Origin of the sequence: Actibacterium naphthalenivorans (assembly GCF_014196965.1) — a bacterium.
In the GTDB taxonomy this organism is placed as follows: domain Bacteria; phylum Pseudomonadota; class Alphaproteobacteria; order Rhodobacterales; family Rhodobacteraceae; genus Actibacterium_A; species Actibacterium_A naphthalenivorans.
This window is the reverse complement of sequence record NZ_JACIEQ010000001.1, coordinates 509,574-622,459: the sequence shown is the minus strand read 5'-3', so window position 1 is coordinate 622,459 and position 112,886 is coordinate 509,574. Positions and strand designations below refer to the sequence as shown.

The window sequence follows — 112,886 nt, the reverse complement described above, 5'->3', positions numbered from 1 at the left end:
GCACGCCACGGCTGTACGTTCCTTTCCGCCACGCCCACCTTGTGGCGGCGGCTGATGATGGTGCCGGGCATCCGGGACGTGCCGCTGGGCCAGATCACCCTGGGCGGTGAGATCGTTGATCAGGGCATTCTGGACGCGCTGCGCGGGGCCTTTCCCGATACGCGGATGACCCATATCTATGCGTCCACCGAGGCCGGCGTCGGCTTTGCGGTGAATGACGGGCGCGCCGGCTTTCCGGCGGCCTATCTGAAGGCGGCGCCGACGGGTGTGAAGATGAAGCTGGTCGATGGCATCCTGTGGCTGCGCCCGCCGGTTGCCGGCGCGGCCGGCCACAAGGACCCCGCGATCGAGATCGACGCCGAAGGCTATGTCTGTTCGGGCGACCGGATCAGCCTTGAGGGGGACAGGGCGTTCTTTCTGGGGCGCGACAACGGCTCGATCAACGTGGGCGGGGTGAAGGTGTTTCCCGAGGTTATCGAACGGGTGATCACCGGCGTGCCCGGCGTTGCGATGGCGAAGGTTTCATCCAAGTCCAATCCGATCACCGGCGCGCTGATCGTGGCCGAGGTGCAGCTGGCGGGTGATGCGGACCGGGCGGAGATGAAACCGCGGATCATCGCGGCCTGCCGCGACGGGCTGGAGCGCGAGGCGGTACCCGCCATGGTGCGTTTTGTAGAGAGTTTTCAGGTTAACGCCGCGGGCAAGCTGGTCCGATCGGCGGCGAAAGGATGATGGAATGAAAACCGTAGTTATTACCGGCGTATCCCGTGGCCTCGGCCTGGCCACAGCGAAACGGCTGAGCGCGGACGGGTATAACGTGGTCGGCCTCAGCCGCAGCCTGAGCGATGGCTACAAGGCGCTGATGGCCGAACAAGAGGGGCGCGTGCATTTCATTCCTTTCGATGTCGGCGATCTGGATGCCATCCCCGGCGTTGTCAGCAGCATCACCAAACAGCACGGGCGCATCTGGGGGCTGGTCAACAACGCGGGCATCGGCGCGGACGGCATTCTGGCGACCATGCACAAGACAGACATCCTGCGCGTGATCGAGGTGAACCTGACGGCGCCGATCATCTTTGCCAAATATATCAGCCGGGGGATGCTGGCGGCGCATGAGGGGCGGATCGTCAACATTTCGTCGATCATCGCCTCGACCGGGTTCCACGGCCTGGCCGCCTATGCCGCCAGCAAGGCCGGGCTGGAGGGGTTCACCCGCTCGCTCTCGCGCGAGGTTGGCAAGATGGGCATCACCGTCAACTGCATCGCGCCCGGATATATGGAAACCGAGATGACCGGCGGGCTGGACGTGCACAAGATGGCATCGATCCGTCGCCGCGCGCCGCTTGGCCTGCCCGAGGTCGAGGATGTGACGGGCGCGATCGCGCTGCTTCTGGGGCCGGATGGCAACCGGATCACCGGAACCGTGATCACCGTGGATGGCGGCAGCACCGCCTGAGGGCGCCGGTCAGTCCGCCGACACCGGCAGGAACGCGCGCAGGGCGGCCTCGAATTCCCGGGGTTTCTCGGCATGCAGCCAGTGGCCGGCGCCGGGGATCCTCGCAAAGACCGCATTTGGAAACAGCGCCTTTATCAGGGGGCGGTGGCCGGGCTGCACGTAATCGGAGTCCGCGCCTGACAGAAACAGGGCCGGGCCGTTGAACTGGCCGGTGATATCGGGAAAGCCGATGATCCGGGGCATTTCCGTTTCCAGCACATCCAGATTGAGCCGCCAGCGCCGTTCTTTCACGTCCAGCGACTGCAGAAGAAAGGCGCGGACCGATGGGGTTTCAATCTCTTCCGCCAGCAGCGCATCGGCGTCGGAACGCTTTTCGACCTGCGCCAGGTCCAGCGCGCGCATGGCGTGGATCAGATGCGCCTGGGTGTGCCCATAGACCACCGGCGCGATATCGGCCACCACCAGACGATTGACAAGCGAAGGCTGCGTCAGCGCTAGCACCATCGCGGCCTTTCCGCCCATCGAATGGCCCAGCACATCCGCCCGGCCGCCATGGGCCTTGATGACCTGCATCAGATCATCCGCAAGATCGGGATAGGAATGGGTCGGAAACCACGGGCTTTCCCCGTGATTGCGCATGTCCACGGTGATCACCTGCCGCGTGTCGGACAAACGTTTGGCGATGACGCCCCAGTTGCGCGCGGACCCAAACAGACCGTGGACGATCAGAAGCGGCGGGTTGGCCTCGTCGGAGCCGAAAATCGTGGTGGCAAGCGGCATCGTCGGGGCGGCCTATTTGGTGGGGCGCCGGCATGCGCCGGCGCGGCAGATAAACACGGCGCCCCTTATGACAGGGGCGCCGAGAGATCATGCTCAGACAAAAAGAAAATCGATTTCGTTGTGGCTGAGCTGCATGTCTTCCAGTGTTATCGAATTGATGCCGCCATCGCCATAGGTGATTACAGTGTCTTCACCCACGAGTGACGTGCTGACGGAAGAGGCCCGGGCGCCGCCAAGGTCGATCTTGATGCTGTCGAGCTTGACCTGAAAATCGGTGATCGTGTCGTCGCCCATTTTGCCATGATCGAAAATGAACACATCGCCGCCACCGCCGCCCGTCAGCACGTCGTTTCCGGCGCCGCCGTTCAGCTTGTCCTGGCCCTTGCCGCCGAGGAGGGTGTCGACCCCGCCCTGGCCGAACAGCTTGTCGGCCCCGTCGCCACCGTTCACGACATCGCTCTTGTTGCCGCCCTTGAGCGTATCGTTTCCGCCCTGGCCCAGCAGGCTGTCCTTGCCGCCCCCGCCGAGCAGGGTATCCGCGCCGGCGCCGCCCTTGAGCGTGTCGTTCCCGTTGCCGCCGTTGAGCGTGTCATTTCCGCCCTCGCCGAGCAGGCTGTCCTTGCCGCCCGCACCAGTCAGATCATCCGCGCCGGCGCCACCCTTGAGCGTGTCGTTGCCGCCGCCGCCGTCAAGCGTGTCTTTGCCGGCCTCGCCTTTCAGTACATCCTTGCCGGCACCACCCTTCAGCTTGTCATTTCCACCCTGGCCCAGAATCCTATCGTTGCCCGCGCCGCCCGAAAACACATCGCGCGTGTCGGTGCCCGTGATCTTGTCGTTTTCCGTGATCGTGACGCCGGGAATATCGGCGATTGCGAATATCGTGCCAGGGCCAAAGGGGCCGGGGCCGGGATCGCCGAAGAAGGTTACCTGAAAATCGGCGAAATTCTCGAGGTCCAGGGTTCCCTCATACCATCCGGGAGGGCTGTCGCCGCCCAGAATGAGCATGAATTCATTGTCGTAATTGCTGCCGCTAGTCGTCCAGAATGAGCTTAAAACGGCGGAGTTTCCACCGCCCCAGCCTATTCCGGCGATCTCTTCATAGAAACTGTCGGACGTGAGGTCGAAGCTTGTGCCGCCGGTCGTTGTGCCGGTGAGCTGGTACACTTCGCCAACGTAATCGGGGACTGCCCCGCTTTCATCATCCCACTGCTCGCCGGTAAGAGTATAAGAAAGAGTGGTCGAATTGTCCGGTGCCACGATGGAGACCGAGGCACCGCTTTCCCAATCCGAACTTTCACTGTTGCCATAGAAGTAGTGCGTGCCAAAATAGGCGGGTATTGTGTAGGTTGTCATTGCTGTCACCCTGGGTGGAAAATAATGGAATGAGCCTCTTAAACCACTGGCACGTGAAACTCTTTTGACGAGGCTGCGGGAAATTAATCATTGTGAACGGGGCTTGCGTCTATCTTCATGCCGTCGTCTTGCTTCGTGCGGATGGCGCGTGGCCGAAAATTTGTGCGGGCAAACGTGAAACTGCCAATTCGCGCAGCACCGGGGCGGGAAACATGAACAGTTTGCCGGGAATCCCGGGGTGCCGGGCAGCATGCTGTGGTGAGCATCCATCCTTGGGAATTCAGGTATCCGGTAATTGGTAACTGGTAGAGGGGGGAGATGGCCGAGAATATCGCCCGAACACGCGAATCCGAGATTTCACGCCTGTTGCGTGACAAGCTGGGCGCGCGCGGAAACGATCTGCCGGCCCGGCTGAAACAAGCGCGCCGACAGATGCCATTCAAAGTGCAGCCGGAGGCGGCCGTGATGGCCGATGCCCTGGAAAAGAGGGCACATCCCAAATTGATGAAGCAGGTTGATCTGCCCCGCCTGCAAACTGCCGAACGCAGATTGCTTGATCATCTGAAGGCAATCGATACATCCGACCGGCGCAAAGGCGCCATTCTGGGCGCGTTGGCCGGTCTTTCGTTCAACCTGTTCGTGCTGACCGGGCTGATCACGGGCATTTTGCTCTGGCGCGGCCTGCTCTAGGCCAGAGGCGGAGGGGAAGGAGGGCAGGGGGCCCTCCTTCCGGTTTCTTCAAAGCTCGGGGTAGATCGGGAAGCGTTTGCACAGCGCCATCACCTCGGCCTTGACCTTAGCTTCCACCGCGCTGTTGCCCTCTTCGCCATTGGCGGCCAGCCCGTCGACCACTTCGACGATCCAGTCGGCGATCTGGCGGAACTCAGGCGCGCCGAAGCCGCGGGTGGTGCCCGCCGGTGTGCCCAGCCGAACGCCCGAGGTGACCATCGGCTTTTCCGGATCGAAGGGGATGCCGTTCTTGTTGCAGGTGATATGGGCACGCTCCAGCGCTTTTTCGGTGGCGTTGCCCTTCACCCCCTTGGGCCGCAGATCGACCAGCAGCACATGGGTGTCGGTACCGCCGGTGACGATATCGAGCCCGCCCTTCATCAATTGATCGGCCAGCGCCTGGGCGTTCTTGACCACTTGCGCGGCGTACTCCCTGAACTCGGGGCGCAGCGCCTCGCCGAAGGCCACCGCCTTGCCGGCGATCACATGCATCAGCGGGCCGCCCTGAATGCCGGGGAAGATGGCCGAGTTGATCTTTTTGGCGATCGCTTCGTCATTGGTCAGGATCATGCCGCCGCGCGGACCGCGCAGGGTTTTATGCGTGGTCGTGGTGGCCACATCCGCATGGGGGAAGGGCGAGGGGTGCTGGCCACCCGCCACGAGCCCCGCGAAATGCGCCATGTCGACCATCAGATAGGCGCCGACACTGTCGGCGATCTGGCGCATCCGGGCAAAGTCGATCTGCCGCGGAATGGCCGAGCCGCCGGCGATGATCAGCTTGGGCTGATGTTCTGTCGCCAGCGCCTGCACCTGATCGTAATCCAGCAGGCTGTCCTGCTTGCGCACGCCATACTGGATCGCGTTGAACCATTTGCCCGACTGATTGGGCCTGGCACCGTGGGTCAGATGCCCGCCGGCATCCAGGCTCATGCCCAGAATGGTGTCGCCCGGCTGCAGCAGCGCGGTATAGACGCCCTGATTGGCCTGAGAGCCGGAATTGGGCTGCACGTTGGCAAAGCCGCACCCGAACAGCTGCTTGGCGCGCTCGATCGCCAGGTTTTCGGCGATGTCCACGAACTGACAGCCGCCATAATAGCGCCGCCCCGGATAGCCTTCGGCGTATTTGTTGGTCAGGACAGAGCCCTGCGCCTCCATCACCGCCTTGCTGACGATGTTCTCGGACGCGATCAGCTCGATCTCGTCGCGCTGGCGGCCCAGTTCCAGGCCGATGGCCTCGGCGATCTCGGGGTCGCGGGTGGAAAGGGATTCGGTAAAGAATCCGGCGTCACGGTGGGGGGCGTTCATGTGCGTCTCCTGAAGGATGCGGATTTGCGGCGTATTTAACTGACAAATTTCTGTCACGAAAGGGCACAAAGGCGGCGGCAATCGGGGAATTCGCGAAATGCGCGTCGCGCATGGGAAACTTTTGTGCCTGGCAAGGCATCGAAACGCGCGGGTTGTTCCGGCTTCGGGAGTCTTTGCATATCCACCGGCATCCGCCTACACAAACCCGGCGGGGGTTGAGTTCCCCGCGCGGCGCGGGAAACTATGCGCCATGGAAGGGGCCTGTCATGCCAAGAACCAAAATCGCCTTTATGGCAAGCGGGACCGAAACGTCGAACGCGGCGCATCGCGCATTGGCCGCCGAATATGGCGACGTTCCCGCCGAAGAGGCCGATGTGATCGTGGCACTGGGCGGTGACGGCTTCATGCTGCAGACCATGCACGCCACCCAGCATCTGGATACACCGGTTTACGGCATGAACTGCGGCACCGTCGGCTTTCTGATGAACGAATACCACGAAGCGCACCTGCTCGACAGGCTGTCGGCGGCCGAGGAAGAGGTGGTCAACCCGCTGCGGATGCGCGCCATCGGGGTGGACGGCAAGGTGCATGAAGCGCTGGCGATCAACGAGGTGTCGTTGCTGCGCGCGGGGCCGCAGGCCGCCAAGCTGCGGATTTCCGTGGATGGCAAGGTGCGCCTGGACGAGCTGGTTTGCGACGGCGCGCTGGTCTCGACCCCGGCGGGGTCCACAGCCTACAACTATTCCGCGCACGGGCCGATCCTGCCGATCGGCTCGGATGTTCTGGCCCTGACGGCGATGGCGGCGTTCCGGCCCCGCCGCTGGCGCGGCGCGCTGCTGCCGAATACGGCGCAGGTGCGGTTCGACGTGCTGCAACCCTCCAAGCGCCCGGTGATGGCCGATGCCGACAGCCGCACCGCCGGGCTGGTCATCTCGGTCGAGATCACGAGCGATCCGACGATCCGGCACCGCATCCTGTTCGATCCCGGTCACGGGCTCGAGGAGCGGCTGATCCGCGAGCAGTTCGTCTAGGCGCCGTTCTTGCCGGTCTTGGCCCAGCTTTCGCGCTTGCGGTAGAGCGTCGAGGGCGAGACATCGAGCACGCGCGCCGCTTTCGGCACCGAGCCGCCATGGCGCGAGATCGTTTCCTCGATCACCAGCTGCTCGATCTCGGCCAGGGTCATGCCCATCAGCCCGTCGAGCGTGATATGCGGCTTGGCCTGCTCGACGGTCGCGCCCGGGGCGAAGGGGCTGGCCAGCCGCTCGCGCTCATGGTGAAGCTCGATCGGAAGCATGTCGAGCGTGACCAGCGGCCCGTCGTTCAACACCACCACATGGCGCAGCACATTCAAAAGCTGGCGCACGTTGCCCGGCCAGCTGAGGTTGCGGAACAGGGATTTCACCTCGTCCGAGAGGCCGTGAAAGCTCCGCCCTTCCTCGCGCGCGAACTGGCTCAGTGACACTTCGGCGATCTCGACCACATCGCCACCGCGCTTGCGCAGGGGGGGCAGGTGGATGGGCACCACATGCAGGCGGTAATACAGATCCTCGCGGAAGCGCCCGCGCCGGACCTCTTCCAGCGGGTCGCGGTTGGTGGCGCAGATGATCCGCACGTTCACCTTGTGCGGCTTTGGCGCGCCCACCGGCTGAATCATCGAGGTTTGCAGGAACCGCAGCAGCTTGGTCTGCAGGTTCAGATCCATCTCGCAGATCTCGTCGAGAAACAGGGTCCCGCCATCGGCCACGGCGGCGGCGCCGGGCTTGTCGACGATGGCGCCGGTGAACGACCCCTTGAGATGGCCGAACACCTCTGATTCCAGCAGGTCGGAGGGGATGGCCCCGCAATTGAGCGGCACGAACGGGCCGCTGGCGCGATGCGAGGTGGAATGCACGGCCTGCGCGCAGATTTCCTTGCCGGTGCCGCTTTCGCCGGTGATGAACACCGTCGCCATCGACCGGCTGACCGAGCGGATGCGGTCGTAGACCTCTTGCATGACGGACGAAGAGCCGACGAATGTGCTGATCAGCGCGTCATTGGTGGTATGGCGGGGGCGCTGGCCGCGCGCGCGGGCGCCGTCGGCCAGCGCGTTTTCCACCGCATGAAGAAACCGCTGTTCGTTGAATGGCTTGAGCAGGAACTCGTATGCCCCGTTGCGCATCGCCTCGACCGCGCTGTTGATCGACCCGTTGGCGGTGACAACGATGACGTTCGTCTCTGGCTCCAGCTCAAGGAAATCGCACATCAGCTCCTGGCCGGAGCGGTCGGGCAGCATCAGGTCGAGCAGCACGACCAGCGGCCGTATCTTGCGGAAATGTTGCAGCCCCTCTGCGGCGGTTCCGGCAGAGACCACATCATAGCCCGCGCCGCGCAGCACCGATTCATATACCATCTGCAGTGACGGGGTGTCTTCGATCAGCAGCAGCTGGGTCATGCCACCCCCGCGTTGAAACGGTCGGAATATTCGGTGTCCAGCATCAGCAGCACATCGTCGATCAGTTTCAGCACCCGCGGCGCCAGCGGCTGGATGAGCATCAGATCCTTTTGATGCGCCGCGTCGTTCAGCGTCTCGGCGACCCGTTGCAGCTCGGCCGAGCCGATCGCCCCCGCCAGGGAGATGAGAACATGGGTCCGCCCGCGCAGCAACGCGAAATCGGTGCGCTGCAATCCCTCGTGGACACCGGCGCGGACGTTGCCGATATCCTGTCGAAGACGGTCCAGCAGCTCCTGCGCGTCCTTGTCGCCCGCCAGCGCGAGAAGGCGATCCAGATGCACGGCGCTGACTGCGGGCGTATTCGGCTTTTCGATCGGGCGGACCGCGCCGATACTGCCGATACTCTTGTCCAGGATCGCCGAGATCGCCTCTCCGAAGGCCTCCAGGCTCATGATCGGCTTGGCAAGGATGCCATCGGCGCCGGCTTCGTAAATCTCATCACGGTTGGCCGACAGCACATAGGCGGTGATGGCCAGAACCGGCAGCGTGTCGGCCGCGAAGCCAAATTCCTCGCGGCTGCGCAGGGTGCGGATCAGATCGAGCCCCGACAGGCGCGGCATTTCGATGTCTATCAGGGCGAGATCGAATTCGTTGCTGTTGAGAAGCTCGAGCGCTTCGCGGCCGTCGGCGGCGATCAGGCATTGCGCGCCGAGCGTGTCCAGCATCTGCCGTATCAGCAGTTGGTTGGTCGCGTTATCCTCGGCCACCAGCACGGTCCAGCCTGACAGGTCGGGCAGTTTGTCGGCGCGGCCCGGTACGCTGACGCCGGGCGCCCAGGCGGCGCGCGGCAGCAATATCCCGACCTCGGCGCCGCCTTCGGGGCGATTGCGCACCTCCATGCGGCCGTTGATCTGGTGAACCAGGTCATGGACGATGTGCAGCCCCATGCCGGTTCCCGGCGTTTCGCTTTCGGGCGGGCGGCCGCCGCGTTCGAACAGCAGGGACTGTGCCGCCTCGCTGAAGCCCGGCCCGTCGTCCCGAACCGTCAGGTGGAGCGTTTCCCTGGCGCCGATGCCAACCGACAGGGTGACGTTTCCGGCCTTGGTGTGTTTCATCGAATTGCCGATGAGATTGGCCAGAATACGCTCCAGCGCATTCTGCTTGGTCCCGATCATCGGCGGCAGATCCGCCGCCAGATCCAGTATAAAACCAAGCCCGTGCGAATGCGCATGCGCCGCCCAGCGTGCTTCCACATCTTTCAGGAACGAAACGAAGTTCAGATCCCGCGGCTGCGCGTCGCCGGGGCCCGCCTCGCCGGTGACAAGGGCAAGCACCTCGTCGCTGAGGCGGGCAAGCTGTTCGCCGGCGCTTCGGGCCCGTTGCAACTGTTGTTTCGATGCGTCGTCCAGCGGTTCCAGATCGGCCAGCGCCAGCCCGCCAATGATATCGGAGACGGCGTTGCGGATGTCGTGGCCAAGAAGCGCCGCCCGCGCGCTGACAGCAGATTTGCCCTCGGGTCGGGAGTGTCGGCTTTCTGTTGGGGTCACGAACCAGCTCCCTTTCCTATACGAGTACTACAATACACGATGCACTCGTTAAGGTTGCATCACCCCTTTTTAACGCGCGCGGGATCGGTGCACCAACCTGTCTTATTTGGCAGGTTGGTGCACCGGGAGCCGCCTAATCAGCAGCAGCAAAGCCCAATGTTCTCAACGCGTCCGCAATTTCGTCCAGAATTGCGGGATCGTCAATCGTGGCGGGAATCTTGAAGGGTTCGCCATCGGCGATCTTCACCATCGTCGCCCGCAGGATCTTGCCCGAACGGGTCTTGGGCAGGCGGTCGACCACGCAGGCCAGTTTGAAGGCGGCCACCGGGCCGATCTGATCGCGCACCATGGCGACGCATTCCCGGATCACATCGGCCTCGGCCTTTTCGCTGCCGGCGTTCAGGCACAGAAACCCGAGCGGAAGCTGCCCCTTCAGCGCATCGGCCACGCCGATCACCGCGCATTCGGCCACATCGGGATGGGCGGCCAGCACCTCTTCCATCGCGCCGGTCGAAAGGCGGTGGCCCGCCACGTTGATCACGTCATCGGTGCGGGCCATGATGTAGAGATAGCCGTCGTCGTCCAGGTATCCGGCATCGCCGGTTTCGTAATAGCCGGGGAAATGCTCCAGATAGCTTTTGCGGAACCGGTCTTCGGCGTTCCACAACGTCTGCAGCGTGCCGGGCGGCAGCGGCAGCGGGGTGACGACCGCGCCCAGCTCGCCCTTGGGCAGTTCGTTGCCATCGTCATCGAGGATCTTCATCGCGTATCCCGGCAGCGGCACCGAAGGCGAGCCCAGCTTGACCGGCAGCAGTTCGATCCCGACAGGGTTGCAGACGGCGGGATAGCCCAGCTCTGTCTGCCACCAGTGATCAATCACCGGCACGCCAAGCTGATCCTGCGCCCAGGTGATGGTGTCGGGATCGGCGCGCTCGCCGGCAAGGAACACCGCGCTGAGGTTGCTGAGATCGTACTCGCGGACAAGCTCGCCCTTCGGATCCTCGCGCTTGACCGCGCGAAAGGCGGTGGGGGCGGTGAAGAAGCTCTTGACCTTGTGCTCCTCGATCACGCGCCAGAACGTGCCGGCATCGGGGGTGCCGACCGGCTTGCCCTCGAACACCACGGTGGTGTTGCCGTGAACCAGCGGCCCGTAGCAGATAAAGCTGTGGCCCACGACCCAGCCGACGTCGGACGCGGCCCAGAACACCTCGCCGGGTTTGACGTTGTACACATTCTTCATCGTCCAGTGCAGCGCCACCAGATGGCCGCCGGTCGAGCGCACGACGCCCTTGGGCTGGCCCGTGGTGCCGGAGGTGTAAAGGATATAGGCCGGGTGGTTCCCTTCGACCGGCACGCAGTCGGCCGGCTGCACGCCGTACTGAAAGCCGTGCCAGTTGTAGTCGCGGCCTTCCTCCAGATGCGCGACTTCCTGTTCGCGCTGGAAGATCACGCAGAAATCGGGCTTGTGGCTGGCCTGCTCAATGGCGCCGTCGAGCAGCGGCTTGTAATGCACGATCCGCCCCGGCTCGATGCCGCAGGAGGCCGCGATGATGCATTTGGGTTTGGCGTCGTCGATCCGCACCGCCAGCTCATGCGCCGCGAACCCGCCGAAGACCACCGAATGCACCGCGCCAAGCCGGGCGCAGGCCAGCATCGCCTCCAGCGCCTCGGGGACCATCGGCATGTAGATGATCACCCGGTCGCCCTTTTCCACACCCTTGGCCCGCAGCGCACCGGCCAGGTTGGCAACGCGGTTGCGCAGCTCGAAATACGGGATCTCGCGCTTGGTATGGGTTACCGGACTGTCATAGATCACGGCGGTCTGATGCCCGCGCCCGGCCTCTACGTGGCGGTCCACCGCGTTCCAGCAGGCGTTGACCATGCCGTCGGAAAACCATTCGTACATCGGGGCGTTCTCGTCGAACAGCGCTTTGGAAGGGGGCCTGTCCCAGTCGATCGCCTGTGCCGCGTCCATCCAGAAAGCTTCCGGATCCTTTTGCCACGCCTCGTAAACTTCGGTGTACCCCATGGTATGCTTCCTCCTCCTCTTTGTAATCGTGTTACGAAGCGGCGAGGCACGGGGCAAGCTATATCCGTCGGTAAGGGCACTGCTGCGCGCCAAAGCCGCGCAGCACCCCGCTTGGCAGAGCCTCAGCCGTAATGCGCGACCGGGGTTCCGGCCAGCGCGGACATGTTCAGCAACCCGCGTGCGGTGATCGACGGGGTGGCGATATGGGCGCGGTTGCCCATGCCCATCAGGATCGGCCCGACCTCGAGCGCGCGGGCGCGGAGCTTCAGGATGTTGCGCACACCAGAGGCTGCATCGGTATTGGCGAAGACCAGAACATTGGCGGCGCCTTCGATCCGGGAGCTCGGGAAGATGCGCGCGCGCAACGCCGGGTCCAGCGCGGAATCGATGTGCATTTCGCCTTCATAGCGGAAATCCGGCTCGCGCAGTTCCAGAAGCTCCAGCGCCCCGCGCATCCGGCGGCCGGTATCGCAATCGAGGTTGCCGAATTCGGAATGCGAGCACAGTGCAATATTGGGCTCCATGCCGAAGCGCCGCACATGGCGGGCGGCGCCGATCACGGTTTCGGTGATCTGTTCGGGCGTCGGTTCGGGGTGGACATGGGTATCGGCGACGAACAGCGGACCATCCTCGAGGATCATGAGGCTGAGCGCGCCCACCGGATGCAGCCCGTCGCGCGCCAGAACCTGCCGCACATAGTTCAGGTGCCACAGATACTGCCCGAAGGTGCCGCAGATCATGCTGTCGGCCTCGCCCCGGTGCACCATGATCGCCGCGATGGCGGTGGTGTTGGTGCGCATGATCGCCTTGGCCAGATCGGGCGTCACGCCGCGCCGGGCCATCAGCTCGTGATAGGTGCCCCAGTAATCGCGGTAGCGGGGATCGTTTTCCGGGTTCACGACCTGGAAATCCCGGTCTTCGCGGATCGTCAGCCCGGCGCGTTCGCAGCGGCTGGCGATCACGTCGGGGCGGCCGATGAGGATGGGCTTGTCGGTGGTTTCCTCCAGCATCGCCTGCGCGGCGCGCAGCACACGCTCGTCCTCGCCCTCGGCGAAGACGATGTTGCGCTCGGCCTGGGCGGCGGCGGCAAAGACCGGGCGCATGATCAGCGCCGACCGGAAGACGGAGCCGTCGAGCTGTTCCTTGTAGGCGGCGAAATCGGTGATCGGGCGGGTGGCGACGCCCGATGTCATCGCCGCCTTGGCGACGGCCGTGGCCACGATCCCCATCAGGCGCGGGTCGAAGGGTTTCGGGATCAGATAGTCGGCGCCGAAGGTCAGTTGCTCGCCGCGATAGGCCTCTGCCGCCTCGGCCGATGTCGTCGCCCGGGCCAGCGCGGCGATGCCCTCGATACAGGCAAGCTGCATGTCATCGTTGATCTCGGTCGCGCCCACGTCCAGTGCGCCCCGAAAGATGAAGGGGAAACACAGCACGTTGTTGACCTGGTTGGGATAATCCGACCGGCCCGTGGCGATGATCGCATCGGGCGCCACCGCGCGGGCGGACTCGGGCATGATCTCGGGCGTGGGGTTGGCCAACGCGAAGATGATCGGGCGTTGTGCCATCTTGCCGACCATTTCGGGCGTCAGGACATTCGGCCCCGACAGGCCGAGAAACAGGTCGGCGCCTTCGATCACGTCGCCCAGCCCGCGCAGATCGGAGGGCTGCGCAAAGGCCGCCTTTTGCGGGGTCATATCCTCTTGCCGGCCTTCGTAGACCAGCCCCTGGATGTCGCAAAGCCACACGTTTTCACGCTTGACCCCAAGCTTGAGCAGCATGTTCAGGCAGGCAATCCCTGCCGCGCCGCCCCCGGTGGACACGACCTTGATCTCGCTGAAATCCTTTCCGGCCACGCGCAACGCGTTGGTCGCCGCGGCGCCCACCACGATGGCGGTTCCGTGCTGATCGTCGTGGAAGACGGGAATGTTCATCCGTTCGCGGCACAGCTTTTCGACGATGAAACACTCGGGCGCCTTGATGTCTTCGAGGTTGATCGCGCCGAAGGACGGCTCCATCGCGCAGACGATATCGGCCAGCTTTTCGGGGTCGCTCTGGTTCAGTTCGATGTCGAAACAATCGATATTGGCGAATTTCTTGAACAGGACGGCCTTGCCCTCCATCACCGGTTTCGCGGCCAGCGCGCCGATGTTGCCCAGCCCCAGAACAGCGGAGCCGTTGGTGACCACCGCCACGAGATTTGCGCGTGCGGTATAGCGCGCGGCGGTCTGGGGGCTGGCCTTGATCTCCAGACAGGCTTCGGCGACGCCGGGCGAATAGGCGCGGGAAAGATCGCGCCCGTTGGCCAGCGGCTTGGTCGCGCGGATCTCCAGCTTTCCGGGCTTCGGATATGCGTGATAGTCGAGTGCTTCGTCGCGCGCCGATTTTGCCTTGTCGTCCGCCATGGCTCCCCTCCCTGAAGATAGTTTAATGCTAAACTAAAATGCGCATACCGCATACGCGGAAACATTTCGGCATGCAAGCCGAACATCGCATCCGCCGCTTTCGCCGCTATCTTGCCGGAAATTTTGCCGGGCTGCCATGGCTGAAATCGCGGTGCTTTGCCGCCGGTCGGGGGTGTTTTCCCTCGCCGGGCCGGGCGGGGCGCGGATTAACGTATCGGCAAGGATCGCGCTCAGGCTTGCATCCCCCTGCGCCCCGCCGCAGATTGCAGGCAGGAGGATCGCCAATGACACTCGTCGATGCAGCCAGGGCCGTGCGCGAGAACGCCCATGCCCCCTATTCCAATTTCAAGGTCGGCGCCGCGATCCGTGCCAAAAGCGGCGCGGTCTATACCGGCTGCAATGTCGAAAACATCGCCTATCCCGAAGGAACCTGCGCCGAGGCCGGCGCCATCGCCGCCATGTGCGCGGCCGGGGAATACGAGATCGCCGAGGTCGCCGTGATCGCCGACAGCCCGGCCCCCGTGCCCCCCTGCGGTGGCTGCCGTCAGAAACTGGCGGAGTTCGCCGCCGGCGACGTGCCCGTGACCATGGCCACCACCGCGGGCCTGCGCGAAACCGTCAGCGTGGCGGGCTTGTTGCCCGGGGCCTTTGGCGCCGCGCATATGGAAAAGGGATAGAGCATGGATGCCCGCGTCATTATCGCCAAGCTGCGGGACGAAGAGCGGCTGAGCGACGAGGAAATCACCTGGTTCGCCAACGGGCTGGCCAATGGCGGCGTGACCGACGCGCAGGCCGGGGCCTTTGCCATGGCGGTTCTGCTGAACGGCCTGGTCAAGGAAGAGCGTGTCGCCCTGACCCGCGCGATGCGCGACAGCGGGCAGGTGCTGCAATGGGATCTGCCCGGCCCGGTGCTCGACAAGCATTCCACGGGGGGCATCGGTGATTGCGTGTCGCTTTTGCTGGCGCCCGCGGTGGCGGTCTGCGGCGGGTATGTTCCGATGATCTCGGGCCGGGGGCTGGGCCACACCGGCGGCACGCTGGACAAGCTGGAGGCGATCCCCGGCTATCGCTGCGACGTCTCCGTCGAGCGGCTGCAGGCGATCACCGCCAGCATCGGCTGCGCCATCGTCGGCGCATCGGCCGATATCGCCCCGGCCGACAAACGGCTTTACGCCATCCGCGATGTGTCGGGCACGGTTGAAAGCGTCGATCTGATCACCGCCTCGATCCTGTCAAAGAAGCTTGCCGCGGGGCTGGAGGCGCTGGTGCTCGACGTCAAGGTCGGCTCGGGCGCGTTCATGAAAACGATGGAGGATGCCGAGGATCTGGCGGAGTCGCTGGTCGAGACGGCGCATGGCGCGGGCTGCATGACCTCGGCCCTGATCACCGACATGAGCCAGCCGCTGGTGGCCGCCGCCGGCAACGCGCTTGAGGTGATCGAGGTGATGGAAACCCTCACCGGCTCCGGCGTGACCCCCGCGCTGTGGGATATCACCTGCGCGCTGGGCGGCGAATTGCTGGCGCTGGGCGGGCTTGCCGCCGACGCGGGCGACGGGGCAGGGCGGATCGCCCGCGCGCTGGAAAGCGGCGCCGCGGCCGAGAAGTTCGGAGAGATGGTGGCAGAGCTTGGCGGGCCGCTGGATTTCGTTGAGCGTTGGCCCGATCGTCTGCCATCGGCCCCGGTGGTGCGCGAGGTGCCGGCGCTGGCCTCGGGCGTGGTGCGGGCGATCGACGGGCACGCGCTGGGCCTGGCCGTGGTCGAGCTTGGCGGCGGGCGCAAGCGTGAGGGCGACAGGATCAACCCCTCGGTCGGCCTGTCGGAACTTGCCCCCTTGGGCGAAACCGTCAGCCCCGATGTGCCGCTGGCCCTGATCCATGCGGCCACCGAAGAGGCCGCCGACGCGGTTGAACAGGTGGTTCGCGCCGCCTTTACCATCGGCGATGCCCATCCGACCATCCCGCCGCTGGTGCACCGGAGGCTGCGCTGATGCCGCGCGCGTTTCTCGTGGTGATGGATTCCGTCGGATGCGGCGGCGCGCCGGATGCGGATGCGTTTTACAACGGGGAAACGCCCGACACCGGCGCCAACACGCTGGCCCATATCGCTCAGGCGCGGCCGCTGGCGATGCCCAACCTCGACAGGCTGGGCCTTGGCGCCGCGATCCGGCTGGCCTCGGGCGAGGACGCGCCGGGGCTGGAGGCCGAACCGCAGGGGCTGTGGGGCGCCGCGACGGAAGTGTCGCGTGGCAAGGACACGCCATCCGGCCATTGGGAGCTGGCGGGCGTGCCGGTGCCGTGGGAGTGGCATTATTTCCCCGACACCGTCCCGAGCTTTCCGCCCGATCTGGTGGCCGAGGTCTGCCGCCTTGCCGGCGCTGACAGCATTCTGGGCAATTGCCACGCCTCCGGCACCACCATCGTGGCCGAACTGGGGGCCGAGCATATGCGCAGCGGCCGGCCGATCTGCTATACCTCCGCCGACAGCGTGTTTCAGATCGCCGCGCATGAGCAAAGCTTCGGCCTCGAGCGGCTGCTGGATCTGTGCCGGGGCATCGCGCCGATGGTGCATGAGATGAAGGTGGGCCGGGTCATCGCCCGCCCCTTCATCGGGTCGGAGGCCGAAGGCTTCACCCGCACCGCTCACCGCCGCGATTTCGCCATCGCCCCGCCGGAGCCCACGCTGTGCGACTGGGTGCAGGCGGCGGGCGGGCGCGTTCACGCGGTGGGCAAGATCGGCGACATCTTCTCGATGCAGGGCATCGACGATGTGTGCAAGGGCACCGATGCGCAGTTGATGGACCATCTGGAAGGGCTGATGGGCACGGCCGAAGACGGCAGCCTGACCTTCGCCAATTTCGTGGAATTCGACAGCCTTTACGGACACCGGCGCAATGTCGAAGGCTATGCCGGGGCGCTGGAATGGTTCGACGCGCAATTGCCGCGCATCTTCGCCAGGGCGCGGGCGGGCGATCTGATCCTGTTCACCGCCGATCACGGCAATGATCCCACGTGGGTCGGCACCGATCATACGCGGGAACGGGTGCCGGTCGTGGGCCATGGCGTGGGACTGCGGGCGGTGGGGCTGATCGGGTTCACCGGCGTGGCCGAGATCGTGGCGCGGCATCTGGGCGTATCGCCGCCGGAAGGCAAGGCCTTATGAGCCTGAAGAACGTTCCGAAGGTTGAATTGCACCTGCATCTGGAAGGCGCCGCGCCGCCGGCCTTTATCCGTGGCCTGGCGAAGCGGAAGAATATGGACATCTCCGGCGTTTTCGATGCCGATGGCGGGTATGCCTTCACCGATTTCCGGCATTTCCTGCAGGTCTACGAGGCCGCGACCGCGACCCTGCAGACGCCCGAGGATTACCACCGGCTGACCCTGGCGGTGCTGGAGGAAAGCGCCGCGAACGGCGTGATTTATACCGAAAGCTTCCTGTCGCCGGATTTCTGCGGCGGGCGCGATGTCGGGGCGTGGCGGGAATATCTTCACGCGATCCGTGACGCCGCCGATCAGGCCGAGCGGGAGTTCGGCATCGTGATGCGCGGCATCGTCACCTGCATCCGCCATTTCGGCCCCGAAAAGGCCCGGCAGACCGCGCTTTGCGCGGCCGAAACGGCGGGCGACTGGCTGACGGGGTTTGGCTTGGCGGGGGATGAGAGGGTCGGCAAGCCGAAGGATTTCGCCTATGCGTTCGACATGGCGCGCGAGGCGGGCCTGCGCCTGACCGCCCATGCCGGCGAATGGGGCGGGGCGCAATCGGTGCGCGACGCGCTGCACGACCTGCGGGTCGAGCGGATCGGCCACGGAGTGCGCGCCGCCGAAGATCCGGCGCTGGTCGAGGAACTGGCAGAAACCGGGACCGTGCTGGAGGTGTGCCCCGGCTCCAACATCGCGCTCGGGCTGTTCCGGTCCTGGCGCAGCCACCCGATCGGCGGATTCTTCGACAAGGGGCTGAAGGTCACGGTTTCCACCGACGACCCGCCCTTCTTCCACACTTCGATGACCCGCGAGTATGACCGTCTGGCCGATGCCTTCGGCTGGGACGACGCGGTGTTCACCACCCTCAACACGACCGCCGTCAATGCCGCCTTCTGCGACGATGACACCCGCGCGGCCCTTCTCAGACGCCTGGAGAAAAGCGATGCCTGATTACCTGACCGTTGTTGACCACCCGCTTGTGCAGCACAAGCTGACGATCATGCGCGACAAGGAAACCTCGACGGCGGGGTTCCGGCGGCTGTTGCGCGAAATCTCGCATCTGCTGGCCTATGAGGTGACACGCGATCTGGAGATGACGACGAAAACCATCCAGACGCCGATGCGCGAGATCGAGGCGCCGATCCTGGATGGCAAGAAGCTGGCGCTGATTTCCATTCTGCGCGCCGGCAACGGGCTGCTTGACGGTATTCTGGAACTGATCCCGGCGGCGCGGGTCGGCTTCGTCGGGCTCTATCGCGACGAAGAGACGCTGCAGCCGGTTCAGTATTATTTCAAGGTGCCCGAGGCGCTGGAAGACCGCCTGGTCATTGCCGTCGACCCGATGCTGGCGACGGGCAATTCATCGGTCGCCGCGATTGACCTGTTGAAGAAGGCGGGGGCCAGGAACATCCGTTTCCTGTGTCTTCTGGCCGCGCCCGAAGGTATCGCGCGCATGAAAGAGGCCCACCCCGACGTGCCGATCGTCACAGCATCTGTGGATGAGGGGCTCGATGAGCATGGATATATTGTTCCTGGGCTAGGGGATGCGGGTGACCGCATGTTTGGCACAAAATAAGCTTTAAATCCCTTTACTGCTTGTGTGCAATCAGTCATGATTCGCCCATATCTTGTGGGTGATGATATGCGACTGATTTCCCTGGCTGTGGCGGCTGCCGCTGCGGCCGTGCTCTTGGCCAATGCCCTGTCGGCACAGCCGCTGGCCGATGATGACGGACCGGCAGAGCTGCCACCGGCGGACTATGCGGCCAATCAATATGTCGACAGCCGGGGCTGCGTCTATATCCGCGCCGGCTATGGGGGAACCGTCACCTGGGTGCCGCGCGTGAGCCGTGGCCGGACGGTGATGTGCGGGTTCAAACCCACCTTCGCCGCCGCCGCCCCGGCCCCCGCGCCGAAGCCGCAGCCCGAGATCGCGGAAATTGTTGCCGCGCCTGTTCCCGTCGCTCCGCCGGTGCCACCCGCGCCTGTTGCAGCCAAGCCGGCGCCCGCCGTAGCGCCTGTTGCGGCACCGGTGAAAGTCGCGGTCGCACCGGCTCCGAAAACCGTTTCGGCCCCACGGCCGGCCTCGGTCCGTGCATCGGTGCCGGCACCCGCGCCGATGGCCGTCACCATCACGCCCGCGCCCATCACCATTCCCAAAGGTTACGAAAGGGCGTGGAAAGACGACCGGCTGAACCCGCTGCGCGGCGTCGGAACCGCCCGGGGAGAGGCTCAGATGAACCTGGTCTGGACGCAGACCGTGCCGCGCCGTCTGGTCGCCGAAGGGAAACCGGGGCCGGTTGCGCGCGCCGCTGCGGCACCCGCGAGCGCCCGTCAGCGCCTGACCGCCCGCGCGTCGACCAAGACCCCGGCGAAGGTACGGCCCGCGGCGGGATATGTTCAGGTCGGCACTTTCGGGCTGCCGGCGAATTCCGCCGCCACCGCCGCGCGGCTTCGTCAGCTCGGGCTGCCGGTTGCGGTGGCGCAAGGCCGGATGAACGGCAAGCCGGTGCAGATTGTGCTGGCCGGGCCGTTTGCCGGGCAAGAGCATCTCAATTCCGCCCTCGGGGCGGTTCGAATGGCAGGGTACCGGGACGCATTCGTGCGGAGATAAAAAACAAATCCGGGACAGTGGAGCAGCGCCTCGCCAACATGTGCGGGGCGCTGTCTTCTTTCGCGGGGTGGAAATTCAGCCGCCGCAGATGCCCTGAAGGCGGATCCAGTCGGCATCGCTGAGCACCGGCTTGTAGGCCCGGCCGCGCAGCGGGTCGGCCTCGATCAGGCCCAGAACGGTTTCGCCCGACACATCCAGTGCATAGGCATAGGGCGTCGATGGCACCTCCGCCGCCGCGAACCGTGCCAGCAGCGCCGCGTCCGTCAGCGAGGCGGGGGGGCGGGTGAGCACGGTTTCGGCATATCCGTTCAGCGCCTCGACCGGCAGCGCGCCGGTTGTCAGCAGGTGGAACGTGGCCCGCGTGCCCACATTCCGAAGCATCAGATCCAGCGGGTCCTGCCGGGCGGCACGTTCGGCCTCGGCCAGAATGAAACCGGCGGGAATGTCGGCATCGTCGAAATCCTCGACGATCGCGCGATTCAGCAGGATCAGCCCGCCCGGAAGATGCGCCGCCTGACGGACACCACCGGGCAGCACCACCAGCACGCCGGGGCCCGGCCCCAGAAGCCGCGCGCGCAGCCGCGCCAGCGCGCGGTCGCCCGCGGTGGTATGGCAGGGTGCGCCCGAAACGCGGGCGATGCGGGAAAGCAGGCCCTGCCCGATTTCGGCCCGCACCGTGGGGGGCACCACCGCAACCGTGTGGCGCCGCAACGCGCCGGGCATCCAGAACACCAGCAGCCCGATCACCAGCGCGAGGCTGGATCCCAGCATGATGAGCCGCAGCCGCCCGGGCCGGGGGCGGCGCTTTTCGATCGCCGCCGTCACCTTCGAGATGGCGCCGATCATCACCTCGTCTTCGATTTCCAGGATTTCCTCGGCATCGGTGCCGGGGCCGAACAGCGCCGGCATCGCGCCGGGGTTGAGGCGGGTCACGGCGGCCAGTGACCAATGGGCGAGCGCCCGTTCCCGGGTGTCGGAAATCACCAGCGAGGCGTCGCCGAACGACACGATCACATCGCGCCGCTGCGCCTGGGGCCCCTCGCGCCAGAGGCCGGAAGATTCCAGCCGTTCAAACTGTGAAAGCGCCGTCATGCGCGGCCCTGATCCTGCCCGGTTCGTTCCGTGTTTGTGACGCCATGATAGCGGCTTGGACGCCGCGCCACAATGCAGGGGGCAACGGGGCGCATCAGTCGGGCAGGCCCTTGGCGATCTCGCGCAGTTCGAATTTCTGGATCTTCCCGGTCGAGGTTTTGGGCAGGTCTTCGAACACCACCCGCTTGGGTGTCTTGAACCCGGCCAGATGTTCGCGGCAAAAGGCGATCAGTTCCGTCTCGCTCACCTCATGCCCCGGCTTCAGTTCGACAAAGGCGCAGGGCACTTCGCCCCATTTCTCGTCGGGTTTGGCGACCACGGCGCAAAGCTCCACCGCCGGGTGGTGCATCAGCGCGCCCTCCACCTCGACCGAAGACACGTTCTCGCCGCCCGAGATGATGATGTCCTTGGCGCGATCGGTGATCTTGATGTAGCCGTCCGGGTGGCGGAAGGCCACGTCGCCGGAATGGAAATAGCCGCCGGCAAAGCTTTCGGCGGTGGCTTCGGGATTTTTGTAGTAGCCTTTCATCACGGTGTTGCCGCGCATCATGATCTCGCCCGTGGTGACGCCGTCGCGCGGCACCGGGGCCATGTTTTCATCGGTCACGGTGGCCTCTTCCAGCATCGGCATGGCAACGCCGGTGCGGGCCTTGATATTGGCACGCTCGCCCTGCGGCAGGTCATCCCACAGATCGTCTTGCCAGATACATTCCGTGGCGGGGCCGTAAACCTCTGTCAGCCCGTAAACCTGGGTGACGTTGAAGCCAAGCGGTTCCACCTTCGCCAGCGTCGCGGCGGCGGGCGGGGCGCCGGCGGTGAATACCTCGACGGTGTGATCGAACGGCAGCCTGTCGTGCTCATGCGCATTGACAAGCGCGTTCAGAACGATCGGCGCGCCGCCGAAATGCGTCGCCCCGTCGACCGAGATCGCGTGATAGATGTTCTTCGCGGTGACATCGCGGCAGCAGATGATCGTGCCCCCCAGCGCGGGCATCATCCAGCTGTGGCACCAGCCGTTGCAGTGGAACAGCGGCACGATGGTCAGCAGCCGGGGGTGCATCACCATGCGCCACGAGATCACGGTGCCCATGGTGGCCAGATAGGCGCCGCGGTGGTGATAGACCACGCCCTTGGGCTGTCCGGTGGTGCCGGAGGTGTAGTTGAGCGCGATGCTCTCCCACTCGTCCTCGGGCATGATCCAACGGAAACCGGGATCGCCGCCCGCCAGCAGGTCTTCATATTCCATGTGCCGGCCATCGGGCATGAAACCGGCCTCGTGATCCGCCACTTCGATGATCTCGGGCGCGTCGGCCTCGGCCATGCGCGAAATCGCGGCCTCGGCCAGCGGCAGCAGCGCGTTGTCGACCAGCAGGATCTTCGCGCCGCCGTGGGACAGGATGTAGTTGACCGTCTCTGTCTCGAGCCGGGTGTTGATCGCGTTCAGCACCGCGCCGCAGGCGGGCACGCCGAAATGCGCCTCGATCTGGGCGGTGATGTTGGGCAGCAGGGTTGCGACCACATCGCCCGGCCTTATGCCGCGTCCGGCAAGGGCGGAGGCAAGACGCGTGACGCGTTCGTGCATCTGCGCATAGGTGAAGCTGCGGCTGCGGTCCACCAGCGCCTGGCGCTGGGGAAAGATATCCGCGGCGCGGTTCAGGTGTGACAGGGGCGTCAGCGGCACATGGTTCGCATCGCATTTGCCCAGCCCGGTCTCATCGGCCAACCAGCCCATTCCATCCTCCCTCGTTTCTCCTCGGACCCGGATAGTGGCGGGGGCCGCGCGGCTTGGAAAGGGGCAAACGCATCTTGGCGGCACCGACGCGCAGGCGATAAGGTGAATGCCATGATCATCTCGCGCGGGCGCCGCTATATCTTCGTGCATATCCCCAAGACCGGCGGCACCGCCCTGAGCCTGGCGCTGGAGGCGCGGGCGATGGCGGATGACATTCTGATCGGCGACACGCCCAAGGCGGTGAAGCGACGGCGGCGGCTGCAGGGGGCGCGAAGCTCGGGCCGGCTTTGGAAACATTCCCGTCTGCGCGATATCGAGGGCCTGGTGACGCGGCAGGAGATGGCGGAGCTATTCACCTTCACCCTTGTGCGCAATCCGTGGGACCGGATGGTCAGCTATTACCACTGGCTGCGGGCGCAGGGCTTCGATCATCCGGCGGTGCATCTCGCGAAAGGGCTGGAGTTCAGCGCCTTTCTGAACCACGCCCAGACCCGCGCGGTTTTTCAGGCCGAAAGCTACGGCGCCTACATGCAAGACCCCGAGGGGCAAGAAAGATGCGGCGCCTTCATCCGGTTAGAGCATCTGGCGCAGGATCTCGCGCCGCTCGAGGCGCATCTGGGGTTCTCGCTGGGCGATATTCCGAAGGTGAACCAATCAGAAAGGGCCGCGGATTTCCGCAGCTACTATTCCGATGCCGACGCGGCCCTGCTGGCGCAGCTTTGCGGCGAAGACATCGCGCGCTTCGGCTACGGGTTTGGCGGCTAGGGACCGCGCCGCTGTGTTGTCACCGCTCAGGCGGCCTTGGCGCCCGGCGCGAACCGCGCGTAGAACGTATCGCCCTGCGCGGCCATCTCGCGCAGCAGCGCGGGGGCGGCAAAGCGGGCGCCATGGGTTTCGGCCAAGGCATCGCACAGCGCCACCGCGCGCGGCGCGCCGATGATGTCGAGCCAGCTGAACGGCCCGCCGGACCATGGCGCGAAGCCCCAGCCCAGAATGGCGCCGACGTCGCCCTCGCGAATATCGCTCAGAACACCCTCTTCCAGCGCCCGCACGGCCTCGAGCACCTGCACGAACAGCAGGCGGTGCTGGACCTCGGACACATCGGGCTGCGCCCCCGCCAGCGGGTATTGCGCGGCCAGCCCCGGCCACAGGCCCTGGCGCTTGCCCTTCTCGTCGTAGGCATAGAAACCCGCGCCCGCCTTTCGGCCAAGCCGGCCATCATCGGCCATGCGGAACAGTACCTCGTCCACCGCGCCGTCGGGATAGGCATCGCCCATCGCGGCCTTCGTGGCCCGGGCGATCTTCACCCCCAGATCGATCGAGGTTTCATCGACGAGTTGCAGCGGGCCCAGCGGCATGCCCACCAGCCGGGCGGCATTCTCGATCAGGGCGGGGGTGACCCCCTCTTTCACCATGCGGATGCCTTCGTTGATATAGGGGATGATGCAGCGGTTGGCGTAGAAGAACCGCGCGTCGTTGACCACGATCGGCGTCTTGCGGATCTGGCGCGCGAAATCCAGCGCCCTGGCCACGGCCCGGTCGCCGGTCTCCGCGCCCCGGATGATCTCTACCAGCATCATCTTGTCGACGGGGCTGAAGAAGTGGATGCCGATGAACTGGGCGGGCCGTGTGCTGGCCTTCGCCAGTTCACCGATCGGCAGGGTCGAGGTGTTGGTGGCGAAGATACAGTCCTCGCCCACCACCGCCTCGGCCCGCGCGGTGACATCGGCCTTGATGCCGGGGTCTTCGAACACGGCCTCGACAATCAGGTCGCAGCCCTTCAGCGCGGCGTAATCGGTGGTGGCGGTGATCAGGCCAAGCACCTGTTCCTTTTTCTCGGGCGTGGCTTTCTTGCGCGAAATGCCCTTGTCCATGTAATCGGCGGTATAGGATTTGCCCTTGTCGGCGGCTGCCTGGCTCTGGTCGATCAGCACCACCTCGATCCCCGCCAGCGCCGACACGAGCGCGATGCCCGCGCCCATCATCCCGGCCCCCAGCACGCCGACCCGGGTGACCGACTGATCCGGCACGGCGGCAGGGCGCACCGCGCCCTTCTCCAGCGCTTCCTTGTTCAGGAACAAAGACCGGATCATGGCGGTGGACGACGGGTTCATCAGGATGTTGGTGAACCAGCGGGCCTCGATCTTCAGCGCGGTATCGAAGGGCACCAGCGCCCCTTCGTAAACCGCCGAAAGCAGCGCCTTCGCGGCGGGGTAAACACCCTGCGTCTTGCCATTGACCATGGCGCTGGCGCCGACGAAGGTCATGAAACCGGCCGGGTGATAGGGCGCGCCGCCGGGCATCTTGTAGCCCTTCGCATCCCACGGTTTCAGGATATCGGCATCCTTGGCGGCCAGCACCCATTCCTTCGCGGCCGACATCAGTTCTTCGGCGGGGACAACCGCGTCGATGACGCCGGCCGCCTTCATCTTCTTCGGCTCCTGCATCTTGCCTTCCAGCAGGAAGGGCGCGGCGGCCATCGCGCCCAGCTTGCGCACCAGCCGCGTGGTGCCGCCGGCGCCGGGAAAGATGCCGATCAGGATCTCCGGCAGGCCGATCCTGGCCCTGGGATTGTCGGCGGCAAAGATCCGGTGGCAGGCCAGCGGCAGTTCCAGCCCGATGCCGGCCGCTGTGCCGGGCAGGGCGGCGGCGATGGGCTTGCCGCCCTTGTTGGTCTTCGGGTTCATCCCGGCGCGCTCGATCTTGCGCAGCAGGCCATGCATCTGCATGACGCCCTCGAACAGGCCACGGGCCGGATCGTCGCCCGCGCTCTCCTTCATCCCGGCCAGAATGTTCAGATCCATCCCGCCCGCGAAATCCTTCTTGCCCGAGGTGATGATCGCGCCCCTGACCGCATCATCGGCCAGCGCCCTGTCGACACAGGCTTCCAGCTCGCGCAGCCCCTCCAGCGACATGACGTTCATGGTTTTGCCGGGTACGTCCCAGGTGATGATCGCAACGCCGTCCGGATCGACGGAATAGTGGAATTCGCTCATGTCCGCTCTCCCTTGAACGGGGTGCCGTCCCTGTAGGTGAAGCTGGTCTTGCCATCCGCCACGTCCATCACCAGATCGACATCTGAATAGGTGCAGGTTTCGCGCGGGGCGCGGCTGCCGACCACCAGAAACCGCGCCTCGCGCCCGGTCCGGTTGATGAAATGATGGCCGTCCGTGTCGCCCGCCGGAAAGGCGGCGCAATCGCCCGGGCGCATCGGCGTCTCGCCCGCGTCCTGCACCAGAATGATCTCGCCCTCGGTCACCATCACGAACTCGTCCTCGTTCAGATGCCAGTGCCGCAGCGACGATTTCGCGCCGGGCTGAAGGATCACCAGATTGGCGCCGAACTGCGTCAGCCCGCCCGCATCGCCCAGCCGCAGCGATGACCGCCCGGCCATCTGGCTGGCATAGGGCTCGGGGTAGATCGACCCGGTCTTGACCGGCACGTTGCGCTTGTCGATGATCCCCATCACACCCTCTCGATGATTGTGGCGGCACCCATGCCCGAGGCGACGCACAGCGTTGCCAGACCTGTTTCCTTGTCGCTGCGCTCCAGCTCATCAAGCAGCGTGCCGATGATGATCGCGCCGGTGGCGCCCAGCGGGTGACCCATGGCGATGGCGCCGCCGTTGACATTGACCTTGCCGTCATCGACGTCAAAGGCCTGCATGAACCGCAGCACGACCGAGGCGAAAGCCTCGTTCACCTCGAACAGGTCGATATCCGAAATCGCCATGCCATTGTCGGCAAGGATCTTTTCGGTCACGGGCACCGGCCCGGTCAGCATGATGGTGGGGTCGGTGCCGATCTTCGCCGTGCCGCGGATGCGCGCGCGCGGCTTCAGGCCATGCTCCTCGCCGAAGGCCCTGCTGCCGATCAGCACCCCGGCCGCGCCATCGACGATGCCCGAAGAGTTGCCCGCATGGTGGATGTGATTGATCCGCTCCAGATGCGGGTATTTCATCAGCGCGACCTTGTCGAAGCCGGGCATCACCTCGCCCATATCCTTGAACGCGGGTTTCAGCGCGCCAAGCGCCTGCATGTCGGTGCCGGGGCGCATGTATTCGTCATGCTCCAGGATCGGCAGTCCGTTTTGGTCCTTCACCGTGATCACCGACCGGGCAAAGCGGTCTTCGCCCCAGGCCGCGGCGGCGCGTTTCTGGCTTTCCACGGCCAGCGCATCGGCATCGTCGCGCGAAAAGCCGTATTCGGTGGCGATGATATCGGCGGAAATGCCCTGCGGCACGAAATAGCGGCCCATCGCAAGCGACGGGTCAACCGCAATCGCCGCCCCGTCGCTGCCCATGGCCACGCGGCCCATCATCTCGACCCCGCCGGCGATATAGGCCGCACCCGCGCCGCCCCTCACCTGATTGGCGGCCAGATTCACCGCCTCCATGCCGCTGGCGCAGAACCGGTTGATGGACAGGCCCGGGATCGACTGATCAAGCCCCGAGGCCAGAACCGCAGACCGCGCCAGGCACCCGCCCTGTTCGCCCACCTGGGTGGCATTGCCCCAGATCACATCCTCCACGGCGTGACCTTCCAGAGCATTGCGGGCTTTCAGGGCATCCAGAACCACAGCGGACAGGCGGACAGAGGTGACCTCGTGCAGCGCGCCCTCCCTGCGTCCCTTGCCGCGCGGTGTGCGCACGGCATCATAGATAAAGGCGTCGGTCATGGCGGCCTCCGTTCTCAGGTGGCCCGGTCGGCGGGCGAGCCGGGCATCAGATCATAGGGGTGCTTCCAGCCGGGCAGGGCGGCGATGCGATCCAGCCAGGCGTCGATATTGGGCCAGTCGGCGCGGTCAAAGCCGAAGGGCTCGGGGTAATACAGATACCCGCAGCAGGCGAAATCGGCGATGGTGGGCTGATCGCCCACCAGCCACTCCTTGCCCCCCAGCGCGGCCTCCAGCGTCTTGAACGCGCCGCGCAGCCGGCCCTGCAGCCAGGTGATCACCTCGGCCGGGCGCTTCTCCTCGGGCAGGAAGTTCATCAAGAACCGCACCGTTCCGCATTGCGAGGACATCTTGTGATTGTCCCAGAACACCCAGCGCAGCACCTCGCGCCGCTCATTGGCGCTGCGGCCACCGAACTTGCCGGTCTTTGAGCTGATGTAATCCTGAATGACACCCGACTGGCTGAGCGTCACGTCCCCGTCGACCATCACCGGAACTTCGCCCATCGGGTTCAGCGCCAGGTATTCCGGGCTGCGGGTCTCGCCATGGAAGAAGTCGACGAAGACGGGCTCCCACTCCACCCCGGCAAGTTGCATCGTCAGCGCGGCCTTGTAGGCATTGCCGCTTTCACCAAAGCAGTAAAGTTGGATCGTCATCAGGCTCTCTTTCTGAATTTCTGACCGACCGAGGGGCGGCCGGTGCTGGATCTGAGTATTTTTGCCGAGAAGAGGAACAGGCCGGTATTCGATAACCGGCCGTTAACCTTGGTCCGGCAGTGTTGATGGTGCGGTACAGGCTGGAGAGCCGATGACCGCCCGAGGAGACGCCCTGCCGTCCCGCGCGCCCCCGGCCCGGACCGGAAAGCGCCGGATGGCAGGGCGCAGACTGTTCATCTTCTCGGCACAAATACTCTCGCCGAAGGCGGCATGACGGGGCGACTGGCGGTGCGCTCATCGTTTGCGTGCCTCCAGCTCGGCGTTGAACAGGCGCAGCCGGTGGCTCAGGTTGTCATGATCAGTGACGCTGTCAAAGTACTCGAACAGGAATGACAACGCTTCGCCTTCGTCCAGCCCGGCCTCGGCGGCGAAGCGTTTCAGCCGGCGGTAACCATCCTCGGTCATCGCAACATTGAAGCGGCGGGTCAGGCGCAGGCGTTTGGGCAATGAAGCCTCCCTATTCGGTCATCATCATGTCCTGTTTTACGCGTTATGCCATCAGAACGCGTCCGCCGCGAGTGCCATCACCGGGTCGGCCCCGGATTCGATCCGCGCCAGATGCAGGCCCGTCGCCGGAAGCTGGCGGGACATGTAGTAGCGGCCGGTAGCGATCTTGGTCTCGTAGAAGGCCGCGTCGGGTGTGTCCGCGTCAAGCGCCAGCATCGCGGCCTTTGCCATTCGGGCCCACATCAGGCCAAGGCAGACATGGCCGAACAGATGCATGAAATCATAAGAGCCGGCCAGTGCGCTGTTGGGGTTTTTCATGCCGTTCTGCATGAAATACATCGCCGCTGCCTGCAGGTCTTTGGAGGCTTTCTTGAGCGGATCGAGGAAATCCTGTTTCAGCGCGCCGTTGCCTTCGTTTTCCTTGATGAACGCCTTTACCATATCGAAGAAGGCCATCAGATGCGCGCCGCCGTCCTGCGCCAGTTTCCGCCCCACCAGATCAAGCGCCTGAATGCCGTTGGCGCCTTCGTAGATCATGGCGATGCGAGCGTCGCGGGCGAATTGCGACATGCCGGTTTCCTCGATATAGCCATGCCCGCCGAACACCTGCTGCGCCGCCACGGCCATCTCGAAGCCCTTGTCTGTCTGGAAGCCCTTGATCACCGGCGTCAGCAGAGAGATCAGCCCCTCGGCCTTCGTGTCACCCATACGGTGCGCGCGGTCGATCAGATGCGCGCCCCAGAGGGTAAGCGCGCGGGCCCCTTCAACGAAGGATTTCTGATCCATCAGGTTGCGCCGCACATCGGGGTGCACGATGATCGGATCGGCCGGGCCGTCGGGGTTTTGCGCCCCTGTCACGTCGCGGCCCTGAAGCCGGTCATGGGCATAGGCGACCGCGTTCTGATAGGCGGCTTCCGCCTGGGCATAGCCCTGCAGGCCGACGCCGATCCGGGCTTCGTTCATCATGGTGAACATCGCGCGCATGCCCTTGTGCAACTCTCCGATCAGGTAGCCGGTGGCGCCGTCGAAGTTCATCACGCAGGTGGCGTTGCCGTGAATGCCCATCTTTCTTTCCAGCTTGCCGCAGGATACGGCATTGCGCCCCCCCGGCGCGCCGTCGTCGCCGATCAGGAACTTCGGGACGATGAACAGGCTGATGCCCCTGGTGCCTTCGCCGCCGTCCGGTGCCCTGGCCAGCACCAGGTGGATGATGTTTTCCGACAGGTCGTGATCGCCCGCCGAGATGAAGATCTTCTGGCCAGTAATCTTGTATGATCCGTCATCCTGCGGTTCGGCCTTCGTGCGCATCAGCCCCAGATCGGTGCCGCAATGCGGTTCGGTCAGGTTCATCGTGCCGGTCCATTCGCCGGTGACCATCTTCGGCAGATAGATAGCCTTTTGCGCGTCGCTGCCATGGGTGTGGATGGCGGAATAGGCGCCGTGGGTGAGGCCCTGATACATGTTGAACGCCATGTTGGCCGAGACGAACAGCTCGCCCACCGCGATGTTCAGCACATAGGGCATGCCCTGGCCGCCAAAGGCCGGATCGCAGTCCAGCCCCATCCAGCCGCCTTCCCGGACCTTGCGGTAAGCGTCGCGGAACCCTGCCGGCGTGCGCACCGTGCCGTTTTCCAGAACACAGCCTTCGGTATCGCCGACCACGTTCAACGGCGCCAGCACGTCGCTGGCAAGCTTTCCGGCCTCGTCGAGGATGGCGGACGTGACGTCGCGCTCCAGCGCGTCACAGCCTTCCACACCGCTTTGGCTTACGTTCAGCAGGTCGTGTAATACGAACTGCAGATCCTTCGTGGGAGCGTTGTAGGACGGCATCAAGGTCTCCTCCCTTTGAGCGTCTATTCCGCGGCTTGTTGCTGCCCGAAGGCATCCAGCCTTTCTTCCGCCCAGGCAAGCTGTTCTTTCAGATCGGTGATGGATTCGTCCAGTTCGGCGCGCTGGCGTTCCATGTCGGCCAGATGCCGGCAGGCGGCTTCGTAGGTGCGGCGCAGCTGGGTCTGCTGCTGGTCGCCGATGTCGTAGAGATCCAGCAGCTGGCGGATTTCCTCGAGGCTGAACCCGAAGCGCTTGCCGCGCATGATCAGCTTCAGCCGGGCACGGTCGCGCTTTGGGAACAGGCGCTTCTGACCCTCGCGGATCGGGAACAGCAGCTCTTTGGCTTCGTAGAAGCGCAATGTACGCGGCGTTACATCGAACGCATCGCACATCTGTCGGATGGTCATAATCGTATCAGTCATTTGGTCGCCTTTGAACGAGCGTATTCTTAATTGATGGCCCCATTGGCCGGATCCGGTGGGCTATAGCAGGGAAGTTGACCTAGACGTAAGCGAGACGCTGCGTCACATCGTGCCTACCGAAGCCGTGCCGGGGAATATTGCCGGAAAGCGAACTATCGGAGTCGTTTTGCGAAGTCCTGTTGGCGATCGAGCAGGCGCCTGGCCCTGTCGCGCATCTCTTCGAGATCGCAAATGGTATCGTCCAGCTCGCGCCGCTGGGTCTTGAGATCCGCCAGCTTGAGCGTGGCTTTCTCGACCCACGCGGCATTCTGGGCGGCGGAGCCCTCTTCTTCGTAGATGGAAAGCCACTGGCGGATTTCCTCGAGGCTGAACCCGAAGCGGCGCCCGCGCAGGATCAGTGTCATCCGGGCCACGTCGCGGGCCGAATAGTAACGGGTGCGGCCTTCGCGCCTCGGGCTGAGAAGCTCAATATACTCGTAGTACCGCAGCGTTCGCGGAGTCACATCGAACTTCGCGCACATCTGCTTGAACGTCAGGTGCCCGTCCGACACCGCCGCCTCCCGTTCCTACGTGTCTGGTACAACCTTAGGCGTTTGTGCGGGTTGGCGCAAATCAGTTCATGAAACCGGGCGCCAGGAGGTAAAACCCGTAGGCCACGATCAGCGCGGGAACGGCCGAATAGACCGTGGCCAGCATCGCCGCCTTGGGGTTGAGCGCGATCGCAGGAAACAGCGCGTCGCCGTCGTTGGATATCGCATTGCCGATGAGCGCCGCGAAGGGGATCGCCCCGTTGACGTAGAGCGTTGCAACCAGCACCTGCGGGCCGCAGCCGGGAACGAACCCGACCGCGATGGCGATCAGCGGCAGGATCGGGGCGACGGCCTGAAACCACATCTCCAGATCCAGCCCGGCGAATTCGGACGCGTAGTCATAGGCCAGATAGGCCGCGATGACCCAGATGGTGATGAAACTGGTTTCCTCGGCGGCGCGGGTCACGGGGGTGTCGGCAGGGTTGGTCATGGCCCGGACCGTGGAGGTGGCCCAGATCAGCAACCCGGTCGTGATCCCGGCCATCGCGAGCCACACCACCGGAATGCCGAGCAGATCGTCGATCGTGATCTGGGCAAGCTGGGCCACGCCGACCACAAGACCTGGCAGAATGAACATCAGATAGACCCAATCCTTGGCGCGGATACGCCCGATCGGCGCGACCACGGCGCAAGTGTCGCCTGACGGGGCGAATGTGACCTTGTTGAACCTGTCCACGATCCAGCCGGTCAGGGTGCCCACGACCAGCGAAAGCGGCAGGATCACCGCCGCGGCATCGGGGCGCGTGGCGAGCAGCAGGAACGCGGCATCGCCCATCGTTGCGGTCAGGGTGGCGACCATCGCGCCGAGACCGACATTGCCCGAACTGTAGGCCGCAACCACGATCACCGCGCCGCCACAGCCCGGCGTCGCGCCCAGCAGCGCGGCCACCGGCACCTGCCAGCCCTTCGCGCCCTTCAGCGCATCGGCCATGTCAAATTTGAAAAACCGCTCGGCCCCGTAGAACAGCAGGAAGGTCGCCGCCACGAATACGGCGACCTGTGTATAGGCGTCAGTCATCAGCCCGCGCGTCACCTCGCCCAGCCGGCCGGGCGCGAAGGACAGCGCCAGATAGATCAGCACAAGGATCAGGCGCTTGACGCGGAACGGGCCAAGATATTCCGGCAATACCAGCGCGGCGCGGTCAGGGTGGGGCTGTGGTGTCGAGGACATGGGTGTGATTCGATATTTTGCTTTTGCGAATTAATTTCAATTTAAGAAATTATCACTTGCAGCATGCTTGGCAAGGTCCAATAACCGAAATCACAAGAGGGGATGGTGCATGAGCGAAGAAAATATGCGGCAAGCCCGGGAAATGTTCGATCTGGTTCCCCATTCCCGCGCGCTGGCGATGCGGCTGGACTATCTCGGGACCGGGGTCGCGGAAATCTCGATGCCATATGACGAACGCTTCGTCGGGGATCCGCATAGCGGGGTGATCCACGGCGGTGCGGTGTCGGCGCTGCTCGACACCTGCGCCGGATCGGCGGTGGTCAGCCATCCCGACACGTCGGATTCGACCGCGACGCTGGATCTTCGGATCGACTACATGCGCCCGGCGACGCCCGGCCAGCGGATTGTCGCCCGGGCGGAATGCTATCACGTCACCCGCAGCGTCGCCTTCGTGCGTGCCACCGCCATGGACGAAGACCGCGCGAACCCCGTGGCGATGGCCACCGGCGCGTTCACGGTGGCGCAGCCCGAAGGAGACGCGGTATGACCCGGCATCCGCCCGAACCGGTTCAGATGGTGAAACAGCGCCGGGACGCGGCGCTGTCGGCGCTGGTGCGGGGGGTGCCCTATATCCGCTTTCTCGGGATCACGTTCGAACGCAGGGGCGACGAGCTGACCGGCGTTCTGTCCTATGACGAGAAACTGATCGGAAACCCTCATCTTCCGGCCCTTCACGGCGGGGTGACGGCGGCGTTTCTCGAGGTTACGGCGATTATCGGTCTGTCCTGGACGATGCTGTGGGAGGAGATGGAAAGCGGCGCGCTCGATCCCGAAACGCTGATCCGCGCGCGCGTGCCGCGCCTGCCCAAGACCATCGACTTTTCCACCGATTTCCTTCGGTCGGGCCTGCCGCGCGACGCCTATGCGCGGGCGCGGGTCAACCGCTCCGGCCGTCGCTATGCCTCGGTTCATGTCGAAGCCTGGCAGGACAATCGCGACCGGCTGTTCGCCCAGGCCACCGGCCATTTTCTGATGCCGCAACGTGATGGTTGAGGCCGCGCCGGCGCTGACGCACCGGCGCGTTCTGAAGATCGCCCTGCCGATCGTGCTGTCAAACGCGACCGTGCCCATCCTGGGGGCGGTGGATACCGGCGTCGTCGGGCAACTTGGCCTGGCCGCGCCGATCGGCGCCGTCGGCATCGGCGCGATCACCATCACCGCGCTTTACTGGATTCTCGGCTTTCTGCGGATGGGCACGACCGGCCTGACCTCTCAGGCTCAGGGGGCGGGTGACAGCGCCGAGGTTGCCGCGATGCTGTCGCGCGCGCTGATGATCGGCGTTGCGGCCGGGGTGGTGCTGATCCTGTTGCAGGCGCCGCTGTTCTGGGGGGCGTTCCGGCTTTCGCCCGCTAGCCCCGAGGTCGAGACGATGGCCCGCAGCTATATGCGCATCCGGGTCTGGTCCGCGCCGGCGGCGATTTCCATCTATGGCCTCACCGGCTGGCTGATCGCGCTGGAACGTACGCGCGCGGTGCTTGCCATTCAGCTTTTGATGAACGGCATGAACATCCTTCTGGATCTGTGGTTCGTGCTGGGGCTTGGCTGGGGCGTCGAGGGCGTGGCGACGGCGACCTTCCTGGCCGAATGGTCGGGCGCGGCGATGGGCCTTTGGCTGTGCCGCGACGCGTTTCGCGGCAGCGCCTGGAAAGACTGGCCGCGCGTGTTCGACCGGGCGCGCCTGACCCATATGATGCGGGTCAATACCGACATCCTGATCCGCTCGCTTCTGCTTCAGGCGGTCTTCGTGTCGTTCCTGTTCTTCGGCGCGGATTTCGGTGATGTGACGCTGGCGGCGAACCAGATTCTGGTGCAGTTCCTGGAAATCACCGCCTATGCGCTCGACGGGTTCGCCTTTGCGGCCGAGGCGCTGGTGGGGCAGGCGCTCGGGGCGCGGACGCGGATGTCGCTCCGGCGCGGCGCGCTGTTGACGAGTTTCTGGGGCCTGGTCTGCGTGATCGGGCTTGCCATCGCCTTCGCGCTGTTCGGCGGGCGGATCATCGACATCATGACCACGGCCCCGGAGGTGCGCACAGAGGCGCGGGCCTATCTTGTCTATATGGTCGCGGCGCCGCTGCTGGGCCTTGCCGCCTGGATGCTGGACGGTGTGTTCATCGGCGCCACCAAGACCGCAGACATGCGCAACATGATGATCGTGTCGTTCGTGATCTACGGCATCGCGGTCGCCGTGCTGATGCCGCTTTGCGGCAATCACGGGCTGTGGATGGCGCTGCTGATCTCGCTGGTGGCGCGCGGCGTGACCCTGGCCCTGCGCTATCCGGCGCTCGAGGCGTCGGTGGACGGCTGAGCGATCCCCCGGCGCGCCGCGCCCCAATCAGCGCCGGCGCATCTTGCTACAGGATATCCAGCACCCGCTCGGGCGGGCGGCCGATGGCGGCCTTGCCGCTGGCGAACACGATGGGCCGTTCGATCAGCACGGGACTTTCCGACATCGCCCGCAGCAGAACCGCATCCTCCGCGTCCTTCGACAGGCCCAGTTCGGCAAAGCGCTTTTCCTTTGTGCGCATCATCTCGATGGCGCGCAGGCCCAGCGTCGCCTGTGTCAGGCGCAGTTCATCGAGGCTCGGCACGTCTTCCAGATATTTGCGGATCACCGGGTCTTCGCCGCGCGCCTGCAACAGCGCCAGCGCTTCGCGCGATTTCGAACAGCGCGGGTTGTGCCAGATGACGATATCGCTCACAGCCATTCCTTTCGTCCGGTGCCGACCGCTTGGGCCACATTGGCAAACCCGTCGCGCGCGAGCAAGCGTTCCAGCCCGTCGACGATCCGGGGCACGAGCGTCAGGCCCTGATAGACCATGGCCGAATAAAGCTGCACCGCCGAGGCGCCCGCGCGGATCTTGGCATAGGCGTCTTCCGCGCTGCAGATTCCGCCGACGCCCACCAGCGGCAGCCGCCCTTCGGTGAGCTGCGACAGGCGGGCCAGCACCTGCGTCGATTTCGTGAACAAGGGCGCGCCCGACAGGCCGCCCGCCTCGGCCGCCTGCGGGCTTTTCAGCCCGTCGCGCGACAGGGTCGTGTTGGTCGCGATGATCGCGTCAAGGCCGGAGGCCAGCGCGACCTCGGCAATCTCGGCCAGTTCGGCCTCGCCCAGATCGGGCGCGATCTTCAGGAAGACCGGGATCGGGCGGGGCAGCGCCGCGCGGGTCTCCATCACCCCGGCCAGCAGCGCCGAAAGCGCCGCCTTGCCCTGCAGGTCGCGCAGCTTTTCGGTGTTGGGGGAGGAGACGTTGACGGTGGCGAAATCCACATGCGGGCCGCAGCGGGCCAGCACCTGCGCGAAATCGCCGGCCCGGTCGGCGCTGTCCTTGTTGGCGCCCAGGTTCAGCCCGACGATGCCGCCCGCCGGGCGTTTGGCAAGGCGCGCCGCGATCGCCTCCATCCCGTCATTGTTGAAGCCGAACCGGTTGATCACGGCGGCGTCTTCGGTCAGGCGGAACAGGCGCGGGCGCGGGTTGCCGGGCTGCGGGCGCGGGGTGGCCGCGCCAACCTCGAGAAACCCGAAACCGGCGCGCGAAAGCGGCGCCAGCGCCTGGGCGTTCTTGTCGAACCCCGCCGCCAGCCCCACCGGGTTGGGCAGAACCAGCCCGGCCAGCATTGTGCGCAGCCGGGGCGATGTGGTGACACCGGGCAGGGGCACCAGCCCAGCCCTCAGCGCGGCGATGGAAAGCCCGTGCGCCCGTTCCGGATCGCAACGGTGCAACAGGGCCAGGCCCAGCCGCTCGGCCACGCTCAAATCACACCTTCCGGGAAGATATGGCCGGTGGCGCCCAGCGGCAGGGATTTGTCCCAGATCACCTCGTCCATGCGAAGCTGGCGGTAGAGATGCGGGAACAGCGCGCCACCGCGCGAGGTTTCCCATTTCAGATCCGCGCCCATCGTGTCGGGGTCGAAGGCGACAAGCACCAGATCGCTTTCGCTGGTGAAGTGTTTTGCCGCGGTTTCCGTCACCTGTTCGGCGGTCGAAAAGTGGATGAACCCGTCCGCGACATCCACAGGCGCGCCATCGGTGCTGCCTGCGGCGCGGAACTCTTCCCATTCGGGGCGGCGGAAAATCTTGAAAATCAGCATGGTATTCCCAATGCCGAAACTCATGCGTCCGGTCAATGCCGTGACGTCATCCAAGTGTCACTCTTCACAGATAGCCATCAGGATGCTCAGGCTTTGACTCTGCATCTGTAACAGGTCAACATTCTGTTACAATTACGTCATGTTCCAACGGGAGTTTCTTCATGATTGCGCGTCTCCTTGCCGCCTCGACCGCCGCCCTGGCGCTTTCTGCGGGGATCGCAGCGGCCGACTATTCGCTGACCATCCTGCATACCAACGACTTCCACGCCCGTTTCGAGCCCATTTCCAAATATGATAGCGGCTGCTCGGCCGAGGACAATGCCGAAGGCAAATGCTTCGGCGGTTCGGCCCGTCTGGTGACGGCGCTGGAGGAAGCCAAGAAGCGGACCAACAATTTCATCCTCGTGGATGGCGGCGATCAGTTTCAGGGCACGCTGTTCTATACCTATTACAAGGGTAAAGTCGCGGCCGAGATGATGAACAAGATGGGCTATGACGCGATGACCGTGGGCAACCACGAATTCGACGACGGCCCCGAGGTTCTGCGCGGGTTTGTCGATTCGGTCGACTTTCCGATTCTGATGTCGAATGCCGATATCTCCGGCGAGCCGCTGCTGGCCGGCACGATCCAGAAATCAGTGATCATCGAACGGGGCGGCGAAAAGCTGGGCCTGATCGGCCTGACCCCGCAAGACAATGACGAACTGGCCAGCCCCGGCAAGAACATCATCTTCACCGATCCCTCCGAGGCGGTTCAGGGCGAGGTCGACAAGCTGACCGATGCGGGCGTGAACAAGATCATCGTGCTGTCGCATTCCGGCTATGGCGTCGACAAGAAGGTGGCGGCGAACACCTCTGGCGTAGATGTGATCGTCGGCGGGCACACCAATACGCTGCTGTCCAACACCTCCGACAGCGCCGAAGGCCCGTACCCGACCATAGTCGGCGACACCGCCATCGTTTCGGCCTATGCCTATGGCAAGTTTCTGGGTGAGCTGAACGTGACGTTCAACGACGCGGGCGTGATCACCAAAGCCACCGGCGAGCCGCTGATCATGGATGCCGCCGTCACCGAGGACGAGGTGACCAAGGCCCGGATCAGCGAGCTGGCCGTTCCGCTCGAGGAGATCCGCCAGAAGGTCGTGGCCCAGGCCGCCGAAGCCATCGAGGGCGACCGTTCGGTCTGCCGCGCGATGGAATGCCCGATGGGCAACCTCGTGGCCGATGCGATGCTTGCGCGGGTCGAGGGGCAGGGCATCCAGATCGCGCTTCAGAACGGCGGCGGACTGCGTGCCAGCATCGACGCGGGCGACGTGACGATGGGCGAGGTGCTGACCGTGCTGCCGTTCCAGAACACGCTGGCCACGTTCCAGACCACCGGCCAGACGGTGATTGACGCGCTTGAAAACGGCCTGAGCCAGGTCGAGGAAGGCGCCGGCCGCTTCCCGCAGGTTGCCGGGCTGAAATTCGTCTGGGATCCCGCCGCCGCGCCGGGCAGCCGCGTTGTCGAGGTGATGGTGCAAGAGGGCGATGCCTTCGTTCCGCTCGACCCGGCCAAGACCTATGGCGTTGTCACCAACAACTATGTCCGCAACGGCGGCGACGGCTACAAGATGTTCGCGACCCATGCCGAGCATGTCTATGATTTCGGCCCCGACCTGGCCGATGTCACGGCCGAATACATGGCCGAGGTGGGGCCCTATACCCCCTATACCGACGGGCGCATCGCGCAGAAATAAGCCGGCGATCCGCGACGAAAGAGGCGCGTCCGAAAGGGCGCGCCTTTGTCGTTCCGGGGGGCGGCCGCCGGCGTCTTTGAACGGCGCTCAAACAGGTATTTTCCGCATCGAATTTATCGAGGGCCGCAATTTGCGCCATCCGGCGCGGAGGCTGGCTTTTTTGTGATCGCGGCGCCGGATGCTTCTGATTCCGGGGCGGTTTTCCATCTTCGCGATGCTGCGAATGCAAAAAGCGTCACATTCTGCCTGTATCCAAAAACCAACCTACGCCGGAACATCGCATGTTTTCATTGAACGGTTTCAAGGCGCTTGTCGTGGGCGTCGCGAATGATCAGTCGATCGCCTGGGGATGCGCCAGGGCGCTCCGGGCACAGGGGGCCGATCTCGCCATCACATACCTCAACGAAAAGGCCGAACCCCATGTGCGCCCCCTGGCCGAGGAGCTGGGCGCCGAGCTGATCCTGCCGCTCGACGTCGCCCAGGCGGGCCAGCTCGAGAGTGTGTTCGCCCGGATCGACGAGAAATGGGGGCGCCTGGATACGCTGGTTCACGCCATCGCCTTCTGCCCGCGCGATGATCTGCATGGGCGGGTGGTGGACTGCTCCGCCAAGGGCTTTTCCCAGGCGATGGATGTCTCGGTGCATTCCTTCATGCGGATGGTGCGCCTCGCCGAACCGCTGATGCCCTCGGGCGGCACCTGCATGACGGTCAGCTTCTACGGCTCCGAAAAGGTGGTGGAGCATTACAACATCATGGGGCCGGTCAAGGCCGCGCTGGAAAGCGTCACCCGCTACATGGCGGCCGAGCTTGGACCCAAGGGCATATCGGTGCATGCGCTTTCTCCCGGCCCGCTGGCGACGCGCGCGGCCAGCGGGATCGACCATTTCGACGAAATTCTGGCGCTGGCTGCCGAACGGGCCCCGACCCATGCGCTGGCGACGATCGAGGATATCGGCGCCTACGCCGCCTTTCTGGCCAGCCACGAGGCGCGCAACGTGACCGGCGTCGTTCACCCGATCGACGGCGGATATCAGATCATTGGATGAGGCCCACATGATACAGCAACGCCATCAGGAAAACCTGACCCAGCTTGCCGGCGACGCGACACTTCAGGCGGAACTCTCGGGCATCGCCGCAAGGCGACATGCCGAGCGGGCCAACAAAACACTGCATGACACGGCGGGCCGCGTCTCGCGGCAGGGGCAGACGCTGACGCGCCAGATGGCCGCCGCCAGCTCTCCGGCGGCGCTGATGGCGGCCTGGTCGGGCTATCTGCTGGATGCCGGGCAGCGGGCGCTGCTGACCGGCGACGCGATGCGCCGGCGTGCGGATATCTTCGTGGAACACCAGGCCGCCGGAAGCCCGCCGGTTCTGATCTACGAATACGAGGTGATCGTCGAGGGGCGCGACCTGACACCGCCCAGCAACTACATGCTGTTGCGGATCCTGCCCCCCGAAGGGGTCGAGGTGCTGAACTGGAAGCGGCCCTACGTCATCATCGATCCGCGCGCCGGGCATGGCGCGGGCATCGGCGGGTTCAAGAACGACAGCCAGGTCGGCGTCGCCCTGAAAGACGGGCACCCGGTCTATTTCGTCGCGTTCCACCCGGACCCCGAGCCGGGCCAGACGCTGGCCGACGTGACCCATTCCGAGGCCGAATTCCTGCGCGAGGTCATCCGCCGCCATCCCGACAGCCCCAAGCCCATCGTCGTCGGCAATTGCCAGGGCGGCTGGGGCACGGCCATCCTGGCGGCGACCCATCCCGATCTTGTCGGCCCGATCGTGCTGAACGGCGCGCCCATGTCCTATTGGGGCGGCAAGCTGGGGCAGGATCCGATGCGCTATTCCGGCGGGATCGTCGGCGGCGCGGTGTCGGCGCTCGTCGCGGCGGATCTGGGCGCCGGGCAGTTCGACGGCGCCAACCTGGTGCAGAATTTCGAAGGGCTCAATCCCGGCCGCACCTGGTTTCGAAAGTATTACGACCTCTATCAGAATGTCGACGAGGCGGTCGACAGGTTCCTGGAATTCGAACGCTGGTGGGGCGGGTACTACATGATGACGGAGGCCGAGATCCGCTGGATCGTCGAGAACCTCTTCATCGGCAACAAGCTGGGCAAGAACGAGGCCTATCTGCAGCCCGGCCGCCTGATCGACCTCAAGGCGATCCGCACCCCTGTCATCGTGTTCGCATCGCATGGCGACAATATCACGCCGCCCGCGCAGGCGCTCAACTGGATCGTGGACACCTATACCGACGAGGTCGAGATCGGCATTCGCGGCCAGCGGATCCTTTACATGGTGCACGAGCAGGTCGGGCATCTGGGGATTTTCGTGTCATCCTCCGTCGCGCGGCGGGAACACAGCCAGATGGCTTCGACCCTGAAAACCATAGAGGCGCTATCGCCCGGCCTCTATGAAATGCTGATCGAGGATCACGAGGGCGAGGGCAGCGAGAAAACCTTCACCGTCAGCTTCGCCAGGCGCAAGATGACCGATATTCTGAAGGTAACCGGCCCGCGCCGGGACGAGGCCGCCTTTGCCGGGGTGGCGCGCGCGTCCGAGGCGATTGTCGACAGTTACGACGCTACGCTACGCCCGCTGATACAGGCCAGCGTTCCGCCGCAGATGGCGGAGTTTCGCCGCCACACCCACCCGATGCGCATGAGCCGTGCCGCGTTTTCATCCGCCACCCCCGGCATGGCCGCGCTGGAACGGGCGGCGGAGCTGGCCCGCGAAAACCGCAGGCCGGCAGATCCCGAAAACCCCTTTCTGCTGGCCGAGCGGCTCTGGGCCGACATGATGGAAAAAAGCCTCGACGGCCTGCGCGATATCCGCGAGGCGCTGACCGAGCTTGTGTTCCTGTCGGTCTGGGCCTCGCCGCTTGCGCTGCGCTATGGTGCCCCCCACGCCCACACCCGCACCCACAAGGCGCCGCAGGATCTGCGCGCGCTGCCCGAGGTTCAGACCGCCCTGTCGCGGATCGAGACCGGCGGGCTTGCCGAAGGCATCGTGCGGATGCTGGTCCTGCTGGCCGACACGCGGGGGGATGTGCGCCGGGATCGGCTGGAGCGTTCGTCGGAACTGCTGAGCACCCACGCGCCGTTCAACGATATCGCCGTGTCCGTCCGGGCCGGGATCATCCATGAGCAAAGCCTGATCGTGACTTTCGCGCGGGACGCCGCGTTTGACACCCTGCCGCGCCTGTTGCGGACGGATGCCGAACGGCAGCGGGCGCTGGAGGCCGTCGCCTATGTGCTGGGCAGCGAAACGGAGATGGAGCCTGCGACGCTTGCAATGCTGGCGCGGATGCGGAACATTCTGGAGCACCCGAAACAGGTGGCGGAGTGACCATGGCGGATGAAACAGTGCGGTGCGACGGCGCGGTCATGCGGAGCCGGACGGCCCGATGAGTGCGATACTGACGCTGAACGCGGGTTCGTCCTCGCTGAAATTCGCGGTCTATATTTCCGATCACGAACCGCAGCTTCTGGCCAGGGGGCAGGTGGAAAACCTGGGCCCGACGGCGCGGCTGATCCTGGAAAACGATGGTGAAAAGGTGGTGCGCGCGCTGGGTGTCGCCGACCACGCGATCGCGCTTCGGGAAATCATCGCCAGCGTGACACCGGTTCTTGCCGGCCGCAAGGTCGACGGGGTCGGGCACCGGATCGTGCATGGCGGCGTGGATTTCCACGCGCCGGAAATTCTGACGCCGCAGGTTATCGAAAAGCTTTCCGCGCTGGTGCCGCTGGCGCCGCTGCATCAGCCACACAATCTCGCGGCGGTCGCCGCGGCGCAGGTGGCCTTTCCCGATGCGGTGCAGGTGGCGTGTTTCGACACCGCCTTTCACCGCGACCACCCTTGGGTCAACGACACGTTCGCGCTTCCCCGCCGCTTTTACGAAGAAGGCGTGCGCCGCTACGGGTTTCACGGGCTGAGCTATGATTTCCTCACCGGAGACCTGGCACGGCGCTTTCCCGAACTCTCGGGCGCGCGGCTGGTGATCGCGCATCTTGGAAACGGCGCGTCGATCTGTGCGGTGAAGGACGGTAGAAGCGTTGGCTCGACGATGGGGTTCTCGGCGCTGGACGGATTGCCGATGGGCACGAGATGCGGGCAGATCGATCCCGGCGTTCTGCTTTATCTGATGGATCAGAAGGGGCTGAGCGCGCCCGAAATCTCGACGCTCCTCTACAAGGAAAGCGGGTTGAAGGGGCTGTCGGGGATCAGCAGCGACATGCGCACGCTCGAAGCGTCAGAGGCGCCGGAGGCGGCGCAGGCCATTGATTACTACGTGTTCCGCATCCGCCGGGAGATCGGCGCCATGACCGCGGTGCTGGGGGGGATCGATGCCCTGATCTTCAGCGGCGGGATTGGCGAGAATTCCGTGACGGTGCGGGGTCGGGTCGCCGATGGGCTGGATTACCTCGGGATCACGCTGGATGAGGGCCGGAACGCGACGAGCGAGATCGAGATCGGCGCAGGCCCGGTGCGGGTCTTCGCGCTTCCGACCGACGAAGAGCGCGTGATCGCACGGGCCGTTCAGAAACAGGTGTGACGCAGGGCGAGGTATCGGGTTTCCCTGAACGGGGCCGATTGCCCCGAGCGGATGTTCGCGGGGCCGCTGGCCGCTCCACGCATCCGTTCAGCGCCGCCAGATTTCGGCGGCGCCCTGTATTCAGCCGTTATTCGGTGGCCATTTCGGCCGAGCGCGGTGCGGACAGGATGTTCATGCGGCGCATCAGCAAGAAGACCAGGAAGACCGCCATCGCCAGAAGCGTGCCGTAAACGCCGCCAACCGCGTAGGACCACAGTGCCATCAGAAGCGAGCCACCCGAAATCAGTGTACCTGCGGCAGCGGCGGTTGCGAACATCGCCCCGATTACAAGAAATCCTATAAACATTGGTTTTTCCCTTCCTAGTGCGTCGTCTGAATTGTTCTTGATCCCCACTCGCCATTCTTCTGTTCAAATACGGCCTATATATGGCAGCTCTATAGTAATATTGCGCCCAGTGCCTGATGGTTTTGTCAATGAATTTATGGGCTTAGATGGGTTATCCCGAATTTCGGCCCGGTTTTGGCCCCTTTTGGGAACGTCAACTAGACCCATTCCCACGGTCGGGTGTACTCTCCCAAAACGTGTGCCACCGCGTCATCGTCGACGTCCGAATCGCGCATGATACGCGCGACCAGCCCGCGCTTTTTGTCCTCGATCACCTCTGCCACATGGGCGCGGTGCCCGGCGCCCGCCAGCGCTTCGTCATAGACGCGGGCAATCGCGCGCTTGCGCAGATCGGGCTTGAACACCTTGCCGACGGCCGTCTTCGGCAGCGCGTCTAGGATTTCGATATATTTCGGGATCGCCGCGCGCTGATGGATATGCACCCTGGCATAGCTCATCAGTTCTTCACCGGTCACTTCGGCGCCGTCGACCAGTTCGACATAGGCGCAGGGCAGCTCTCCGGCGAAGCTGTCTGGCTGACCGATCGCGCCGACAAAGGCGACGGCGCGATGGCCCGAGAGCGCCTCTTCGATCTCGGCCGGGTCGATGTTGTGGCCGCCGCGGATGATCAGATCCTTGGCGCGCCCGGTGATGAACAGATAGCCCTCGGCGTCGATCCGGCCCAGATCGCCGGTCCGCAGGTATTTGTCATCGGCGAACAGCCCGGCGTTCTTGCCAGCCTCCGTATAGGTCGCGCCGACCACCACGCCGGGGTTGAACACACAGATTTCCCCCACCTCGTCGGTGGCGCATTCGCGCATCACCCTGCCATCGTCATCGCATTGCAGGATGCGGACATCGGTATGCGGAAAGGGAATGCCGACAGAGCCGGATTTCTTGGGCCCGTCGGGCGGGTTGATCGAAACAAGGCATGTCGCCTCGGTCAGGCCATAGCCTTCGCAGATCGTCACACCGGTGGCCTTTTCGAAGCGGTTGTACAGCTCCACCGGCAGAGGGGCGGAGCCGGAGAAGGCGTAACGCAGGGTCGAGACATCGGCATCCACCGGGCGCTGCATCAGCGCGGCAAGCGCTGTCGGCACGGTGATCACGAAGGTCACGCCCCAGCGTTCGACCAGCTTCCAGAAATTGTCGAACACCCCGTCGCCGCGATATCCGGCGGGCGTGGGAAACACCACATGCGCGCCCGAGGCGATGACCGACATCAACACCGGATAGGCGGCAAAGACATGAAACAGCGGCAGCGGGCAGATCAGCGTGTCCTGCTCGGTGAACAGCAGGCGATGGCCGACCCAGCCGTTGTAGATCATCCCCGAATGCCTGTGCTGCGCCACCTTGGGCATTCCGGTGGTGCCGCCGGTGTGAAACATGGCGCCGATGCGGTCCTGCGTGTTTTCGGTGAAGCGAAGCCGATCCGACGGGTGCTTTGCCATTTCGCGGCCGAAATCCAGCAGATCCGCGTGATGCCCACCGGGGGCCTTGGGCCGGAGAAAGGGCACGATCCATTTCTTGGGCGGGGCCAGATAGCGCTTGAGATCGACCTCCAGCACCGTGTTCACGGTGGGGGCGTGGCGCACGGCCTCGGCCACTTTCCGTGCCACGTCGGATTTGGGAAAGCTCTTGAGGGTGACAACAAGCCTGGCCCCGGTTTCGCGCAGAATGGCGGCGATCTGTTCGGGTTCAAGAAGCGGGTTGATCGGATTGACGATCCCCGCCGTGGCGCCCGCCAGAAGGGTGATCGCGGTTTCGCTGCAATTGGGCAGGACATAGGCCACGACGTCATTCTCGCCGATACCCAGGTCGCGGAACATGTTCGCGGCCTGCGTGACCTTCGCATGAAGCTGATCCCAGCTCAGCGTTTCCGCCTTGTCCTTCGGGCCGGACAGCAGCTGGAAGCTTATGGCGCTTCTGTCGCCATGCCTTTCCCGCGTCCGGGAAATGTACCGGTAGATTGTCGCGGGCAGGTCGCGGTCTTCCCAGGCGCTTTCCGCCTCCAGGGCATTCCTGTCTGCAAGCGATGCGTAGATACCCATCGAACTCTCCTCCCCAAGGCCTCTTGCGGGCCCTTCAGTGCCCGAAGCATTGCCAGAAATAGGGAATGTCGCAAGTTTGTCGTACAGGGCGTTGCGCCCAATGAAAACGGCAGGGGCGCTGAACACCCCTGCCGCACAGCCGGATTTTTCCTGGCCTAGTCTTGCGGGATGCGCAGAACCTGACCGGGGTAGATCTTGTCCGGGTCGCTCAGCATCGGCTTGTTCGCTTCGAAAATATCGGTGTAGCGCGCGCCGTTGCCCAGCGTCTTTGCCGCGATCGCCCACAGCGTGTCGCCCTTTGCCACGGTGTGGAACACGGGCTCGTCGCCGCCCGCACTGTCGTCAACAGCGGCCACGCCCTCGACATTGCCGACCGCGAGGATGACCTTTTCCTTGATCTCCTGGCTGACAGCCTCACCGCTGACCTTGACGGTGTCACCCTCGACGGTAATGTCCAGACCGCTGGCGTCGAGGCCCAGATCGTCGATCTCTTTCTTCAGGGTGTCCTCGGACGGCGCTTCCGACGCCTCGGCGGAACCGACAAGGTTCTTGCCCGCCCCTTTGATGAAATTCCACAAACCCATGTGCCGGGTCCTCCGTTGTTTATCCGCAAGCGAGCGCAAGCCCTAGCTCACGCCACGGGCGCGGTTAAGGGGAATTCAGGCCGCGTCTTCCACCCCTTCGGTGAATTGCAGACGTGCCAGCCGCGCGTAGAGCCCGCCCTCGGCCACCAGCGCGTCATGGGTGCCCTCGGCCACGATGCGGCCCTCTTCGAACACCACGATCCGGTCTGCCTTTTTCACCGTGGCCAGCCGGTGCGCGACGATGATGGTTGTCCGGTCGGCCGACATCTCGTCGACGGCGTGCTGCACCGCCCGCTCGCTTTCGGCGTCCAGCGCCGATGTGGCCTCGTCGAGCAGCAGCACCGGGGCGTCGCGCAGGATGGCGCGGGCGATGGCGATGCGCTGTTTCTGCCCGCCCGACAGCATCAGGCCGCGCTCGCCCACGTAGCTGTCATAGCCATCGGGAAGGCGGGCCAGAAAATCATGCGCGGCCGCGGCCCGCGCCGCCGCCTCGACCTCGGCATCGCTGGCGTCGGGCCGCCCGAAGCGGATGTTTTCGCGCGCGGTATCGGCGAAGATCACCGGATCCTGCGGCACCAGCGCGACGTGGTGGCGAAACTCTGCCCGTGTCACATCGCAAAGGGAAATCCCGTCCAGCGTGACGCGGCCCTGTTGCGGGTCATAGAATCGCAACAGCAGCTGGATGATGGTGGATTTGCCCGCGCCCGACGGGCCGACCAGCGCGATGGTCTCGCCCGGTTTCACATCCAGATTGATTCCGGAAAGCGCTGACTGGCTCGGGCGGGTCGGGTAGTGGAAGGTCACGCCCTCGAACCCGATCGCGCCTTTCACCGGCTCGGGCAGCGTCCGGGGCTGCGCAGGATCCTTCACGCTGTCTTCGGCATGCAGCAGGTCCACCAGCCGCTCGGTCGCGCCGGCGGCGCGCTGCAGCTCGCCCCAGATTTCCGACAGGGCGCCGACGGCGCCGGCCACCATGACCGAGTAGATGACGAACTGAACCAGCTCGCCCACGCTCATCACGTCGGCCCGCACATCGCGCGCGCCGATCCACAGCACGCCGACAACGCCCGAGAACACAAGGAAGATCACGATGATCGTCATCACCGCGCGGGTGCCGATGCGTTTCCTGGCAGACACAAAGGCGCGTTCGGTCACGTCCGCGAAGGACGCGCGGCTTTGCGCTTCGTGGGTGAAGGCCTGCACCGTCTGAACCGACAGCAAAGCCTCCGAGGCCGAGCCGGAGGAGGCCGCGATCCAGTCCTGATTTTCACGCGACAGGGCGCGCAGGCGGCGGCCCAGCACGATGATCGGCACGATGACGGCGGGCACCAGCAGCAGCACCATTCCGGTCAGCTTGGCCGAGGTCAGCAGCATCAGCACGAGCCCGCCCAGGAAAATCAGCACGTTGCGCAGCGCGACCGAGACCGACGACCCGATCACCGACAGGATCAACGTGGTGTCGGTGGTGATCCGGCTGAGAACCTCGCCGGTCATGACCTTTTCGTAGAAGGCGGGGCTCATCCCGATCATCCGGTCGAACACCGCTTTGCGGATATCCGCCACAACACGTTCGCCCAGCCGGGTGACAAGGTAGTAGCGCAGCCCGGTTCCCAGTGCCAGAAGCCCGGCAATGGCCAGCGCGGCCGAGAAATAGCTGTCCAGAAGCTGGGCGTTTTCGGTTTCGAACCCGTCCACCACCCGGCGTACCGCCAGCGGCAGGATCAGCGAAACCGTCGCGGTCAGCACCAGCGCCATGCCCGCCAGAACAACCAGCCATTTATAAGGAAGGATGAAGGGCGCGAGCCCCGCCAACGCGCCGATACGCTTTGACTTTTCGCGTTCTTCGCCGGATTGGCCCTGCGGTGCCGCCATGGCTGCCCCTTTCCCGTTTCGGTCTGTCTTAAGACACTGCCGGCACCGGAACAAGGTACAGATGGTCACGCATGGAAGAAGCTGGAGCGGGCAGCGGGAATCGAACCCGCATCATCAGCTTGGAAGGCTGAGGTCTTACCATTACACAATGCCCGCAAGAGCGTAGACTAGGTATGCGACGGCGGCGCGCAGGTCAAGAAGCCATCGAGTGGGCGTGGACCTTGGCGGCGGGGCCGGGCCTCAGGCTATCCTGCGAAAGAACATGTAGGCGACGCACGCCAGCGCGCCCATCAGCGGTATCAGCACGCCCATCGCCAGGATAGGCGCGCCGATCATCGCGCCGATCGTGCCGAAAAGAAGGCCCGATCCCATCTGGATAAACCCCATCATCGCGGACGCGGCCCCCGCGTTCCGGGAAAACGGCGCAAGGGCGGCGGTTGTCATGCTCGGCATCACAAAGGCGATGCCGAAGGAATAGATCGCCACCGGCACCATGACGCGCAGAAAGCCGGGCCCCCACACAAGCAGCAGCGTCATCGCCAGGCTGCCGGCCAGAATGAACCCGAGCCCGACCAGCACAAGTTTTTCCGAGCGGACGCGCGCCATCAAGACCCGCATCAGCATGGAACCGGTGAGGAATGCGCCGGAATGCAGCAACATGCCCGCGCCGAACTGGGTCGGACTCAGGCCGACCATGTCGATCAGGATGAACGGAAGGAACGTGCTCTCGGCATAGATCGCGCCGACCGCCCCCCCGATGACAAGCGAGGCGGTCAGGAACTGCCGGTCCGCCAGCACCACCCGGTAGGCGGATGCCAGGCCGCGCAGCCGCAGCGGCGCCCGGTCGGGCGACGCGGTTTCGCGGGTGCCCAGGGCAATGATCAGAATGATCGACATCCCGAACAGCGCCATCAGCAAAAAGACAGACCGCCAGCCCGCAAGTGTGATCATCAGGCCACCGATCGTGGGGGCCAGCGCCGGGCCGAGCCCGAGGATGATACCGATCAGGTTCATGATCCGCACCGAGTCTTCGCCGCTGAACGTGTCGCGCACGATCGCCCGTGACACCGCGACGCCGGCCGACGCGCCGACGCCCTGAAGAAACCGCGCCGCGATCAGGAACTCGATGGTGGGGGCGAACAGGGCCAGCAGGCTGGCCGCGGAAAAGCCGCCGATGAACAGAAACGTCACCGGCCGGCGGCCAAGCGCATCCGACAGCGGCCCGGCGACCAGCTGGGCGCAGGCAAAGCCGCCAAAATACAAGGTCAGCGTCAGTTTGACCATCGCGGGCGTGGTGTCGAACGCCCTGACGATTTCGGCCATCGACGGAAGGTAGAGCGACATCGCGATCGGGCCGACGGCGACCAGAAGCGCCCCGATCAGGCTGACACGGCGCGCGCTCATGGCGGGTGCGGCATGGGCGCTCATTTTTCGCTCCTTCTGGATTTCTCGCGGTCTTCACGGGCCTCGAGCAGGTTCCTCCGGGTCTCGCGTGCCGCGTCGGTGAAGGCCTGCCATGCCGCGTCGGACATCCCGCCACGCGCGACGCTCCGTGTTTCGGCGCCGATCGTGGCGAGCTGTGACAGGATCGGATCGGCGGCGTCGGTCAGCGACACCAGTTTGGCGCGGCGGTCGTCGGGATCGGCCTCGCGCCTCACAAGGCCGGCGGCCTCCAGGCTGTCGATGAAATTCGTGGCGCTCATTTTCGCGATGCCGAGCCGGTCTGCCAGGATGTTCTGCCGCACCGGGCCAAAGCGGCGCAGGGCAGACAGGATGCGCGCTTCGGCCGGGGTGATGCCAAGCCCGGCCCGCGCGACCCGATGCTCGAAGTCCGCGCGGAACAGGCGCGTAAGGTCGAGAAAAATGTAAGCGAGGCTTTCGCGTGCCGGGGGAAGCATGAGGGGGAGCCGTTGGGTTGGGGTGATTGGTATGGTTTTCTTATTATATGGCAGGCTTATGTTTGTCCAGCGCGGTCGCGCGGGCCGTCCCCGTCAAGACGGGCGGGAGAGCAGCACAAACAGGCCGCCCCTTGCGCCGCCGGGCATGCCGGCGCAAGGATGAGGCGTTTGCCACGCGACAAGGACGGACCCTGCCATGACCATTCCCGATCTTCTGAAAGGGCGGCTATCGGCGCCCGTGATCGCGGCGCCGCTGTTCCTGATCTCCAACCCCGATCTGGTGGTGGAAACCTGCCGGGCCGGTGTGGTCGGAACCTTCCCGACGCTGAACCAGCGCACGACCGAAGGCTATGAGGCCTGGCTGAACGACATCGAAACCCGCCTGACCCGCGCCGATGCGCCCTTCGGCGTCAATCTGATCGTCGGCAAGGGCAACGATCGGCTGGAGGGTGATCTGGCGGTGACGGTTGCGCATGAGGTGCCGATCGTCATCACCTCTCTGGGGATCGACGAGGCGGTGATCCGGGCCGTGCAGGCCTATGGCGGGCTGGTGTTTCACGATATCACGACGATCCGCCACGCGCGCAGGGCCGCGGCGGCGGGTGTCGACGGGATCATCGCGGTGGCCGCCGGCGCGGGCGGGCATGCGGGTGCGAAAAGCCCCTTCGCGCTTGCCGCCGAAATCCGTGAGTTTTTCAACGGCGCGCTGATTCTGGCGGGGGCGATCAACACCGGGCGTCAGGTTGCCGCCGCGCGGCTGATGGGGGCCGATCTGGCCTATATCGGCACGCGGTTCATCGCCACGCAAGAGGCGCAGGCGGACCCGGAGTACAAGCAGATGCTGCTTGAGTCCTCGGCCGACGATATCGTCTATACCCCGGCGATTTCCGGCATGAACGCGAATTTCCTGCGCAACAGCATCATCCGCGCCGGGCTTGACCCGGATGCGCCGTCCGCCGGGGCGGGCAGGGGCGGCAACGCCGGCGACATTGCCAAGGCCTGGAAGCACGTCTGGTCGGCCGGGCAGGGTGTCGGAACCATTTCCGATATCTGCACCGCGTCGGAGCTTTGCGCGCGTCTGGTCTCGGAATACCGAAGCGCGGCGCAGGTGCTTGGTGCCTAGCGCGACTCTCCCGCGCAAAACCCGCGAAACCGGGGCGCGGCGTCGGCGGCAACATGATATACGTCAATCCATCGCGGGCGGGTTCGGCCATATTGTAGACCTAACACCGCACAGCAACATGAGGGCGCGATGACCGCAGACACGCAAAACGAAAGAGATCTGGACGTTCCCGCCGTGAGGGAGGACGCCCGAAGCGCCGTTGCACAGGGCGATGACATCAGCGACGCGGTGCGCGATGTCGTCCTGCGCGCGCTGAGCCGCCGGCCGCTGGAGCGTGAGAACATCTCCCAGGTCATGCAGACCGTTCTGGAAGGCGCGGCAGAGGGTGCGCCCGAAAGCAGTGTCGAGACCACCGAGGCGCTGAAGCGCGCCGTCGCCGGCATCGACGCCGCGATGATGAGCGCGGCCGAAGCCTCCAGGCTTGCGATCGAGGAAGCGGCGGGGCGCGCCGATGAATTCTCGGAAACCGATCTGAAGCAGGCGCTCGATGATCTGGTCGAGCTCGACAAGCTCTTTGTGGATGCGATCGGCGATCTGCTGAAAAGCGGCGCCGCCACGTCGGGGGAGATCCTGAAGGATCTGATCACCCATATCCAGCGGACGGGAACCGATACCGGGCGGTCGGTGCGTGGCTCGCTGAGCACGCTGAACCAGACCGTGTCGAGGGTGCGCCGCCCGGATCTGTCCGATGCGCACAAGACGGCGCGCACCGGGCTTGCGACGATCGCGTCGATCGGCAGCGGCATACTTGCGGGGCTGTCCGAGAGTCTGGCGCCGCCGGCGAAAGATGTCGACACCAAAGACAGCGCTGCACCGGAAAAGAGCTGAGCGTGTCGCGGCTGCTGGGCACACCCCATGATCTGGGCCGGCTGACCGAGATATCGTCGATCCTGATCCGCTACGGGTTCGGCGATCTCGTGCGGCATCTCGGCCTCGACAAGATGGTGGAAAAGGTGGGGCGCATCCTGCACTGGAAGGCCGCGGCCGAATACGTGCATCTGAGCGCGCCGCAGCGCATCCGCCGCGCGCTGGAGGATATGGGGCCAACCTTCGTCAAGCTCGGGCAGATCCTGTCGACCCGTGTCGATCTTCTTCCGCCCGAGTATATCCGGGAGCTTGAAAAGCTTCGGGACAAGGTTCCGACCATCCCCTATGACGCGCTCGTCGCGGAGGTCGAGGCCGGACTGGGGTTTCGCCTGACAGACGCTTTCGCCCTGATCGACGAGGTACCGCTGGCGGCCGGGTCCATCGCGCAGGTGCACCGCGCGCGGCTGCTGACGGGCGAAGAGGTTGTGCTGAAGATCCGGCGCCCCGGTGTGCGCGCGGTGATCGAGGCCGACCTGAGGCTGTTGATGCGCATTGCCGAACTGGCCGCCGCCGAAGTCGAGGACATTCGCCGCTTTCACCCCAAGGAGGTGGTGGCCGAGTTTTCGAAGTCGATCCACAGCGAGCTGGATCTGGCCAACGAATGCCGCAACGCCGAGCGCATCGCCAACAGCTTTCGCGACAACCCCAATATTCACGTGCCCCGGGTGTACTGGGAATGGACGACCGAAGCGCTGAATGTTCAGCAATTCATTTCGGGGGTTCCCGGCAGCGATCTGGCCGCCGTGGCCGAGGCCGGGCTGAACATGAAGACGCTTGCGGCAAGGGGGGCGGATGCCGTTCTGGAAATGATCTTCCAGGATCGGTTCTTTCATGCCGATCCGCATCCGGGCAACGTGTTCTACCTGCCGGGCGAGCAACTGGTGTTCATCGATTTCGGCATGGTCGGCCATATCTCGCTCAGCCGCCGCGACGAGCTTGTGGATCTTCTGTTCGGCGTGGTGGAACACAGGGCCGAGCGTGTGGCCGAAATCCTGCTCAAATGGGCAAACGCGCCGCGCGCGGAAAATGCGCAGCTTGTCGGCCAGGTGGATGCTTTCGTTGATTCCGTGCATGGGGTGCCGCTGAAAGACCTGAATCTTTCGGCCGTCGCGATGGATCTGATCGCCGTTCTGCGCGCGCACAACCTGACACTGCCACCCGATCTGACGCTTCTGACCAAGGCGTTCACCTCTCTCGAAGGGATGGGCCGGCAGCTAGATCCCGATTTCGACATGGTCTCGGCGGCGCAGCCGTTTCTGCGGCGGCTGATCCTGGAGCGGTATTCGCCGGCGGAACTGGCGCAGCGTGTCAGGCAAGGGTTTCTTGACGGGCTCGATCTGGCGACCGGTCTGCCCAAAGACGTGAAAGACCTGATCGGCCTGACCCAGCAGGGCCAGCTGAAGCTTGGTATCGAAGTCAAGCAGATGGACCATTTCCTTGATCGCCTCGACAGGTCGATCACGCGGGTGACGATCGGAATCGTCATCGCGGCGCTCACGATGGGCTCGTCCATCGTGATGACTGTTTCGGGGATCGAGTTGCCGGTGGGCCTGTCGGTGTTTGCGCTGCTGGGCTTCTCCGGGGCTGTTGTCGGGGGGCTCTGGCTCATCTTCTCCATCTGGCACGGGCGCAAGGACTAGCCGATCCGTACCCGGCCGGGCGCGCGGCCCTGATCCCTGCGAAGGCGCGGAAACCGGCCCGCCGAAGTGTGAAATGAACGTGGTTCACATCGTCCGGCCGCGCGTGCGCGCATTGACCTTGATCAATTACCCATGACCGCGTTGCCTGTAGCGTGAGCAAAGGAGCGCGGCCGCGGGCTCTTACGGCCGTACCATCGAAAGCCATGCCGCCCTGCGGTTCGTTGATCCAGTTCATCGGGGGAATAAACAGATGCTGCTATTTTCAAGAACAATGAAACGCGCCGGCACGGGCCTTTGTGCCTGGCTTGCGGCGGGATCGATGGCTGCGGCCTTTACCGCCTGCCAGGTGACCGATACCGGCGGGATCGACGACAACAGCTTCAACCAGACCGCCTGGAAAGGTGTGCTGGACGCGCAGGAGCAGCTCGGCATTTCCGGCCGGTTCCTCGAATCCCAGGCCGAAACGGATTACGAGGCGAACATCAATTCACTCCTGGGCGGCCAGTGCGACATCATCATCACCGTGGGCTTCCTTCTGGGCGACGCGACAAAGGCGGCGGCCGAGGCCAACCCGGATCAGCGCTTCTCGATCGTGGATTATTCCTATGAACCGGTGATCCCGAACGTCCTGGGCCAGATCTATGCCACAGACGAGGCCGCGTTCATGGCCGGCTATCTTGCCGCCGGGGTCAGCGAAACCGGTATTCTGGGCGTGTTCGGCGGGATCAACATCCCCACCGTGACCGTGTTCATGGACGGGTTCGTGCGCGGCGCGGAATATTACAACGCGCAACACGGAACGGCGGTGTCGGTTCTCGGGTGGAACCCCGAAACCAAGGAAGGGCTGTTCACCAACAACTTCGACTCGCTGGATGACGGGCGCGCCTTTGCCCAGAACCTCTATGACGAGGGCGCCGATATCGTGCTGCCCGTGGCCGGCCCTGTCGGCCTTGGCTCGGCGGCGCTGGCGGATGAGCTGGGTGTCGAAAAGCTGAAGATCGTCGGGGTTGATGCGGATCTCTATTACACCGACACCGAAAAGCAGCATGTCTACCTGACCTCGATCACCAAGCAGATGGATGCGACCGTGATGCAGGTGATCGAAAACACGATGAACGACACGTTCGAGGGCGGCAATCTGGTGGGGTCTCTGTCCAATGGCGGGGTCGATCTGGCGCCGTTCCACGACATGGACGCGCTGGTGCCCGACAGCCTGAAGCAAGAGCTTGCCGGCATTCGCCAGGGTATCATCGACGGCACGATCGCGGTTGACCGCTGACCCCGCCCGGCCCGTTCCCGGTTTGCGCCGGTGACGTGGCCACGATCCGCCCCCAAGGAGCTTTGCCCATGGATATCGAACTCCGCGGCGTGACCAAACGTTTTGGCGAGGTGGTCGCGAATGCCGATGTGAACCTGACCATCCGGGCGGGCGAGGTGCTTGGCCTTCTGGGTGAGAATGGCGCCGGAAAATCCACCCTGATGAACGTTCTCAGCGGGCTCTACCGCCCCGACGAGGGCGAGATCCTGATCGACGGAGAGCCCGCGCGCTTTGAGGGGCCGGGCGATGCGATCCGGGCGGGCATCGGCATGGTGCATCAGCATTTCATGCTGGTTCCCGTCTTCACCGTCGCCGAGAATGTGGTGCTGGGCGTAGAGCCTACGGGCCGTGCCGATTTTCTCGACCTCGAGACGGCGCGCAGGCAGGTGCATGACATCAAAGAGAAATACGGGCTCGAGGTTGATCCCGACGCGCGGATCGAAAACCTGCCCGTCGGGGTGCAGCAGCGGGTGGAGATCATCAAGGTGCTGTTCCGCTCGGCCGATGTTCTGATCCTCGACGAGCCGACGGCGGTGCTGACGCCGCAGGAGGTCGAGGAGTTTTTCGGGATCGTCCGTGCGCTGCGCGATGCGGGCAAGGCGCTTGTTTTCATCACCCACAAGCTCAACGAAATCCGCGAGATCGCCGACCGGATCAGCGTCATCCGCGCCGGCCGTATCGTGGGCGAGGGCGACCCGAAAAGGCTCGACCGCAAGGAACTGGCCGAGATGATGGTCGGCCGCCCCGTCAGCTTTGACGTGGTCAAGGCGCCCTATGCGCCGGGGCGCACGCTGCTGGATGTGCAAGACCTGACCATCCTGCGCGACAATGACGAGATCGCCGTGGATCACCTGAGCCTGTCGGTTCGCAGCGGCGAGATTGTCGGGATCGCGGGGGTGCAGGGCAACGGACAGTCCGCCCTGATCGAGGCGCTGACGGGCCTGCGCCGCGCGGCCAGCGGCCAGATCCTGTTCGAGGATCAGGATATCACACATGCCTCGGTCCGCGCCCGACACCGCATGGGGATCGCCCATATCCCCGAAGACAGGCAGCGCGTGGGCATCATCAAGAATTTCACGGTGGCCGAGAACATGGTCCTGGATACCTATTACGACGAGCGGTTTTCCAGCGGGCCGCAGATCAACTGGAAAACGGTCAACGCGCGGGCGGCGGCCTTCGCCGAGGATTTCGATGTGCGCACGCCTTCGGTTTTCGAAAGCGCGGGCCATCTTTCGGGCGGGAACCAGCAAAAGCTCGTCGTGGCGCGCGAGCTGTCGCGCGAGATCACGCTGGTGGTGGCCGGGCAGCCGACGCGCGGGCTGGATGTCGGCTCGATCGAATATATCCACAAACGTCTGGTGGAGGCCCGCGATACCGGCGACGGCGTGCTGATCATCTCGTCCGAGCTGGACGAGATCATGGCCCTGTCCGACCGCATTCTGGTGATGTTCAAGGGCCGCATCGTGGCTGAATTCGATGCAACCCAAGGCGCCGTCGACAAGGGCGCCGTGGGGCTTGCCATGGCGGGGGCAGCCGCATGACCGACCGGACGACAACCGAAAAACTGGCCAGAGGCAGGCTGATCGGGCGCAGCGAGTTCGAGGATCTCGTGCTTGTCCCGATCATCGCCGTGGCGGCGGCCCTGATCCTGGGCGCGCTGACGATGCTGGCGACCAATGTCGATCTGGCGACGATCGGGCGGTCTTATGTGGCGCTGCTGGTGGGGTCGGTCGGATCGCTCAACGCGTTGTCCGAAACCCTGACGGCGGCGACCCCGCTGGTACTTGCCGGGCTGGGCCTGGCGCTGGGCTTTCGCGCGGGGCTGTTCAACATCGGGGCCGAAGGGCAGGTTCTGATGGGCGGCATGGCGGCGGTGATCTTCGGCTTCAGCTTCGCCGCCCTGCCGGCGGTGCTCTTGCTGCCGCTCTCGCTTTTGGCGGGTGCGCTTGGCGGGGCGCTTTATGCCTCTGTCGCGGGGTGGCTGCGGGCCACGACCGGGGCGCATGAGGTGATCCTGACCATCATGCTGAACTCGATCTCCTACCGGCTGGTCGATTTCCTGCTCAGCCTGCCTGCGGTCCAGAAGACCGGGCGCGCCGACCCGATTTCCAAATCCGTGCCCGAGGCGGCAGAACTGCCGCGCCTGCTGACCTGGATCGACCCCAATCTGCGGGTTCATGCCGGCATCTTTCTGATGCTGGCGGCGGTGGCCGTGATCTTTTGGGTTCTGTTCCGGTCGAAACTGGGGTTCGAGTTTCGCGCCAGCGGCGAAAATCCCGAAGCCGCGCGTTTTGCCGGCATGCGCTCGGGCGTGATCATCGTGGCGGCGATGGCGGCGTCCGGGGCGCTTGCGGGGCTGGCGGGGGCCAACCAGGTGCTGGGTGTGCTCGGCCGCGCGACACCGGGGTTTTCGGCGGGCATCGGGTTTACCGCGATTTCCGTCGCGCTGCTGGGGCGTTCGCACCCGGTGGGGGTACTGCTGGCCGGGTTGCTGTTCGGCGCGCTCGAGGCCGGGGGGCGCCAGATGCAGGTGGATGCCGGCGTCAGCATTGACCTCATCAGCATCATCCAGGCGCTCATCATCGTATTCATCGCCGCCCCGCTTCTGGTGCGCGCGATCTTTCCCTGGGTGTTTCGCAGGGCCCAGGGGGCAAAAGGGTAGCACGGCATGGCAAGCATGACAGAAAACCTTCCGCCCGCATCCCGCAAGATCGCGACGGGCAAAGAGCGGCAGGCCCGCATCGCCGGCGGCGTGCTGATCGCGCTGGCTGTGCTGGTGGGGCTTATCTTTGCGCAGGGCACGGTGGGGGATGCCACATTCCGGCTGTCGCGCCCGAATGATCCGATGGCGGTGCCCAATCTGGTGGTGCCGGCAGGGCCCTTCACCTACCTTGCCGCCGCGCTGCTGGCCTTTCTCGGGGCGCGGCAGTTTCTGCGCGGCGGGGTGCGGTGGACGGCGCTGTCGCTCGGCTTCGGGCTGGTCCTGGTGGTGGCGGCCTTTCTGGTCTGGGCCACGGCGGGCAAGGCGTTTTCGCTGACCGGCATGTTGCAGGCCACGGTGGTGCGCGCGGTTCCGATTGCCCTGGGCGGGCTGGCGGGGGTTCTGTGCGAACGCTCCGGCGTGGTGAACATCGCGATCGAGGGGATGCTGCTGGCGGGTGCCTTCGCGGGGGCGCTGGTCGGATCGGTGCTTGGCGGCTGGGGCGGGCTTCTGGCCGCCGTGGTGATCGGCGGGCTCTTCGGTTTCATACTGGCGGCGCTTGTCGTCACCTACAAGATGAGCCAGATCATCGCCGGCGTGGTGATCAACCTGTTTGTGCTTGGCCTGACCTCTTATGTCAGCAGTCAGGTGTTTCAGGAATATCGCCACCTCAACAACGCGCCGGTGTTCCGGTCCATCAAGATCCCGGTGCTGGGCGATATTCCGGTGATCGGGCCGGTGTTGTTCAACCAGAACATATTCGTCTATGGCGCGGTGGTGATGGTGGCGGTGGCGACCTATTACCTGTTCTACACCCGCAGCGGGCTGCGCACCCGCGCGGTGGGCGAGCATCCCCGGGCCGCCGATACGCTGGGCATCAACGTCTACCGCATACGGTACATCAACGTGACGCTGGGCGGCATGGTCGCCGGGTTCGGCGGCGCGTGGTTCACGCTGGGCTCGGTGGGCCGGTTCGACGAAGGCATGACCGGCGGGCGCGGCTATATCGGGCTGGCGGCGATGATCTTCGGGCGCTGGCATCCGGTGGGCGCGCTGCTGGCGGCGCTGATCTTCGGATTTGCGGATTCGCTGCAGCAAAAGCTGGCGTTGCTGCAAACGCCGATCCCGTCGGAATTCCTGGCGATGGCGCCCTATATCGCCACGATCATCGTTGTGGCGGGGCTGATCGGGCGCGCCCGCGCGCCAGCGGCCGATGGCGTGGCCTATGAGAAGGAATAGCGCGGCTACATGTGCGCCGGGATGAACAGGACCAGCACGGGGAAGATCAACAGCAGCGCCACCCGGATGATATCCATCGCGACGAAGGGAAGCAGGCCGCGAAAGATCGTCTTCAGCGCGACATCGGGCACCACGGAGCGCAGCACGAAGGCGTTCATCCCCACCGGCGGGGTGATATAGCTGATCTCGGTAACGACGACGACGAAGATGCCGAACCAGATCAGATCGAACCCCTGTGCCGCGACCACCGGATAGAAGATCGGCACTGTCAGCATGATCATCGACAGCCCTTCCAGCATGCAGCCGAGCACCAGATAGATCGCGAGGATCGTCAGGATGACCGCCGTCGGGCTGTCGCCGAAGAAGGTCAGGGCGATCTGCATGTCGCCGGTCATGCCAGACAGGTTCACGTAGTTGGTGAAGGTCAGCGCCCCGAACAGGATGAAGAACATCATGGCCGTGGTCTTGGCGGTTTCGAACAGGGTCTCGAATGTGGTTCGCAGGCTGAACCTGCCCTGCAGGATGGTCAGCAGAAAGGCGCCCGCCGCACCCATGCCGGCGCTTTCGGTCGGGGTGAAGACGCCAAGATAGATCCCGCCCATCACGAAGACGAACAGCGCCAGCGCCCCCGCCGTGCCCCTCAGCGACCGGATGCGCGCGGCCAGCGGCAGTTTCTCTTCGACCGGCAGATCGATCCGGCGCATCCTGACCGAAATCATCACCGCGATGGCATAGCCCAGCACCCCGATCAGCCCCGGCACGATCCCGGCAAGAAACAGCTTGCCGATGTCCTGTTGTGTCAGGATGCCGAAGAACACCAGAATGACGGAGGGCGGGATCAGGATGCCCAGCGTGCCGCCCGCGGCGATCGAGGCGGTCGACAGGTCGTCGGGGTATCCGAACCGCCGCATCGAGGGCAGCGCGATCTTCGTCATCGTCGCGGCGGTGGCCATCGACGATCCGCAGACAGACGAGAACCCGCCGCAGGCCACCACGGTCGCCATCGCCAGCCCGCCCCTGCGGTGCCGCAACCAGGCATTGGCGGAGCGGTAAAGCTCTTCCGCGATGCCCGATTGAACCACGAAATTGCCCATCATCAGAAACAGCGGCAGCACCGAAAGCGAATAGTTGCGGCTGTTGTCGAAAAAGGTCTGGCCCAGCAGCGACAGCGACGGCCCCCAACCGATGATCGCCGCCGTGCCGATGGTGCCGACCGCCGCCAGCGCAAGCGAGATCGGCATGCCAGAGAGAAGCAGAACGAACAGGATGGACGCGCCGACGGGCCAGTTGCTCATGATCGGTCCTTTGGGAAATTCAGTCGCGCGGGGGGCGCATGGCGGCCGCAAACGTGATGCCGGCCGCGAGCCCGGTGCATATCGCGCACAGATAGGCCACCGGTGCGACAGGCAGGCGCAGGCTGTTGGTGGTGCCGCCGTAACCCGCGATCTGCCCGGCATGGGCCCAAAGCCGCCACGCGATCACCGCAAGCACCACGCCGGAGGCAAGCAAGAGGATCGCACGGCGAAAGGGCTGGATGGCCGCGGGCAGCTTGCCCGTGATCAGATCGACGGTGACATGTTCGTCATCCAGGCTGACCGCGGGCAGCCCGATGAAGATGACGCAGGCCAGCAGGATCTCCGTCAACTCGGTGGCGCCGGTCAGCGGCGCGCTGAACAGATAGCGCCCGATGACATCCACCACCGTCAGCCCCATCATCGCAAACAGCATGACCCCGCAGATCACACCAAGCGCGGCGCGCGCCGGGCCGGCCGGCGAGGGCAGGGAAGGCGCCCGGCTCATTCGGTGCCGGCCGCCGCGATCTCGGCCTTCATCAGGGCCAGCGCCGCCGCACCATCCACGCCGGTTTCCGATACTTCGGCCAACTTGGCGTCGATCACCGGCTGCAACTGCGCCGCCAGCGCCGCCACCTGCGCGTCAGAGGCCGTGGTGATGGCGATCTTGCCCTCCATCTCGGCAAGGCCGGCGGCATCGACCCTGTCCCACATCTGCCCCGCCAACCGCGCCAGCGCCTCGCCGGACACGCTGTCGATCGCGGCCTTGTCTTCTTCGGGCAGACTCTCCCATTTGGCCTTGTTCATCACGATGTAGAACGAGGTGTTGTAAAGGCCCCCGGGCACCGCCAGCCCCTGATCAAGCAGCGGGATCAGCTTGAAAAAGGCAACAGATTCGTAAGGGAAAAGGATGCCGTCCGCCACGCCCTGCGACAGCAGTTCATACGCCTTGGACGAAGGGCCCTCGACCGGCGTGGCCCCGATCCTGGTGGCGATTTCATGCACGATGCCCCCGCCCACCCGCATCTTCACGCCCTTGATGGCATCGACCGATGTCAGATCACGCCCCTTGGTGAACACCTGCCCGGGGCCGTGGGTGAAGACGGCGAGAACCTTTACCCGGTCATATTCGCCGGCGTCGATCAGCATCTCGTCGAAGGTCCGCCAGTAGGCGACGGAGACGGCTTCGGCGCTGTCGCCCAGAAACGGAAGCTCGGCGATATTCGTCGTCTTGAACCGGCCGGGGGAATAGCCCTGCACGCCGAAGGTGATGTCGGCGATGCCGTTGACCGCGAAATCGAAATGCGCGCCCGGCGGGCCAAGCGGGGCGCCCATGATATCGACGGTGACACGGCCCTGCGTGGCCTCGGCGACCTGCTCGGCAAAGGGCACCATCACCTCGGCCACCAGAGGGTGCGACGGCGGCAGCCAGTTGGCCATCCTCAGGGTGGTTTCGGCCTGCGCCAGCCCGGCGGCGAAGCCAAGGCAGGCGGCCAGGGCGAGTGTCATCTTGTTCATGGTCGGCTCCTGTGTTGGTCGTGTCGTCAGCTTGGCCGGGGCGGGCACGGCACAGCATGATATTTTCGTTACCGTCTTTTCCCGGCTCCACCGGATATGGCGATTCCGGCGCTGGGATAACCGTGCCATACCCGGCGGCCTCGGGGTGAGATTTTGGGCATCGGCGCTGTCGTTTTCAGATTTGAACAGAACGATTGCCGGGCGAGGAGGTCAAGAAATTCAGTGCGTTCCGAGGAGCTGCTGCAGAAATGCAGATCGAAATCCGCGCCCAGGGCCTGCAATCTGTGCGTCGCTGAAAAAAGCGGCGTGATCCCGGCGTCTGCGGCCCGGCGGCACCTTCCGACGGCACGGCGACAAAATGCCGACATGCCCGGCAAGCCATCTACAAATGCCCGCAGGTCTCGGCTACAGTCCCGGCGAATGTGGGGGCGGTTTCGCCAATCGGGCGAAACAGATGCCATAATGTCCGAAAAAGAGGATCCGGGAACCATGAGAACACGCGCAGCACTGGCTATCGAGGCGGGCAAGCCCCTTGAAGTGACCGAGGTGAACCTGGACGGCCCGCGCGCGGGCGAGGTTCTGGTCGAGATCAAGGCAACGGGCCTGTGCCACACCGATGAATTCACCCGTTCGGGCGACGATCCCGAAGGCATCTTTCCCGCGATCCTCGGCCACGAAGGCGCGGGCATCGTGCTGGAGGTGGGGCCGGGCGTGACCAGCCTGAAACCGGGCGATCATGTCATCCCGCTCTACACGCCAGAGTGTCGGGAGTGCGAATATTGCCTGAACCCCAAGACGAACCTGTGCCAGTCGATCCGCACCACCCAGGGCGCCGGGCTGATGCCCGATGGCACCTCGCGTTTCACGACGCTGGATGGCGATCCGATCTTTCACTACATGGGCTGCTCGACCTTCGCCAATCACACCGTGGTGCCCGAGATCGCGCTGGCCAAGGTGCGCGAGGACGCGCCCTTCGACAAGATCTGCTATATCGGCTGCGGCGTGACCACCGGCATCGGTGCGGTGATCAACACCGCCAAGGTGGAAATCGGCAGCCGCGCCATCGTCTTCGGTCTTGGCGGCATCGGCCTGAACGTGATCCAGGGGCTGCGGCTGGCGGGTGCCGATCAGATCGTCGGCGTTGACCTGAACCCCGGCAAGGTCGAAATGGCCACCCGCTTCGGGATGACCGATTTCGTCAACCCCGCAGAGGTCGAAGGCGATCTGGTGCCCTATCTGGTGGCCCTGACCAAGGGCGGCGCCGATTACACCTTTGACGCCACCGGCAATGTCAACGTCATGCGCACCGCGCTGGAGGCGGCGCACAAGGGCTGGGGCGAAAGCATCATCATCGGCGTGGCGCCCGCGGGGGCCGAGATTTCCACCCGGCCTTTCCAGCTTGTGACCGGGCGAACCTGGAAGGGCACGGCCTTTGGCGGCGCGCGCGGGCGCACCGATGTGCCGAAGATCGTCGACTGGTACATGGACGGCAAGATCGAGATCGATCCGATGATCACCCACACGATGCCGCTGGAAGACATCAACAAGGGGTTTGATCTGATGCATGCGGGCGAAAGCATCCGCGGCGTGGTGCTTTACTGATCGCCTGCGGCCCTCCCGGCATGCCGGCCGGGGGGCGCCGCGACTTCAGTTGGCGCAGGTCCGGTTTGCCACCGCGGCCATGGCGCTCTCGCCCAGATCCCGGCTGACGAAACGGCTCCAGCCGAGGCGATAGGTCTTGCCGTCGGTGGCGCGGTTCACGAATTCCGCCGCCAGTGCGCCGTCGGACGCGAAGACCAGAAAACGGGCGGAATTCTCTTCTTCCACCATCAGATAGCCGCCGGGCAGGATTTCGAACAGGCCTTCGCTGACGGTGGCAATCCGCTGCGCCGCGAACAGCGGCGCGAACGGGCGCGATACCCGGTCCTGCGCGAAGTCGTAAAAGATGATCTGGTTGGTGCCGTCGACCCTGCCGCGCCCCGAGGTGGAAAACCGGAAGGCGTTGTTGCTGAAAACCGCGATCGTGTGATCGTCGACGACATCAACGTCATGCTGGGCGACCCAGGGGCCCTGTTTGCTCCAGACGATTTCATTTGTGGCGGTGCGGTAGAGCGCGACCATGGACAGATGGCGCAGGCTGAGAAACAGAACACCCTTCTGCCAGTAGGGGCCATCGCCGGGCACCGGTTGAACGTCGTTCAGATGGATCAGATCGTCCTGATACCGGCCGGTCGCGAAAAGCTGCCACGCCAACCCGTTGTCGACAAGGATCTTGGCCACCGAGCGTTCGTCTATAATGACGCCCTCGGGGGAAACATGCGCGATGGTTTCATCGCGGAAGGACGGGGGCGCGCCCTCGATCACCGAAGGCTCGATCCGGCCGGGCACCCAGAGCGACCCGTCCGTCGCAGGTTCGGTGGTGTGGTGAAAGAAGCTGCCCTCGCGCCGCCAGACCATTTCGCCGCAGGCGTCCGTCCGGATCAGCGGGGATTGGTGATCTTTCAGCACAAGTCCGCCATCGGGCAAAAGCAGTGGGTGAATGAACCGGAAATATCTGGTTCGCCAGCGTTCGAAGGTGATGACGGTGGATTGGTGCGTGGTGCCGGCCAGCAGGCTGTCTGCATCCGGGCGCCAGGTGTGTGCGACACTGCCGTTCGCGATGTCGACGAGTTCGATGATGTGACGCCGCGCATCGCCATCGTAGCGGCTGAGCAGGAGATAGCCGGGGAACGCCTGCGCGGCGGGGTCGAACTGCCAGCCGCGCGTGCCTTCGACGGCAACGCTGCGGAACGCCACCATTGTTTCATCGTCCCGAAGCAATTTGCGGGCAGTGGCCGGAATTTCGGCAAGGGCGAGCGCCGAGGCCCCCAGCGTGCCGAACCGCTGATTTCCAAGGGCGGCATTGCGCACGACCGAGCCGAAGAGGATCAGCGCGGCGAAGCCGATAAGGCGCAGCACCAGCAACACCCAGAGTTCGATCTTCCTGAATAGAAAACGGTCCATGCGGCGGCCCTCAAATCATTTCAGATGGTCCGCGCGCAGGTTTGGAAAAGTGCTTGGATCTGCAATATCGACGGTGGTGTGCGGCCCTGACCTGCCGCAATTATGCGCAGGCATTTCTTTCTGGCCAAGGGAAACGGGGCGCGGCACGCCGGCCCGGCGGAAATTCGTCGATGGGGGCGGGCCGGATCAGACCGAAACCGCCTCCATCAGGGCTGCTTCGGATACGTCCGATTTGGCGCCGCTCAGCGTTACCCGGCCCTGATTGAGTACATAGAACCGGTCGGCCAGCCCGTAGGCGAAGCTGAAGAACTGTTCGACCAGCACGATCGCCATGCTGTTCTGATCGCGCAGATATTCGATGACCCGGCCGATCTGCTGGATGATATTGGGCTGGATGCCTTCCGTCGGCTCGTCCAGCAACAGCAGTTTGGGTTTGGTGATCATCGCGCGGGCGATGGCCAGTTGCTGTTGCTGGCCGCCTGACAGGTCGCCGCCGCGCCGGTGCTGCATTTCCTTGAGCACCGGGAACAGTTCATAGATCTCGCCCGGCACCATATGTTCCGCGCGCGGCAGGCAGGCATAGGCGGTTTCCATGTTCTCCTTCACCGTCAGCAGCGGAAAGATCATCCGCCCCTGCGGCACATAGCCAACGCCTTTATGCGCCAGAACATGGGCCGGGGGTTTGCCCAGCCCCTCGCCATTCAGAACCACCTCGCCGCCCGAGCGGTGATGCGTGCCCGACAGCGCCTTCAGCAGGCTGGTCTTGCCGACGCCGTTGGTGCCCATCACGCAGGTGATCTGGCCGGTCTCGGCGGCCATGTCGATGCCATAGAGGATCTGGCTGCCGCCGTAATGCAGGGTCAGGTTCTTTGTCTCTAGCATCTCAGCGCCCCAGATAGACGTCGATGACGTCCTTGTTTGCGGTTACGTGATCCAGGCTGCCCTCGGCCAGAACCGAGCCTTCGTGAAACACCGTCACCTTGCAGCCCAGCCGGCGGACGAATTCCATGTCATGCTCGACCACGACCACGGCGCGGGTTTTCGCCGCTTCGACCAGCAGCGCGGTGGTGTGTTCGCGTTCCGCCGGGCTCATCCCCGCCGCCGGTTCATCGACCAGCAGCAGGCGTGGTTCCTGGGCCAGCAGCATGCCGATTTCCAGCCATTGCTTTTGCCCATGCGCCAGTTCGCCCGCCTTGCGCGGCAGTTCGGCCTTCAGCCCGATCTCTTCGGCGAGGGCGCGCACCTTGTCGGCATCCTCGGCCGAGCGGCGATAGGTCAGCACCGCGAACGGCCCCCGATCATTTTTCAACGCCATCAGCAGGTTGTCGAACACCGACTGATCCTCGAACACGGTGGGGCGCTGGAACTTGCGGCCGATGCCCTGGCGCGCGATCTGGCTTTCCGACATCTTCAGCAGGCTGACGTTCTTTTCGCCCCAGATCACGCGCCCCTCGTCGGGGCGGGTCTTGCCGGTGACGATATCCATGAAGGTGGTCTTGCCGGCGCCATTGGGGCCGATGATCGCGCGCAGCTCGGCCTCGCCGATCCGAAAGCTCAGGTTGTTGATGGCGCGGAACCCGTCGAAGGTGACGGAGATGCCGGAAACCTCTAGCAGCGTGCTCATTCCTCGGCCTCCTTCTCGCGCAAGGCGCCGGGATCGGGGCCAAGATCGGCCCCGTGGCGCTCGGGCGATCCGCGCCCGGCGATCAGGTCGAACAGCCCGCCGATGCCCTTGGGCGCGAACAGGGTGACCAGCACGAAGCTGAGGCCCAGCAGGATCAGCCACCAATCCACCCATTGCACCGTGTAAAAGCCCAGCGGAATGTCGGGCGCCTGCCCGCCGGTGAACCAGGTGGACACGAGGCTGACGAGGGCGGCGCCGATCACCGCGCCGTAAAGCCGCCCGCGCCCGCCGATCGCGACCCAGACCGCCAGATAGATGCTGGCGATCGGCGCGATCTCGGCCGGGTTGATGATGCCCGCCTGCGGATAGTAGAGCGCCCCGGCGATGGCGGCGATCACGGCCGTGAGGGTGAAGACGAAAAGCTTGTAGCCCTCGACGTGATAGCCCAGGAACCGCACCCGCGCCTCGTCATCGCGGATGCCACGGATCACCGAGCCGAACTTGCCGCCCGCGACCCAGGCCGCCAGCAGATACCCCAGCCCGAGCGCCAGCGCGGAGGCCCACAGGAAATAGATCGAGATCAGGGTTTGCGGCACGTTTTCGGCGCCCGGCAGGTTCTGCAGCCCCGACAGGCCGTTGTTGCCGCGCAACCCGCTGTCATTCTGGAACAGGTAGAGCGACAGGGCCAGTGTCATCGCCTGGGTCAGGATCGACAGGTACACCCCGGCCACGCGGCTGCGGAAGGCGAGCCAGCCGAAGATCAGCGCCAGAAGGCCGGGCACCAGCACCACCAGCGCAAGCTGGATGGTCAGGCTGTCGGCGAAATACCAGATCGGTGGGATCTCCGATCCGCCGACCACACCGAAGATCTGCACGCCGATACCTTCGCGGATTTCCTCGGGCGTCGCGGGCAGGGGGCCGCCGGCGGTTGCCGAAATCACGATGGCCTTGGTGCGTTCATACATCAGCCACATGCCGATCATGTAGCCGCCCAGCCCGAAAAAGGCGAAATGGCCCAGCGAAAGGATGCCGCAATAGCCCCAGACAAGATCCATCGCCACGGCAACCAGGCACAGGCAAAGCGTCTTGCCCAGGGTCTTGACCATGGAGGTGGAAACCACATCCATGCCGAAACCTTCGGACAGCAGGGTGACGCCAAGGGTGAAGGCCGCCAGCAGCAGGATGAAGATCAGGGCCGAAGGGTTGCGGGCGAAAAAGCTGCGTTCCATGGCCTAGTCTCCCGCCGCGCGGCCCTTGAGGGCGATGATGCCCTTTGGCCGGAACTGGATGAAGATGATGATGAAGATGATCATGTAGGTCTGCGCGGCGAGAGTGTTGGAGGGGTTCATCCACTCGATCCCTTTTTGCAGGAAGCCGATCAGCGCCGCCCCCAGAAGGGTGCCCCAGATATTGCCGACCCCGCCCACGACCACGGTCATGAAGCTTTGCACGATATAGTCGCTGCCCAGTTCCGACGTGACCTTGGCGTAAAGCCCGATCGCCACGCCCGCGATCCCGGCGATGCCCGAGCCGAGCCCGAAGGTCAGCATGTTCACCCGGTCGGGGTTGATCCCCATGCTGGCCGCCATGCGCGGGTTTTGCGTGACCGCGCGCATCTCCAGCCCCAGCCGGGTCTTGTTCAGCACGAACAGCAGCAGGAACAGGAAGATGATCCCGAGCACGAAGATCGCGATGCGGATGTAGCTGATCGACACCACATCGTTCAGCACCAGCGCCCCGTCCAGCCAGCCGGGGCTGGTCAGCGGGCGGGCCTGGGTGCCGAAGATGTTCTTGGCCAGTTGCTGCAGCGCGATGGAAATGCCGAAGGTCGCCAGCAGGGTTTCCAGCGGGCGGTTATAGAGCCAGCGGATCACCAGCCGCTCCATCGCCACGCCGGCGGCGAAGGTCACGGCAAAGGCCAGCGGCAGCGCCACGATGATGGACGCGGTATAGTTGGGCACGAATTGCTGCACCACATAGCCGGTATAGGCGCCCATCATGATGAACTCGCCATGTGCCATGTTGATCACGCCCATCACGCCGAAGGTGATGGCCAGCCCGATCGCGGCCAGGAAATAGATCGACGCCAGCGACAGCCCGTCGAGCGCCAGATCAAGGGCCTGGTTCACCCCGACGCGGGTCGAGACCGACGAAAGCGCCTCTTCGGCCGCGGCGGTGATGGCGGCGTCGGGTTCGTTATACTGATCGAAGAAGACATGCGCCCCCAGGGCCGCGTCGATCCCGTCCTCGGTGACGTCGGGCGGGGCAAGCCCCTGGTCGGCGAGGGCGGCATAGGCCCGTGCCCGCGCCTCGGCGGTGCCAAGGGTGTGGATGGGCATGCCCGCGACGGTGCCATCCGCGATATTGGCGATCAGCGCCTCTTTCTTTTGCGCCGCGGTGACCAGCGGCGGCGCCAGATCCGCCGCCACCAAAAGCGCGTAGGCCTCGCTTCGGGGCAGGGCGCTGCTGCCGGGTTTCAGAACGTTGGCGATGTTCACGCCCTCGGGCAGCGCGGGCGCGGCCTTGCGCGTGGTGGCCAGCAGCGGGTTCAGCGCGGCGCGGGCGTCGACGCCCAGGTCGGTGGAAAAGCTTTCGATGGCGGCCACGCGCAGGGCGCTGTCATCGTCATAGGCAATGGTCAGCAACCGTTCCAGCCGCTGTTTGCGGGCCAGAAGCCCGGAGTCGTTCTCGCCCTCGATCGAGGCGCGCAGCGCCTCCAGATGCGAGGCTTCGGGGCCGCGTTCGATGGCGGTCAGCCCCTCGGCGCGCTTGGCCGGATCGGGGTCTGTCAGCTGAAACCGCACAAGCGCCGTGGCGATCACGCTGCGCACGCCGCTGTTGGGCTTGAGCTGGCTGACCAGCTTCTTGTCATACTCGCCGACCGCTTCGCCGGTGGCGATGTCGATCAGGCGATAGGTGTTCCCGTCCACTGCTTCGGCGAAAAAGAACAGCCCGTCCTCGTCGCGCTGCCACAGCTCTTTTTCCCGCCATCTGGCAAGAACCTCGCGGGTTTCGGGAAGGCCCGAGGCCAGCAGCGCCCCGATCACGTCATCTATGGTCTTGCGCGAGGCCTTTTCGACCGCCGCGCGGTTTTCCTGAAGAAGATCCTGAATGGGGCTTTGCGCCTGAACGGCAAACGCGGCCAGAAACCAGAACAATGCCGCGCGGAGCCCGATGAGAAATATGCGTGTCATTCCTGCCCAAACCGGAGGGGGCGCGTGGCCCCCTCCTTCTTGTCGTCGTGAAAGTCCAAGCCCATGAGGCGGCTCAGTAGTTCGACTTGATCTGCACGCAGGTCTCGGTCTCGGTGTTGTACATGCCGCAGCCAAGACCCGGCCAGTCTGCCTCCAGAACCGCAGATTCCGGCAGGTAATCGGTCCAGGCATCACCCGGCACTTCTTCGGTCTGGCTGATGATGTCGAACTGGCCGTCGGCCTGGATTTCACCGATCAGAACCGGCTTGGTCAGGTGGTGGTTCGGCAGCATCGTGGCGGTGCCCCCGGTCAGGTTCGGCACTTGCAGGCCATACATCGCCTCGCGCACCGCATCGACATCGGCGGTGCCGGCTTTCTCAACGGCCTGAACCCACATGTCGAAGCCGATGACATGGGCCTCCATCGGGTCGTTGGTCACGCGATCTTCGCCCATCCGGGCTTTCCATGCGGCCACGAACTCTTCGTTGACGGGCGCATCGGCGGACTGGAAGTAGTTCCAGGCTGCCAGGTGGCCGACAAGGTTGGAGGTGTCGAGGCCGGAAAGCTCTTCCTCACCCACCGAGAACGCAACGACGGGGATGTCGTCGGCCGAGATGCCGGCGGCGGCCAGCTCCTTGTAAAAGCCGATGTTGGCGTCGCCGTTGATGGTGGAAATCACGCCCACCTTCTTGCCGTCGGCGCCAAGCGCGACAACGTCAGCCACGATCTTGGACCAGTCGGAATGACCGAAGGGTGTGTAGTTGACGAAGATATCTTCGGCCGCAATGCCCTTGTCCTTGAGATAGGCTTCGAGGATCTTGTTGGTTGTGCGCGGATAGACGTAATCGGTGCCCAGCAGCGCGAATTTCTCGACCCCCAGTTCCTCGAGGAAGTAATCGGTGGCGGGGATTGCCTGCTGGTTGGGGGCGGCGCCGGTGTAGAACACGTTCTTGGAGCTTTCCTCGCCCTCATACTGAACCGGGTAGAACAGCAGGCCGTTCAGTTCTTCGAGCACCGGCAGGATCGCCTTGCGGCTGGACGAGGTCCAGCAGCCGAAGATCACGTCCACGCCTTCGTTGCTGATCAGCTCGCGGGTTTTTTCGGCGAAGAGCGGCCAGTCGGATGCCGGGTCGACGACCACCGGCACGATCTCTTCACCCAGCAATCCGCCCTTGGCGTTCTGCTGCTCGATGAGCATCAGCATGGTGTCTTTCAGCGTCGTTTCGGAAATGGCCATCGTTCCTGACAGCGAATGCAGAATGCCGACCTTGATCTCGGCCTGCGCCGCGCCAGCGAACACAGCCGTAAGAACGGCGGCGGAAAGAATTTTTTTCATCATGAGCAGATAGTCCCTGTTACGTCCCGTGGAGCGAGACGCCCCACCGGCGCAAAGCGTTGATAATTTTTGCTGTTGGTGTCTCCTGCAAAAAATGAACAGGACCGGTGAGCAAAATGCACCGGTTCGGACAAAAAGGGTATTTGAGATGCGGGTTTTGCAACCGGGAGCGGATCGCGCGGCAATTGCGGATAAGCCCAACGCTTTGAAAGAAATGTGGATTTTTTATGGCGCTGGGCCAGGGTGACATAGCGTCACCCTGACCGCAGCGGTGCGGCATACTTTCGCAGTGGGCGGGGGCGCGTGCCGGCAAATGGGGGGGGCGGCCGGGGCTTGTTAATTAATTGCGCTGTTTGATTATTAAATGTGCAAATGCGTAATTTGTAGCAGCCGCGCGGAACCCGCGCGCAAGAAACCGGTTCCCCGAGTCGGCGGCCGGCCGGGAGGCTGGTTGGAGAGCCGTTCCCCCGGCGATCAGCCGGGCGTGATCTCATAGGGCGGCAGGCTGTCGATCGCTATTTTCAACGCATCGCCCCAGCCATGGGAAATCGTCTGGAAATAGGCGTCATCGCGTTCGACCCGGTGAATCTCTCCCGGTTGCAGGCTGCCGGTCTCGTAGATCTGAAAATCCAGCGGCAGGCCGACCGAGAGGTTGGCCTTGATCGTGCTGTCAAAGGACACGAGCAACAGTTTGATGGCGTCGGCAAAGCTCATGTCCGGGTCGAAGGCGCGCACCAGAATGGGGCGGCCGTACTTGGTTTCGCCGATCTGGAAAAACGGCGTGTCGGCAGAGGCTTCGATGAAATTGCCCTCGGGGTAGATCAGGAACAGCCGGGGCTCGCCCAGGCCGATCTGGCCGCCGACGATCATTGTGGCATTGAACGCCGCGTCGGCCCGCTGGCCGGATTCCGCATGTTCGGCGATCACCTCGCGCAGGGTTTCGCCAATCAGCCGGGCCACCTGAAACATCGACGGCTGTTCGAAGATCGACGGGTTCCGTTCGCCGTGCGCCTTGGTGCGCTCGTCCAGAAGGCTGATGACTGCCTGGGTGGTGGCCAGGTTTCCGGCCGTCAGCACGGTGATCACCCGTTCGCCCGGCACCGACCAGCACTGCATCTTGCGGAAGGTCGAAATATTGTCGACCCCGGCATTGGTACGGGTGTCGGACATGAAGACCAGTCCGGTATTGAGGCGAAGGCCAACACAATAGGTCATGAAACGCTCCTGTCCGCGGTGACCAACACCTATTGCTGCTGTACCTGGATGTCTACGTTCAAAGCTTCATGACCGCTATTGCCAATGCGTAGCCCGTGGATCGGCGCCGCCTCGCGATAGTCGAGCCCCGTGGCCACGCGCACATAGCGCTCATCGGGGGAAATGCCGTTCGAGACGTCGAAGCCGACCCAGCCGATATTCTCCACATGCGCTTCGGCCCAGGCATGACTGGCCTCCTGATGCACGCGGTCGTCCATCATCAGATAGCCCGACACATAACGGGCGGGAACGCCCATCGACCGCGCCGCGGCGATGAAAACATGGGCATGGTCCTGACACACGCCATGGCCGGCGGTCAGCGCATCTTCGGCTGTTGTTTTCGCATTGGTATGGCCGGGATCATATTCGACGGCCTCCAGCACATTGGCCGAAAGCTGATGCATCCGCGCGACCGGGTCTTCGATCTCGCTCAGCAGGCCCTTGGTCAGCTTGCGGGTCAGGTTGCCGGCGCGGGTCAGATCCGTGGAGTGGGCGAAATACCACAGCGGGGCGCAACCCGCGTGCTTGCCGCAGATGCCGGCCGTATCGAAGGTTTCGACCGTGCCCGAACAGGTGATGGAGATCTCGTGCCCGGCGCCGTCGAAGGAAATCAGCAGGACGCGGTTCATATGCTGATCTTCGAACTCCAGCTCGCGCTTGCCGCCCTCGATCTCGACGCTCCAGTTCACGACATGCTGCGCCGGGCGGTTCTTGGGGATCAGGCGCAGTTCCTGCAGGCCATAGGCCACGGGGTTTTCGTAGGTGTAGATCGTGCGGTGGGAAATCTGAAGGCGCATGCGGGCTCAGCCAATAAACCGGAAGTCTTTTTCAATCTGCGCGGCCAGGGCGGCATTGTCACCCAGGAATTCCGTCAGAAACTCGTGCAGCCCGGTTTCGAAGATGTCTTCGATATCGGTTTCCAGCAGTTTGCCGCGCAATGACCGCACCATATCGAGGCTGGCGTATTGATTTTCATACTGTTCCTGCAGATAGCCCAGATTGCCCGAAAGCTTTGACACGCAAAACGCCAGAGACCGGGGCATCCGCCTGTCACGGATCAGGAATTCGGCGATGCCGCGCGGCGTGATATCGGTGCCGTTCAGCCAGCGATAGGAACGCTGCCCCGCAACCGAGCGCAGGATGGTTTCCCATTGCACGTTGTCCAGTGACGATCCGATCTGGCTGACCGACGGCAGCAGCACATAGTACTTCACGTCCAGAATGCGCGCGGTGTTGTCGGCGCGTTCCAGAAAGGTGCCGATGCGGGCGAAATCGAAAATGTCATTGCGCAGCATGGTGCCGTGAAGCGCGCCGCGCACCAGTGCGCTCTGGCGCCGGATCAGCCCCAGAATGCCGGGCAGGTCGGCCTCGCGCACCGGGCGGCGCAGCGCCTCTTTCAGGCTCATCCAGCTTTCGTTGACGGCCTCCCACACCTCGCGGGTCAGCGCGGTGCGCACCATGCGGGCGTTGTTGCGCGCGGCTTCGATCGCCGACATCACCGAAGAGGGGTTTGTCTTGTCGCGCAGCAGAAAGTCGATCACCGCCGCGCCGTCGAAATCGTCATGCCGCGCGAGATAATCATGCCGCACGCTCGCGGTTTCCAGCACCGAGGCCCATTCGTCTTTCGCCGAGTCGGGGCGGGTCAGCGCGATCCGGAACCCGGCTTCGATCAGGCGGGCCGTGTTTTCGGAACGCTCCAGATAACGGAACATCCAGAAAAGCCCGCCGGCAGTCCTGCCCAGCATCCTCTTATCCCCCCAGCACCCATGTGTCTTTCGTTCCGCCGCCCTGGCTCGAGTTAACCACGAGCGAGCCTTTCTTCAGCGCAACCCGTGTCAGCCCGCCCGGCGTGATGTCAATCCGGTCGGGCGAGACCAGCACATAGGGGCGCAGATCCACATGGCGCGGGGCAAGCCCCTCCTTGGCGAGGATCGGAACGGTGGAAAGCGCCAGCGTGGGCTGGGCGATATAGTTTGACGGCTTGGCCTCCAGCTTGGCCCGGAACGCCGCGATTTCCTTTTTCGATGCGGCCGGCCCCACCAGCATGCCGTAACCGCCAGAGCCGTGAACCTCTTTCACCACCAGCTCTTCGAGATTGTCGAGCACGTAGGAAAGCGCCCCCGGCTCTGAGCAGCGCCAGGTGGGCACGTTTTGCAGAATCGCCTTTTCCCCGGTGTAAAACTCCACGATATCAGGCATGTAGCTATAGATTGCCTTGTCGTCGGCAATGCCCGTGCCCGGCGCGTTGGCGATGGTGATGCCGCCCGCGCGATAGACATCCATGATCCCCGGCACACCCAGAAGGCTGTCCGGGTTGAAGGTCAGCGGATCGAGAAATTCATCATCGACGCGGCGGTAGATAACGTCGATCGGGGTATAGCCCTGCGTCGTGCGCATGGCGATGCGCCCGTCGACTACGCGCAGGTCGCTGCCCTCGACCAGTTCGGCACCCATATGGTCGGCCAGAAAGGAATGTTCGAAATAGGCGGAGTTGTGGATGCCCGGCGTCAGCACCGCCACGTTCGGCCCGCCGTTGGCCATCGTCGGGGCGCAGGCCGCAAGCGAGCGGCGCAGGCGCGTGGGATAGTTGGAGACCTCCTGCACCTTGATCCTGCTGAACAGCTCGGGAAACATCTGAAGCATGGTTTCGCGATTTTCGAGCATGTAGGACACGCCCGAAGGGGTGCGGGCATTATCCTCCAGCACGAAGAAATCATCTTCGCCTGTGCGCACCAGATCGACGCCGACGATATGGGTATAGACGCCGCCCGGCGGGCTGACGCCGATCATCTCTGGCAGGAACGCGTCATTCTGGGCGATCAGCTCGGCCGGAACACGGCCCGCGCGCAGAATCTCTTGCCGGTGGTAGATGTCATAGAGAAACGCATTGATCGCCCGGACACGCTGTTCGATGCCCTTTGTCAGTTTGCTCCATTCATGTTCCGAAATGATGCGCGGCACGATGTCGAACGGAATCAGCCGTTCGTCGGCCTCGGCCTGGCCGTAGACGTTGAAGGTAATGCCGGTACGGCGGAAAAAAGTCTCCGCCTCACGCGATTTTTTCTGCAGCCGCCGCAAGTCCTCGTTCGAGAACCATCCGAAATAATCTTCATAGGGGCGGCGGGGGGTGCCGTCGGGGTTCTGAAGCTCGTCAAAAAAGCGTGTGTTTTCGTTCATGGGATCAGGTTAAGAAATTGCGAAGCGGCTGCAACAGCTTGCCGTTGATCAACCGGAAACTCCCACCGATTTGGTGATGAACAGATAGGTGAATGCCTATTTTTTGGGCGCTCACTGGTCCAGCCAGATCGTGACCGGGCCGTCATTGGTCAGGCTCACCGCCATGTCCGCGCCAAAGCGGCCGGTTTGCGTTTCGATGCCAAGCGCGCGCATCTGTTCGGCGAAATGCAGATACAGCGCTTTGCCGGCCTCGGGCGCCGCCGCGGCGGAAAATCCGGGGCGATTGCCGCGGGACGTGTCGGCGGCCAGCGTGAACTGGCTGACCACCAGCGTGGCGCCGCCGGTATCCAGAAGGCTGCGATTCATCTTGCCCGCCTCGTCGCGGAAAATGCGCAGCTTCGCGATCTTGGCGGCAAGCTGTTCGGCCTGCGCCGTGGTATCGCCCGCCATCGCGCAGACCAGAATCACAAGGCCCGGCCCGATCTGCCCGATCACCGTGCCCTCGACCTGAACCGACGCTGCGCTGACCCGCTGTATCAGGGCCCTCATGCCAGATCCTCTGCCATGGGCGGGTTGGCGCCGGCCCGCGAAACCGTGACCGCCGCCGCCCGGAGGCCAAGCGCCAGCGCCGTCGCCATCGCGTCCTTGCCGATCCCCGCGAGCGCGGATTTGTTCAGCCGGCCTTCGGCGTGCAGCGCGGCCAGAACGCCGGCGTTGAACGTGTCGCCGGCCCCGATCGTATCCACGACCTCGGCCCGTGGCGCGGGCAGGAACAGCTCTTCCCCGGCGCCCAGAACACGGGCGCCGCGCGCGCCCTCGGTGATGAACACCAGGCTGGGGCCCCTGGCCAGCAACCCGTGCGCGAGATCGGAAACATCGCCATCGCCTTCGATCCAGCGCAGATCGGCGTCGGACAGTTTCACGATATCGGCCAGCGCGAACAGCCGGCCCAGCCGGGCGCGATAGGTGGCCTCGTCCGCGATATGGGCGGGCCGGATATTCGGGTCGATCATCGTGACGCGCGCGGCGGATTCCCGGGCCATCAGGGTTTCATAGGCCGCGCCACAGGGCTCTGTCATCAAGGAGAGGCCGCCGAAAAACAGGGCATCCACATTGTCGGGCAGGGCGGGCAGATCCGCCGTCGACAACAGCCGCCCGGCGGTGTTTTCATCATGGAACGAATAGCGCGCTTCGCCGTTTTCTAGCTGTACGAAGGCCAGTGTGGTCGGGCTGTCGCAGGTCTGGGCAAGGCCCGTGTCCACGCCGGCGGCGCCAAGCGCGTCGCGCAGCATCCCGCCGAACATGTCCGACGACAGGCGAGAAAAGAACCCGGTGGGCACACCGAGACGCGCCAGCGCGATGGCCGTGTTGAACACCGCCCCGCCGGGGTTGGGCACAAAGGCCCGCTCGCGCGCCATCGTCCGGCGCGGTAGCATGTCGATCAGCGCTTCGCCGCAGCACAGGATCATGAGCGACTCCTTTCGGGTTTGCGGGTCTTCTGCATAGCGGCGCGGGCACGGCGGTGCAAAAGGGGGCGGCGGAAATTGACCGGCGTCAGTGACCGGACATCGGGGTTGTTACATGAGTCTGCTATTCACAACATTGGGAAAAGGAGGCCCGAGATGGTGGAAAAAACACATACGACAGGGCTTTGGCCGTCGCTCTACGATCCGTTCCGCAGCGTGGGCGCGCGGGTGGCCGACTGGTTCGCGCCGGCATCCGAAGCCTCGGTTCGCGACGAAGGCTATCGCATCGCGCTGGAGCTGCCGGGCGTGGCGGAAAAGGATATCTCCGTCACCGTTGAAGATGGCGTTCTGACGGTGAAGGGCGAAAAACGATCCGAGAGCGAGCAAAGCGGCGACAGCTGGTATTTCAGCGAGCGCCAGTACGGATCATTCTCGCGCAGTTTCCGCCTGCCGCCCGAGGCCGACCCCGGCCTTGTCAGCGCCGCGCTGAAGGATGGTGTGCTGACGCTTTCGGTCGGGCGGAAAGATCCGACCCGGGGGCGCGGCGCCACGGAGATTCCGATCTCGTCGGGCTGAGCCGGCTATTGCTGGTTCATTGCCGCCAGATAACCAATGATGCCGGCGACGATCGCGCCCAGCACGACGGCCAGCGCGATTTTCCAGGCCGACCAGGGGCGTTCCCCCTGAACCCGGCCGGTCTGGCCGTTGACGACGAAGCGATAGGTCTTGCCGCGATATTTATACGCGGCAAGCCAGACCGGCAGCAGGATGTGCTTGAAGGTTACGTCCGACACTCTGGTATCCAGCGCGTGAATGCGCTGCGCGTCACCGCCGATGTCGAATTTCACGTCCCGTTCGATGGCCCGGTCCATATGCGCGCGGGCCTCGTCGAAGCCCTGGGCCAGTTCGACGGAATAGCCTTCCGCCCGGAACCCGGCGAGGTATTCGGGCCGGTAGGGCTCCAGCGCCGACAGATCCCAGGGCTCCAGCGCGTCGGTAAAGCGTTTGGGCAGCGAGCGGGAGGCCAGAACCAGCACATCGTCGAAGAACCGCGCCACCCGGCCCGACACCGGGCGCCAGCGGATTTTCTGAACCCGGACCGTTTCACGCTTGCCATCGCGCATCACCGTGCGGGTTTCATAATAGACCGTGCCGCGTTCGCCCCGGTAGGCGGATTTCGTGTCGGCGTCGAAGGTCCAGTAGGGCACGTAGATGCCCTGCATCTTCCGCCCCTTGCGCGCATAATCCTGCAAGCCGTTGGGCGCGAACCACAGCCGCCCGAGCCAATCGGTCATCGCCTTGCGCGCGGTGGATTCGTCGAGCGCGAAGGGCAGGGCGCCGCGCGGCTTGATATGGCGGTGGAGGCCGGTATCGGTGACCACGGGGGTGGCGCAGAACGGGCATTCGGCGGCGTGGGTGTTCGCGTCGAACTCGACCTGGGCGCCGCAGTTCGTGCAACTCAGGACGCGGGTTTCCTCGATCTCGGCGTCGGGCAGCCGCGCCTTCAGCGCGGCGTGGAAATCCAGCTCGCGGATCACGGCGGCGCGGGGGGCGGGGCTGTTGACCGGCACCGTGTTGCCGCAGTGATCACAGACCAGCTTTGCCGCCGCCGGATCGAACCGGAGGTCGGCCCCGCACTGATCGCAGGGAAAGCGGTGTTCCGATTGTGCCGGTCGTTCGGACAAGAGTTTCACGCCTCCGGCGGGGATATTTGAGGAAAGATGAAACGGGTGGTCAGGCTGCGGGCGGCGGCGGCGGTGGCAGGATGGTGAAGAGCTGTGCCAGCTCGGCCACGTCCTCGGCCCGCATCCAGCCGTCCTGGCCCGGTGTCCAGACATAGGTTTGGCGCGTCAGCCCGCCTTCTGTGGTCATCCGGCCCAGATCGGCCTTGGAATAGGGCCCCCTGGTTTCCCCGTTTTCGGCGATGTGCCAGACATGTTCGACCGGCGGCGGGGGCGGTGCGGCCGGGGCGGTTTGCGCGGGGCGCGCGCCCCAGGGGCCCGGTTGCGCCATCTGGCCGGCGGCCGCCATGCCAAGGCCGATGCCGAGCCCGGCGCCCATGCCGCCGCCGCCCGAGGGGTTGCGCGCGGCGGCTGTCATCGCCTCGGCCGCCGAATACTGGGTGAACTTGCCCAGATCGCCCGCCAGCCCCATCGAGGTGCGTTTGTCGAGCGCCTCTTCCACCGCGGGGGGGAGTGAGATGTTCTCGATGTAGAGTTCGGGCATCGACAGGCCGTAATCTTCGAGCGTGCCGGAGATCTGCGCGGCGACCAGCTTGCCCAGATCGGCGGTGTTGGCGGCCATGTCGAGCACCGGGATGCCGGAGGCGGCGATCACGCGGGAAAATTCCTGCACGATGATGTTGCGGATCTGAAAGCTGATCTCGTCCATGGTGAATTCGCCGTCGGTGCCGACGATTTCGATCAGGAATTTCGCCGGATCGGAGACGCGTACCGAATAGGTGCCGTAGGCGCGCAGGCGGGTGGGGCCGAATTCGGGGTCGCGCAGCATGATCGGGTTCTTGGTGCCCCATTTGAGATCGTTGAACCGGGTCGTGTTGACGTAGTAGATTTCGGATTTGAAGGGCGATTTGAACCCGTGATCCCAGTGCTGCAGCGTGGTGAGCACCGGCATGTTGTTGGTTTCGAGCATATAGAGGCCGGGGGTGAACACATCGGCGATCTGGCCTTCGTGCACGAACACCGCCGCCTGGCCTTCGCGCACCGTCAGTTTGGCGCCGTATTTGATTTCATGGCCTTCGCGCTCGAACCGCCAGACCATCGTGTCGCGGCTGTCATCGGTCCAGTGGATGACGTCAATGAATTCGCCGGAGAGGAAATCGAAAATACCCATATCTGTGTCCTCGGGGTTGGGGCCCGCCGCGACCCGCGCGGCCGGAATTTCGGAGACCACGGTGCCGCGGCGGCGCCGTGGGGGATGTTCAACTCTCGCCTCCCAGCAGCTCTGCCGCGATCTGGCGCAGGATGGGGCGGGCCTCTGCGACCTGCATGCCGGGGCGCAGGCGCGGGTCGTAGAGCATTTTCAGGAGCAGCTCGTCATGGTTCGTCAGCAGCGCGAATTCCTCGTCGTCGTTGAAGATCGAGGGGCGCGCGGCGGGGCTGTCATTGGCCAGGCCAAGGCCCTGGGCGAGTTCTTCGTGGATGCATGACAGGCGCAGCAGGTCGGGGTGTTCGCCCCGGATCACGGCAACCGCGCGGGAATAGTTCGACGCATTGCCGCGGGAAAAGGCGAAGACCAGGCAGAGCGTCGAGCGGGGCATGCCGGTGATGGTGCGCACGGCGGTTTCGTCGATGCCCGGCGCGAGCCGGCGCAGCTGCGGGGCGTAGGCGCGCCTTTCATCCTCGTTCAGAACCAGCACGTGGAAATTCGCGGCCTCGGGGCTGGTCACGCCGATCGGCAGGCCGCTGACGCGTGACAGGCGGGCGGCATAGGCGGCGATGTCTTTGCGGTCTTGATTGCGCTGCGCCTCGGAGATGCTGGCACCGAAGGTGATGCCCAGGCGGACAGGCTCTTCCCAGCGGCGCAGGCGGCTTTCGGTGGTTTGGGCGACGAGGGCGCCGTTCCGGGCGACATATTCGTCATAAAGCGCGATCTGCACGAAGTTTTCCACAAGCTGCCTTTGGGAAAACGGCACGTCGGGGCCGCCGCCATCGCTGCGCAGCAGCCCCCGCGCCAGAAGATCCGACTGAACCCGGGCGAAATGCGCTGCCGTCGCCTGGCTGACCTCGGACGGCTCGGTGGGCACCGCGACGGGCGTGCTCGGGCGTTCCGGCGGGGCGGTGGCCGGCACCGGCACGGCCGTCTCGCAGGAGGCGAGGCCGAGGCCGGCGATCAGGGCCAGCGCCAGTCTGGTAAGGGGGGCTTTGATGACTGCCTCCCGTTCTCAGACGCCGGGCACGGCCGTGGCGGCCGTGTCACCCACACCATCGTGGCGGGCTTTGGCGGCGGCCAGCGTATCGCGCAGCTCGGCTTCCATCTTCTTGAGGTCTTCCTCGGCGGCGGCGCGCTTGGCCTTGCCCTCATCGGCGATCTGCAGGCTTTCCTGGATCGTGGCGATCAGCGTCGCGTTGGCCGATTTCACCGCTTCGATATCGAACACGCCGCGCTCCATCTCTTCGCGCACCACGCGGTTGGCCTGTTGCAGGTTTTCGGCATTGGCGGTCAGCAGCTCGTTGGTCAGGTCGGCCGCGCCGCGCACCGCCTCGGCGGCCTCCTTGGAGCGCTGGATCGTCACCGCCTGCGCAAGCTGGGTTTCCCACAGCGGCACGGTGTTGACGAGCGTCGAGTTGATCTTGGTGACCAGCGATTTGTCGTTTTCCTGCACCAGCCGGATCGAGGGCAGCGACTGCATCGTGACCTGGCGAGTCAGTTTCAGGTCATGCACCCGGCGTTCCAGATCGTCGCGCGCGGCGCGCAGGTCGCGCAATTCCTGCGCCACGATCACCTGATCCCCCTCGGGGGTGGCGGCGACCTCTTTTTCCTTGGCGGGGATGACGGTGCCGTCCAGCTCTTTCAGCTTCTCTTCGCCGGCGGCGATGTAGAGCGCCAGCTCGTCGTAGAAATCGAGCGTCTTTTCATAGAGGTTATCAAGCGACTTGATGTCTTTCAGCAGCTTGTGCTCATGGGTCAGCAGGTTGTCGGTGATCTTGTCGATCTGGCCCTGAACCGTTTCGAAATTCGCCAGAAACTTGGCGAAGGGGGCGGAACGGCCCAGAAGTTTTTCCCACCAGCTGCGTTCGCGCCGCACGTCCAGCTCGGACACTGAAAAGCCGCGGATGGTGGTGACGATGTTGCGCAGGCTGTCGCCGGCCGGGCCGACATCCTTGTTGCGCACATCGGCCAGCATCGCCTGGCTGATCTGCTGCAATTCCGCCTGCGCGGCCGAGCCGAAGGCGATGATCGAATTGGTGTTGCCCATGTCGATCTCGCCCATGCGTTTGCGGATCTCTTCGGCCACGGGCGCTTCGGCGGTTTCCAGCGGCACGATCTCGCCCACGGGTTCGGGCAGGATCACGGCGGTCAGCTTTTCCACTTCGGCCAGATCCTGGGCGGCTTTCTCACGAACATTCTGTGACATCGGAACTTTCCCTTTTTCTCTTGCGGGGCGCCTAGGAGCGTACCCCTTCGCGCTGTAGCCGTTCGCGCAGCACTTCGATTTCAACATCCAGGTCCGAACGGTCATCCAGCAACAGGCTGTTGGTCCGGGCCGCGAAATTCTGTTCAAGATCGGTCAGCAGCGCCTCGTAATCGGCGCGGACGCCGGCATCGCGGGTGCGGCTGTAGATATCGGCGAACTTGGCCGTCGCATCGCGCGCGCCCAGCAGGTAGACGCCCAGATATTTGCGCGCGGCGGTCAGATCGCGCGGGTCTTGCTCGACGGTGCGGAACATTTCGCGCGCGGTGGCCTGAAACGCGTCGACGCGGGCCTCGAGCTTGCGGTCGCCGGCGCGCAGGATGGCGTCTTTCATCGCGGCCAGGTGTTTCTCGGCCTCGTCCACGGCATGGGCGACGCGATCCTGCTGAAATGTATCGACCCCTTCCATGCCCTTGTCCGACAGCGGATCGAGGCCGAAGGCAAAGCTGTGCAGCACCGTGCCCAGTACCGCGAAGATCACCGGATTCAGCAGCCCGGCCTCGGGTGCGAAGCCGGCCAGAAACAGCCCTGCGCCGGTCAGCACCGAGGCAAAGATCTTGCGCGGGATGGCGGGGCGGCGGGCGACGCGGCGCGCCTCATAGGCTTCTTGGGCCTTCAGCCCTTCGCGGGTCAGCCAGGCGGCCAGGATCAGCACGCCGAAGGCCGCCAGATCGAGCGCCAGGCCCACGGGTTCGGATGCGAAGGCGGAAAACAGCAGCGGGAAGGGCGCGATGAACAGGAAATTCACCCGCCCGCCCGCGCGGGTGCGGGTCTTGCCGTGAAACGGGTTCTTCGGGGGCGGCGCATCCTTGGGGCCGCCGGTGCCCTGGGGGCTGAATTTCCCACCATAACGCTGTGCCATCACGTGCCTCCGCCGGCCGAGACGTAGAAGATCAGCGCCACCAGAAGGAAAAAGGCGATCTTTTGCAGCCCCGTGTCCGACATCCTGCCCCCGTTATCTGCACCGCACCGCTTATATAGGCGATGCAAAGGTTACGTGAAAGCGCGCGCTGCGCGTTACGACTTGAAGCTTTGCTCGGCCCGGCGTTCCGCGGCGAGTTTGCGCGAATAGCCCGATTGCAGGATTTCGACGGCGAAAAGTACCAAAACCGCGAAGTAGAAAGTGGTTTTCGACATCGGGATCAGCGGATAGCCGAAGATCTTGAGCTGCAGCGCATCGTCGTGCATCGCGTGGGCCGCGGCCGGGCCGGCCTCGCCCAGCAGCACCACGCCGACAATCAGCAGGACGAACAGGCCCAGCACCTCGTACATCCGGTTTTTCTGGATGAAGGTGGTGACGCCATCGGCCAGAAGAACCATCGCCGCGCCCGAAGCCAGGATCGCGGTGGCCAGTACCGGGAAAACATCGGTGATGGCCAGTGCCGACAGGATCGAATCGAAGCTGAACACCAGGTTCATGGTCACGATCAGGGCAATCACCTGAAGGCCCGATTTCCCCGGCTTGCCCTCCACGTCATGCTCCAGATGCTCGACCGACAGCATATGCGAGATTTCCTTGACCGCCGTGTAGATGATGAAGATGCCGCCGAGGATGAACACGACCGTGGCGAAATTCACGCCGCCTTCCAGCACGCCGGTCCAGTTCATCACGAAGAAAGGGGCCGACAGGCTGTCGATCAGCCGGATCATCACCAACAGCAGCACGACCCGCAGCGCCACGGCGATGATGATGCCCCAGAACCGCACCGCCCTTTGCTGCGCCACCGGCGCGCGCTGGCTTTCGATGCTGATGTACAGCAGGTTGTCGAAGCCAAGAACGGCCTGCAGGAAACACAGCATCAGCAGGTTTCCCAGGTTCTCGATCGTAAGCAGGTCTGCCATCCGCCGGCGCTCCCATCCGTGTTTCGTCTCGGGGCAGCAAGCCATAGTGCGTGACCTACGGCAAGGTGCCTTCGCTTATCGTTTTCCCCGTGGCTTGCGGGCAACGCGGGGCTTGGGCGTGGCCGCGGGCTTGAAATCCTTGTCCAGCCCAAGCTGGTCGCGCAGCACGCGCGGGCGGATTTCCTCGACCGCGCCTTCCTTGAGTTCGCCGAGCTGGAACGGGCCATAGCTGACGCGCAGCAGCCGGTTCACCACAAGGCCCACAGCCTCCATCGCGCGGCGGATCTCGCGGTTGCGGCCTTCGCGGATGCCGATGGTCAGCCAGGCGTTGGCGCCCTGCTGGCGGTCCAGTGACACATCCATGGGCTGAAACCGCTCGCCGTCGATGGTGATGCCCTTGCGCAGCGGCTCGAGCATCGTGTCATCGGGCCGGCCCTTGACCCGCACCCGGTATTTGCGCAGCCATCCGGTCGAGGGAAGCTCCAGCCGCCGCTTGATCTCTCCGTCGTTGGTCAGCAGCAGCAGACCTTCGGAATTCAGATCGAGCCGGCCCACAGACATGACGCGAGGCATGTCTTCGGGCAGGGCGTCGAACACGGTCGGGCGGCCTTTTTCATCGCGCGCGCTGGTCACCAGCCCGGCGGGTTTGTGGTAGAGCCACAGGCGCGGCGGCTCGGGCGCGGCCAGCGGCTTGGCGTCCACGGTGATCTTGTCGGCGGGGGTGACGTTGAGTGCGGGGCTGTCAATGGTCTTGCCGTTGACGGAGACGCGACCGGCCTCGATCATCCGTTCAGCCTCGCGCCGCGAGGCGACGCCGGCACGGGCCAGAACCTTGGCGATACGCTCGCCCGGAGGGGGGGTGGTGTTCATACTGCCCCTTTACGCGGTTGCGCGGCGAAGCGAAAGCGCCTTGCGCGGGCCCGGCCGGGCAGGGCATGACGGGGCGATGAGCCCGTTCACCAGCCATATGCAGGCCGCCCTGGCCGAGGCCCGCGCCGCCGCCGCGCGGGGCGAAGTGCCGGTGGGTGCCGTGATCGTCGGCCCCAACGGGCGGATCGTGGCGCGGGCGGGCAACCGGACGCGTGAGCTGAACGATCCCACCGCCCATGCCGAAATCCTCGCGCTGCGGGCGGCCTGTGCCGCTGCGGGCTCCGAACGACTGCCGGGGCATGATCTTTACGTGACGCTGGAACCCTGCCCGATGTGCGCCTCGGCCATCAGCCAGGCCCGCATCGCGCGGCTGTATTATGGCGCGGCCGATCCGAAATCGGGCGGGGTGGCGCATGGGCCGCGGGTGTTCGACCACCCGCAAAGCCATCATGTGCCGCAGGTCTATGACGGCATCGGCGCGGCCGAGGCCGAGGCGCTGCTGAAAGCCTTCTTCGCCCCGCGCCGGTAGGCGCCCGTCAATAGGTGCGATAGGCCTGCCGGATCAGCGCGGCCAGATCGTCTGTCACCTTGCCGCCGGTAACATCCGAGACATAAAGGTTGATCTGCTTCGTCGGCAGCTCGGGCAGGGCGCCGCCATGCTGGATACGCTCGACATAGGGCGGCTCGCTGCCCTCGATCACCGTATGAACCGCCAGATCGGCGCTGACCGAGGCTTCGATCGTGCGGGTGGAATTGCTTTCCACCGCCATTTCCCAGGGGATGCCGGCGCGGTCCAGCGCCGACTGGACAGAGCCGCGGAAGATACAGCTGTTTTCATAGGCCAGCCGCAGCGGCCGCGATTTCCACGCCTGACCGCCAGGCGCGCCGATCCAGATCAGCGGCAGTTCGGTCAGGGTTTCGCCGCCGGCATCGGCCTCGTCTTCCGTTGTCAGGATGACATCAACCTCGCCCCGCGCGAACTGTTCCTTCAGGCGCCGGGTGAAGGATGACAAAAGCTGCACCTTCACGCGCGGATATTCGGTGTTGAACCGCTGCAGCACCTGCGGGATCGCCGGATAGACGATGTCATGGGGCACGCCCAGGATGACCTCGCCCTCGAATTCCTGCGCGGTCAGGCGGGCGTAGACCTCATCATTCAGGTCGAGCATGCGCCGGGCATAGCCCAGCAACTGCTCGCCCGTGGCGGTCAGCGCGATCTTGCGGGCGGTACGGTCCAGCAGTGTCAGCCCCAGCGCCTCTTCCAGACGCTTGAGCTGCATCGAGACGGCCGATTGGGTCAGGTTCAGAAACCCCGCCGCCCGCGTCACGCCCCCTGCTTCGGCGACGGCAACGAAGGAGCGCAGGGCGGTCATGTCCAGGTTTCGCGGCATATCACATTTCCTGATGGGTTGGATAACAATCATTCGTTTGAAGAATGTATCGCGCTCTGCCAAATATCAAGCATGATTATGGAAACGTGACGATGGTTCACAATTAAAGAAGAGTAACAGCTATGACCCAAGCAGCACCGCATTATGGCTCTGCCTTTGCCAAAAAAGGGCGCATTTCGATCCTTTCGCGTGTTTTTCATGCGGCGGGAGTGGCGCAACAGCGCCGTCGGCTTGCCAATCTGGACGACGCGCAGCTGCGCGACATCGGCCTGACCCGCGCCGAGGCGCTGGCCGAATCGCGCCGCCCGGCATGGGACGCGCCCACCGCGTGGAAATGCTGATCCGGATTTAATCGGAACAACTGTCCGGTTTCCGGGCGGAAACTCTTGAAAACAGGGCCGTGCTCGCCGATATTCCCGGTGAGGGCGGTCCTTTTCGTTGGTGCCGCCAGAAAAGTTACGCATTGGAGGCATCTTATGGCTGACTACAACACGATCCGTACGGGCCAGGCGGGTGTCCGCACCGCACAGGTCGACGAAGGGCTTCGCGCCCATATGAACAAGGTCTACGGCACGATGTCCGTGGGCATGCTGATGACGGCGGCGGTGGCCTGGGCGGTGGGGTCGAATGACGCGCTGCTGAGCATCTTCCGTGATCCGATCACGCTGCAGCCCAACATCCTGGGCTGGATCACCATGTTCCTGCCGCTGATCATGGTGTTCGCCTTCGGCGCCGCGATCAACCGGCTGTCGGCCGCCGGCGCGCAACTGTTCTTCTACGTTTACGCCGCCGCCATGGGTCTGTCGCTGAGCTATATTTTCGCGGTCTTCACCGGCTATTCGATCGCGCAGACCTTCCTTGTAACGGCGATTTCCTTCGCGGGGCTGTCGCTTTGGGGGTACACCACCAAGAAGGACATCTCCGGCTGGGGGTCGTTCCTGATCATGGGTGTGATCGGCCTGCTGGTCGCCTCGATCGTGAACATCTTCCTCGGATCGCCGGCGATCATGTTCGCGATCTCGCTTCTTGGGGTTCTGATCTTCGCGGGCCTGACCGCCTATGACACCCAGAAGATCAAGACCGACTATCTGCAACACGCCCATGCGATGGATGGCGAATGGCTCGAGAAATCGGCGATCATGGGGGCGCTGAACCTCTATCTCGATTTCATCAACCTGTTCATGTTCCTGCTGTCGTTCATGGGCAACCGCGAGTAAGCCAGACGACATGTGAATGCGAAAGGGCCGGCCATTGCGCCGGCCTTTTTTGTTCCGGCACGCAAGGAGGCGCGGAAAATGCTGCTTGAAGGATCCTGCCATTGTGGCGCTGTCCGCTTCACGGTTGAAGCCCGCCATCCCTATCCGTTCAACCTTTGCTACTGCTCGATCTGCCGCAAGACGGCGGGCGGCGGCGGGTTCGCGATCAATCTGGGGGCCTCGGCCGAGACGCTGACGCTCGAGGGCGGCGCGCATGTCCGCAGCTATCACGCCAGGTTGCACGAGGATGAAAGCGGCGAGGTGACGTATAGCGAGGGGGAGCGCAAGTTCTGCGGCCTGTGCGGATCGGCGCTCTGGGTCTGGGATCCGCGCTGGCCCGAGCTGCTGCATCCGCATGCCTCGGCCATCGACACGCCGCTGCCCGTGCCCCCCGAGCGCACGCATCTGATGCTCGGCAGCAAGGCGCCCTGGGTGGAGCCCTGCATTGGCCCCTCTGATCGGAGCTTCGAGGGATACCCGGACGAAAGCCTCGCCGCCTGGCACCAGCGCCTTGGGCTGGAACGCTGAGCCGCGCCACCGCCGCCCTCAGGGCCAAAGCCCGAAAACAAAAGGCCGCGCAGATCGCGCGGCCTTTCGGAACCTTAGGCGGGCAGGATCTTACTTGATCTTGCCTTCCTTGTACTCGACGTGCTTGCGCACGACCGGGTCGTATTTGTTCACCGTCATCTTCTCGGTCATCGTGCGGGCATTCTTCTTGGTCACGTAGAAGTGGCCGGTGCCCGCGGTCGAGTTCAGGCGGATCTTGATTGTGGTAGGTTTCGCCATGTTGCTTCTCCGTCGAGCGGGCCGCATATGCTGCCCGTCAAAAATCCTTGAAGCCCGCCTTTTACCTTTCGGCGGACGGGAGTCAACCGATAATCATGCGCGGATGGCCTGTAAGCCGGATTCTGTCCGGGGGCTTGCGCCCCCTGGATGACCATTCCTCTATGCCCGCCGTTACCGACGCGCTTTAGCTGCCAACCCGGATCTCTGGGGTGAAGCCCCCTGGGGGCGTGCCCCCGCGAAATCCCTATTTGGCATTGCTCCCGGTGGGGCTTGCCGTGCCGGCCCTGTTGCCAGGTCCGCGGTGGGCTCTTACCCCACCGTTTCACCCTTACCCCGGATCGGATCCGGGGCGGTTTGTTCTCTGTGGCGCTTTCCCTCGGGTTTCCCCGGCCGGGCGTTACCCGGCACCGTTGCTTCATGGAGTCCGGACTTTCCTCGGGTCGCCCCGCGGCCATCCAGCCATCCGCGCCTGATGCACTTAGGCAGTGCGCGGCCCCTGGTCAACGGGGAAGCGTTGGGCCAGTGCCTGTATCGCCCGCAAATCGGCGCCCTCCAGCGGGCCCGTGGCACCGGGGCGAAACCGCAGCCGGAACGCCGCCAGTATCGCATCCTCGCCGCAGTCCGCCGTGTAGCCAAAGCGGCGCGCCGCCGTCAGGAAGGCACCGTTCGGCGTGTCGGGCCGCGAAGAGCGCGACAGGTGCGCGGGCCAGACGGACAGGCCCTGAAGCGCCAGCCGCCGCCAGTCGAACCGCGCGCCGGGGTCGATCTTGCGGTTCGGGGCCATGTCGGAATGTGCGATGACCCGTTCGGGCGGAATCGCCCACCGCGCCATCGCCCCGGCCAGAAGCCGTTCCAGCGCGGCCATCTGCGGTTCGGGAAAGGGTGTGTCGCCGTCATTGGCCAGCTCGATGCCGATCGAGCGGGAGTTCACGTCGCCGACCGCGCCCCAGGCCCCGGCGCCCGCGTGCCAGGCGCGATTCTCTTCCCTCACCAGTTGGCAGAGCGTTCCGTTTTCGGCGATCAGGTAATGCGCCGAAACCTCGCTTGCCGGGTCGCACAGCCGATCGAGCGCGGCATCGGCGCTGTTCATCGCGGTGTAGTGCAGAACGATCAGATCGGGCCGGGCGCCATTGCGGCGCTCCCCGAAATTGGGGGAGGGGCGGGTCAGTACCCCCACCCCCGGATCACCGGTTGACGACCAGCCGGAACGGCGCGGGATCCCAGTAGCAGGCGAAACCGTCACCGTCGGGGTCGAGACTGTGCCGGTCCCGCTCGGGGCCGCCGGTGGCCAGGAACGCTTCTTGCGCAAGGTCGGGAGAGGCATATTTGGCGCAGTTGCGATCAAAGGCGCCGGCGCGCTGCAACCCGCCGCGGCGATAGATGCTTTCGCCCACGCGATTTGTCGTCGACAGCGCGAATTCCACGATGTTCGGGCCCGCAGAGCCGGCGCGCTCGGGCACGGCGGTGGGTTCGATGAACACATATTGCTCGCGCTGCGCCTCGATCCGCTCGCGGTCGCTCTCGATGGATTCGCGGGACGATACGGCCGAGAAATCCTGCTCGTCCGAGATGCCGGGGTTGTTCACGCTGGCCAGCGGTGTAGTGCCGGCCCCCGGTGTCAGCTCTTCCAGCCCGGCGGCTCCGTTCGGATCGTCGGACGGCAGGGCTGGGGATTCCCCGATCAGCTCGATCTCGCGATCCGACTGATAGGTGTCATAGCTGCCAAAGCCGGAATCAGGCACGGCCGGGGCGCAGGCGGATACCGCCAGAAGGCCAAGAACCGGAAAGATGAAACGCATCACAAGATCCTGCTCTTTACGAATTTTTTCGGGTTTTACCACCATTTCACCGGTTTGGAAACAAAGCCGGCGGCGGTCTCCAGCGCATAGGCCGTGTTCAACAGCGCGTCTTCCTGCCAGGGGCGCCCGATCAGCTGAAGCCCCAGCGGCAGGCCGGATTTGTCGAGCCCGGCGGGCACCGCGATACCCGGCAGCCCGGCAAGGTTGACGGTGACCGTGAACACATCGTTCAGGTACATCTGCACCGGATCGGCCTCTGCCATCTCGCCCAGGCCGAAGGCGGCCGAGGGCGTGGCCGGCGTCAGGATCGCGTCGATGCCGGTGGCGAAGACATCGTCGAAGTCCTTCTTGATCAGGGTCCGCACCTTGCGCGCGCGGTTGTAATAGGCGTCATAAAAGCCCGCCGACAGCACATAGGTGCCGATCATCACCCGGCGCTGCACCTCGTGGCCGAATCCCTGGGCGCGGGTCTTTTCATACATCTGGGTGATGCCGTCGCCCTGCGCCAGCGTCGCGCGGTGGCCGTAGCGCACCCCGTCATACCGGGCGAGGTTCGAAGACGCCTCGGCCGGCGCGATCACGTAATAGGCGGGCAACGCGTATTTGGTGTGCGGCAGAGAGATATCGACGATCTCGGCGCCCGCATCGCGCATCATCTCGGCGCCCTGGTGCCAGAGGCTTTCGATCTCTTGGGGCATGCCGTCCATGCGGTATTCGCGCGGGATGCCGATCTTCTTGCCGCGGATGTCGCCGGTCAGGGCGGCCTCGAAATCGGGCAGGGGCAATTTGGCGCTGGTGCTGTCCTTGGGGTCGTGCCCGGCCATGGCCTGCAGCATGATCGCGGCGTCGCGCACGGTTTTGGTCATCGGCCCGGCCTGATCCAGCGAAGAGGCGAAGGCCACCACGCCCCAGCGCGAACAACGGCCATAGGTGGGTTTCAGCCCGGTGATGCCGACAAAGGCGGCGGGCTGACGGATCGAGCCGCCGGTATCGGTGCCGGTGGCGGCAAGGCACAGATCGGCCGCAACGGCGGAGGCCGAGCCGCCGGACGAGCCGCCGGGGGTCAGGGCGGTATCATCATTGCCGCGCCGCCATGGGTTCACGGCATTGCCGTAGGCGCTGGTTTCATTGGACGATCCCATGGCGAATTCGTCCATGTTCAGCTTGCCCAGCATCACCGCGCCATTGTCCCACAGGTTCTGCGAGACGGTCGATTCGTATTCCGGGCGGAAGCCTTCCAGGATGCGGCTGGCCGCCTGCGAGGGCACGCCCCGGGTGCAGAACAGATCCTTGATGCCCAGCGGGATGCCGCACATGGCGGGCGCGTCGCCCGCCTTGATCCGCGCGTCGGCGGCCTTGGCCTGGGCCAGCGCGATCTCGGGGGTCTTGTGAACGAAGGCGCCCAGCGCGTCTGCGGCCTCGATCTCGGTCAGGCAGGCCTCGGTGATCTCGGCCGATGTGACATCGCCGGCGCGCATCGCGTCGCGGGCGGCGCTGATGGTCAGTTTCGAAAGTTCGCTCATTATTCAACCACCTTCGGCACCGCAAAGAAGCCCTCGCGCGCATCGGGCGCGTTGGACAGGATCTTGTCTTGCATGTTTCCGTCCGTCACCACGTCTTCGCGCCGTTTCAGCCGCATCGGCGTGACGCTGGTCATCGGTTCCACCCCGTCGATATCGACCTCGTTGAGCTGCTCCATGAAGGTCAGGATCTGCGAAAGCTCGCCAGCCAGCGCGGGCAGGTCGTTCTCATCCACGCTGATGCGCGCCAGATGGGCGACGCGGCGGGCGGTGTCGATGTCGATGGACATGGGTTTGCTCCGTTCAAGAGGTCGCGCATGGGTTTATCGCCGCGCGGGGCGGGCTGCAAGCCGCCGGTGTCGCGGATGGGGGCAAAGGTGCCGGGAAAGGGCTGGAAGAGGTTGGGGCGCACCGCTAGGAATGCCGAAATACCGGCAGAACCCATCCAGAGGCCCCGAAATGTCAGATCACAGTTTCATCCTTACGCTCAAATGCGACGACAAGCGCGGCATCGTGGCGGCGGTGTCGGGTGCGGTGTCGGCGCTGGGAGGGAACATTCTGGAGAGCAATCAGTTCCGTGATCCCGAAAACAACATGTTCTTCATGCGACTGACCTTCGCCACCGACGGCCGCGACGATGCAGATGAGCTGCGCGCGCGGCTGGCGCCGGTGATCACCGCCTATGACATGGATGCGCAGATCGTGGACGCCGGGCGGGTGCCGAAGATCATTCTGATGGTGTCGAAATTCGACCATGCGTTGTTGCATCTTCTTTACCAGATCAAGGTCGGCTGGCTGAAGGCCGAGGTGATGGCCATCGTCTCCAACCACGAGGACGCGCGCCGCGCCGCCGAGAACGAGGGGATCGCCTATCACCATTGGCCGGTGACGAAGGAAACCAAGCCGGCGCAGGAAGCCAGGCTGCTGGCGCTGGTCGAGGAGACGGGGGCCGAACTGGTGGTGCTGGCGCGCTACATGCAGGTGCTGTCGAACGATCTGAGCAAGCGGCTTGCGGGCCGGATCATCAACATCCACCATTCCTTCCTGCCCTCGTTCAAGGGGGCAAAGCCCTATCACCAGGCGCATGAGCGCGGGGTCAAGCTGATCGGGGCGACCGCGCATTACGTGACCGCCGATCTGGACGAAGGCCCGATTATCGAGCAGGAGACAGAGCGCGTCAGCCATGCCCTGACGGCCGAGGATTACGTGGCGGTGGGGCGCGATATCGAAAGCCGGGTACTGGCGCGCGCGGTGCGGCTGCATCTTCAGGGGCGGGTGCTGCCCAATGGCGCCAAGACGATCGTGTTCTCTCAGGCCTGAGGCACGGCGCGGTGGCGGCGATAGACCTCGATCATCCAGCCCAGCATGGCGGCGTTGAGGATATGCCACATGAAATGCGTGCCCAGAGGCCAGGCGGCGCATAGCGGCATGTCGAGCGTGCGGAACGTCAGCGAGACGATCAGCAGCGCTGCGCCGATGGCCAGCCCGCGCGCGGTGCCGGGGGCGCGGCGGCGCAGCAAGACCGCATAGATCGCGATCAGAAGCGGCACCGGCGCATAGCTGGCCGACGAGCCGAGCCAGGGCAGGCGGGCGAAAAGCGGCACCGTCGCCGCCGCGAAGGGAATGAACAGCGCGGTCAGCCCGAGGGCGGGCCAGGTCGCCAGGTTCCAGAAATGCCGGTTCGCCGTGTAGAGATAGAGCAGGATGAAACCGAGAATCGGCAGCACATCCGCCATCGAGGACCACGCCGTCGCATAGGTGTGGAACAGGAACGAGCCCACCCCGATCACCGCCAGCACGCCGGTCAGTGCCCGCGCCAGCGGCAGTTTTCCGGCGCCGATCCGCCGCCACATGATCAGCGCCGCGATCACGAAGGCGGCGTTCGTCAGCGCGTTGACAGGCTCGGCCCAGAAGGTGGCATCGACCCGCTCGCAATATGCGTCAACCTGTTGCGCCCAATTCATGTGACAATGCCCTCCGCTTTGCTAAGCTTGCCCCAGACAGACAGGGAGAGCGACATGAAAATTACGTGGTTGGGCCATTCCGGCTTTCGCATGGAGATCGGTGATCAGGTGTTGTTGATCGACCCATGGCTGACCGGCAACCCGATGTTCCCTGAGGCCCGGCGGGCCGAGGCCATCGCCGGCACGACCCACATCCTGATCACCCACGGCCATGGCGACCACACCGGCGACGCGCTGCCGCTGTCGCGCGAGCTGGATGCGCCGCTGGTGGGGATCTACGATCTGATGACCTGGTGGTCCGAGCAGGAGAACGTCAAGACCGTCGGCTTCAACAAGGGCGGGACCATCGCGCTGGGCGATGTCAGCGTGACGATGGTGAACGCGGTGCATTCCTCGTCGATCTCCGGCGCGAACGAGCCGATCTATACCGGCTCCGAGGCGGGCTTCATGATCGCCCATGGCGGGCGGACGGTTTATGTGTCGGGCGATACCGATGTGATGGCCGACATGAAGGTGTTCAACGATCTGCACGCGCCCGAGATCGGCATCCTGTGCGCCGGCGGGCATTTCACCATGGACATGCGCCGCGCCGCCTATGCCGCGAAGACGTTTTTCAACTTCAAGACGATCATCCCCTGCCACTATCGCACCTTCCCCCTGCTCGAGCAGTCGGCGGCGGTGATGAAGGACAACCTGCCCGAGGTGGACGTGATCGAGCCCGAGGTGATGGAGCCGATGACGTTCTGAGCCGCCGGGTTCAGAGCATCGTCACCACGACCTTGCCGGTGGATTTCCGGCCGCGCAGAAGCTCCAGTGCCTCGGCGGCGCGTTCCAGCGGCAGGACGTGGCTGATATGCGGCTTCAGTCGCCCGGCGGCGTGCCAGCCGAACAGCGTGGCCATGCTGCCGGTCAGCACCTCGGGGCGGAACGCCATGTAGCCGCCCCAGTACAGGCCGATGACGGAAATATTCTTCACCAGCAGGTGGTTGGCCGAAATCTGCGGAACCTCGCCGCTGGCAAAGCCGATGACGATGATCCGCGCCTCGGGATTGCAGGCGCGGAAGGCGGCCTTGAACTGATCGCCGCCGACAGGATCATAGACGACATCCGCGCCGCCCAGGGCCTTTACCGCCATGCGCAGATCCTCGGTCTCGCTGTCGATCAGGTGATCAGCGCCCGCCGCTTTCGCGGCCGCCAGCTTGTCGGCGCCGCGCGCGCAGGCAATCACGCGCGCGCCCATCAGCTTGCCGATCTCCACGGCCGTCAGCCCGACGCCGCCCGCCGCCCCCAGCACCAGAAGCGTTTCGCCGGGTTGCAGCCGCGCCTTGTGGTCCAGCGCCACATGCGAGGTGCCATAGGCGATCTGAAAGGCCGCGGCCTCTTCGACGCCCATGCTGTCGGGCAGGGGCACGCAGCGATCGGCCGGGAAGCAGCCGTAATCGGCCAGCCCGCCCGAGCCGGCGTAGACCGCCACCCGACGCCCCAAAAGCGACGGGTCGGCATCGGGCCCCAACGATTCGACCGTTCCGGCCAGTTCCAGCCCGAGGGTCGCGGGCAGCGGCGGCTTTTCCTGGTACTTCCCCTCGATCATCAGAAGGTCGGCGAAATTCAGCCCACAGGCCGCGATCCGGATCAAGACGGTATCTGCCTGCGGTTGTGGTATGGCACAGTGCGTCAGGCGCGGGGCTTGGCCGGTTTTTTCGATCTGAAAGGCACGCAAATCAATCCTCCTCCGGGGCCGGCCGGATCGCCGGGCGGCCATTCTTGCCAGATTTCGGAATAACGTAAAGCGCAGCTTGCCAGGGTCAGGGTTTTGCAAAGTGCATTGCAAAATGAAAAACACGCCAAAGGAGTATTCCATCTTTGCGAAACTTCCGGCGGGATAAGTGGGCCGAATTTCTGCATCTGCGTGGTGATGGATTTAAAGTGACTGAATAACAGGGATTTAACGGCGTTTCGATGCTGGCCGTGCGTTCCGTATGGACTTGGCACAATAATTGCTTACTTTTCTCAAAAGAGGAGTGCGACCATGAAACACCCCGTTGACGTTCATGTCGGCAAACGCATACGCCACCGTCGCTGGATGGTGGGTATGACCCAACAGCAACTTGCTGAACGTGTTGGAATCAAATTCCAGCAGATTCAGAAATACGAAACGGGAATGAACCGTGTCAGCGCCTCCCGGCTTTGGGATATCGCCGATGCGCTCGAGGTTCCCGTCAGCTTCTTCTTCGAAGGGCTGGGACAAAAGCACGCGGATGACATCGAAGCGGGCACAGCCCCCGCCGACATTCTGAGCGACAAGGAAGCGCTGGAACTGGTTCGCTCTTACTACGCGATCCCCGAAAATCAGCGCCGCCGCCTGTTCGAACTTGCCCGCGTCCTCAGCGACGCGGCGTGAGATCGGGTTGACGCCCAAGGCATTGGCAGGGTACCGCCGCAGGAACAGAGCGGAAATCACCCGCCTGAAATGCCGGGACCTTCGATGCAGGATATCAATCGTGACACGCTGATCGCCACGGCCCATGCCGTGGCCGATGTTGCGCGTGTCGAAACGCTGGCCTATTTCCGCGGGGCCGGGCTGAACATCGAAAACAAGGCCGATGGCGGGTTCGATCCCGTCACCGTCGCCGACCGTGCCGCCGAACGGGCGATGCGCGCCGAACTGGCGCGTCGCCGCCCCGAAGACGCGGTTCTGGGCGAAGAGATGGGGCCGACCGCCGGAACCAGCGGCCTGACCTGGGTGCTGGATCCGATCGACGGCACCCGCGCCTATCTTTCCGGCACGCCCACATGGGGGGTGCTGATCGCCGCCTCCGACGCGGACGGCCCGCGGTTCGGCATCATCGACCAGCCCTGGACGGGCGAGCGCTTTGTCGGCGGGCTGGGCGAGGCGCGGCTGGACAGCCCCCATGGCAGCCGCCCGCTGGCCACCCGCGCGCCGCGCCCGCTGTCGGAAGCGATCCTGTTCACCACCTTTCCCGAAGTGGGCACCGAGGCCGAAGGGCGCGCCTTTCACGCGCTTTCGGCACAGACGCGCCTGACGCGCTACGGGATGGATTGCTATGCCTATGCGCTGCTGGCGCTGGGGCAGATCGATCTGGTGGTCGAGGCCGGGCTGCAACCCTATGACATCCACGCCCCGATCGCGGTGATCGAGGCTGCGGGCGGTATCGTCACCAACTGGCGGGGCGGCCCGGCGCATGCGGGCGGGCGGGTCGTGGCGGCGGCGAATGAAACCGTGCTTGCCGCGGCTCTGGCCATACTTTCGAAGGCCGAAGACTGATCCGATGACACATGTTCTGATCCGCGATGCCGATACGATTCTGACGATGGACGATCAGCGCCGCGCGCTTTCGGGCGCCGATCTGCGCCTGCGCGGCGGTCAGGTGGCCGAGATCGGGCCGGGCCTGGCCCCCGGCGATGCCGAGATCGTGCTGGCCCGTGGCTGTGTCGTCACGCCCGGCCTTGTGAATACGCATCACCATCTGTTCCAGACCCTGACGCGGGCGGTGCCCGGCGGGCAGGATGCGCTGCTGTTCGGCTGGCTGAAGACGCTGTACCCGATCTGGGGCCGCTTCGGCCCGGAAGAGGTGCATGCCTCGGCCATTGTCGGGCTGGCGGAACTGGCGCTGTCGGGCTGCACCATGAGTTCGGACCACATGTATCTGCATCCCAACGGCGCGCGGGTGGATGACACGATCGCGGCGGCACAGCAGGTGGGGCTGCGGTTTCATCCGACACGCGGCGCGATGAGCATCGGCGAAAGCGCGGGCGGGTTGCCGCCGGATGGTCTGGTCGAGGACGAGGCGGCCATTCTGGATGACAGCATCCGCCTTATCGACGCTTTCCACGACGCGCGCGAGGGCGCGATGGTGCGGGTCGGGATTGCGCCCTGTTCGCCCTTCACGGTCAGCCGCGCGCTGATGCGCGATGCGGCGCTTCTGGCGCGCGACAAGGGGGTGCGGCTGCACACGCATCTGGCCGAGAATGACGAGGATATCGCCTATTCGCAGGCCCGCTTCGGCTGCCGCCCCGGGCAATATGCCGAAGATCTGGGCTGGACGGGCGACGACGTCTGGCATGCCCATTGCGTCAAGCTGGACGGGGCCGAGATTGACCTGTTCGCGCGTTCGGGCACGGGCGTGGCGCATTGCCCCTGTTCCAACTGCCGGCTGGGGTCGGGCATTGCGCCGGTGCGGGCGATGCGCGACGCGGGCGTCCGGGTCGGGCTTGGTGTCGATGGATCGGCATCGAATGACAGTGGAAATCTGGCGGCGGAGGCGCGTCTGGCGATGCTGCTGCAGCGGGTGTCACGCGGCGCCGATGCGATGGGCGCGTGCGAGGCGCTGGAGATTGCGACGCGCGGCGGGGCAGAGGTGCTGGGCCGGCCCGATTGCGGGCAGTTGAGCATCGGCAAGCGGGCGGATGTGGCCATCTGGGATGTGTCGGGGGTGGAAAGTGCCGGAAGCTGGGACAAGGCCGCGCTGCTGCTGGCGGGGCCGACCCGCGTGCGGGATCTGTTCGTCGAAGGGCGCCAGATCGTGCGCGACGGGCAGATGTGCACGATCGATCTGCCGCTGGCGGTGGAACGTCAGAACAGGCTTGCGGCGCGACTGGCCGACAAGCCGTTCATGCCATCGTGAGGCCGTCGGTGCCCCCGGCTCAGTCGGTCAGAGAGGGCGGCGGGCCGTCGTTCCCTTTTCCCTCGATATTCTGAAGCGGCAGGCGCCGGAACGGGTTGCGGGCGCTGCCCGTCATCCCGCGCATTCGGTGTGACACCGGGCCATTGCGCCTGTCCAGAGCCAGGCGAAACGCCATGATCTCTCGGGTTTCAAGGTTGAAGTAGCGGGCGATCTCGGCATCGCTCAGGCCGAGGTCGGTGAGTGTCCGAAGCGTGGCGGCCGGGAACGGGGCCATGGCTTCTTCCGCCGGGGTGATCATTTCAGCGGTCCGGTCCGGTTCGGACCATTTGGTGATTGAGCCGCATCTGGGCATTTCTGTTTCGGTTCCCCATGACTTTCCATACATCGTTTCCGCCTCCTCCTGCGGAAGTTCTCTGTCATGCCCCGTATCCGGGGCATTGGTCGTCGCGGTTCGCTGGTGTGTGATGTCCTTTCATGTTGCGGCGGGGTGCGGCCGCCGTTGCGAGTCCGAGGATAGGGACGGCCCGGTCCGCCTTCAACGGTCATGCCGCAAGGCGCCGCCGATCAGCCATCCCCCGCCGATGCGCGCGCAGCATGGTTCGCTCTGGTTTGAACGTAGTTCACAAGGCCTGCGCATAGGGTCTCAAGACGGGCTGCGCCGAAACGGGCGTATCGTCTGTTGCGGGGGCGGTGGCCGGAAGAAGCGCGAAACGCTTTGATTTCAATGAATAATATCAGAAGCTCGTCTTTTTATGTATCCCGTCGGGAAACAAAAAATGCTTCTGGGCGCGCATTGTTGCCCTGTGCGCGTGAATGCGCCGCAGAGCCATAAAGTTTGATCGGTGTCGCAGGATTCTTACAATCACTTGCGACACCCGTCGCGCTCGGCGACGGCGAGTTTTCAGGTGAATCAGCGGGGGCACTATGTCGATCATCTATCGCGAAGATTTCGAAACGGACGGGAACGGGACACGCTACACCACGTCGGTGCCCGAGTTCACCGATGGCAGCGGGGATTTCTTCACCCGCACTGATGGCAGCACGATCGGCTCGTTCTACTCGGTTACCGGGTTTTCCGGCGCCTATTACTTTGCCGTAATGGATACCAACGGCGAAGCGCCCTATGCCAGCACCGTCAGCCTGTCGATCGGCGGGATCGACATCGCGGGCTATTCCAGCATCGAGATTTCCGGCCTCTTTGCCGAGGATGACGACAGCACCAATCAGGATTGGGACGCGGATTCGCTGGTCTATGTCGAGGCGCAGGTCGACGGTGGCGGCTATGCCAAGGTGCTGCAATTCGCATCGGGCGGGTTCACCAATTCCGAACCGGGCCTCGATGCCGATTTCGACGGTACCGCCGACGGCCCCGCGCTGACCGCGACCTTCACCAACTATATCGCGGCCCTTGCCGGAACCGGTTCCGTGCTTGATCTGCGCGTCACCTTCGAAAACCTCGAAGCGGGTGACGAAGATATCTCGATCGACGACATCACCGTCAGCGGCACCGCCGCCTCGACCGATGTGACCGTTCTGGATGAAACCTTCGACGACGCCACCGGCTTTACCACCAGCACCGCCTTCTTCTCGGATGGCTATTACGATTACTTCGGCATCAGCGATGGCGCCAGCGGCGGCGATTTCGGCGGCGACCCGCAGCCGGGCGCGGATTTCACGGGCTACACCGGCACGACCGGGTCGTTCCTGACCGGGCAGGACCTTGACGGCGAAGGTGCCGCCCTGCCGATCACCGCGAGTTGGACCGGGCTTGATGTTTCCGGTCTGAGCAACCTGAGCTTCTCGGGCGAGTTCGCCGAACTGTTCGAAAACAGCGGCAATATCGACGCGGCCGATTACATCCGCGTCATCGCCGCGATCGACGGCGGGGCCGAGCAGACCGTGCTGGAATTCCGGGGCGCCGACTTCAGCTCTACCAGCGGGCCCTACAACGGCATCTTCCGCCTGGATACCGATGCCGACGGCATCGGCGACGGCACCGCGCTGACCAATGACATGACGGCCGTTCTGGCCAGCATCGCCGGTACCGGCAGCACGCTGGACCTGCGGCTCGAGCTCAGCGTCGATGCGGGCTATGAGGATTTCGCGCTGGATAACTTCAAGGTCGTCGGCACTTCGGGCGCCACGGTCAGCCCCGCCGTCATCGCCCGCACCGGCGACGGGCTGGCCGTGACCGAGGAAGGCGAAACCACCGACACGTTCACACTGGAACTGGCCACCAGCCCGGCCGCGCCGGTGACCGTCACCGTCACCGCGCCCGACGCGCAGACGCTGGTCAGCGCCGATGGCGTGACATTCGCCGCCAGCGCCGATGTGATCCTGTCGGACATGACACCGGCCACCGTGACCGTGCGGGCCGTGGACGACGCGATCGACGAGGCCGCGCCGCATCTGGGCGATCTGGCCTTCACCGTCGCCAGCGCCGACACCGATTACAACGGGCTGACCGTCGGCAATCTGAACGTCGCGATCGACGACAATGATTTCTCCATCACCCTGATTTCCGAAATTCAGGGGGCGGGCGCGGCCTCGGCCATGACCGGGCAGGAGGTTACGGTCGAAGGTGTCGTGACCGGGCTGATCACCGGCTCCAGCGGCGTGACCGGCTATTTCATCCAGGAAGAGGATGCCGACAGCGACGGTGACGCCGCCACCTCGGAAGGTGTGTTCGTTTACGCGCCGGGGGCCGCCGTGGCCGTGGGCGACAAGCTGCGCCTGACCGGCACCGTGGCCGAGTTCAGCAACCTGACCGAAATCACCAGCGTGTCTTACACCCAGGTGCTGGCCACCGGCGTGGCCCTGCCGACCGCCACGATGATCACCCTGGGCATGGGCCCGGATTTCGAAGCCTATGAGGGGATGCGGGTGGAGCTGGTCACCGGGTCCGCCGATCCGCTGACCGTGATCACCAATTTCAACCTCGACCGCTATGGCGAGGTTCAGGTTTCCGAAGGTGTGCAGACCACGCCCACCCAGATCCTCGATCCGAACACCCAGCAGGCCGAGATCGACGCGCTGACCACAGCGAACCTGACCAGCCGCCTGACCATCGACGACGGCTCGACCGCGCAGAACCCCGACACCTATACGCTGATCGATTCCGGCGACGGCACCCCGCTGACGGCGGGCGACCCGATCACCGCCGCCGGGCCGACGCTGCGCCTTGGCGCCGAGGTGAGCTCGGTCATCGGCGTGATGGATGAGCGTTACGGCGTCTACCGCATTCAGTCCGAAGGTCCGCTCGATACGGTGGACAGCACCAACGAAGGCGCCCGCCCGGCCACCGCGCCGGTCGTCGGCGGCGAGATGACGGTCGCCAGCTTCAACGTGCTGAACTACTTCACCACGCTGGATGACGGTTCGCTGACCGGCCCCAACGGCGATCTGGACCCGCGCGGCGCCACCACGGCCGCCGATCTGGTGCGCCAGACCGACAAGATCGTCGCCGCGCTGGTGGAGCTGGACGCCGACATCATCGGCCTGCAGGAGCTGGAGAATAACGGCTTCGGCACCGACAGCGCCATCGCCGCGCTGGTGGATGCGCTGAACACGGCGCTTGGCGCCAATGTCTACGGCTATGTCGATCCGGGCGTGCCCTTCGTGGGGACCGATGCGATCACCACCGGCATCATCTACAAGACCGCCGTTGTGGCGCCCGTCGGCGCGCAGGTTCTGACCTTTGCCGAGGATTCGGCGGCTGCGACCTATGCGCTGGTGGACACGATCCAGCAGCAGACCGGTACCAGCCCGGTTGGCGACTATCAGCGCAACCGCCCCAGCATCGCGGCGACCTTCGTCGATGCCGATGGCAGCGAGGTCACGGTGGTGGCCGATCACTTCAAGTCCAAAGGCTCCAGCGGTCTGGACACGCTTGTGTCCGACGCGATCGGCGCCGGCGTTTCGCAGACGCTGATCGACGCGCTGCTGGCCGATCCGAACTATGACAGCGGCGACGGCCAGGGCTTCTGGAACCAGGTGCGCGCGGATGCAGCGGCCGAGCTGACCGCCTGGCTGGCCACCAACCCGACCGGCGCCTCCGACCCGTCGAACATCGTGATCCTGGGCGATCTGAACGCCTATGCGATGGAGGACCCGGTTCAGACCATCGTCGGCGACGGCTACACCGATCTGGCCAGCGCCTACCCGGGCGATCAGGCCTATAGCTATGTCTTCGACGGGCAGCGCGGCACGCTCGATTACGGTCTGGCCAGCGGCGATATTCTGGACAATGTCACCGGCGTCGCCGAATGGCACATCAACGCCGATGAACCGGATCTGCTGAACTATTCCTCGCAATATTCGGATGTGTCTTTCTATAACGCCGATTTCTACGCGGCATCCGACCATGATCCGCTGGTTCTGGGCCTGACGCTGGATGACCCGACCGCGCTGGCGCGGATTGACTTCCTGTCGATCAGAAAACGCGATTATGCGGTCTATTCGGTTGACGGGGTCGAGGTGGATGAACAGCGCCTGCGCTATGTCCAGAAGTCGATCGACCTGCAGACCCCCGGCATCCAGATCGACGCGGCCGACGTCAACCTTGGTGCGGTCAAGCTGGCGATGATCGGCGACGGCCTCGGCGTGCGCTCGGCGCTGGGTGACCGGCCGATGAAACGGCAGGACGGCCGGACGCTCGACCAGGAGGAGACGGCAACCTTCAGCCTGACCGATGCCGGCGGCCTGGGTGACGCGCTGGAGGTGGAGTTCGAATTCGCCAATGTGAAGGGCTCGGGCGAGGTGGCGCTGGACTTCTATTCCAGCGGTGTTCTCGTCGACACGGCCCTGCTGAGCATTGCCAATGACGCGGTGTCCTATGATCTGATGGGCAACACGTCTTTCGATCAGGTCACGCTCGGGGTGACAGGCGATCTGGCGCTGGAAATTTCGGCGGTCGATTTCTATCGGCTCGAGACCGACACGTTCCTGTTCGGATGATGCGGGCGGGTCCGGCCAAAGGGCCGGGCCCCCATGCCGGTGGGTCGGTCAGTTCGCGATACCTTTGAGAAAGACCTGAAGCGCAAGTTCGAATCTCGCGGTGACGTATGCGTCGTTCGGCACGAAGCCGTTCGGATCAAGCAGCCGCTCGATCACGCTTTCGTACACCATGTCGCGTAAGAGCGCGGCCACGGCCCGGCTGTCGCAGGGGCCGATTTCGCCCTTGTCCACGGCGCGGTCAATCTCGACCTGAATGGTCGCGAGCAGCGCCTTCGGGCCTTCCTCGAGGAACGCCTTGGCAAGCTGCGGTTGCCTGAGCGCCTCGAAGATAATGACGCGCAACAGTTCGTTCGGCATTTCCCCGGACAGGTAAGTGGAGGCCGGAGAGAGCATGAGCCGCAGCCGCTCCACGAACGGAAGCTGCTTTTGCTGTTCTGACAAAGGCTGGGCAAAGGTCAGGCGAATGCGGCGGACACAAGCGGTGACCAGCTCTTCCTTGCTGCCGAATATGTCGTAGATCGTGCGTTTGGACATTCCGGCTTCGCGGGCGATGGCGGACATGGAGCTTCGGGCCATGCCGCGGCTGGCCATGACCCGCTCTGCCGCGTCCAGAATCAGTTTCTCACGCGCCTCGGGGTCCAGCTGGACGGGGCGGCCAGGGCGGCGGATGCCTTTTGTGCAAGCGCTCATTCTCGTTTCCATGTTGATCAGCGCACACAAAGTTTTTATGAGCGCGCAAAACTCGGCGCTTTACAAAACCGAGTGGTTTTCTTATTGCCATTAATATCAGCGACGATCAACGTTTTTAACCGTCTCAGGAGTCCGTCATGGTGCCTAGCCGCTCAGCGCTTAAATCGATCGTTCTTGCGGCCTCGTTGCTGTCGGGAATTCCGGCGGGCGTCGCCCTGGGCCAGGAGGATCGGCCACCGACCCCGGTCACGGTCGTGACGCTGGCCGAGCAGGATGTCACACTGACCTCGATTCTTCCGGGGCGTGTGGTGGCTTCGGGCGTTGCCGAGGTGCGCCCGCAGGTTGCGGGCATCATCACCGAACGCCTGTTCGAGGAAGGCAGCTTCGTTACCCAGGGGGACGAGCTTTATCGCATTGATCCGGCCAGCTACGAGGCGCAGGTGGCCGCGGCCACCGCCGCCGTCGCGCAGGCCGAAGCGACGCTGAGCTCCGCCCAGAAGGAAAGCGACCGGATGCAGGCACTGCTGGAGCGCAGGGTCGTCAGCCAGCAGAACCTTGATGACGCGAATGCCATCCGCGATGCCGCCGCCGCCGCCTTGCAGGTGGCGCAGGCGCAGCTTCTGGCGGCGAATATCGATCTTGACCGCACCACCATCCGCGCGCCGCTGACGGGCGAGGTGGGGCGCTCTTTGACTACGCGCGGCGCGCTGGTTACCGCCGGGCAGGCCGGGGCGCTTGCGGTGATCCGCCAGCTTGATCCGGTTTACGTTGACGTGACGCAATCGGCGGCCGAGCTGATCCGCTGGCGCCGGGGCGAAACCCAGGCCGAGCTTGGCAACGCCAACCGCACCGTGGTTCTGACTCTGGCCGACGGCGAACCCTATGAATTCACGGGGGAACTTACGGCCGCCGAGCCGCACGTGGACGAACAGACCGGGGTGGTTGTGCTGCGGCTGGAGTTTCCCAACCCGGACGAGCTGCTTTTGCCGGGCATGTATGTTCAGGTGGAAATGCCACAGGGGGTGATTGCCAATGCGGTGCTGGCACCGCAGGATGGCGTGACGCGTGACCGGCGCGGGCGCCCGATCGCGCTGGTCGTGAACGAGCAGAATGTCATCGAGGAGCGGACCCTGACGGTGGTGCGCAATATCGGCTCTGACTGGATCGTCAGCGCCGGGCTGGAAGACGGCGACCGGATTATCGTGGAGGGGTTGCAAATGGTGGGCGTGGGAATGACCGTTGTTCCCGAAGAACGGCAACCGACCCAAACGCAGACCGAGAACTGACCTCTAACCACAGAAAGCGCTCTTATGGCACGTTTCTTCATCGACAGGCCGGTTTTTGCTTGGGTCATTTCGATCATCATCATGGGGATCGGCGCGTTGTCGATCTTCAGCCTGCCGATCTCGCAATATCCGCCGATCGCGCCGCCGTCGGTGCGGATCAGCGCCGTCTACCCCGGCGCCTCGGCCGAGACGGTGGCGAACACGGTCACGCAGGTCATCGAACAGCAGATGACCGGGCTGGATGGCATGCGCTATATCAGTTCCAGTTCCACCTCGGCCGGCACCGCCCAGATCACCCTGACCTTCGAAACCGGGACGGACCCGGACATCGCGCAGGTCCAGGTTCAGAACAAACTTGCGCAGGCCACGCCGCTATTGCCGGAAACCGTACAGCGCCAGGGTGTCTCGGTTCAGAAAGCCACATCCAGCTTTTTGATGGTCATCGCGCTGATTTCGGACGATGGCACGCTCGAACAGGTGGATCTTTCGGATTATCTGAACACCAACCTCGTGGACGAGTTCAGCCGGATCGACGGTGTGGGCGGCGTTCAGGTGTTCGGCGCGCAATATGCCATGCGGATCTGGCTGGACCCGTCCAAGCTGGCGGCGTTCGAGCTGACACCGTCGGACGTGGTTGCGGCGGTGGCGTCGCAGAACGCCCAGATTTCGGCGGGGGCGTTCGGAACGCTACCGACGGTGGAAGGCCAGAAACTGAACGCGACGATCACGGCGCAATCGTTGCTGAGTACTCCGGATGATTTTGAACAGATCGTGCTGCGGGCCGAGACCGATGGCGGCCTTGTGCTGGTGAAAGACGTGGCGCGGGTAGAGATCGGCGCCGAGAACTACAACACGCTCGCGCGCTTCAACGGCAATCCTTCGTCGGGCATGGCGATCCAGCTTGCCACCGGCGCCAACGCGCTCGACACCGCGGAGCGCGTGAAGGAGCGGATCGAAGAATTCGCGGAGTTCTTCCCCGAGGGTGTCAGCTATGTGATCCCCTATGACACCACGCCTTTTGTCGAGATTTCGATCCACGAAGTGGTCAAGACGCTGTTCGAGGCGATCGTGCTGGTGTTCTTCGTGATGCTGCTGTTCCTGCAGAACCTCCGCGCCACGCTTATTCCGACGCTGGCGGTTCCCGTCGTGCTGCTTGGCACGTTCGGTATCCTGGCCGTCGCCGGGTTCACCATCAACACGCTGACCATGCTGGCGATGGTGCTGGCGATCGGCCTGCTGGTGGATGACGCCATCGTCGTGGTGGAAAACGTGGAACGTATCATGGAGGAGGAGGGGCTGGGCCCGAAAGAGGCCACCTATAAATCCATGGGCCAGATCACCGGAGCGCTGATCGGTATCGCGCTGGTGCTGTCGGCGGTGTTCGTGCCGATGGCGTTTTTCGGCGGGTCGACCGGGGTGATCTATCAGCAGTTCTCGATCACCATCGTCTCGGCCATGACGCTGTCTGTCGTGGTCGCCCTGACGCTGACACCGGCGCTGTGTGCCACGCTGCTGCGTCCGAAAGATGCCCATCACGGCAAGCGCGGCCCGTTCGGCTGGTTCAACACGGGCTTTGACAAGCTGCTCGGCGGGTATGCCGCCAGCGTCGGCTATATCATCACGCGCCCGGTCCGGATCGGGATACTTTATCTCGGCGTGATCGTCGCGATGGGCTGGCTGTATGTGAACACGCCCACGGGCTTTTTGCCGGATGAGGATCAGGGCATTCTTCTGACCCTGATCCAGGGGCCCACGGGCGCGACCATCGACAGGACCGTTGCCGTTGTCGAGCAGGTCGAGGCGCATTTTCACGATACCGAAGGGGATTCTGTGGAATCGACCTTTGGTGTGGGCGGCTTCAGCTTCGCCGGTCAGGGGCAGAACATGGGGCTGGCCTTCATCCGGCTGAAGGACTGGTCCGAGCGGGAGGACCCGGAGCAAAACGTTCAGGCGATTGCCGGCCGGGCCGCCGGGGCTTTCCAGCAAATCCGCGATGCAAGGGTCTTTCCGATCGTGCCACCGGCGGTGACCGAGCTTGGCAACGTCAGTGGCTTCGATTTCTACCTGCAGGCGCGTAACGGCCAGAGCCATGAACAGCTTCTGGAAGCCCGCAACATGCTGCTCGGGATGGCCTCGCAAAGCGAGCTTATCGGCTCGGCCCGCCCCAACGGGCTGGAGGATGCAGCGCAGTTCAACCTGAACATCGACTGGCGCGCGGCCGGGGCGATGGGGCTGTCGGCCACGGATGTCGGCAATCTTCTGTCGGTTGCGTGGGCCGGGCGGTATGTGAACGATTTCCTCGATCAGGGCCGGATCAAGCGCGTCTACGTTCAGGGCGAGGCCGACGCGCGGGCAACGCCGGCGGATATCGAACGCTGGTGGATCCGGAACAACAGCGGCGGCCTTGTGCCCTTCTCCAACTTCTCCGAAGGCGATTGGCAGTTCGGGCCGCAAGGTGTTGCTCGCTACAATGGTGTGCCCGCGATGCAGGTCCAGGGCACTCCGGCGGCGGGTGTGACAACCGGCGAGGCGATGGCGGAAATTGAACGGCTTGCAACGCAGCTTCCGCCCGGCTTTGCCCTTGCCTGGACCGGGCTGTCGCTGGAGGAACGCGAATCCGGCAATCAGGCACCGATGCTCTACGCCCTGTCGCTGGCTGCCGTGTTCCTGTGCCTTGCGGCGCTTTACGAAAGCTGGGCCATTCCCTTCGCGGTCATGATGGCCATGCCCACAGGCGTGCTGGGCGCGCTTATCGGCGCCAAGCTGGGCGGGTTTGAAAATGGTGTCTTCTTTCAGGTCGGCCTGCTGACCGTGGTCGGTCTGACCGGCAAGAACGCAATCCTTATCGTTGAATTCGCCAGGGAACGGGTGACTGCCGGCGAGTCGCTCTATGAGGCGGTGAAAACCGCCGCACGGCAGCGTTTCCGGCCGATCATCATGACGTCGATGGCCTTTTCGCTGGGTGTTTTCCCGCTGGTGATCAGCACCGGCGCGGGGGCCGGCGGGCGTAATGCGATCGGTGCCGGCGTGTTTTCCGGAACGATCACCGGAACGGTTCTGAGCGTTCTGTTCGTGCCGTTGTTCTTTGTGATGGTGCGCCGCTTGTTCCGCAACCTCGCCTGACATTTCGGGGCTGCCGGTGCGCTGGCGGCCCCGCTACACCCTGCCTGAATGCCCGAGCCGGGCACAGAGCCCTGGCCCGCTTCCGGCCTCCGAAAGCTGAATCGCGGCTGCCGAAAAATGCGGCTACACCGCACCGGAGAGCCAAGAATGCCAGCGATGTAGCGGCGAGCCGCGACAGAAACGCCCGCATTTCATTTCTTTGCAATCTGCAAATGGACAGTGCCCGGCGGCGCGTTAAAGTAGAATCAATTCAAGCTGTGAGGGTTCCGCAATGCAGATTGCCACAGCAGACCGACCCAGGAAATCCAGGAAACAGGGCGCGGCGGGCGCAGAGCGTATATCGCTCGATGTCGTGTATGAGTCTGCTAAGATACTGACCGGTGCAACCGATCCCATCAGCCAGATGGCATCCGTTCTGAACGTGCTGTCGTCTTTCATGGGGCTCAGGCATGGCGCGGTTGCCCTGCTGGCCGATCCGGACGCGGCCCATCCTTCCGCGAAGTCCAACCCCTATGTGATCGCAGCGACCAGCCTGACGACGGAGCTTCAGCCGCCATCCTGCGGGGCCATCCCCGAAGCCGTGGCCGCGCTTGTGTTTCGCACGGGCGTGGCAATGGTTTCGCAGGATGTGGTGGCGGAATTCGGCGCGGACGCGCTTCCGCCCAATGCGCGCGGTGACAAGATGGCGCTGTTCGCCGTGCCGATCCGCGAGCAGGCGAAATCGCCGCTGGTGCTGGGTGTGCTCTGTGTCTATCGGACGCTCGAAGAGCCTTCGACAAGCACGCTGGACAACGACCTGCGCGTGCTGACCATGATCGCCTCTTTGTTCGAGCAGTCGCTGCGGTTCCGCCGGCTTGTGGCGCGCGACCGGTCGCGGATCATGAACGAGGCGCGCAACGCGGTGAAGGCTGCGCAGGCGGGCGCCGGCAGCCAGACAACCCCGATCGACGGGATCATCGGCGACAGCCCCGAAATCGAAACCGTCATCGCCCGGATCCGCAAGGTCGCCAAGACCAGCGCGCCGGTTTTGCTGCGCGGCGAAAGCGGCACCGGCAAAGAGCTGTTCGCCCGTGCCATTCATGCCCTGAGCGAGCGCAAGGACAAGCCCTTCGTCAAGCTCAACTGCGCGGCGCTGAGCGAAACGCTTCTGGAAACGGAGCTGTTTGGCCATGAAAAGGGCTCTTTCACCGGCGCAATGGCGCAGAAGAAAGGGCGTTTCGAACTGGCCGATGGCGGCACGCTGTTCCTGGATGAAATCGGTGAGATCAGCCACGAGTTTCAGGCCAAGCTGCTGCGCGTGTTGCAGGAGGGCGAGTTCGAGAGGGTGGGGGGCACCAAGACGCTGCGCGTCGATGTGCGGATCGTCACCGCGACGAACCGCGACCTCGAGGATGCCGTTGCCAAGGGTGATTTCCGGGCCGATCTCTATTTCCGGATCTGCGTCATTCCGATCATGCTGCCACCGCTGCGCGACCGGCCGGGCGACATTCCGAAACTGGCGCAGAATTTCCTGGATCGGTTCAACCGCGAGAACAACCTGAGCCTGAGCTTTGCCGACGATGCGTTCGAAACGCTGTTTGCCTGCAAGTTCCCCGGAAATGTGCGCGAGCTGGAAAACTGCGTCAGCCGTGTGGCGGCGCTGGCGGCGGGGCCGGTGATTGCCGCGTCGGATATGGCCTGCCAGCAGGATGCCTGCCTGTCGGCCGAGCTGTGGCGGCTGCAAAGCGTCGACAGCTCGCCGATCGGCGGCTTGTCGGCCGGGCGGGTGGTGCGCCCGATCGTCAACCAGATGCCGCCGGCGACGGCACCGTCGAACTGCCCCGGCCAACCCCGCAAGACCGCCAACACAGAACGTGACGAGCTGATCGCCGCGATGGAACAGGCCGGCTGGGTGCAGGCCAAGGCGGCGCGGCTGATGGGCATGACCCCGCGCCAGATCGGGTATGCGCTGAAGAAGCACAATATCGACATCCGCAAATTCTGACCGGCTTTCCGCGGGGGCGGCGATGCCTGAGCGTGATTGTCGGGTTCCCTACCATCTGTCGGGGGGGCGACACTGACAGCACAGGGCGCGCGGCAAGTTCAGGCGATTTCAATGACTTAATACTTGGCACTCTGTTTGCTTCCTTAATCTCTGAACAGGGATCGAAAAGGAAGCAAGCCCATGACCGCCAATGTTATCTCGCTCGATGGTCTCAAGGTCGCGTCGCGCGACGACCTGTCGAAAGCCATCGAAGACAAGGGATGCGAAAGCTCCGCCTGCGGATCGTCCGATGGCCCTTCGGACATGGCCCCCGAAATCTGGGAGAAGGTGAAGGATCACCCCTGCTATTCGGAAGAGGCACATCACTATTTCGCCCGTATGCATGTGGCCGTCGCCCCGGCCTGCAACATCCAGTGCAACTATTGTAACCGCAAATACGATTGCGCCAACGAAAGCCGCCCCGGCGTGGTGTCCGAGCGGCTGGACCCCGAACAGGCGGCGCGCAAGGTGATCGCCGTGGCCAACGAGGTGCCGCAGCTTTCGGTGCTCGGCATCGCCGGGCCGGGCGACAGCGCCTATGACTGGCGCAAGACCAAAGAGACCTTCGATCTGGTCTACAAACAGCTTCCCGACATCAAGCTTTGCCTGTCGACCAATGGCTTGGCGCTGCCCGATCATGTCGATGATCTGCTCGAGATGAACATCGACCATGTGACGCTGACCATCAACATGATCGACCCGGAGGTGGGCACGAAGATCTATCCGTGGATCTTCTATCAGCACAAGCGCCACACCGGGCTCGAGGCCAGCAAGATCCTGCATGAACGCCAGATGCAAAGCCTCGACCTGCTGGCCGAGCGCGGGATTCTGGTGAAGGTCAATTCCGTCATGATCCCCGGGATCAATGACAAGCACCTGCTGGAGGTGAACAAGGTCGTCAAGGAAAAGGGCGCCTTCCTGCACAACATCATGCCGCTGATCTCTGCCCCCGAGCATGGCACGGTCTTCGGTCTGGAAGGTCAGCGCGGCCCGACCGCCGCCGAACTGAAGGAACTGCAGGATGCCTGTGCCGGGGGCGCCAACCTGATGCGCCATTGCCGCCAGTGCCGCGCCGATGCCGTCGGCCTGCTGGGCGAGGATCGCGGCCAGGAATTCACCATGGATCTGGTGCCCGAAGAGGTGAGCTATGATCCCGCCAAACGCGAGGCCTATCGGGAATGGGTTGCCGGTGAACGGATGGATCGCCGCGCCGCCGCCGAAGTGGCAAAGGGTGAAACCACCGCGACCGTGGCCGAGGACGCCAAGGCGATGCTGGTGGCCGTGGCCACCAAGGGCGGCGGCCGTATCAACCAGCATTTCGGCCATGCGACCGAATTCCAGGTCTTCGAGGTGGATGCCGATGGCGTGCGTTTCGTCACGCACCGCCGCGCCGACAATTACTGCGTCGGCGGCTACGGCGAGGATGACAAGCTGGATGAGGTGATCCGCACGCTGGAAGGTGTTCCGGTGATCCTGTGCGCCAAGATCGGCGACTGCCCGCGCGAGGCGCTGGAGGCCGCCGGAATCGAGGCGATCGACGATTACGCCTTCGACTATATCGAAACCGCCGTTTCGGCCGTGTTCCGCGCCCGCAACGGCCTGCCGGCCGAAGAGGCCGTCAGCGCCTGATCTGCCGACTGAAAAGGAGACTACCCATGAGCCTGAAAATCATCGTGTCGCAATGCACCGTCTGTGGCGCCTGTGAGTTCGAATGCCCCAACGCGGCGATCAAGTTCAAGAATGACACCTATGTCATCGATCCGGCGCTCTGCACCGAATGCGAAGGCAGCTATGACTCGCCGCAATGTGCCGAAGTCTGCCCGGTGCCCGACACCTGCGTTCCGGCCTGATCCGGCGATGCCCGAAGGTCCGGCACCGGTCGACTGGGAGGGCAGGCCCCTTGAGTGCGGGGCCTGCCGTTTCCGCGGCCGTCTGGATCTCGGGCAATGCGGGCAGGGCTGGGCCTGTGTGCATGACCGCTATGCCAAGCGGATCGAGCGGTTTTTCGTGCTGAACCCGGACCTGGCCGACGCGTGCCTGACCATGCCCTATTTCGAAACCCGGATGAACGCGGCGCGGGTGGCCACGCTGTTTCGCCTGCCCCGGCTTCTGAACGATGCCGATGCGGGGGTGCGGGCGATGGCCATCCTGCGCCTGCCGGTGACCCATGCCCGCCGGCGCATCAAGGATCCCGACCGGCGGGTGCGGATCGCGGTGGCGCATCGTCTGCCGCTGGAAAAGTTGCTGCCGATGCTGTCGGACCCCGACAGCTATGTCCGGCAGATCGCCACGCGCCGGGCCGATCCGGGAATGCTGCCGACCATGGTGCGCGACGAAGACCCCGAGATCCGCCGCATCGTCGCGCGGCGGATCGGCGAAAACTGGCTGGTGCATTTCGTCACCGACCCCGACCCGCTGGTGCGGCGCGAGGCGGCGGCGCGGATGCCCGCCGCCCGGCTGGGCGCCTATGCCCGGGACGATGACCTTCGGGTGCGCCACACCGTGGCCGAACGCGCCCCGCCCGATCTGGCACGGGCCCTGCTGGACGACCCCGAGGATGTGATCCGCGAAACCGCCGCCGAACGTCTGGCGCAATTGAAAGAGGTACCTGACGATGTCGACCGATGACCGCGAGATCGAGGTGTACAAGCCGCCCATCTACATGCCCGGCGCCAAGGTGCAGTCGAAAAAGAACATCCGCAACGACGGCACCATGATGGGCAAGGAGATTGGCGAGGTTGTCGTGAAAAAGGGCGATATCGGCTATGTGCGCGATATCGGCGTCTATCTTCAGCAGTTCTATATCTACGCGGTTGAATTCGTGGATCGCAACTCGATCGTCGGCATGCGCGGGCGCGAACTGATCGACCTGGAAAACCCGGAGGCCCGGCCATGAAGGTGATGATCCGCGAAACCGCCAAGGGCACCGAGGTTTACGTGCCCAAGAAGGATCTTGAGGAAATGATCGTCGAGACCGAGAGCCCCGCCCTCTGGGGCGGCTGGGCGCGCCTGTCGAACGGATGGGTGCTGGAACTGCCGGCCTTCGACGAAGCCCCGAAACTTCCGATCACGATAG

104 protein-coding genes, 1 tRNA gene and 1 other RNA gene (2 of these 106 cut by a window edge) are annotated in these 112,886 nt (G+C 64.5%); 45 read left to right on the top strand and 61 right to left on the bottom strand.

Annotated elements, in window-relative coordinates; translation table 11 throughout:
- Both GGR17_RS02975 and GGR17_RS02970 read left to right on the top strand, forming a co-directional pair.
- On the top strand, window positions 1-732 hold the 3' portion of the coding sequence (locus GGR17_RS02975; protein WP_054538146.1) for an AMP-binding protein. The gene continues 609 nt to the left of window position 1, outside the view; the window shows 732 of its 1,341 coding nt (coding positions 610-1,341); its start codon lies beyond the left edge, outside the window; the stop codon is at window positions 730-732.
- 4 nt (window positions 733-736) lie between these two features.
- Window positions 737-1,456, top strand: a complete 720-nt coding sequence (locus GGR17_RS02970) for an SDR family NAD(P)-dependent oxidoreductase (protein WP_054538147.1) — start codon at window positions 737-739, stop codon at window positions 1,454-1,456.
- 9 nt (window positions 1,457-1,465) lie between these two features.
- Here GGR17_RS02970 and GGR17_RS02965 read toward each other — a convergent pair whose 3' ends face one another.
- Both GGR17_RS02965 and GGR17_RS02960 read right to left on the bottom strand, forming a co-directional pair.
- A complete protein-coding gene (locus tag GGR17_RS02965) occupies window positions 1,466-2,236 on the bottom strand; it encodes an alpha/beta fold hydrolase (protein ID WP_054538148.1) in 771 nt (256 codons plus the stop codon).
- A gap of 93 nt (window positions 2,237-2,329) precedes the next feature.
- Window positions 2,330-3,589, bottom strand: coding sequence for a calcium-binding protein (locus GGR17_RS02960; protein ID WP_054538149.1), 1,260 nt, complete (start codon window positions 3,587-3,589; stop codon window positions 2,330-2,332).
- Window positions 3,590-3,955: 366 nt separating this feature from the next.
- Between GGR17_RS02960 and GGR17_RS02955 the strand changes: the two genes are divergently transcribed.
- Window positions 3,956-4,279, top strand: a complete 324-nt coding sequence (locus tag GGR17_RS02955; protein WP_157445510.1) for a hypothetical protein — start codon at window positions 3,956-3,958, stop codon at window positions 4,277-4,279.
- A gap of 48 nt (window positions 4,280-4,327) precedes the next feature.
- On the opposite strand, the gene glyA is transcribed toward GGR17_RS02955, so the two are convergent.
- Window positions 4,328-5,623: a serine hydroxymethyltransferase gene (gene glyA / locus GGR17_RS02950; protein ID WP_054538151.1), complete on the bottom strand. Its 1,296-nt coding sequence runs from the start codon at window positions 5,621-5,623 to the stop codon at window positions 4,328-4,330.
- Between the two features lie 266 nt (window positions 5,624-5,889).
- On the opposite strand from glyA, the gene GGR17_RS02945 reads away from it, so the two are divergent.
- On the top strand, window positions 5,890-6,654 hold the full coding sequence (locus GGR17_RS02945) for an NAD kinase (RefSeq protein WP_054538152.1): 765 nt from the start codon (window positions 5,890-5,892) through the stop codon (window positions 6,652-6,654).
- On the opposite strand, the gene GGR17_RS02940 is transcribed toward GGR17_RS02945, so the two are convergent.
- From GGR17_RS02940 to GGR17_RS02925, 4 genes are all read right to left on the bottom strand, one after another.
- Window positions 6,651-8,054, bottom strand: a complete 1,404-nt coding sequence (locus GGR17_RS02940) for a sigma-54-dependent transcriptional regulator (RefSeq protein WP_082386517.1) — start codon at window positions 8,052-8,054, stop codon at window positions 6,651-6,653. The genes GGR17_RS02945 and GGR17_RS02940 overlap by 4 nt on opposite strands.
- On the bottom strand, window positions 8,051-9,601 hold the full coding sequence (locus tag GGR17_RS02935) for an ATP-binding response regulator (protein ID WP_054538154.1): 1,551 nt from the start codon (window positions 9,599-9,601) through the stop codon (window positions 8,051-8,053). Before GGR17_RS02935 ends, GGR17_RS02940 begins: the two co-directional genes overlap by 4 nt.
- A gap of 133 nt (window positions 9,602-9,734) precedes the next feature.
- Window positions 9,735-11,630 carry a propionyl-CoA synthetase gene (locus tag GGR17_RS02930; RefSeq protein WP_054538155.1) on the bottom strand — a complete coding sequence of 632 codons (1,896 nt, stop codon included), beginning with the start codon at window positions 11,628-11,630 and terminating at the stop codon, window positions 9,735-9,737.
- A 122-nt stretch (window positions 11,631-11,752) separates the two neighbouring features.
- Window positions 11,753-14,032, bottom strand: coding sequence for an NADP-dependent malic enzyme (locus tag GGR17_RS02925; RefSeq protein WP_054538156.1), 2,280 nt, complete (start codon window positions 14,030-14,032; stop codon window positions 11,753-11,755).
- A 284-nt stretch (window positions 14,033-14,316) separates the two neighbouring features.
- Here GGR17_RS02925 and GGR17_RS02920 point away from each other — a divergent pair, with 284 nt between their 5' ends.
- From GGR17_RS02920 to GGR17_RS02895, 6 genes are all read left to right on the top strand, one after another.
- Entirely contained in the window at window positions 14,317-14,709 is a 393-nt protein-coding gene (locus GGR17_RS02920; protein ID WP_054538157.1) for a cytidine deaminase, read from the top strand.
- Between the two features lie 3 nt (window positions 14,710-14,712).
- Window positions 14,713-16,020, top strand: coding sequence for a thymidine phosphorylase (locus GGR17_RS02915; protein ID WP_054538158.1), 1,308 nt, complete (start codon window positions 14,713-14,715; stop codon window positions 16,018-16,020).
- The gene (locus GGR17_RS02910) at window positions 16,020-17,192 is read left to right on the top strand and encodes a phosphopentomutase (protein ID WP_054538159.1); all 1,173 of its coding nucleotides are present in this window, start codon (window positions 16,020-16,022) and stop codon (window positions 17,190-17,192) included. Before GGR17_RS02915 ends, GGR17_RS02910 begins: the two co-directional genes overlap by 1 nt.
- On the top strand, window positions 17,189-18,181 hold the full coding sequence (locus GGR17_RS02905; RefSeq protein WP_054538160.1) for an adenosine deaminase: 993 nt from the start codon (window positions 17,189-17,191) through the stop codon (window positions 18,179-18,181). Before GGR17_RS02910 ends, GGR17_RS02905 begins: the two co-directional genes overlap by 4 nt.
- On the top strand, window positions 18,174-18,806 hold the full coding sequence (upp, locus tag GGR17_RS02900) for a uracil phosphoribosyltransferase (protein WP_037203993.1): 633 nt from the start codon (window positions 18,174-18,176) through the stop codon (window positions 18,804-18,806). The genes GGR17_RS02905 and upp overlap by 8 nt, the downstream gene beginning before the upstream one ends.
- Window positions 18,807-18,872: 66 nt before the next feature.
- Complete coding sequence (locus GGR17_RS02895) at window positions 18,873-19,844, top strand: SPOR domain-containing protein (protein ID WP_054538161.1); 972 nt, start codon at window positions 18,873-18,875, stop codon at window positions 19,842-19,844.
- Window positions 19,845-19,919: 75 nt separating this feature from the next.
- Here GGR17_RS02895 and GGR17_RS02890 read toward each other — a convergent pair whose 3' ends face one another.
- Both GGR17_RS02890 and GGR17_RS02885 read right to left on the bottom strand, forming a co-directional pair.
- Entirely contained in the window at window positions 19,920-20,936 is a 1,017-nt protein-coding gene (locus GGR17_RS02890) for a hypothetical protein (RefSeq protein ID WP_054538162.1), read from the bottom strand.
- A gap of 94 nt (window positions 20,937-21,030) precedes the next feature.
- Window positions 21,031-22,668 carry an AMP-binding protein gene (locus GGR17_RS02885; RefSeq protein WP_054538163.1) on the bottom strand — a complete coding sequence of 546 codons (1,638 nt, stop codon included), beginning with the start codon at window positions 22,666-22,668 and terminating at the stop codon, window positions 21,031-21,033.
- Window positions 22,669-22,779: 111 nt separating this feature from the next.
- Between GGR17_RS02885 and GGR17_RS02880 the strand changes: the two genes are divergently transcribed.
- Window positions 22,780-23,433 (top strand): sulfotransferase family 2 domain-containing protein, encoded by a 654-nt coding sequence (locus GGR17_RS02880; RefSeq protein ID WP_054538164.1) that lies wholly within the window; start codon window positions 22,780-22,782, stop codon window positions 23,431-23,433.
- Between the two features lie 26 nt (window positions 23,434-23,459).
- Here GGR17_RS02880 and GGR17_RS02875 read toward each other — a convergent pair whose 3' ends face one another.
- From GGR17_RS02875 to GGR17_RS02835, 9 genes are all read right to left on the bottom strand, one after another.
- Window positions 23,460-25,664, bottom strand: a complete 2,205-nt coding sequence (locus tag GGR17_RS02875; protein ID WP_054538165.1) for a 3-hydroxyacyl-CoA dehydrogenase NAD-binding domain-containing protein — start codon at window positions 25,662-25,664, stop codon at window positions 23,460-23,462.
- Entirely contained in the window at window positions 25,661-26,134 is a 474-nt protein-coding gene (locus GGR17_RS02870; protein ID WP_054538166.1) for a cupin domain-containing protein, read from the bottom strand. The genes GGR17_RS02875 and GGR17_RS02870 overlap by 4 nt, the downstream gene beginning before the upstream one ends.
- Window positions 26,134-27,345: an acetyl-CoA C-acetyltransferase gene (locus tag GGR17_RS02865; protein ID WP_054538167.1), complete on the bottom strand. Its 1,212-nt coding sequence runs from the start codon at window positions 27,343-27,345 to the stop codon at window positions 26,134-26,136. The genes GGR17_RS02870 and GGR17_RS02865 overlap by 1 nt, the downstream gene beginning before the upstream one ends.
- Before the next feature lie 14 nt (window positions 27,346-27,359).
- Window positions 27,360-27,998, bottom strand: a complete 639-nt coding sequence (locus tag GGR17_RS02860) for a glutathione S-transferase family protein (protein ID WP_054538168.1) — start codon at window positions 27,996-27,998, stop codon at window positions 27,360-27,362.
- Between the two features lie 294 nt (window positions 27,999-28,292).
- On the bottom strand, window positions 28,293-28,505 hold the full coding sequence (locus tag GGR17_RS02855) for a hypothetical protein (protein ID WP_054538169.1): 213 nt from the start codon (window positions 28,503-28,505) through the stop codon (window positions 28,293-28,295).
- 51 nt (window positions 28,506-28,556) lie between these two features.
- Window positions 28,557-30,335 carry an acyl-CoA dehydrogenase C-terminal domain-containing protein gene (locus GGR17_RS02850; RefSeq protein WP_054538170.1) on the bottom strand — a complete coding sequence of 593 codons (1,779 nt, stop codon included), beginning with the start codon at window positions 30,333-30,335 and terminating at the stop codon, window positions 28,557-28,559.
- 23 nt (window positions 30,336-30,358) lie between these two features.
- A complete protein-coding gene (locus tag GGR17_RS02845) occupies window positions 30,359-30,757 on the bottom strand; it encodes a MerR family transcriptional regulator (protein ID WP_054538171.1) in 399 nt (132 codons plus the stop codon).
- A 152-nt stretch (window positions 30,758-30,909) separates the two neighbouring features.
- A complete protein-coding gene (locus GGR17_RS02840; protein WP_054538172.1) occupies window positions 30,910-31,308 on the bottom strand; it encodes a MerR family transcriptional regulator in 399 nt (132 codons plus the stop codon).
- A 61-nt stretch (window positions 31,309-31,369) separates the two neighbouring features.
- Complete coding sequence (locus tag GGR17_RS02835; protein WP_054538173.1) at window positions 31,370-32,518, bottom strand: putative manganese transporter; 1,149 nt, start codon at window positions 32,516-32,518, stop codon at window positions 31,370-31,372.
- A gap of 109 nt (window positions 32,519-32,627) precedes the next feature.
- On the opposite strand from GGR17_RS02835, the gene GGR17_RS02830 reads away from it, so the two are divergent.
- The 3 genes from GGR17_RS02830 to GGR17_RS02820 are packed head-to-tail and all read left to right on the top strand — an operon-like array spanning window position 32,628 to window position 34,883.
- Window positions 32,628-33,065 carry a PaaI family thioesterase gene (locus tag GGR17_RS02830; RefSeq protein WP_054538174.1) on the top strand — a complete coding sequence of 146 codons (438 nt, stop codon included), beginning with the start codon at window positions 32,628-32,630 and terminating at the stop codon, window positions 33,063-33,065.
- A complete protein-coding gene (locus GGR17_RS02825; protein ID WP_054538175.1) occupies window positions 33,062-33,571 on the top strand; it encodes a PaaI family thioesterase in 510 nt (169 codons plus the stop codon). The genes GGR17_RS02830 and GGR17_RS02825 overlap by 4 nt, the downstream gene beginning before the upstream one ends.
- The gene (locus GGR17_RS02820) at window positions 33,564-34,883 is read left to right on the top strand and encodes an MATE family efflux transporter (protein WP_054538176.1); all 1,320 of its coding nucleotides are present in this window, start codon (window positions 33,564-33,566) and stop codon (window positions 34,881-34,883) included. The genes GGR17_RS02825 and GGR17_RS02820 overlap by 8 nt, the downstream gene beginning before the upstream one ends.
- Window positions 34,884-34,929: 46 nt before the next feature.
- On the opposite strand, the gene arsC is transcribed toward GGR17_RS02820, so the two are convergent.
- The 3 genes from arsC to GGR17_RS02805 are packed head-to-tail and all read right to left on the bottom strand — an operon-like array spanning window position 34,930 to window position 36,667.
- Window positions 34,930-35,283 (bottom strand): arsenate reductase (glutaredoxin), encoded by a 354-nt coding sequence (arsC, locus tag GGR17_RS02815; protein WP_054538177.1) that lies wholly within the window; start codon window positions 35,281-35,283, stop codon window positions 34,930-34,932.
- Window positions 35,274-36,332: a quinone-dependent dihydroorotate dehydrogenase gene (locus GGR17_RS02810; protein WP_054538178.1), complete on the bottom strand. Its 1,059-nt coding sequence runs from the start codon at window positions 36,330-36,332 to the stop codon at window positions 35,274-35,276. The genes arsC and GGR17_RS02810 overlap by 10 nt, the downstream gene beginning before the upstream one ends.
- The gene (locus tag GGR17_RS02805) at window positions 36,329-36,667 is read right to left on the bottom strand and encodes a DUF952 domain-containing protein (protein WP_054540322.1); all 339 of its coding nucleotides are present in this window, start codon (window positions 36,665-36,667) and stop codon (window positions 36,329-36,331) included. Before GGR17_RS02805 ends, GGR17_RS02810 begins: the two co-directional genes overlap by 4 nt.
- Window positions 36,668-36,828: 161 nt before the next feature.
- On the opposite strand from GGR17_RS02805, the gene GGR17_RS02800 reads away from it, so the two are divergent.
- From GGR17_RS02800 to GGR17_RS02785, 4 genes are all read left to right on the top strand, one after another.
- A complete protein-coding gene (locus GGR17_RS02800; protein WP_054538179.1) occupies window positions 36,829-38,406 on the top strand; it encodes a bifunctional metallophosphatase/5'-nucleotidase in 1,578 nt (525 codons plus the stop codon).
- A 281-nt stretch (window positions 38,407-38,687) separates the two neighbouring features.
- A complete protein-coding gene (fabI, locus tag GGR17_RS02795) occupies window positions 38,688-39,452 on the top strand; it encodes an enoyl-ACP reductase FabI (protein WP_054538180.1) in 765 nt (254 codons plus the stop codon).
- Between the two features lie 7 nt (window positions 39,453-39,459).
- Complete coding sequence (locus tag GGR17_RS02790) at window positions 39,460-41,754, top strand: DUF3141 domain-containing protein (RefSeq protein WP_054538181.1); 2,295 nt, start codon at window positions 39,460-39,462, stop codon at window positions 41,752-41,754.
- Between the two features lie 58 nt (window positions 41,755-41,812).
- Window positions 41,813-42,961, top strand: coding sequence for an acetate/propionate family kinase (locus tag GGR17_RS02785; protein WP_054538182.1), 1,149 nt, complete (start codon window positions 41,813-41,815; stop codon window positions 42,959-42,961).
- A gap of 127 nt (window positions 42,962-43,088) precedes the next feature.
- Here GGR17_RS02785 and GGR17_RS02780 read toward each other — a convergent pair whose 3' ends face one another.
- The 7 genes from GGR17_RS02780 to GGR17_RS02750 all read right to left on the bottom strand — a co-directional run bounded on the left by GGR17_RS02780 (window position 43,089) and on the right by GGR17_RS02750 (window position 49,751).
- Window positions 43,089-43,307, bottom strand: coding sequence for a hypothetical protein (locus GGR17_RS02780; RefSeq protein ID WP_157445511.1), 219 nt, complete (start codon window positions 43,305-43,307; stop codon window positions 43,089-43,091).
- Window positions 43,308-43,504: 197 nt separating this feature from the next.
- Window positions 43,505-45,397 (bottom strand): acyl-CoA synthetase, encoded by a 1,893-nt coding sequence (locus GGR17_RS02775; RefSeq protein ID WP_054538184.1) that lies wholly within the window; start codon window positions 45,395-45,397, stop codon window positions 43,505-43,507.
- A 155-nt stretch (window positions 45,398-45,552) separates the two neighbouring features.
- Window positions 45,553-45,981 carry a peptidoglycan-binding protein LysM gene (lysM, locus tag GGR17_RS02770; protein ID WP_037205812.1) on the bottom strand — a complete coding sequence of 143 codons (429 nt, stop codon included), beginning with the start codon at window positions 45,979-45,981 and terminating at the stop codon, window positions 45,553-45,555.
- Between the two features lie 75 nt (window positions 45,982-46,056).
- On the bottom strand, window positions 46,057-47,853 hold the full coding sequence (locus GGR17_RS02765) for an ABC transporter transmembrane domain-containing protein (protein WP_037205814.1): 1,797 nt from the start codon (window positions 47,851-47,853) through the stop codon (window positions 46,057-46,059).
- 82 nt (window positions 47,854-47,935) lie between these two features.
- Window positions 47,936-48,009, bottom strand: a tRNA-Gly gene (locus tag GGR17_RS02760).
- Window positions 48,010-48,093: 84 nt separating this feature from the next.
- On the bottom strand, window positions 48,094-49,281 hold the full coding sequence (locus GGR17_RS02755) for a multidrug effflux MFS transporter (protein WP_054538185.1): 1,188 nt from the start codon (window positions 49,279-49,281) through the stop codon (window positions 48,094-48,096).
- On the bottom strand, window positions 49,278-49,751 hold the full coding sequence (locus tag GGR17_RS02750) for a MarR family winged helix-turn-helix transcriptional regulator (protein ID WP_054538186.1): 474 nt from the start codon (window positions 49,749-49,751) through the stop codon (window positions 49,278-49,280). Before GGR17_RS02750 ends, GGR17_RS02755 begins: the two co-directional genes overlap by 4 nt.
- A gap of 196 nt (window positions 49,752-49,947) precedes the next feature.
- On the opposite strand from GGR17_RS02750, the gene GGR17_RS02745 reads away from it, so the two are divergent.
- From GGR17_RS02745 to GGR17_RS02715, 7 genes are all read left to right on the top strand, one after another.
- Complete coding sequence (locus tag GGR17_RS02745) at window positions 49,948-50,874, top strand: NAD(P)H-dependent flavin oxidoreductase (RefSeq protein WP_054538187.1); 927 nt, start codon at window positions 49,948-49,950, stop codon at window positions 50,872-50,874.
- 129 nt (window positions 50,875-51,003) lie between these two features.
- Window positions 51,004-51,702, top strand: coding sequence for a DUF6781 family protein (locus GGR17_RS02740; protein WP_054538188.1), 699 nt, complete (start codon window positions 51,004-51,006; stop codon window positions 51,700-51,702).
- Window positions 51,703-51,704: 2 nt separating this feature from the next.
- Window positions 51,705-53,381, top strand: a complete 1,677-nt coding sequence (locus tag GGR17_RS02735) for an ABC1 kinase family protein (protein WP_255353383.1) — start codon at window positions 51,705-51,707, stop codon at window positions 53,379-53,381.
- Between the two features lie 250 nt (window positions 53,382-53,631).
- Window positions 53,632-54,660, top strand: coding sequence for a BMP family lipoprotein (locus GGR17_RS02730; protein WP_054538190.1), 1,029 nt, complete (start codon window positions 53,632-53,634; stop codon window positions 54,658-54,660).
- Between the two features lie 68 nt (window positions 54,661-54,728).
- The gene (locus tag GGR17_RS02725) at window positions 54,729-56,240 is read left to right on the top strand and encodes an ABC transporter ATP-binding protein (RefSeq protein WP_054538191.1); all 1,512 of its coding nucleotides are present in this window, start codon (window positions 54,729-54,731) and stop codon (window positions 56,238-56,240) included.
- On the top strand, window positions 56,237-57,361 hold the full coding sequence (locus GGR17_RS02720) for an ABC transporter permease (RefSeq protein WP_082386519.1): 1,125 nt from the start codon (window positions 56,237-56,239) through the stop codon (window positions 57,359-57,361). The genes GGR17_RS02725 and GGR17_RS02720 overlap by 4 nt, the downstream gene beginning before the upstream one ends.
- A gap of 6 nt (window positions 57,362-57,367) precedes the next feature.
- Window positions 57,368-58,639 (top strand): ABC transporter permease, encoded by a 1,272-nt coding sequence (locus GGR17_RS02715; RefSeq protein ID WP_054538192.1) that lies wholly within the window; start codon window positions 57,368-57,370, stop codon window positions 58,637-58,639.
- 5 nt (window positions 58,640-58,644) lie between these two features.
- Here GGR17_RS02715 and GGR17_RS02710 read toward each other — a convergent pair whose 3' ends face one another.
- From GGR17_RS02710 to GGR17_RS02700, 3 genes are read right to left on the bottom strand one after another with little or no spacing between them, the layout of a single operon-like run.
- A complete protein-coding gene (locus tag GGR17_RS02710) occupies window positions 58,645-59,934 on the bottom strand; it encodes a TRAP transporter large permease (RefSeq protein ID WP_054538193.1) in 1,290 nt (429 codons plus the stop codon).
- A gap of 19 nt (window positions 59,935-59,953) precedes the next feature.
- Window positions 59,954-60,439, bottom strand: a complete 486-nt coding sequence (locus GGR17_RS02705) for a TRAP transporter small permease (RefSeq protein ID WP_054538194.1) — start codon at window positions 60,437-60,439, stop codon at window positions 59,954-59,956.
- Window positions 60,436-61,449, bottom strand: coding sequence for a TRAP transporter substrate-binding protein (locus GGR17_RS02700; protein ID WP_054538195.1), 1,014 nt, complete (start codon window positions 61,447-61,449; stop codon window positions 60,436-60,438). Before GGR17_RS02700 ends, GGR17_RS02705 begins: the two co-directional genes overlap by 4 nt.
- A gap of 489 nt (window positions 61,450-61,938) precedes the next feature.
- Between GGR17_RS02700 and GGR17_RS02695 the strand changes: the two genes are divergently transcribed.
- Window positions 61,939-63,051 carry an S-(hydroxymethyl)glutathione dehydrogenase/class III alcohol dehydrogenase gene (locus GGR17_RS02695; protein WP_037206035.1) on the top strand — a complete coding sequence of 371 codons (1,113 nt, stop codon included), beginning with the start codon at window positions 61,939-61,941 and terminating at the stop codon, window positions 63,049-63,051.
- Window positions 63,052-63,096: 45 nt separating this feature from the next.
- On the opposite strand, the gene GGR17_RS02690 is transcribed toward GGR17_RS02695, so the two are convergent.
- The 12 genes from GGR17_RS02690 to GGR17_RS02635 all read right to left on the bottom strand — a co-directional run bounded on the left by GGR17_RS02690 (window position 63,097) and on the right by GGR17_RS02635 (window position 76,506).
- A complete protein-coding gene (locus GGR17_RS02690) occupies window positions 63,097-64,452 on the bottom strand; it encodes an arylsulfotransferase family protein (protein WP_054538196.1) in 1,356 nt (451 codons plus the stop codon).
- 186 nt (window positions 64,453-64,638) lie between these two features.
- Complete coding sequence (gene urtE / locus GGR17_RS02685) at window positions 64,639-65,334, bottom strand: urea ABC transporter ATP-binding subunit UrtE (protein WP_037205850.1); 696 nt, start codon at window positions 65,332-65,334, stop codon at window positions 64,639-64,641.
- Between the two features lies 1 nt (window position 65,335).
- Window positions 65,336-66,076: an urea ABC transporter ATP-binding protein UrtD gene (gene urtD / locus GGR17_RS02680; protein ID WP_054538197.1), complete on the bottom strand. Its 741-nt coding sequence runs from the start codon at window positions 66,074-66,076 to the stop codon at window positions 65,336-65,338.
- Window positions 66,073-67,305 (bottom strand): urea ABC transporter permease subunit UrtC, encoded by a 1,233-nt coding sequence (gene urtC, locus GGR17_RS02675; protein WP_054538198.1) that lies wholly within the window; start codon window positions 67,303-67,305, stop codon window positions 66,073-66,075. Before urtC ends, urtD begins: the two co-directional genes overlap by 4 nt.
- Before the next feature lie 3 nt (window positions 67,306-67,308).
- Window positions 67,309-69,270: an urea ABC transporter permease subunit UrtB gene (gene urtB / locus GGR17_RS02670; RefSeq protein ID WP_054538199.1), complete on the bottom strand. Its 1,962-nt coding sequence runs from the start codon at window positions 69,268-69,270 to the stop codon at window positions 67,309-67,311.
- Window positions 69,271-69,343: 73 nt separating this feature from the next.
- Window positions 69,344-70,606, bottom strand: a complete 1,263-nt coding sequence (gene urtA, locus GGR17_RS02665; protein ID WP_369817420.1) for an urea ABC transporter substrate-binding protein — start codon at window positions 70,604-70,606, stop codon at window positions 69,344-69,346.
- A gap of 474 nt (window positions 70,607-71,080) precedes the next feature.
- The gene (locus GGR17_RS02660) at window positions 71,081-71,821 is read right to left on the bottom strand and encodes a proteasome-type protease (protein WP_054538201.1); all 741 of its coding nucleotides are present in this window, start codon (window positions 71,819-71,821) and stop codon (window positions 71,081-71,083) included.
- Between the two features lie 29 nt (window positions 71,822-71,850).
- Window positions 71,851-72,657 (bottom strand): transglutaminase family protein, encoded by an 807-nt coding sequence (locus GGR17_RS02655; RefSeq protein ID WP_054538202.1) that lies wholly within the window; start codon window positions 72,655-72,657, stop codon window positions 71,851-71,853.
- 6 nt (window positions 72,658-72,663) lie between these two features.
- Window positions 72,664-73,605 (bottom strand): alpha-E domain-containing protein, encoded by a 942-nt coding sequence (locus tag GGR17_RS02650; RefSeq protein WP_037205865.1) that lies wholly within the window; start codon window positions 73,603-73,605, stop codon window positions 72,664-72,666.
- Between the two features lie 4 nt (window positions 73,606-73,609).
- Window positions 73,610-75,037: a circularly permuted type 2 ATP-grasp protein gene (locus GGR17_RS02645; protein WP_054538203.1), complete on the bottom strand. Its 1,428-nt coding sequence runs from the start codon at window positions 75,035-75,037 to the stop codon at window positions 73,610-73,612.
- Window positions 75,038-75,148: 111 nt separating this feature from the next.
- A complete protein-coding gene (dtd, locus tag GGR17_RS02640) occupies window positions 75,149-75,586 on the bottom strand; it encodes a D-aminoacyl-tRNA deacylase (RefSeq protein WP_054538204.1) in 438 nt (145 codons plus the stop codon).
- The gene (locus GGR17_RS02635; protein ID WP_054538205.1) at window positions 75,583-76,506 is read right to left on the bottom strand and encodes a carbohydrate kinase family protein; all 924 of its coding nucleotides are present in this window, start codon (window positions 76,504-76,506) and stop codon (window positions 75,583-75,585) included. The genes dtd and GGR17_RS02635 overlap by 4 nt, the downstream gene beginning before the upstream one ends.
- Before the next feature lie 153 nt (window positions 76,507-76,659).
- Between GGR17_RS02635 and GGR17_RS02630 the strand changes: the two genes are divergently transcribed.
- Window positions 76,660-77,079, top strand: a complete 420-nt coding sequence (locus GGR17_RS02630) for an Hsp20/alpha crystallin family protein (protein WP_054538206.1) — start codon at window positions 76,660-76,662, stop codon at window positions 77,077-77,079.
- Window positions 77,080-77,084: 5 nt separating this feature from the next.
- On the opposite strand, the gene GGR17_RS02625 is transcribed toward GGR17_RS02630, so the two are convergent.
- The 7 genes from GGR17_RS02625 to GGR17_RS02595 form a co-directional block, all read right to left on the bottom strand.
- Entirely contained in the window at window positions 77,085-78,197 is a 1,113-nt protein-coding gene (locus GGR17_RS02625) for a primosomal protein N' (replication factor Y) - superfamily II helicase (protein WP_369817368.1), read from the bottom strand.
- A gap of 40 nt (window positions 78,198-78,237) precedes the next feature.
- Window positions 78,238-79,356 carry an SPFH domain-containing protein gene (locus GGR17_RS02620; protein WP_054540324.1) on the bottom strand — a complete coding sequence of 373 codons (1,119 nt, stop codon included), beginning with the start codon at window positions 79,354-79,356 and terminating at the stop codon, window positions 78,238-78,240.
- Between the two features lie 88 nt (window positions 79,357-79,444).
- Window positions 79,445-80,320 carry a DUF2927 domain-containing protein gene (locus tag GGR17_RS02615; RefSeq protein ID WP_255353385.1) on the bottom strand — a complete coding sequence of 292 codons (876 nt, stop codon included), beginning with the start codon at window positions 80,318-80,320 and terminating at the stop codon, window positions 79,445-79,447.
- Between the two features lie 87 nt (window positions 80,321-80,407).
- Window positions 80,408-81,601 (bottom strand): toxic anion resistance protein, encoded by a 1,194-nt coding sequence (locus tag GGR17_RS02610; protein WP_054538209.1) that lies wholly within the window; start codon window positions 81,599-81,601, stop codon window positions 80,408-80,410.
- 31 nt (window positions 81,602-81,632) lie between these two features.
- Entirely contained in the window at window positions 81,633-82,520 is an 888-nt protein-coding gene (locus GGR17_RS02605) for a 5-bromo-4-chloroindolyl phosphate hydrolysis family protein (RefSeq protein WP_054538210.1), read from the bottom strand.
- A 155-nt stretch (window positions 82,521-82,675) separates the two neighbouring features.
- Window positions 82,676-83,500: a TerC family protein gene (locus GGR17_RS02600; protein ID WP_054538211.1), complete on the bottom strand. Its 825-nt coding sequence runs from the start codon at window positions 83,498-83,500 to the stop codon at window positions 82,676-82,678.
- Between the two features lie 75 nt (window positions 83,501-83,575).
- Complete coding sequence (locus tag GGR17_RS02595) at window positions 83,576-84,370, bottom strand: pseudouridine synthase (RefSeq protein ID WP_054538212.1); 795 nt, start codon at window positions 84,368-84,370, stop codon at window positions 83,576-83,578.
- Between the two features lie 76 nt (window positions 84,371-84,446).
- Between GGR17_RS02595 and GGR17_RS02590 the strand changes: the two genes are divergently transcribed.
- On the top strand, window positions 84,447-84,899 hold the full coding sequence (locus GGR17_RS02590) for a nucleoside deaminase (protein ID WP_054538213.1): 453 nt from the start codon (window positions 84,447-84,449) through the stop codon (window positions 84,897-84,899).
- A gap of 7 nt (window positions 84,900-84,906) precedes the next feature.
- Here the strand turns inward: GGR17_RS02590 and GGR17_RS02585 are convergent, their stop codons facing one another.
- Complete coding sequence (locus tag GGR17_RS02585; protein WP_054538214.1) at window positions 84,907-85,761, bottom strand: LysR family transcriptional regulator; 855 nt, start codon at window positions 85,759-85,761, stop codon at window positions 84,907-84,909.
- A gap of 122 nt (window positions 85,762-85,883) precedes the next feature.
- Between GGR17_RS02585 and GGR17_RS02580 the strand changes: the two genes are divergently transcribed.
- From GGR17_RS02580 to GGR17_RS02570, 3 genes are all read left to right on the top strand, one after another.
- Window positions 85,884-86,102 (top strand): DUF1127 domain-containing protein, encoded by a 219-nt coding sequence (locus tag GGR17_RS02580; RefSeq protein WP_037205927.1) that lies wholly within the window; start codon window positions 85,884-85,886, stop codon window positions 86,100-86,102.
- 135 nt (window positions 86,103-86,237) lie between these two features.
- The gene (locus GGR17_RS02575) at window positions 86,238-86,978 is read left to right on the top strand and encodes a Bax inhibitor-1/YccA family protein (RefSeq protein WP_054538215.1); all 741 of its coding nucleotides are present in this window, start codon (window positions 86,238-86,240) and stop codon (window positions 86,976-86,978) included.
- A 78-nt stretch (window positions 86,979-87,056) separates the two neighbouring features.
- Window positions 87,057-87,545 carry a GFA family protein gene (locus tag GGR17_RS02570; protein ID WP_054540325.1) on the top strand — a complete coding sequence of 163 codons (489 nt, stop codon included), beginning with the start codon at window positions 87,057-87,059 and terminating at the stop codon, window positions 87,543-87,545.
- Between the two features lie 90 nt (window positions 87,546-87,635).
- On the opposite strand, the gene rpmG is transcribed toward GGR17_RS02570, so the two are convergent.
- The 6 genes from rpmG to gatC all read right to left on the bottom strand — a co-directional run bounded on the left by rpmG (window position 87,636) and on the right by gatC (window position 91,412).
- On the bottom strand, window positions 87,636-87,803 hold the full coding sequence (gene rpmG / locus GGR17_RS02565) for a 50S ribosomal protein L33 (protein ID WP_011750518.1): 168 nt from the start codon (window positions 87,801-87,803) through the stop codon (window positions 87,636-87,638).
- A 95-nt stretch (window positions 87,804-87,898) separates the two neighbouring features.
- Window positions 87,899-88,270: RNase P RNA component class A (gene rnpB, locus GGR17_RS02560), an RNA gene on the bottom strand.
- Window positions 88,271-88,281: 11 nt separating this feature from the next.
- Entirely contained in the window at window positions 88,282-88,980 is a 699-nt protein-coding gene (locus GGR17_RS02555) for an N-acetylmuramoyl-L-alanine amidase (protein WP_255353387.1), read from the bottom strand.
- A gap of 7 nt (window positions 88,981-88,987) precedes the next feature.
- Window positions 88,988-89,602, bottom strand: coding sequence for a hypothetical protein (locus GGR17_RS02550; protein WP_054538216.1), 615 nt, complete (start codon window positions 89,600-89,602; stop codon window positions 88,988-88,990).
- Between the two features lie 35 nt (window positions 89,603-89,637).
- Window positions 89,638-91,125, bottom strand: a complete 1,488-nt coding sequence (gene gatA, locus GGR17_RS02545; RefSeq protein ID WP_054538217.1) for an Asp-tRNA(Asn)/Glu-tRNA(Gln) amidotransferase subunit GatA — start codon at window positions 91,123-91,125, stop codon at window positions 89,638-89,640.
- Complete coding sequence (gene gatC / locus GGR17_RS02540; protein ID WP_037205941.1) at window positions 91,125-91,412, bottom strand: Asp-tRNA(Asn)/Glu-tRNA(Gln) amidotransferase subunit GatC; 288 nt, start codon at window positions 91,410-91,412, stop codon at window positions 91,125-91,127. Before gatC ends, gatA begins: the two co-directional genes overlap by 1 nt.
- A 169-nt stretch (window positions 91,413-91,581) precedes the next feature.
- Between gatC and purU the strand changes: the two genes are divergently transcribed.
- On the top strand, window positions 91,582-92,442 hold the full coding sequence (purU, locus tag GGR17_RS02535) for a formyltetrahydrofolate deformylase (RefSeq protein WP_054538218.1): 861 nt from the start codon (window positions 91,582-91,584) through the stop codon (window positions 92,440-92,442).
- Here purU and GGR17_RS02530 read toward each other — a convergent pair.
- Entirely contained in the window at window positions 92,433-93,086 is a 654-nt protein-coding gene (locus tag GGR17_RS02530; protein WP_054538219.1) for a ceramidase domain-containing protein, read from the bottom strand. The genes purU and GGR17_RS02530 overlap by 10 nt on opposite strands.
- Window positions 93,087-93,140: 54 nt before the next feature.
- Here GGR17_RS02530 and GGR17_RS02525 point away from each other — a divergent pair, with 54 nt between their 5' ends.
- Window positions 93,141-93,833 carry a metal-dependent hydrolase gene (locus GGR17_RS02525; RefSeq protein ID WP_054538220.1) on the top strand — a complete coding sequence of 231 codons (693 nt, stop codon included), beginning with the start codon at window positions 93,141-93,143 and terminating at the stop codon, window positions 93,831-93,833.
- 10 nt (window positions 93,834-93,843) lie between these two features.
- Here the strand turns inward: GGR17_RS02525 and GGR17_RS02520 are convergent, their stop codons facing one another.
- Entirely contained in the window at window positions 93,844-94,806 is a 963-nt protein-coding gene (locus tag GGR17_RS02520) for an NADPH:quinone oxidoreductase family protein (protein ID WP_054538221.1), read from the bottom strand.
- A 309-nt stretch (window positions 94,807-95,115) separates the two neighbouring features.
- Here GGR17_RS02520 and GGR17_RS02515 point away from each other — a divergent pair, with 309 nt between their 5' ends.
- The 3 genes from GGR17_RS02515 to GGR17_RS02505 all read left to right on the top strand — a co-directional run bounded on the left by GGR17_RS02515 (window position 95,116) and on the right by GGR17_RS02505 (window position 97,732).
- Window positions 95,116-95,487: a helix-turn-helix domain-containing protein gene (locus tag GGR17_RS02515; RefSeq protein ID WP_037205956.1), complete on the top strand. Its 372-nt coding sequence runs from the start codon at window positions 95,116-95,118 to the stop codon at window positions 95,485-95,487.
- 84 nt (window positions 95,488-95,571) lie between these two features.
- A complete protein-coding gene (locus GGR17_RS02510) occupies window positions 95,572-96,372 on the top strand; it encodes an inositol monophosphatase family protein (protein WP_157445513.1) in 801 nt (266 codons plus the stop codon).
- 4 nt (window positions 96,373-96,376) lie between these two features.
- Window positions 96,377-97,732, top strand: coding sequence for an 8-oxoguanine deaminase (locus GGR17_RS02505; RefSeq protein ID WP_054538223.1), 1,356 nt, complete (start codon window positions 96,377-96,379; stop codon window positions 97,730-97,732).
- A gap of 19 nt (window positions 97,733-97,751) precedes the next feature.
- Here the strand turns inward: GGR17_RS02505 and GGR17_RS02500 are convergent, their stop codons facing one another.
- On the bottom strand, window positions 97,752-98,030 hold the full coding sequence (locus GGR17_RS02500; RefSeq protein WP_144244542.1) for a hypothetical protein: 279 nt from the start codon (window positions 98,028-98,030) through the stop codon (window positions 97,752-97,754).
- A gap of 626 nt (window positions 98,031-98,656) precedes the next feature.
- Between GGR17_RS02500 and GGR17_RS02495 the strand changes: the two genes are divergently transcribed.
- Window positions 98,657-102,688 (top strand): ExeM/NucH family extracellular endonuclease, encoded by a 4,032-nt coding sequence (locus GGR17_RS02495; protein ID WP_054538225.1) that lies wholly within the window; start codon window positions 98,657-98,659, stop codon window positions 102,686-102,688.
- A 48-nt stretch (window positions 102,689-102,736) separates the two neighbouring features.
- Here the strand turns inward: GGR17_RS02495 and GGR17_RS02490 are convergent, their stop codons facing one another.
- A complete protein-coding gene (locus tag GGR17_RS02490) occupies window positions 102,737-103,378 on the bottom strand; it encodes a TetR/AcrR family transcriptional regulator (RefSeq protein ID WP_054538226.1) in 642 nt (213 codons plus the stop codon).
- A 137-nt stretch (window positions 103,379-103,515) separates the two neighbouring features.
- On the opposite strand from GGR17_RS02490, the gene GGR17_RS02485 reads away from it, so the two are divergent.
- The 8 genes from GGR17_RS02485 to nifT form a co-directional block, all read left to right on the top strand.
- Window positions 103,516-104,664 (top strand): efflux RND transporter periplasmic adaptor subunit, encoded by a 1,149-nt coding sequence (locus tag GGR17_RS02485; RefSeq protein WP_054538227.1) that lies wholly within the window; start codon window positions 103,516-103,518, stop codon window positions 104,662-104,664.
- Window positions 104,665-104,688: 24 nt separating this feature from the next.
- Complete coding sequence (locus GGR17_RS02480) at window positions 104,689-107,787, top strand: efflux RND transporter permease subunit (protein ID WP_054538228.1); 3,099 nt, start codon at window positions 104,689-104,691, stop codon at window positions 107,785-107,787.
- A 271-nt stretch (window positions 107,788-108,058) separates the two neighbouring features.
- Complete coding sequence (gene nifA / locus GGR17_RS02475; protein WP_054538229.1) at window positions 108,059-109,771, top strand: nif-specific transcriptional activator NifA; 1,713 nt, start codon at window positions 108,059-108,061, stop codon at window positions 109,769-109,771.
- 180 nt (window positions 109,772-109,951) lie between these two features.
- The gene (gene nifB, locus GGR17_RS02470) at window positions 109,952-111,439 is read left to right on the top strand and encodes a nitrogenase cofactor biosynthesis protein NifB (RefSeq protein ID WP_054538230.1); all 1,488 of its coding nucleotides are present in this window, start codon (window positions 109,952-109,954) and stop codon (window positions 111,437-111,439) included.
- 26 nt (window positions 111,440-111,465) lie between these two features.
- Window positions 111,466-111,660: a 4Fe-4S binding protein gene (locus GGR17_RS02465; protein ID WP_037205978.1), complete on the top strand. Its 195-nt coding sequence runs from the start codon at window positions 111,466-111,468 to the stop codon at window positions 111,658-111,660.
- Window positions 111,661-111,667: 7 nt separating this feature from the next.
- Window positions 111,668-112,438 (top strand): 4Fe4S-binding leucine-rich repeat protein, encoded by a 771-nt coding sequence (locus GGR17_RS02460; protein ID WP_054538231.1) that lies wholly within the window; start codon window positions 111,668-111,670, stop codon window positions 112,436-112,438.
- Window positions 112,425-112,706 carry a nitrogen fixation protein NifZ gene (locus GGR17_RS02455; RefSeq protein ID WP_037205985.1) on the top strand — a complete coding sequence of 94 codons (282 nt, stop codon included), beginning with the start codon at window positions 112,425-112,427 and terminating at the stop codon, window positions 112,704-112,706. The genes GGR17_RS02460 and GGR17_RS02455 overlap by 14 nt, the downstream gene beginning before the upstream one ends.
- A protein-coding gene (nifT, locus tag GGR17_RS02450; protein ID WP_037205987.1) for a putative nitrogen fixation protein NifT crosses the window boundary here: on the top strand, window positions 112,703-112,886 show its 5' portion. 32 nt of this gene lie beyond the right edge of the window; the window shows 184 of its 216 coding nt (coding positions 1-184); the start codon lies at window positions 112,703-112,705; the stop codon falls past the right edge of the window. The genes GGR17_RS02455 and nifT overlap by 4 nt, the downstream gene beginning before the upstream one ends.

Excerpts from the sequence above, each read along its gene's own strand:
- GGR17_RS02970 (WP_054538147.1), top strand. The coding sequence starts at position 737 with ATGAAAACCGTAGTTATTACCGGCGTATCCCGTGGCCTCGGCCTGGCC.
- GGR17_RS02965 (WP_054538148.1), bottom strand. The coding sequence starts at position 2,236 with ATGCCGCTTGCCACCACGATTTTCGGCTCCGACGAGGCCAACCCGCCG.
- GGR17_RS02960 (WP_054538149.1), bottom strand. The coding sequence starts at position 3,589 with ATGACAACCTACACAATACCCGCCTATTTTGGCACGCACTACTTCTAT.
- glyA (WP_054538151.1), bottom strand. The coding sequence starts at position 5,623 with ATGAACGCCCCCCACCGTGACGCCGGATTCTTTACCGAATCCCTTTCC.
- GGR17_RS02945 (WP_054538152.1), top strand. The coding sequence starts at position 5,890 with ATGCCAAGAACCAAAATCGCCTTTATGGCAAGCGGGACCGAAACGTCG.
- GGR17_RS02940 (WP_082386517.1), bottom strand. The coding sequence starts at position 8,054 with ATGACCCAGCTGCTGCTGATCGAAGACACCCCGTCACTGCAGATGGTA.
- GGR17_RS02930 (WP_054538155.1), bottom strand. The coding sequence starts at position 11,630 with ATGGGGTACACCGAAGTTTACGAGGCGTGGCAAAAGGATCCGGAAGCT.
- GGR17_RS02925 (WP_054538156.1), bottom strand. The coding sequence starts at position 14,032 with ATGGCGGACGACAAGGCAAAATCGGCGCGCGACGAAGCACTCGACTAT.
- GGR17_RS02920 (WP_054538157.1), top strand. The coding sequence starts at position 14,317 with ATGACACTCGTCGATGCAGCCAGGGCCGTGCGCGAGAACGCCCATGCC.
- GGR17_RS02915 (WP_054538158.1), top strand. The coding sequence starts at position 14,713 with ATGGATGCCCGCGTCATTATCGCCAAGCTGCGGGACGAAGAGCGGCTG.
- GGR17_RS02910 (WP_054538159.1), top strand. The coding sequence starts at position 16,020 with ATGCCGCGCGCGTTTCTCGTGGTGATGGATTCCGTCGGATGCGGCGGC.
- GGR17_RS02905 (WP_054538160.1), top strand. The coding sequence starts at position 17,189 with ATGAGCCTGAAGAACGTTCCGAAGGTTGAATTGCACCTGCATCTGGAA.
- upp (WP_037203993.1), top strand. The coding sequence starts at position 18,174 with ATGCCTGATTACCTGACCGTTGTTGACCACCCGCTTGTGCAGCACAAG.
- GGR17_RS02895 (WP_054538161.1), top strand. The coding sequence starts at position 18,873 with ATGCGACTGATTTCCCTGGCTGTGGCGGCTGCCGCTGCGGCCGTGCTC.
- GGR17_RS02890 (WP_054538162.1), bottom strand. The coding sequence starts at position 20,936 with ATGACGGCGCTTTCACAGTTTGAACGGCTGGAATCTTCCGGCCTCTGG.
- GGR17_RS02885 (WP_054538163.1), bottom strand. The coding sequence starts at position 22,668 with ATGGGCTGGTTGGCCGATGAGACCGGGCTGGGCAAATGCGATGCGAAC.
- GGR17_RS02880 (WP_054538164.1), top strand. The coding sequence starts at position 22,780 with ATGATCATCTCGCGCGGGCGCCGCTATATCTTCGTGCATATCCCCAAG.
- GGR17_RS02875 (WP_054538165.1), bottom strand. The coding sequence starts at position 25,664 with ATGAGCGAATTCCACTATTCCGTCGATCCGGACGGCGTTGCGATCATC.
- GGR17_RS02870 (WP_054538166.1), bottom strand. The coding sequence starts at position 26,134 with ATGGGGATCATCGACAAGCGCAACGTGCCGGTCAAGACCGGGTCGATC.
- GGR17_RS02865 (WP_054538167.1), bottom strand. The coding sequence starts at position 27,345 with ATGACCGACGCCTTTATCTATGATGCCGTGCGCACACCGCGCGGCAAG.
- GGR17_RS02860 (WP_054538168.1), bottom strand. The coding sequence starts at position 27,998 with ATGACGATCCAACTTTACTGCTTTGGTGAAAGCGGCAATGCCTACAAG.
- GGR17_RS02850 (WP_054538170.1), bottom strand. The coding sequence starts at position 30,335 with ATGCCGTCCTACAACGCTCCCACGAAGGATCTGCAGTTCGTATTACAC.
- GGR17_RS02845 (WP_054538171.1), bottom strand. The coding sequence starts at position 30,757 with ATGACTGATACGATTATGACCATCCGACAGATGTGCGATGCGTTCGAT.
- GGR17_RS02835 (WP_054538173.1), bottom strand. The coding sequence starts at position 32,518 with ATGTCCTCGACACCACAGCCCCACCCTGACCGCGCCGCGCTGGTATTG.
- GGR17_RS02830 (WP_054538174.1), top strand. The coding sequence starts at position 32,628 with ATGAGCGAAGAAAATATGCGGCAAGCCCGGGAAATGTTCGATCTGGTT.
- GGR17_RS02825 (WP_054538175.1), top strand. The coding sequence starts at position 33,062 with ATGACCCGGCATCCGCCCGAACCGGTTCAGATGGTGAAACAGCGCCGG.
- GGR17_RS02820 (WP_054538176.1), top strand. The coding sequence starts at position 33,564 with ATGGTTGAGGCCGCGCCGGCGCTGACGCACCGGCGCGTTCTGAAGATC.
- arsC (WP_054538177.1), bottom strand. The coding sequence starts at position 35,283 with ATGGCTGTGAGCGATATCGTCATCTGGCACAACCCGCGCTGTTCGAAA.
- GGR17_RS02805 (WP_054540322.1), bottom strand. The coding sequence starts at position 36,667 with ATGCTGATTTTCAAGATTTTCCGCCGCCCCGAATGGGAAGAGTTCCGC.
- GGR17_RS02800 (WP_054538179.1), top strand. The coding sequence starts at position 36,829 with ATGATTGCGCGTCTCCTTGCCGCCTCGACCGCCGCCCTGGCGCTTTCT.
- fabI (WP_054538180.1), top strand. The coding sequence starts at position 38,688 with ATGTTTTCATTGAACGGTTTCAAGGCGCTTGTCGTGGGCGTCGCGAAT.
- GGR17_RS02790 (WP_054538181.1), top strand. The coding sequence starts at position 39,460 with ATGATACAGCAACGCCATCAGGAAAACCTGACCCAGCTTGCCGGCGAC.
- GGR17_RS02785 (WP_054538182.1), top strand. The coding sequence starts at position 41,813 with ATGAGTGCGATACTGACGCTGAACGCGGGTTCGTCCTCGCTGAAATTC.
- GGR17_RS02780 (WP_157445511.1), bottom strand. The coding sequence starts at position 43,307 with ATGTTTATAGGATTTCTTGTAATCGGGGCGATGTTCGCAACCGCCGCT.
- GGR17_RS02775 (WP_054538184.1), bottom strand. The coding sequence starts at position 45,397 with ATGGGTATCTACGCATCGCTTGCAGACAGGAATGCCCTGGAGGCGGAA.
- lysM (WP_037205812.1), bottom strand. The coding sequence starts at position 45,981 with ATGGGTTTGTGGAATTTCATCAAAGGGGCGGGCAAGAACCTTGTCGGT.
- GGR17_RS02765 (WP_037205814.1), bottom strand. The coding sequence starts at position 47,853 with ATGGCGGCACCGCAGGGCCAATCCGGCGAAGAACGCGAAAAGTCAAAG.
- GGR17_RS02755 (WP_054538185.1), bottom strand. The coding sequence starts at position 49,281 with ATGAGCGCCCATGCCGCACCCGCCATGAGCGCGCGCCGTGTCAGCCTG.
- GGR17_RS02750 (WP_054538186.1), bottom strand. The coding sequence starts at position 49,751 with ATGCTTCCCCCGGCACGCGAAAGCCTCGCTTACATTTTTCTCGACCTT.
- GGR17_RS02745 (WP_054538187.1), top strand. The coding sequence starts at position 49,948 with ATGACCATTCCCGATCTTCTGAAAGGGCGGCTATCGGCGCCCGTGATC.
- GGR17_RS02740 (WP_054538188.1), top strand. The coding sequence starts at position 51,004 with ATGACCGCAGACACGCAAAACGAAAGAGATCTGGACGTTCCCGCCGTG.
- GGR17_RS02730 (WP_054538190.1), top strand. The coding sequence starts at position 53,632 with ATGCTGCTATTTTCAAGAACAATGAAACGCGCCGGCACGGGCCTTTGT.
- GGR17_RS02725 (WP_054538191.1), top strand. The coding sequence starts at position 54,729 with ATGGATATCGAACTCCGCGGCGTGACCAAACGTTTTGGCGAGGTGGTC.
- GGR17_RS02720 (WP_082386519.1), top strand. The coding sequence starts at position 56,237 with ATGACCGACCGGACGACAACCGAAAAACTGGCCAGAGGCAGGCTGATC.
- GGR17_RS02715 (WP_054538192.1), top strand. The coding sequence starts at position 57,368 with ATGGCAAGCATGACAGAAAACCTTCCGCCCGCATCCCGCAAGATCGCG.
- GGR17_RS02710 (WP_054538193.1), bottom strand. The coding sequence starts at position 59,934 with ATGAGCAACTGGCCCGTCGGCGCGTCCATCCTGTTCGTTCTGCTTCTC.
- GGR17_RS02705 (WP_054538194.1), bottom strand. The coding sequence starts at position 60,439 with ATGAGCCGGGCGCCTTCCCTGCCCTCGCCGGCCGGCCCGGCGCGCGCC.
- GGR17_RS02700 (WP_054538195.1), bottom strand. The coding sequence starts at position 61,449 with ATGAACAAGATGACACTCGCCCTGGCCGCCTGCCTTGGCTTCGCCGCC.
- GGR17_RS02695 (WP_037206035.1), top strand. The coding sequence starts at position 61,939 with ATGAGAACACGCGCAGCACTGGCTATCGAGGCGGGCAAGCCCCTTGAA.
- GGR17_RS02690 (WP_054538196.1), bottom strand. The coding sequence starts at position 64,452 with ATGGACCGTTTTCTATTCAGGAAGATCGAACTCTGGGTGTTGCTGGTG.
- urtE (WP_037205850.1), bottom strand. The coding sequence starts at position 65,334 with ATGCTAGAGACAAAGAACCTGACCCTGCATTACGGCGGCAGCCAGATC.
- urtD (WP_054538197.1), bottom strand. The coding sequence starts at position 66,076 with ATGAGCACGCTGCTAGAGGTTTCCGGCATCTCCGTCACCTTCGACGGG.
- urtC (WP_054538198.1), bottom strand. The coding sequence starts at position 67,305 with ATGGAACGCAGCTTTTTCGCCCGCAACCCTTCGGCCCTGATCTTCATC.
- urtB (WP_054538199.1), bottom strand. The coding sequence starts at position 69,270 with ATGACACGCATATTTCTCATCGGGCTCCGCGCGGCATTGTTCTGGTTT.
- urtA (WP_369817420.1), bottom strand. The coding sequence starts at position 70,606 with ATGAAAAAAATTCTTTCCGCCGCCGTTCTTACGGCTGTGTTCGCTGGC.
- GGR17_RS02660 (WP_054538201.1), bottom strand. The coding sequence starts at position 71,821 with ATGACCTATTGTGTTGGCCTTCGCCTCAATACCGGACTGGTCTTCATG.
- GGR17_RS02655 (WP_054538202.1), bottom strand. The coding sequence starts at position 72,657 with ATGCGCCTTCAGATTTCCCACCGCACGATCTACACCTACGAAAACCCC.
- GGR17_RS02650 (WP_037205865.1), bottom strand. The coding sequence starts at position 73,605 with ATGCTGGGCAGGACTGCCGGCGGGCTTTTCTGGATGTTCCGTTATCTG.
- GGR17_RS02645 (WP_054538203.1), bottom strand. The coding sequence starts at position 75,037 with ATGAACGAAAACACACGCTTTTTTGACGAGCTTCAGAACCCCGACGGC.
- dtd (WP_054538204.1), bottom strand. The coding sequence starts at position 75,586 with ATGAGGGCCCTGATACAGCGGGTCAGCGCAGCGTCGGTTCAGGTCGAG.
- GGR17_RS02635 (WP_054538205.1), bottom strand. The coding sequence starts at position 76,506 with ATGATCCTGTGCTGCGGCGAAGCGCTGATCGACATGCTACCGCGCCGG.
- GGR17_RS02630 (WP_054538206.1), top strand. The coding sequence starts at position 76,660 with ATGGTGGAAAAAACACATACGACAGGGCTTTGGCCGTCGCTCTACGAT.
- GGR17_RS02620 (WP_054540324.1), bottom strand. The coding sequence starts at position 79,356 with ATGGGTATTTTCGATTTCCTCTCCGGCGAATTCATTGACGTCATCCAC.
- GGR17_RS02610 (WP_054538209.1), bottom strand. The coding sequence starts at position 81,601 with ATGTCACAGAATGTTCGTGAGAAAGCCGCCCAGGATCTGGCCGAAGTG.
- GGR17_RS02605 (WP_054538210.1), bottom strand. The coding sequence starts at position 82,520 with ATGGCACAGCGTTATGGTGGGAAATTCAGCCCCCAGGGCACCGGCGGC.
- GGR17_RS02600 (WP_054538211.1), bottom strand. The coding sequence starts at position 83,500 with ATGGCAGACCTGCTTACGATCGAGAACCTGGGAAACCTGCTGATGCTG.
- GGR17_RS02595 (WP_054538212.1), bottom strand. The coding sequence starts at position 84,370 with ATGAACACCACCCCCCCTCCGGGCGAGCGTATCGCCAAGGTTCTGGCC.
- GGR17_RS02590 (WP_054538213.1), top strand. The coding sequence starts at position 84,447 with ATGAGCCCGTTCACCAGCCATATGCAGGCCGCCCTGGCCGAGGCCCGC.
- GGR17_RS02585 (WP_054538214.1), bottom strand. The coding sequence starts at position 85,761 with ATGCCGCGAAACCTGGACATGACCGCCCTGCGCTCCTTCGTTGCCGTC.
- GGR17_RS02580 (WP_037205927.1), top strand. The coding sequence starts at position 85,884 with ATGACCCAAGCAGCACCGCATTATGGCTCTGCCTTTGCCAAAAAAGGG.
- GGR17_RS02575 (WP_054538215.1), top strand. The coding sequence starts at position 86,238 with ATGGCTGACTACAACACGATCCGTACGGGCCAGGCGGGTGTCCGCACC.
- GGR17_RS02570 (WP_054540325.1), top strand. The coding sequence starts at position 87,057 with ATGCTGCTTGAAGGATCCTGCCATTGTGGCGCTGTCCGCTTCACGGTT.
- rpmG (WP_011750518.1), bottom strand. The coding sequence starts at position 87,803 with ATGGCGAAACCTACCACAATCAAGATCCGCCTGAACTCGACCGCGGGC.
- GGR17_RS02550 (WP_054538216.1), bottom strand. The coding sequence starts at position 89,602 with ATGCGTTTCATCTTTCCGGTTCTTGGCCTTCTGGCGGTATCCGCCTGC.
- gatA (WP_054538217.1), bottom strand. The coding sequence starts at position 91,125 with ATGAGCGAACTTTCGAAACTGACCATCAGCGCCGCCCGCGACGCGATG.
- gatC (WP_037205941.1), bottom strand. The coding sequence starts at position 91,412 with ATGTCCATCGACATCGACACCGCCCGCCGCGTCGCCCATCTGGCGCGC.
- purU (WP_054538218.1), top strand. The coding sequence starts at position 91,582 with ATGTCAGATCACAGTTTCATCCTTACGCTCAAATGCGACGACAAGCGC.
- GGR17_RS02530 (WP_054538219.1), bottom strand. The coding sequence starts at position 93,086 with ATGAATTGGGCGCAACAGGTTGACGCATATTGCGAGCGGGTCGATGCC.
- GGR17_RS02525 (WP_054538220.1), top strand. The coding sequence starts at position 93,141 with ATGAAAATTACGTGGTTGGGCCATTCCGGCTTTCGCATGGAGATCGGT.
- GGR17_RS02515 (WP_037205956.1), top strand. The coding sequence starts at position 95,116 with ATGAAACACCCCGTTGACGTTCATGTCGGCAAACGCATACGCCACCGT.
- GGR17_RS02510 (WP_157445513.1), top strand. The coding sequence starts at position 95,572 with ATGCAGGATATCAATCGTGACACGCTGATCGCCACGGCCCATGCCGTG.
- GGR17_RS02505 (WP_054538223.1), top strand. The coding sequence starts at position 96,377 with ATGACACATGTTCTGATCCGCGATGCCGATACGATTCTGACGATGGAC.
- GGR17_RS02500 (WP_144244542.1), bottom strand. The coding sequence starts at position 98,030 with ATGATCACCCCGGCGGAAGAAGCCATGGCCCCGTTCCCGGCCGCCACG.
- GGR17_RS02495 (WP_054538225.1), top strand. The coding sequence starts at position 98,657 with ATGTCGATCATCTATCGCGAAGATTTCGAAACGGACGGGAACGGGACA.
- GGR17_RS02490 (WP_054538226.1), bottom strand. The coding sequence starts at position 103,378 with ATGAGCGCTTGCACAAAAGGCATCCGCCGCCCTGGCCGCCCCGTCCAG.
- GGR17_RS02485 (WP_054538227.1), top strand. The coding sequence starts at position 103,516 with ATGGTGCCTAGCCGCTCAGCGCTTAAATCGATCGTTCTTGCGGCCTCG.
- GGR17_RS02480 (WP_054538228.1), top strand. The coding sequence starts at position 104,689 with ATGGCACGTTTCTTCATCGACAGGCCGGTTTTTGCTTGGGTCATTTCG.
- nifA (WP_054538229.1), top strand. The coding sequence starts at position 108,059 with ATGCAGATTGCCACAGCAGACCGACCCAGGAAATCCAGGAAACAGGGC.
- nifB (WP_054538230.1), top strand. The coding sequence starts at position 109,952 with ATGACCGCCAATGTTATCTCGCTCGATGGTCTCAAGGTCGCGTCGCGC.
- GGR17_RS02465 (WP_037205978.1), top strand. The coding sequence starts at position 111,466 with ATGAGCCTGAAAATCATCGTGTCGCAATGCACCGTCTGTGGCGCCTGT.
- GGR17_RS02460 (WP_054538231.1), top strand. The coding sequence starts at position 111,668 with ATGCCCGAAGGTCCGGCACCGGTCGACTGGGAGGGCAGGCCCCTTGAG.
- GGR17_RS02455 (WP_037205985.1), top strand. The coding sequence starts at position 112,425 with ATGTCGACCGATGACCGCGAGATCGAGGTGTACAAGCCGCCCATCTAC.